76 protein-coding genes and 1 pseudogene (1 of these 77 only partly in view) are annotated in these 104413 nt (G+C 68.1%); 35 read left to right on the forward strand and 42 right to left on the reverse strand.

The features are described from left to right. Positions 1 to 6406, reverse strand: partial view of a proprotein convertase P-domain-containing protein gene (locus G6O54_RS08445; protein ID WP_165223171.1) — the 5' portion only. 3509 nt of this gene lie to the left of the window's left edge; 6406 of the gene's 9915 nt are visible here — the first part of the coding sequence; its start codon is at positions 6404 to 6406; its stop codon lies beyond the left edge, outside the window. A gap of 2000 nt (positions 6407 to 8406) precedes the next feature. Between G6O54_RS08445 and G6O54_RS08450 the strand changes: the two genes are divergently transcribed. Together G6O54_RS08450 and G6O54_RS08455 are read left to right on the forward strand one after the other, a co-directional pair. After that, entirely contained in the window at positions 8407 to 9270 is an 864-nt protein-coding gene (locus G6O54_RS08450) for a ParA family protein (protein ID WP_165223174.1), read from the forward strand. A gap of 174 nt (positions 9271 to 9444) precedes the next feature. Further along, a complete protein-coding gene (locus G6O54_RS08455) occupies positions 9445 to 9918 on the forward strand; it encodes a hypothetical protein (RefSeq protein ID WP_165223177.1) in 474 nt (157 codons plus the stop codon). Between the two features lie 31 nt (positions 9919 to 9949). On the opposite strand, the gene G6O54_RS08460 is transcribed toward G6O54_RS08455, so the two are convergent. Next, positions 9950 to 11479, reverse strand: a complete 1530-nt coding sequence (locus tag G6O54_RS08460; RefSeq protein ID WP_165223180.1) for a replication initiator protein A — start codon at positions 11477 to 11479, stop codon at positions 9950 to 9952. A 1053-nt stretch (positions 11480 to 12532) separates the two neighbouring features. Here G6O54_RS08460 and G6O54_RS08465 point away from each other — a divergent pair. Continuing rightward, positions 12533 to 16684, forward strand: a complete 4152-nt coding sequence (locus tag G6O54_RS08465) for a tetratricopeptide repeat protein (protein WP_165223182.1) — start codon at positions 12533 to 12535, stop codon at positions 16682 to 16684. Between the two features lie 50 nt (positions 16685 to 16734). Here the strand turns inward: G6O54_RS08465 and rfbA are convergent, their stop codons facing one another. Then, positions 16735 to 17637, reverse strand: coding sequence for a glucose-1-phosphate thymidylyltransferase RfbA (gene rfbA, locus G6O54_RS08470; RefSeq protein ID WP_165223184.1), 903 nt, complete (start codon positions 17635 to 17637; stop codon positions 16735 to 16737). A 388-nt stretch (positions 17638 to 18025) separates the two neighbouring features. Here rfbA and G6O54_RS08475 point away from each other — a divergent pair, with 388 nt between their 5' ends. Continuing rightward, positions 18026 to 19555: an FHA domain-containing protein gene (locus G6O54_RS08475; protein WP_165223186.1), complete on the forward strand. Its 1530-nt coding sequence runs from the start codon at positions 18026 to 18028 to the stop codon at positions 19553 to 19555. 66 nt (positions 19556 to 19621) lie between these two features. Here the strand turns inward: G6O54_RS08475 and G6O54_RS08480 are convergent, their stop codons facing one another. The 7 genes from G6O54_RS08480 to G6O54_RS08510 form a co-directional block, all read right to left on the reverse strand. Continuing rightward, a complete protein-coding gene (locus G6O54_RS08480; protein ID WP_165223200.1) occupies positions 19622 to 20362 on the reverse strand; it encodes an exopolysaccharide biosynthesis polyprenyl glycosylphosphotransferase in 741 nt (246 codons plus the stop codon). A gap of 318 nt (positions 20363 to 20680) precedes the next feature. Further along, positions 20681 to 22651 (reverse strand): tetratricopeptide repeat protein, encoded by a 1971-nt coding sequence (locus G6O54_RS08485; protein WP_165223203.1) that lies wholly within the window; start codon positions 22649 to 22651, stop codon positions 20681 to 20683. 193 nt (positions 22652 to 22844) lie between these two features. After that, entirely contained in the window at positions 22845 to 24143 is a 1299-nt protein-coding gene (locus tag G6O54_RS08490; protein WP_165223206.1) for an ABC transporter ATP-binding protein, read from the reverse strand. A gap of 51 nt (positions 24144 to 24194) precedes the next feature. After that, entirely contained in the window at positions 24195 to 25112 is a 918-nt protein-coding gene (locus G6O54_RS08495; RefSeq protein ID WP_165223209.1) for an ABC transporter permease, read from the reverse strand. 220 nt (positions 25113 to 25332) lie between these two features. Continuing rightward, a complete protein-coding gene (locus G6O54_RS08500) occupies positions 25333 to 26406 on the reverse strand; it encodes a glycosyltransferase family 2 protein (protein WP_165223212.1) in 1074 nt (357 codons plus the stop codon). Next, positions 26403 to 27041, reverse strand: coding sequence for a serine O-acetyltransferase (locus G6O54_RS08505; RefSeq protein ID WP_165223215.1), 639 nt, complete (start codon positions 27039 to 27041; stop codon positions 26403 to 26405). The genes G6O54_RS08500 and G6O54_RS08505 overlap by 4 nt, the downstream gene beginning before the upstream one ends. A 38-nt stretch (positions 27042 to 27079) precedes the next feature. Next, positions 27080 to 28093, reverse strand: coding sequence for a glycosyltransferase family 2 protein (locus G6O54_RS08510; RefSeq protein ID WP_165223218.1), 1014 nt, complete (start codon positions 28091 to 28093; stop codon positions 27080 to 27082). Positions 28094 to 28551: 458 nt separating this feature from the next. Between G6O54_RS08510 and rfbF the strand changes: the two genes are divergently transcribed. From rfbF to G6O54_RS08530, 4 genes are read left to right on the forward strand one after another with little or no spacing between them, the layout of a single operon-like run. After that, a complete protein-coding gene (rfbF, locus tag G6O54_RS08515; protein ID WP_165223383.1) occupies positions 28552 to 29352 on the forward strand; it encodes a glucose-1-phosphate cytidylyltransferase in 801 nt (266 codons plus the stop codon). Between the two features lie 46 nt (positions 29353 to 29398). Continuing rightward, positions 29399 to 30397 (forward strand): NAD-dependent epimerase/dehydratase family protein, encoded by a 999-nt coding sequence (locus G6O54_RS08520; protein WP_165223221.1) that lies wholly within the window; start codon positions 29399 to 29401, stop codon positions 30395 to 30397. Between the two features lie 12 nt (positions 30398 to 30409). Beyond that, entirely contained in the window at positions 30410 to 30958 is a 549-nt protein-coding gene (gene rfbC, locus G6O54_RS08525) for a dTDP-4-dehydrorhamnose 3,5-epimerase (RefSeq protein ID WP_165223224.1), read from the forward strand. Between the two features lie 21 nt (positions 30959 to 30979). Beyond that, positions 30980 to 31930, forward strand: coding sequence for an NAD-dependent epimerase/dehydratase family protein (locus G6O54_RS08530; RefSeq protein ID WP_165223227.1), 951 nt, complete (start codon positions 30980 to 30982; stop codon positions 31928 to 31930). Positions 31931 to 31985: 55 nt separating this feature from the next. On the opposite strand, the gene G6O54_RS08535 is transcribed toward G6O54_RS08530, so the two are convergent. The 6 genes from G6O54_RS08535 to G6O54_RS08560 all read right to left on the reverse strand — a co-directional run bounded on the left by G6O54_RS08535 (position 31986) and on the right by G6O54_RS08560 (position 39209). Continuing rightward, on the reverse strand, positions 31986 to 33197 hold the full coding sequence (locus G6O54_RS08535; RefSeq protein WP_165223386.1) for a glycosyltransferase: 1212 nt from the start codon (positions 33195 to 33197) through the stop codon (positions 31986 to 31988). 123 nt (positions 33198 to 33320) lie between these two features. Next, positions 33321 to 33917, reverse strand: coding sequence for an HAD-IIIA family hydrolase (locus G6O54_RS08540; RefSeq protein WP_165223230.1), 597 nt, complete (start codon positions 33915 to 33917; stop codon positions 33321 to 33323). Further along, positions 33914 to 34705, reverse strand: a complete 792-nt coding sequence (locus G6O54_RS08545; RefSeq protein ID WP_165223233.1) for a WecB/TagA/CpsF family glycosyltransferase — start codon at positions 34703 to 34705, stop codon at positions 33914 to 33916. Before G6O54_RS08545 ends, G6O54_RS08540 begins: the two co-directional genes overlap by 4 nt. After that, positions 34702 to 35730, reverse strand: a complete 1029-nt coding sequence (locus G6O54_RS08550) for an exosortase/archaeosortase family protein (protein ID WP_165223236.1) — start codon at positions 35728 to 35730, stop codon at positions 34702 to 34704. Before G6O54_RS08550 ends, G6O54_RS08545 begins: the two co-directional genes overlap by 4 nt. A 131-nt stretch (positions 35731 to 35861) precedes the next feature. Then, positions 35862 to 38231, reverse strand: coding sequence for an exopolysaccharide transport family protein (locus G6O54_RS08555; protein WP_165223239.1), 2370 nt, complete (start codon positions 38229 to 38231; stop codon positions 35862 to 35864). A gap of 273 nt (positions 38232 to 38504) precedes the next feature. Then, the gene (locus G6O54_RS08560) at positions 38505 to 39209 is read right to left on the reverse strand and encodes an exosortase-associated EpsI family protein (RefSeq protein ID WP_165223242.1); all 705 of its coding nucleotides are present in this window, start codon (positions 39207 to 39209) and stop codon (positions 38505 to 38507) included. Positions 39210 to 39568: 359 nt separating this feature from the next. Here G6O54_RS08560 and G6O54_RS08565 point away from each other — a divergent pair, with 359 nt between their 5' ends. From G6O54_RS08565 to G6O54_RS08575, 3 genes are all read left to right on the forward strand, one after another. Then, positions 39569 to 41425 (forward strand): carbamoyltransferase family protein, encoded by a 1857-nt coding sequence (locus G6O54_RS08565; protein WP_165223245.1) that lies wholly within the window; start codon positions 39569 to 39571, stop codon positions 41423 to 41425. A 108-nt stretch (positions 41426 to 41533) separates the two neighbouring features. Continuing rightward, positions 41534 to 41950 (forward strand): SxtJ family membrane protein, encoded by a 417-nt coding sequence (locus G6O54_RS08570; RefSeq protein ID WP_165223248.1) that lies wholly within the window; start codon positions 41534 to 41536, stop codon positions 41948 to 41950. A 29-nt stretch (positions 41951 to 41979) separates the two neighbouring features. Continuing rightward, the gene (locus tag G6O54_RS08575) at positions 41980 to 42213 is read left to right on the forward strand and encodes a DUF5989 family protein (protein ID WP_165223023.1); all 234 of its coding nucleotides are present in this window, start codon (positions 41980 to 41982) and stop codon (positions 42211 to 42213) included. A 113-nt stretch (positions 42214 to 42326) separates the two neighbouring features. Here G6O54_RS08575 and gpmA read toward each other — a convergent pair whose 3' ends face one another. Next, positions 42327 to 43073 carry a 2,3-diphosphoglycerate-dependent phosphoglycerate mutase gene (gene gpmA, locus G6O54_RS08580; RefSeq protein WP_165223251.1) on the reverse strand — a complete coding sequence of 249 codons (747 nt, stop codon included), beginning with the start codon at positions 43071 to 43073 and terminating at the stop codon, positions 42327 to 42329. Positions 43074 to 43252: 179 nt separating this feature from the next. Here gpmA and bglX point away from each other — a divergent pair, with 179 nt between their 5' ends. The 5 genes from bglX (at position 43253) to G6O54_RS08605 (ending at position 49017) form a co-directional block, all read left to right on the forward strand. Further along, positions 43253 to 45490: a beta-glucosidase BglX gene (gene bglX, locus G6O54_RS08585; protein ID WP_165223254.1), complete on the forward strand. Its 2238-nt coding sequence runs from the start codon at positions 43253 to 43255 to the stop codon at positions 45488 to 45490. A gap of 156 nt (positions 45491 to 45646) precedes the next feature. After that, a complete protein-coding gene (locus G6O54_RS08590; protein WP_165223257.1) occupies positions 45647 to 46771 on the forward strand; it encodes a Fic family protein in 1125 nt (374 codons plus the stop codon). A gap of 18 nt (positions 46772 to 46789) precedes the next feature. Continuing rightward, complete coding sequence (locus G6O54_RS08595) at positions 46790 to 47029, forward strand: type II toxin-antitoxin system prevent-host-death family antitoxin (protein WP_165223260.1); 240 nt, start codon at positions 46790 to 46792, stop codon at positions 47027 to 47029. After that, on the forward strand, positions 47026 to 47448 hold the full coding sequence (locus G6O54_RS08600) for a type II toxin-antitoxin system VapC family toxin (protein ID WP_165223263.1): 423 nt from the start codon (positions 47026 to 47028) through the stop codon (positions 47446 to 47448). Before G6O54_RS08595 ends, G6O54_RS08600 begins: the two co-directional genes overlap by 4 nt. Positions 47449 to 47463: 15 nt before the next feature. Continuing rightward, on the forward strand, positions 47464 to 49017 hold the full coding sequence (locus G6O54_RS08605) for a leucine-rich repeat domain-containing protein (RefSeq protein ID WP_165223267.1): 1554 nt from the start codon (positions 47464 to 47466) through the stop codon (positions 49015 to 49017). Here the strand turns inward: G6O54_RS08605 and G6O54_RS08610 are convergent, their stop codons facing one another. After that, positions 49018 to 50226 (reverse strand): PDDEXK nuclease domain-containing protein, encoded by a 1209-nt coding sequence (locus G6O54_RS08610; RefSeq protein ID WP_165223270.1) that lies wholly within the window; start codon positions 50224 to 50226, stop codon positions 49018 to 49020. It lies immediately after the preceding gene. Positions 50227 to 50385: 159 nt separating this feature from the next. Here G6O54_RS08610 and G6O54_RS08615 point away from each other — a divergent pair, with 159 nt between their 5' ends. Next, positions 50386 to 50910, forward strand: coding sequence for a hypothetical protein (locus G6O54_RS08615; RefSeq protein WP_165223273.1), 525 nt, complete (start codon positions 50386 to 50388; stop codon positions 50908 to 50910). Between the two features lie 34 nt (positions 50911 to 50944). On the opposite strand, the gene G6O54_RS08620 is transcribed toward G6O54_RS08615, so the two are convergent. Next, a complete protein-coding gene (locus tag G6O54_RS08620; protein ID WP_165223276.1) occupies positions 50945 to 51589 on the reverse strand; it encodes a 3-keto-disaccharide hydrolase in 645 nt (214 codons plus the stop codon). A gap of 186 nt (positions 51590 to 51775) precedes the next feature. Here G6O54_RS08620 and G6O54_RS08625 point away from each other — a divergent pair, with 186 nt between their 5' ends. Both G6O54_RS08625 and G6O54_RS38510 read left to right on the forward strand, forming a co-directional pair. Next, positions 51776 to 52381, forward strand: a complete 606-nt coding sequence (locus G6O54_RS08625; protein ID WP_250846781.1) for an RNA polymerase sigma factor — start codon at positions 51776 to 51778, stop codon at positions 52379 to 52381. A gap of 2 nt (positions 52382 to 52383) precedes the next feature. Then, positions 52384 to 55743, forward strand: coding sequence for a serine/threonine-protein kinase (locus G6O54_RS38510; protein WP_165223279.1), 3360 nt, complete (start codon positions 52384 to 52386; stop codon positions 55741 to 55743). A 47-nt stretch (positions 55744 to 55790) separates the two neighbouring features. On the opposite strand, the gene G6O54_RS08635 is transcribed toward G6O54_RS38510, so the two are convergent. The 3 genes from G6O54_RS08635 to G6O54_RS08645 form a co-directional block, all read right to left on the reverse strand. Then, positions 55791 to 57323, reverse strand: coding sequence for a hypothetical protein (locus G6O54_RS08635; RefSeq protein ID WP_165223282.1), 1533 nt, complete (start codon positions 57321 to 57323; stop codon positions 55791 to 55793). Positions 57324 to 57442: 119 nt separating this feature from the next. After that, a complete protein-coding gene (locus G6O54_RS08640) occupies positions 57443 to 60880 on the reverse strand; it encodes a WD40 repeat domain-containing serine/threonine protein kinase (RefSeq protein ID WP_165223285.1) in 3438 nt (1145 codons plus the stop codon). A gap of 116 nt (positions 60881 to 60996) precedes the next feature. Further along, entirely contained in the window at positions 60997 to 61587 is a 591-nt protein-coding gene (locus G6O54_RS08645; protein ID WP_165223288.1) for an RNA polymerase sigma factor, read from the reverse strand. Between the two features lie 355 nt (positions 61588 to 61942). Here G6O54_RS08645 and G6O54_RS08650 point away from each other — a divergent pair, with 355 nt between their 5' ends. The 6 genes from G6O54_RS08650 to G6O54_RS08675 all read left to right on the forward strand — a co-directional run bounded on the left by G6O54_RS08650 (position 61943) and on the right by G6O54_RS08675 (position 68627). Continuing rightward, complete coding sequence (locus tag G6O54_RS08650) at positions 61943 to 63457, forward strand: HlyD family secretion protein (RefSeq protein WP_205678705.1); 1515 nt, start codon at positions 61943 to 61945, stop codon at positions 63455 to 63457. A gap of 11 nt (positions 63458 to 63468) precedes the next feature. Further along, entirely contained in the window at positions 63469 to 65076 is a 1608-nt protein-coding gene (locus tag G6O54_RS08655; RefSeq protein ID WP_165223291.1) for a DHA2 family efflux MFS transporter permease subunit, read from the forward strand. 420 nt (positions 65077 to 65496) lie between these two features. Continuing rightward, complete coding sequence (locus G6O54_RS08660; RefSeq protein WP_165223294.1) at positions 65497 to 65829, forward strand: hypothetical protein; 333 nt, start codon at positions 65497 to 65499, stop codon at positions 65827 to 65829. Positions 65830 to 65956: 127 nt separating this feature from the next. After that, on the forward strand, positions 65957 to 67150 hold the full coding sequence (locus tag G6O54_RS08665) for a radical SAM protein (protein WP_165223297.1): 1194 nt from the start codon (positions 65957 to 65959) through the stop codon (positions 67148 to 67150). A 214-nt stretch (positions 67151 to 67364) separates the two neighbouring features. After that, positions 67365 to 67979 carry an ECF-type sigma factor gene (locus G6O54_RS08670; protein WP_165223300.1) on the forward strand — a complete coding sequence of 205 codons (615 nt, stop codon included), beginning with the start codon at positions 67365 to 67367 and terminating at the stop codon, positions 67977 to 67979. Between the two features lie 111 nt (positions 67980 to 68090). Next, on the forward strand, positions 68091 to 68627 hold the full coding sequence (locus G6O54_RS08675; RefSeq protein ID WP_165223303.1) for an HXXEE domain-containing protein: 537 nt from the start codon (positions 68091 to 68093) through the stop codon (positions 68625 to 68627). 126 nt (positions 68628 to 68753) lie between these two features. On the opposite strand, the gene G6O54_RS08680 is transcribed toward G6O54_RS08675, so the two are convergent. The 5 genes from G6O54_RS08680 to G6O54_RS08700 form a co-directional block, all read right to left on the reverse strand. After that, positions 68754 to 69344 carry a PEP-CTERM sorting domain-containing protein gene (locus G6O54_RS08680; protein WP_165223306.1) on the reverse strand — a complete coding sequence of 197 codons (591 nt, stop codon included), beginning with the start codon at positions 69342 to 69344 and terminating at the stop codon, positions 68754 to 68756. Positions 69345 to 69670: 326 nt separating this feature from the next. Then, positions 69671 to 70225, reverse strand: coding sequence for a PEP-CTERM sorting domain-containing protein (locus G6O54_RS08685; RefSeq protein WP_165223309.1), 555 nt, complete (start codon positions 70223 to 70225; stop codon positions 69671 to 69673). A 451-nt stretch (positions 70226 to 70676) separates the two neighbouring features. Next, positions 70677 to 73580, reverse strand: coding sequence for a choice-of-anchor Q domain-containing protein (locus G6O54_RS08690; protein WP_165223312.1), 2904 nt, complete (start codon positions 73578 to 73580; stop codon positions 70677 to 70679). Between the two features lie 585 nt (positions 73581 to 74165). Beyond that, positions 74166 to 74405: a hypothetical protein gene (locus G6O54_RS08695; RefSeq protein WP_165223315.1), complete on the reverse strand. Its 240-nt coding sequence runs from the start codon at positions 74403 to 74405 to the stop codon at positions 74166 to 74168. Positions 74406 to 74496: 91 nt separating this feature from the next. After that, complete coding sequence (locus G6O54_RS08700) at positions 74497 to 75465, reverse strand: acyl-ACP desaturase (protein WP_165223318.1); 969 nt, start codon at positions 75463 to 75465, stop codon at positions 74497 to 74499. 317 nt (positions 75466 to 75782) lie between these two features. On the opposite strand from G6O54_RS08700, the gene G6O54_RS08705 reads away from it, so the two are divergent. After that, a complete protein-coding gene (locus G6O54_RS08705) occupies positions 75783 to 77042 on the forward strand; it encodes a transaldolase family protein (RefSeq protein ID WP_165223321.1) in 1260 nt (419 codons plus the stop codon). 56 nt (positions 77043 to 77098) lie between these two features. After that, on the forward strand, positions 77099 to 79264 hold the full coding sequence (tkt, locus tag G6O54_RS08710) for a transketolase (RefSeq protein ID WP_165223324.1): 2166 nt from the start codon (positions 77099 to 77101) through the stop codon (positions 79262 to 79264). A gap of 550 nt (positions 79265 to 79814) precedes the next feature. Here the strand turns inward: tkt and G6O54_RS38740 are convergent. From G6O54_RS38740 to G6O54_RS08720, 3 genes are all read right to left on the reverse strand, one after another. Beyond that, positions 79815 to 80129 (reverse strand): DUF6166 domain-containing protein, encoded by a 315-nt coding sequence (locus tag G6O54_RS38740; protein ID WP_369432130.1) that lies wholly within the window; start codon positions 80127 to 80129, stop codon positions 79815 to 79817. A gap of 117 nt (positions 80130 to 80246) precedes the next feature. Then, a complete protein-coding gene (locus tag G6O54_RS08715) occupies positions 80247 to 81323 on the reverse strand; it encodes a CBASS cGAMP-activated phospholipase (protein ID WP_165223327.1) in 1077 nt (358 codons plus the stop codon). Between the two features lie 2 nt (positions 81324 to 81325). Next, positions 81326 to 82291 (reverse strand): SMODS domain-containing nucleotidyltransferase, encoded by a 966-nt coding sequence (locus G6O54_RS08720; RefSeq protein WP_165223330.1) that lies wholly within the window; start codon positions 82289 to 82291, stop codon positions 81326 to 81328. Between the two features lie 259 nt (positions 82292 to 82550). Between G6O54_RS08720 and G6O54_RS08725 the strand changes: the two genes are divergently transcribed. Then, the gene (locus G6O54_RS08725) at positions 82551 to 83045 is read left to right on the forward strand and encodes a hypothetical protein (RefSeq protein ID WP_165223333.1); all 495 of its coding nucleotides are present in this window, start codon (positions 82551 to 82553) and stop codon (positions 83043 to 83045) included. 86 nt (positions 83046 to 83131) lie between these two features. On the opposite strand, the gene G6O54_RS08730 is transcribed toward G6O54_RS08725, so the two are convergent. Beyond that, positions 83132 to 83560 carry a hypothetical protein gene (locus G6O54_RS08730; RefSeq protein WP_165223336.1) on the reverse strand — a complete coding sequence of 143 codons (429 nt, stop codon included), beginning with the start codon at positions 83558 to 83560 and terminating at the stop codon, positions 83132 to 83134. Between the two features lie 201 nt (positions 83561 to 83761). On the opposite strand from G6O54_RS08730, the gene G6O54_RS08735 reads away from it, so the two are divergent. Together G6O54_RS08735 and hchA are read left to right on the forward strand one after the other, a co-directional pair. Then, positions 83762 to 85084, forward strand: coding sequence for a hypothetical protein (locus G6O54_RS08735; RefSeq protein ID WP_165223339.1), 1323 nt, complete (start codon positions 83762 to 83764; stop codon positions 85082 to 85084). Between the two features lie 556 nt (positions 85085 to 85640). Continuing rightward, complete coding sequence (gene hchA, locus G6O54_RS08740) at positions 85641 to 86516, forward strand: glyoxalase III HchA (protein ID WP_165223343.1); 876 nt, start codon at positions 85641 to 85643, stop codon at positions 86514 to 86516. A gap of 300 nt (positions 86517 to 86816) precedes the next feature. On the opposite strand, the gene G6O54_RS08745 is transcribed toward hchA, so the two are convergent. The 7 genes and pseudogenes from G6O54_RS08745 to G6O54_RS08770 all read right to left on the reverse strand — a co-directional run bounded on the left by G6O54_RS08745 (position 86817) and on the right by G6O54_RS08770 (position 95169). Next, positions 86817 to 87371 (reverse strand): hypothetical protein, encoded by a 555-nt coding sequence (locus tag G6O54_RS08745; protein ID WP_165223025.1) that lies wholly within the window; start codon positions 87369 to 87371, stop codon positions 86817 to 86819. A 1-nt stretch (position 87372) separates the two neighbouring features. Continuing rightward, complete coding sequence (locus G6O54_RS37785) at positions 87373 to 87540, reverse strand: hypothetical protein (RefSeq protein ID WP_250846782.1); 168 nt, start codon at positions 87538 to 87540, stop codon at positions 87373 to 87375. A gap of 100 nt (positions 87541 to 87640) precedes the next feature. After that, positions 87641 to 87865 (reverse strand): annotated as a pseudogene (locus G6O54_RS38745) (hypothetical protein); the annotation flags it as partial. Positions 87866 to 87917: 52 nt separating this feature from the next. Continuing rightward, a complete protein-coding gene (locus G6O54_RS08755; protein WP_165223395.1) occupies positions 87918 to 89081 on the reverse strand; it encodes an alpha/beta hydrolase in 1164 nt (387 codons plus the stop codon). A gap of 124 nt (positions 89082 to 89205) precedes the next feature. After that, positions 89206 to 90657, reverse strand: coding sequence for a Gfo/Idh/MocA family protein (locus G6O54_RS08760; RefSeq protein WP_165223346.1), 1452 nt, complete (start codon positions 90655 to 90657; stop codon positions 89206 to 89208). 344 nt (positions 90658 to 91001) lie between these two features. Beyond that, the gene (locus tag G6O54_RS08765; protein ID WP_165223349.1) at positions 91002 to 94337 is read right to left on the reverse strand and encodes a serine/threonine-protein kinase; all 3336 of its coding nucleotides are present in this window, start codon (positions 94335 to 94337) and stop codon (positions 91002 to 91004) included. A gap of 91 nt (positions 94338 to 94428) precedes the next feature. Next, positions 94429 to 95169 carry an RNA polymerase sigma factor gene (locus tag G6O54_RS08770; RefSeq protein ID WP_165223351.1) on the reverse strand — a complete coding sequence of 247 codons (741 nt, stop codon included), beginning with the start codon at positions 95167 to 95169 and terminating at the stop codon, positions 94429 to 94431. 349 nt (positions 95170 to 95518) lie between these two features. On the opposite strand from G6O54_RS08770, the gene G6O54_RS08775 reads away from it, so the two are divergent. Both G6O54_RS08775 and G6O54_RS08780 read left to right on the forward strand, forming a co-directional pair. Beyond that, on the forward strand, positions 95519 to 95866 hold the full coding sequence (locus G6O54_RS08775) for a hypothetical protein (RefSeq protein WP_165223353.1): 348 nt from the start codon (positions 95519 to 95521) through the stop codon (positions 95864 to 95866). 105 nt (positions 95867 to 95971) lie between these two features. Then, entirely contained in the window at positions 95972 to 96919 is a 948-nt protein-coding gene (locus G6O54_RS08780) for a DUF1559 domain-containing protein (protein WP_165223355.1), read from the forward strand. Positions 96920 to 97051: 132 nt separating this feature from the next. Here the strand turns inward: G6O54_RS08780 and G6O54_RS08785 are convergent, their stop codons facing one another. From G6O54_RS08785 to trhA, 4 genes are all read right to left on the reverse strand, one after another. Next, positions 97052 to 97999 carry an efflux RND transporter periplasmic adaptor subunit gene (locus G6O54_RS08785; RefSeq protein WP_165223358.1) on the reverse strand — a complete coding sequence of 316 codons (948 nt, stop codon included), beginning with the start codon at positions 97997 to 97999 and terminating at the stop codon, positions 97052 to 97054. 49 nt (positions 98000 to 98048) lie between these two features. Then, positions 98049 to 98720 (reverse strand): ABC transporter ATP-binding protein, encoded by a 672-nt coding sequence (locus G6O54_RS08790; protein ID WP_165223360.1) that lies wholly within the window; start codon positions 98718 to 98720, stop codon positions 98049 to 98051. Between the two features lie 53 nt (positions 98721 to 98773). Next, positions 98774 to 99901, reverse strand: a complete 1128-nt coding sequence (locus G6O54_RS08795; RefSeq protein ID WP_165223362.1) for an ABC transporter permease — start codon at positions 99899 to 99901, stop codon at positions 98774 to 98776. A gap of 66 nt (positions 99902 to 99967) precedes the next feature. Beyond that, positions 99968 to 100795, reverse strand: a complete 828-nt coding sequence (gene trhA / locus G6O54_RS08800; RefSeq protein WP_165223364.1) for a PAQR family membrane homeostasis protein TrhA — start codon at positions 100793 to 100795, stop codon at positions 99968 to 99970. Between the two features lie 410 nt (positions 100796 to 101205). Here trhA and G6O54_RS08805 point away from each other — a divergent pair, with 410 nt between their 5' ends. Genes G6O54_RS08805 through G6O54_RS08815 form a run of 3 tightly spaced genes read left to right on the forward strand, consistent with a single transcriptional unit; the run spans position 101206 to position 104076 of the window. After that, positions 101206 to 102384, forward strand: coding sequence for a Re/Si-specific NAD(P)(+) transhydrogenase subunit alpha (locus G6O54_RS08805; protein ID WP_165223366.1), 1179 nt, complete (start codon positions 101206 to 101208; stop codon positions 102382 to 102384). Between the two features lie 4 nt (positions 102385 to 102388). Beyond that, positions 102389 to 102694, forward strand: coding sequence for an NAD(P) transhydrogenase subunit alpha part 2 (locus tag G6O54_RS08810; RefSeq protein ID WP_250846783.1), 306 nt, complete (start codon positions 102389 to 102391; stop codon positions 102692 to 102694). Next, the gene (locus G6O54_RS08815; RefSeq protein ID WP_165223369.1) at positions 102691 to 104076 is read left to right on the forward strand and encodes an NAD(P)(+) transhydrogenase (Re/Si-specific) subunit beta; all 1386 of its coding nucleotides are present in this window, start codon (positions 102691 to 102693) and stop codon (positions 104074 to 104076) included. The genes G6O54_RS08810 and G6O54_RS08815 overlap by 4 nt, the downstream gene beginning before the upstream one ends. The last annotated feature ends 337 nt before the right edge of the window (positions 104077 to 104413 follow it).

Below are 104413 nucleotides of genomic sequence, written 5' to 3' on the forward strand. Positions count from 1 at the left end.
CGGTCCCCACGTACATGAAGTTGCCGAGGTTGCCGATCCCCCCCGGGGCGTTCGGATCCGGGGCACCATAGGCCAGGGCGATGCTCGGGCTGTTGGCGCCGAAGACGTCGGGGGAGCCGATCTCGTACCAGGTCACGCCCTGGGTCTCGGTGGCGAAGACGCGACCGGTGCCGGAGCTGATCATGGCCTGGTTGCTGTTGAGCGGATTGACGACGAAGTTGATCGTCCCCAGGAAGGGCCACTGCGGGTCGGGCGTGTTGCCCCCGTTGGCCGTCTGGACCAGCCCGAAGGTGCGGCCGATGCCGTCGACCTGGAAGAAGTTGGTGTTCCCGCCGCCGCAGCAGGGCCACCAGTACTGGTAGACGGTCCCCTTGCCCTGCTGGTCGGTGGCCACCCCGCCGGCGTCGCCGCCCGGCCCGGACCAGGTGAGATTGCCGTTGTTGAGGATGTTTGCATCCGAGATCGGGCCGCCGTCGTCCTGGGCACTGCCGTAGAACAGGCCGTGGAGGTTGGAGTTGGCCGCCGCCACGAAGCTGGGCTGCACCGCGCCGAAATAGAACTGGGTGATCTGGAGGTTGCCGTTGCGATTGATGCCCGGCATGGACACGGTGCCGAGCTGGCTGAGGTAGGTCCCGTTGTCGTCGAGGCCCGACCAGACGCCCTGATCATTCCCGACGACCAGCCGCGGCAGGCCGGTGAGCGGATCCACCATCGTGAAGGAGCGGTGGGCGTCGGTGCCGGAGAGGTCGAATGGGATCCACGTCACGCCGAAGCCGTTGTTCGTGAACGAGGCGGCATTGCTGACGCGGAGCGTCGAGTTCGACAGGAACGGGGAGCTCGGATCCCGGATGAAGTTGAGGAAGGAGGCCTCGGAGCCGTTGAACCTCGGGAGGCCGTTACGCGGGCTCGTGAGCGAAACGGCCCCGGTCGAGTTCAGGTCAAGTGCCCCGTCCTTCGCCACCGAGGAGGTCGGCGTCAGGTTGTGGGCGTCCCAGATGTTGGTCGAGTCGATGCGGATCAATCCCGTATCGCCGTGCTGGGCACCGCCCAGATAGACGATGTTCGGGTTGGTCGGATCGATGGCCAGGGTGATGTTGTAGTTCCCCTGGGCCGCCAGGCCGCCCGGCGCGCCGCCGAGGATCGGGTAGTCGGCCAGGGACACGTCGTTGCTGGGCACGGCCTGGACGTGGGAGCCGCCGGCCCCGGGGACCACCGGCAGGGTCGGGATGCGGACCCGGGTCCAGTTGGCGCCGAAGTCCTTGGTCAGGTACAGCCCATTGAAGCTGCCGTCGGGGTTGGAGACCGCCGCGTAGAGCCAGCCCTCGTAGATTCGATCCTGGATCGCGTTCCCGGTGAGGGCCGGGTTGGCCAGGACGATCCGCCCCTGGGCCCCGTTGGGCGACGGCGTGGTCGCCGGGTTGACGTTCGTGTTGTTGGTCGTATTGACGATCAGGCCGTTGCCGTTGGTGCCGGACATCAGGTTCCAGACCTGGCCGCGGTTGTCGCTCTTGTAGACGCCGTCGCCCCGGAAGGCGGCATAGACCCTCTGGAGGTTGCCGTCGGCGACGCCCGTGGCGCTGGCGGGGTCGAGCGTCACGTCGGTGGCCTGGCCGCCCCGCATGAGCGTCCAGTGGGCGCCCGTGTCGATGCTCCGCCAGATGCCGCCGTTGCCGCCGCTGAGGGCGGCATACATGATCACGTTGCCGGTCGGCGTGAGCTGGGGATCGACGACCACCTTGAAGGAAGTGGTCCCCACGAAGGCCCGGTCGCGAGCCGTCGAGTTATAGGGGAGGAGGTTGCCCGAGGAGTCGACGTTGGTCGTGCTGTCGTAGAGGTCCCAGGTGGCGCCGCCATCCTTGGAGATCAGGAAGCCGACGCCCGCGCTGGCGGTGTCGCCCTCGCCGGTGGAGGCGAGGATGATCGACTGGTTGGGGTCGTTGTTCCGCCCGAAGACGGCGATCCCGCCGATGTTGACCGCGTTGTTGGGCCCGAAGCTGGTCAGGGGCACGTAGGTCGGGCCGGCCGGGTCGGTCGTCAGGAAGTTGGTGGTCTTCCAGATGCCTCCGCTCGCCCCGCCGACGTAGACCGTGTTCCCCGACGGATCCGACGGATCGACCGCCAGCCCGCCGATCCGCCCGGTCCGGCCGCTGATCGGGGCCGGGCCGACCGCCGTCCACGTCGTGTGCGACAGCGGATTGGACGGGTCCATCGTGAAGATGCGGAAACTCCCGTTGACCCGGTCCGCCACGGGCTCTCCCAGCCCGGAGGTCGGCAGCGGCTTCTCGAAGCTCAGCGACCAGTTGTTGAGCTTACCGGTGAGCGACGTGCTGGAGCTCGAGACGACCAGCGTCCAGGCCCCGCCCGAGGTCAGCCCCTTGAACGCGGTGAGCAGCGACTGCTGGGGATTGAACGTCCCGAAGAAGGGCGCCGGGGCCTGCTGGATCGGCGTGGTCGCGTTGTCGTCGAGGGTCGTGCTGGTGAAATTGGCGGTGTTCGGACCGTTGCCGACGCCGCTGAACAGCGTGATGGACTTCTCGTCGGGCAACCCCTTGTGGTAGTAGAGCGTGGCCGTCAGGGCGGGGTCGTTCGCGAACGAGATGTCGAACGAGACCCGGATCCCGGTACGGCCGGACGCCGTCTGCCCCTGGATCAGGAAGTTGTCGGGGATGTTGATCGTGGACGAGACCGTGCCGGGGGTGGTCGTGATCGCGGATGGGATGGTCAGGCTGACGTTGCCCGAGCCGTAGCCGACCGTCGTCGTCGGCACGTTCTGCGCCTCGCCCCGGAGCACGTCCAGGCCGGCGTTCCGATTGGTGTCGAGCCCCTGGCCGAACCCGTCCAGGATGTTCGAGCCCAGTTGGATCGTGTAGGTCCCCCCCAGCTCCTGCACGGGGAAGCCGACCGAGAACTGGGTCGCCAGCCCGCCGGACGGGTTCACGGGCGTCACGGTGATGACCGGCGTGGCGGTGATCGACCAGTTCAGGAGCGTGCCGACGCTCCCCCGCGCGTTGTCCTTGATGTCGAGCGTCCAGGTCCCGTCGAGGACCTTGCCGCCGAAGCCGGTCGTGGTGCTCATCAGCGAGCCGGCCGGCCGGAAGGTCCCCGTGTAGGGCGCGGTCCCCTGCGCCAGGGAGAACTGGCTGGCGTCGTTGAACGTCGTGGTGGTCAGGTTGGCGCCGGAGAGGCTGCCGACCAGGACGAGCGGGACCGTGGTGCCGTCGGGCCCGATCAGCGAGATGCTCAGGTCGGCCAGCCTCACGTGGCTGATGTTCAGACCGACCGACAGGTCGGCGATCCTGAACGTGCCGCCGGTGGTGGGGATGGTGATCGCCTGCTTGAGCTCGCCCGGGCCGCTGTTGGTCGCGTCGGGGATGGTCTGGTTGTTGAGGGCCGCGGCCGAGGGATAGACCTGCGGGCCGGTCACCTGGCCGGCGGGGCCCATGATCCGGAGCACGTCGGCGGGCGTGAACGTGCTCACCTGGACCGGGTGGTCGAACGTCACGGTGACCGTGCTGTTGGTGCCGTTGAGCACGAGGTCGCCGCCGTTGCCCGCCGCGGTGTCCACCACCCGAGTGCCGGAGACCATCAGGGGGAGGGTCTGGGTGTCGAACGGCGGCGTGAGGATCGACAGCGCGGAGCTGAAGACGACCACGTTCTTGGGCGCGGGATAGGGCGCGGCGTACACGTCACCGGGCGTCCTCCCCACGAAGGGCGCGTTGATGGGGTCCGAACCGGCCGTGCCGTCGGCGTTCTGGTCCATCAGGTTGCCGTTCCCCGATAGCGTCCGGATCCGGTCGGAGATCTCGGGTCGGATGAGGTAGCTATATGTCCCGGTCGGGTTGGTGAGGCTGCTGGAATCGAAGGTCACGCGGAAGACGGTCGAGCCGAAAGAGTTGCCGGAGATCGCCTGGACATTGGTCACCGGCAGCGGCACGTAGGCGTCGCCGTTGACCGTGTCGTGGAAGAAGACCAGGACGTCGCCCGTCGTGAACGTCGACGGGTCGACGGGACGGTCGAACGTGATCGTGAAGCCCGTCGCCGGCGCCGCGACCGGCCCCATGGTGCTGTCGACGACGCGGGGACCGGCGGCGATGTGGAGCACTCGGGCCACGGTGTGGAGCGGGTTGCCTTCCACCGCGCCCGTGCCCGTGTTGAACGTCGACAGGTTGAAATTGGCCGACCAGACCGGGATGATCGAGCCTCCATAGACGGCCAGGCTCGGCGCCGTGCCGAAGCCCAGGGTGTTCGAGGGCACCAGGCCGGCGAGGTTGTCCGTCCGAGGGGCCAGGGTCACGGTGGCCCCGGTGATCGCGTCGACCGCCGTCTGGGCGTTGTTGGCGTAGATCTGATCATTGAACGACTGGCCGCCGTCGATGCTGGCGGTCACGTAGACCGAGGAGCGGGCCCGCGAGGCGTCGTCGCGGCTGTCTCGGAAGGCGACGACCAACGTCCCGGTCGCCTGGTCAACGGCGACCGACGGCATGAACTGCGGCCGGCCCGACTGCTGGTCCCCTGCCGCATTGGCGTTGCTCGCCTCGGTGTAGCCGTCCCTCTGCCCGAAGTCGTCGTTGACGACGATGGGGGAGCTCCAGGTCGCCCCGCCGTCATCCGAGGTGACCAGGAAGATATCCGTGTTGTCCGTCGGGTTCGTGATGCCGGGGAAGGACCCGACCGTGATGTTCTGGTATCCGACGAAGACGACGTAGAGCCGCCCCTGGTGCGGGCTGAACGAGCCCAGCGTGTTGTCCGAGGCGATCTGGATGCCGGGGCCGATGCCCGCCGGCCCGGCGGCGGCGGAGGCGCGCGGGTAGGTCGGGAAGGGATTGGCCGAGGGCTCAGGGCTGACAACCAGGGTCGTGGCGACGGTGCGGTCGACCCCGTCCACCATCCCCGAGGTCAGCTTCAGGTTCCAGTTCACGACCTGGTTGGCCGGCACTCCGGTGCCCGGTGCCGTGTTGCGGAAGGTCTTGATCTCCAGATGCCAGGTCCCGCTGAGTTGGGACGCGGTAAGGCCGGAGAAGGCGGCGAGGAGGTTGTCGAAGGGTCGGTATGAGCCGACATACGACGCCGTGCCGGCCACGATGTTCTGGGCCGCATTGTCGATGAAGGTGGTCCCGAGGAACTGGGTACTCGCGGAGCGGCCGAGGTTTGCCCCCGTCAACCCGCCGTTGATGGTGGTCCCCGACGCATCGACATTGTTGTTGAACAGGATCGCACTGGCGACCCCGTTCGGGGCCACGAGCGTCGCGCTGATCTCGCCCAGGTTGGCCTGGAACATGTTCAGCGTGACAGACAGGTTGCTCAGGCTGAAATTCGGGTCCGTGATGTTGATCGCGATCGGGTACGAGGTGATCACCGGGTTGAATGGCTGGTTGTTGCCCGGATCGATGGCCGGGCTGGTCAACCCCCCCTGCCCCGTGCCCGTGACGATCACCGGGCCGCTCACCGTGCTCGACTGGATCACGTTGAAGGGCGGACTGGCCGTCGAGGTCACGTCCATGTCATCCCAGATGACCGTCGCCTGGCCGCCCGGGGCGCCGCCCGCCTTGCCCTGGCTGATCGCGATCCGCGGCGTGGCCTCGCGGTGAGTGCTGATGTTCCCGATGTCGCTGACCGCGACGGGCGCCGCGAAGTTCTGGCCGCCGTCGGCCGAGGCCGTCACCTGGATCCGGTTCGGGTTCCACTGGTTGGCCGGCGTGAAACCCTGGGGGATCGCCGAGTTCGTCGTCCAGCCGATCCACACCGCGTTCGAACTGGGGTCGGTCTGCTTGGCCTGGGTCGTCGGGTCGGTATACGAGGCCAGGTTGTCGTCGATCGTCATGGTCGGATAGACGATCGGATCCAAGGTGTACTGGTTGATGATGTTGAACGACCGCGTCCCGCCCGTCGCGGGATTGACGAAGCTCTGCTGCACCGGCGTGTTGCCCGTGAAGTTGAACTTCGTCAGGATGAGCACGCCGGACGTGTTCCCGCCGTTGGTCTGCTGCGCCAGCACGTAGACGTTGTGGCTGGCGTCGAACCCGACCAGGGGATTGATCGTCTGCGTGTAAAACGTCGGCGGACCCGAGGTCGGCGGCGCCACCGCCGCATCGATCAGCGGGGCGATCGTCGGCGAGAAATTCGTCCAGCTCTGGCCGCCGTTGTTGGAGAATGCCCCCTCCACGAGCGTGATGTTGCCCGGCGCCAGGGACGGATCCGTCCGCACCCAGACCGACACGAGGTGCTGGGGATTGTAGCGATCGATCGCCACCTGCGAGCTGCTGTCATTGCCCCCGCCGCCCGGGAGCGAGACCGCCGCGTTGCTCGCGTACTGGGCCGCCGGGATCGTCGCCAGCAAGGTCCGCGGCTCCAGGCATTCCAGCGCGTTGCGACGGAGCCGCGACTTCCGGGTTCTCTTCAGCCGCACGTCGTGGCGAACCAGACCACGGATCTCTCGGTAAGTGACGCCCGATGCCCCCGTGCGCATTGCAATGACTCCCCAACTCGACGTGTGTGTTCGCCTGTACGAGCGCAACGACCGTAGCGATCACGCGGACCGTGTGGTCTGCGAAGATATACCGGACGAGGAAACCTGGGTTAATTCGAGAAAGCATGCAGGGTCAAACCACAAGAGTCAAATCCTTCCTCTTCTGGTTTCTCCATCTCACCTCGCCACAGGCCCATCACCGAGCCAACGACGCGAAGCAATGAATGATGGTCGCATCCATAAACCCATGGAATCAATGGTGCAACTATGCAGCCATCGCTGTCAAGGGGTTGGTCGGTTTTTTTTCCGGGATTTCCGCGCGTGAGTGGGGTGGGAAGAAAGCCCGAGGATGACTCGTCGCAGGATCGTCGCCTCGATGACGCGACGCGGGACGGGCGTGGTCCAGCCCCCCCTGCCCTTCCCTGAGAGATCTACGGGCGACGCTCGCGAGCCTTAGCCCTCGACCCGGCGGCCCGGGCCGCGATGATCCCCGTCCATCCCGTGTCGTCTCGCCTGGATGCTTGGTCCTGGCAACGAATACCATCAGCGTATCGAGGGAGCGTGCCTCTTGCCACGCCCATGGACCCAATTTCGCTCGCTTTCCATTGGCCAATGGGTCATGAATTCAAATGGTCAAGTTCCCTTGGAAAAGTTGTTCCATGATACCTGGGCATGTCGCCCGATGTGTCCCTTTCTGGCATGGTCCTCGTGCCTCCTTGATTCCAGGGCGCCTCGGTGATGGATGAGACAAGGGGGCGTGGCCCCTGGCTTTCAAGGGACCTTGATGACTTGGCGGGCCATGGACCATGACCAACTTGGTTCCATGGTCCCGGATGGACCATGGAGCATGAAATGACGAGAAACCGAGGAAACTCGGCTTCTTTGCAGCCAGCGGCCAGGGTGCCATGGCCCCCTGGAACCATGGCCGTCGGGCATCCGTCCCGGCTCCAGTGACGGGCCCGGCCCGGTCCATCAATCCGGCTGGCCTACCGGCCGCGGGGCCATCCTGCAAAGGTCCCCGGGAACCCAGGGCCGGCATGCCCCATGGTCCCTGCGTCGCCAGGATGATCGACGCCTGCGAGACCAAGGCCGTCGTGCCGCCAAGCCGGCGGCGGCACCTGGGTCCCGGGGCGATCCCTCGGCCAAGCGACCCCGTCGAGCTTGGTGATACCCCCGCATTGATCTCAGGGGGCCGAGGCGACATGGTCCCTGCTTGCGATTGCTGCATCGGGGATCAACGCGTCATGGAACCTTGCTGCCCCGGTCCCAAGTCGCCTGGAAGACGAGGATGTCGAGCCGGCAAGGGGCCTTGGCGACTCGATTGCCATCGGGACCTTGGCAACTTGTGAACCATGAGGACTTGGGACCTTGGCGCCTGGCTACCCCGGCCCCTCGATCTCCATGGGACATGGGGAACGGGGGATCTGGTTGCCGCGACCGCCTGCGGTCCCTCGATGACTGCCGGGCCATGGCTCCTTGTTCCCAGGGAATGCAGGGAACATGGTCGATCGGGGGGCTTGCGACCGATGATCCCAGGGGACGATGGACCCAGGGGCCATGTTGACCAAGTTGGCCTGGAACCAGGGTCGCCGGGCAGCCATGACGGCGCAGCGACCTGGGTCCCATCCGACCAGGGGAAATGGAGCCCCGGGTTCCTTGCTGTATTGGGAGCTGGGAAGGTTGAGACGCATGTGTCATGGCCCCGGGGGACGTTGGGGCCGGTGGATCCAGTCACCGAGGTATCGATGAGTCGAGGTCGCTGCATGGCCTCGAGAAATTGGTCCCCAGCGGCCTCGGTATCCATGTGCCCGGGTATCGAGGGACATGGGGAGCGAGCTTTCGACTGATCGAGGGACCGAGGGACGGCCGATAACACCCGGGAATACGGGCGTTTAGAGATCGGTCCCGATGGCCGATGCCGGAGCGGGCAGGGGGGTGAGATGCGAAGCGTCGCGATAACCAATGCAAAAGGGGGGGTCGGCAAGAGCACGACGGCGATCAACATGGCCGCGGCCCTCGCGGAGCTGGACCGCCGGACGCTCCTCATCGACGCCGACCCGTCCGGCAACGCGGCCCTGGGATACTTCCCCCGCGGCACACCGGCCGTCGGCCTGGCCGACGCGCTGCTGGAGGGGGCGCGACTGGAGGAGGTGGCGGTCGCCACGGAATACCCCGGCCTGGAGGTGGTGCCGCCCGGAGACCGGCTCGGCGCGTGCTCCGATCAGATGGGATCCGTGCAGGGCCTGGGCCAGGGGCGAGAGTTCCGGATCCGCCGGCTGCTCAAGGGGCTCTCCGGCTACGACGTCGTCCTCGTCGACACCAGCCCGGTCCTCACGCCGCTGAACGTGGCGATCCTCTACGCCGTGGCCGACATCCTGATCCCGATCGACCCGTGCGTCGCGGCCCTCGCCGGGGTGCGCGCCCTGGAGGACCTGGTCCGCTCGGTGAGCGAGTTCCGGATCGAATTCACCGACGCCGGGCCGCTCGCCATCGCGGGCGTCCTGATCACGCGGGCGGATCGGACGCTGGTCTCGAAGCAGATCGAGGCCGAGGTCCGGAACTACTTCGGCGAGCTGGTCTATCCCCGGGTGGTGCCGGCCTCGGTGAAGTTCCGCGAGGCCTACGCCCGCGGGACGCCCCTGGTCCACTACGATCGATTCAGCGCCGGGGCCGTGGCCTACCGGGCCGCGGCCGATGCCTACCTGGGCGGGTCGGGGGGAGGGCGATCGGCCCCGTCGGGCCCGGAGGAGATCGAGGAGCCGGAATCGGACGAGGATTCGTTCGACTATCGGGAGGCTTCCTGAGCATGCCCGGCCGACCGGCTGGGCCGGCGGTTGCGGGCGGATGAGGCGCGAGGTGTCGTGGGCGGGATCCGGCGGCGAGACGGGGCCGCCGGGGAGCGGATGGCGAGGACAGGGACGCGGCCGGATGCCGGATCCCCGAGGAGACGGCGAGCCCGAGGGCAGGGGAGGTAGATCATGAGCAGCCCGACGCGACGCGGGGGGATCCCGGGGCCGGAGAGCCGGACCGGGTTGACGCGGCCGAGCATGACCGAGGCCGAGTTCGAGCGGCGACTCAACGCCCAGCCCGTGAACGACGAGCCGATGGCCTCGGTCATGCCGGGGCCGGATCTCGGCGACGGGGGAGCCGCGGGCGAGCTGGACGGGGGATCGCGCTCCTCGGTGGCCACGGCCCGATCCCGCGCCCCCCGATCGAAGCCGGCCAAGCCGCGCCGGGTCCAGCGGATGTTCGCCATCGAGGAGGAGGTCGACAAGAAGCTCTGGCTGTATGCGATCCACATGGGCAAGGATCGCTCGGAGGTCGTCAACGACCTGCTCCGGCCGGTGGTCGCGTCGATGGTGCTCTACGACTCTCGGGACCGCCGAGGCCGCAACGCCGAGGCCGTCGTGGACCGGGGGGCGGGGGAGGCGGGGGGCGATCTCCAGAATTAGGCGGAGGCTGACGGCGGCGAGGCGACCCGGATCAGGACGAGGAGCCCGACTCGGGGAAGAGGAGGGCCTGGTTCGCACCCCGCCTGGACTGCCGGATCCGGGCCTCGAGGGCGGCCAGGCAGAGGGGCTCGAGCATGCTCTTCATCCGGCCCAGCCCGGGGTTCTGGGCCTTGACCTCGGCGAGGATGGCCTCGCGGTCCGCCGCGGGCAGCTTCTCCCAGAGCGAGCGCAGCTTGGACTCGTCGGCCTTGCTCCGCCGGTCCTGGTCCTGGGCCTCGATCTTCGCCTTCTCCTCGCGGCTGGCGGCCTTCGCCTGCTCGAGGCCGCGGCGGGTGCGGGCGGGCTGGGGTCGATAATCGCCGGGCGCCTGATAATCGGACCGGATCGAGGCGACGAGATAGCCGGCGGGATTCTTGCCGATCCGCCTGTCCTCGTTCTGGATCAACCAGTCGAACACCTCGATCTTGGTGCGGAGGCGCCCCGGAGGATGGGCGTCGACGAGCTCCTGCGCGGTCTTGATGGCCACCCCGCGGGCCTTGAGCATCTCGAGGATTTGCGCGGCCTCGGAGCCGTCGCGGCCGGCCTCGGCGCCGGCGTGGGCATCGCCGGCCCCCCGGATCAGGATGATTCGCCAGGTGCCGCGCTTGACGAAGGAATAGCGCTCCTCGGCGCTGAGGGGCTCGAGGAAGCCCAGCCGCTCGAGCTCCTCGAGGGCCGGCTTGATCCGCCTCTTGAGCTCGGTCGGCGCGTAGGAACGGCTCAGGCCGATGTGCTCGCAGGCCAGGGTCCGCAGGTCGAAGTCGAGCCGGTGGCGGCGATAGAACCGCTTGTCCAGGAACCGGTACATCCGCTTGGTCGTCGGCAGCCTCAACTTGAGATAGAACTCGAGGTCGAGCTGCTTGAGGTTGCCGGCCTGGAAGCTCTGGAAGATGACCTCATTCCAGCGGAAGCTCGACAGGGGCAGGGGGGGGCGTTCCGCCTTGCCGCCGCGGTCGGACTTGCCCGACTTGCCGGACCGAGACGAGGTCCGCCATCGCTCGCGATCGTAGAGGGTGACGTTATCGAGCACGTGGAACTGCTCGTCGACCCAGCTCTTGGCGGCGTTGTCCCACCAGGCCTTCTCGTACATCAGGACCACGCCCACCCACCGGTGCAACGCCTCCTCGATCCGCCGGTAGCTCTGGCCGCTCTGGGGCCACCCCAGCAGCTCGATGAGCTCGTAGCGCGAGAAGTGGACGCGGGCGTCGGTGAAATTGCTCCGCCGCTTGGTGAGCTGGATCAGGCCGACGAGGACCTCGTCATCGAGCGAGGTCGGCAGCCCATGCTTGTGGGTCCCCATGATCGTCAGGCGGCGGACGATGGGCTGGCTGTCGCGACGCTCCAGGCGATCCTCGAAGACCAGCGTCGTCTGACCGTCCGGCACCCGATCCGTCAGCGCGGCGATCGGGAACTCGGCCAGGTTCAGCTCGTCCTTCCACCCGGCGTCGACGAGCGCCGGATTCTCATCCCCGGCCGTCCCGAAGTCCTCGACCTCCTCGACGGGCAATTCCCATTCTTCCATCCCGACGCTCCTGGCAATGTCGCTTCAACGGTGCAGGGCGGGGATCCGTCCGGTCTTCCGACTTCCTGGAGAGATCTCGAGAGAGCAACAACAAAACGGCGTCGGCCGTGTTGTTGTCTTTTAGTCTAAGCAAAAGTCTAAGACAAATTCTCGGCAACGCAAGGGGTTAGAGAAACAGAACTTAGAGATCGTAAGTATGTCCCGTTAATCGGTAGTGGTATGCTCGGTCTATCGTGAGTGCAGGCCCAAACTATGTCCGGTCTATCGTGGAAAGTATGTCCCATTAATCGTGGAAATGGGCCGAAACTATGCTCCGGTTATCGCTGTGTTCGGATGTATCCTATGGTTCGAACATCGGTAGCGCACTGAAGATCAGGTGGCGACTACGGCCAGGTATGCTCGGTTGATCGGTGTGTTCCCTTGACCACTACAAGGGGGAAGGATCCGGGATCGACGCCTAGGGATCATGGGGAAGGGAGTTAGGTGGGGAGTGGCGACGAGTCCGGATCGGCCGGCGGACTATGCTCGGTTTATCGGCATGGTCGGGCGCACAGCGAGGGGCTCGGCGGGCGTCGGAGTATGTCCGGTTTATCGTGATGGCCATTTGTGAGTCCCGACGTGGGGGGGATCCGCGAGGCGATCGGGCCAACCATGTCCGGTCTATCGCTATGAACGCCTGTCATCCGGGAGGACATCGGTCGGCTCGCGGGCGAAGTATGTCCGGTTGATCGGTATCGGGTCGAGAGTCGGGCCGAGGGGCGAGGCCGGGGGACGAGCACCCGGCGGCCGAGATCCTCCCAGGTATGTCCGGATAATCGGTAGTCGGGGGCGGGCCGGCGGGTCGATGGCGGGTGCCGCCTGTTGCCCGGTCGCATCGTCGGGCGTTCGTTCGGGGCAACGGCCTCGGATGATCGCCATAGCGCATGGTTGATGTTTCCACGGGTGGGTCGTAAGCTTGGTGAAGGAAGGCATCCCGACGACGATGGCGGTCGCGCCGTCCAGCTCACGTTCCTAATCGCTTCTTCAGCGACGCATCTCGAGAGGCACGGGTCCATGGGGGCGAAGACACTCCGCCGGCTGATCATCCTGGTCGTCGTCGCCGCGACGGCGTTCGTGTCGATCTTCTTCCTCCAGCGGTATCAGGTCGCGAGGATGGACCGGTCCCTGCTGTCCCGGGCCGAGCGAGCGGCCAGCGGCGGCGACGAGGACGAGGCGCTTCGCCTCTACCGGGAGCACCTGGCCATCGAGCCGGACGATGTCGAGGCGAAGTTCTCGTTCGTGAAGCTCCTCGAGAAGAAGAAGGGGGAGCAGGTCCAGGCGCTGGCGCTGGGGACGTATGAGGACCTCGCCAAGGCGGCGCCATCGCGCGATGATATCCGCACCCGTTACGTCGACCTGGCGGTCAAGCTGGGCGACGTGGGGCGGGCGGTGCCGAACCTGGAAGCGCTGCTGCGGACCAGGAAGGACGGGCACCTCTACTTCCTGCTGGGGCAGTGCCTCCAGCGGCTCAAGCAGCCCGAGGAGGCCGTGAAGGCGTATCGATCCGCGATCGAGAACCTGGACCGCGGCTCCGCCGAGTGGATCGAGGCCTACGGGCACATGGCCGGGGTCCTCAAGTCGGACCTCCAGCGGTCGGACGAATCGAGGGCCGCCATCGAGGAGATGGCGAAGGCGGCTCCCGACAATTACCGGGTCTATCTGGAGCAGGGGCGTTACTACCATCAGGCCGGCGAGCTCAAGGAGGCGACCGGGTATCTCGAACAGGCCCTGGCCAAGCAGCCCAACGAGCCGGAGATCTACAAGGAGATCGCCCAGGTCGCCACCGAGTCGAGGGATTACGCCCGCGCCCGCGAGATCCTCGACAAGGGCCTGCAGGTCTTCCCGGAGGACCTCAGCCTCCACCAGGCCTACGTCCAGGTCGAGATGGCCTCCGGGTCGCGGGACAGGGCCATCGACCGCGCCCGCAAGAGCGTCCAGCAGGTGCCCGATTCGATCCCCCTGCATTCGACCCTGGCGATCCACCTCGCGGACCGGGGCGACACGACCGAATTGAGGATGGAGATCGAGAAGCTGAGGATCCTGGGCTACCCCGAGAACGGCCTGCAGTTCCTGGAGGGCTGCCTGCTGGTGAACCAGAAGGACTGGAAGGAGGCGAGGCAGAAGCTGCTCAAGATGCTGGCCTCCGTCGAGTTCAACGACGTCGCGAAGAGCCGGATGCAGATCCTCCTCGCCCGCTGCGAGGGCCAGTTGGGCGATTTCGAGCAGCAGAAGGCCGCCTACAAGCGCGCCCTGGACGCCGACCCGAAGAACGGAGCGGCGCGGCAGGAGCTCGCGTCCAACCTCCTGTCTCGGGGCGACATCAATGGGGCGATCCAGGAATATCGCCGGCTCGTCGATCTGGCGCCGGACCTGCGACGCGTCCTGGTCCAGCTCCTGATCGCGAACACCCTCAAGCAGCCCCTGGGGCAGAGGGACTGGAGCGAGGCGGAGGGCCAGGTCAAGTTGCTGAAGAGCCGCGCCCCGGACTCCGTGGAATGGCGGATCGCGACGGCCCAGCTCCTGATGGCCAAGGGGGGGGCCGACGTCCCGAAGCAGCTCGTCGACCTGGCCAAGGACGCCCCCAGGTCCGACCCGGCCGCTCGCCGGCGGCTCCTCGAGACGCTCGCCCAGTTCCTGGTCCGGCTCAACGACTACGCCGCGGCTCGGTCCACGCTCGCGGAGGTCGAGAAGATGGCCCCCGACGACCTCAACGTCCAGCTCATGCTGACCGACCTCGCCTTCCTGACCAAGGATCGCGACGAGATCGCCAGGCGGATCAAGAGGATCGAGGCCGTCGAGGGGAGCGACAAGTCCACCAGCCAGTTCATCAAGGTCAGGGCCAAGCTGCTCGAGGCCCAGACGGCCGCGCCGGACGCGCAGAAGGCCATCCGCGACGAGGCCCGCGCCGAGCTGGCGCGGATCAATCGGCCGGCCTGGGCCCAGATCCCCCTGACGCTGGCGGCGCTCGATGATCAGGAGCTGGCCCGGCCGGGGCTCGGCGCCGACGAGAAGCGGAAGCTCCAGGATCGGGCCGCCACCCTCTACGTCAAGGCCATCAACCTCGGCGTCAAGGACATGACGACCATCAGCCGGGCCACGGATCTGCTCTATACCCTGGGCCGTTCCGACGAGGTGTCCCAGTTCTGGGACAAGCTGCCCTCGGCGACCATGACCGAAGCCAACCCGCAGGATCGCGTGATCATCGACGTGATCAACAAGGGGGACTACCAGGCGGCGATCAAGCTGGCGATCAAGGCCCGCGACGCCAACCCCGACGACCTGCTGAAGTGGATCCGCCTGGCCCAGATCTACGTGGCCAACAAGCAGCCCGAGGAGGCCGAGGCGGAGCTCCGCAAGGCGATCGAGGCGCGCCCCGCGGCCCCCGAGCGGTGGAACTACCTGATCCAGTTCCTGACCCAGACCGCCCAGCTCGACAAGGCCGAGGAGGCCGTCGCCAAGGCCGAGAAGGTGCTCAAGGGGCCGTCGCCCGCGGGGATGGCCCGCTGCTGCGAGACGCTCGCGGTCGCCTGCAAGGGGGGGCCGCAGTCGATCGTCGACCTCGAGAAGTCCGCGCGCTGGTATGACGAGGCGATCCGCTGGCTCAACGTGGCCCACGACGGCCGGCCCGACGACCCCATGATCAGCAGGCAGCTCGTCGACCTCCTGATCCGCGCCGGCCGCATGGAGGACGCCAGGAAGCTCCTGATCGCGCTGCAGGCGAACCTCAAGGATCCCGGCGACGCGACGTGGGCGCGGCGGATCCTGGCGCGGACGTATCTGGTGGCCCGCAACGCGGACGGCCAGCAGAAGGCCCTCAAGTCCGTCGAGGCGATCGAGAAGGAGCTGGACTCCCCGTCCATCTCCCCGGATAACCTCCGGATCCTCGCGGAGGTGTACGAGTCCCAGGGGACCCCGGAGTATCACCTCAAGGCCCGCGCCCTCATCGAACGCCTGGTCGGGTCGAATGCCGAGGCCCCGGAGGATCGGTTCCTACTCGCCCGGATGTACAGCAAGGATGGCGATTGGCCCAAGGCCCACGACCAGTACCGCACGCTCATGGCGCACACGGAGAACGCCAGCGATCCCATGAGCGTCGTCCGCCGCCCCGACTACCTGGTCAGTTACATCGACGAGCTGATCAAGCATGCGCAGGCGAGCCAGTCCTCGCAGGACCTCAACGAGGCCCAGGAGCTGCTCGGCAAGCTCAAGATGCTCAGGCCCAAGGAACTCGAGTCCGCCCTCCTCGAGGTGCAGATCCTCAAGGCCCAGAATCAGCCCGAGAAGGCCGAACAGTTGATGCCGACCGTCGTCCAGCTCATCCAGCAGCGGGCCGACCTGGTGGCCCGGCAGCGGCCGACCGCCGGCGCCCGGGCCGATCAGATCCTGGCCTCCCTGGCCAACATCGCCGAGGGCCTGGGCCAGGTCAAGCTGGCGGAGGATCTCCTGCGGAACCAGGTCGGCCAGTCCGACACGCCGGCCAACCGACTGGTCCTCGCCGCCCTCCTGACCCGACAGGGGCGCGTGAAGGAAGCGTTCGCGGACTGCGAGAAGCTCTGGGAGAAGGGGGGCAATCCCGAGCTGCTGGCCCCGGCGATGCTCGCGATTTTCACCGTCCCGTCCATGAAGCTCGACGCGGCGGACTCGGATCGGTTCGCCGGCCTGATCCAGAAGGCGATCGACCGGAAGGCCGGCTCGACCGCCCTGAAGATCGCGCTGGCCAACCTCCGCGAACGCCAATCGAGATACCCCGAGGCCGAGGCCATCTACCGCACCGTGATCAACCAGGACGGCGGCAACGTGATCGCGCTGAACAACCTGTCCTGGCTCCTGGCCCTCCGGAACGAGGACCTCACCCAGGCCATCGACATGATCAATCGCGCCATCAAGGTGCAGGGCCCGATCCCCGACCTGCTCGACACCCGGGGCGTGATCTACAGCAAGATGGGCGAGAAGGACGACGCGATCAAGGACCTGGTCCAGGCCACGACGATGGCCCCGGATTCGAGCCCCAAGCTCCTGCACCTGGCCGAGGCCCATCTCCGGGCCGGCGACAAGGACGCGGCCCGGCATGTCATGAGCCGGGTCAAGAAACTCACCGAGGAAGATCTCCACCCGCTCGAGTTGGACGACTACAAGCGGTTCAACGAGGCCCTCGGGCCGAGGTGAGATCGCCCGCCCTCGGCGGCGGCCGCGCCGCCGTCGCGGCCGGGCCCCGGTCAGCCCGGGCTCTCCCGGACGGCCATCGACGAGGGCTCCCGGGTCAGGTCCAGCAGATACCGCCCGTAGTCGTTGGGGTATTGCCGCGCCAGCCGCTCGACCTGGCCGGCGTCGATGAAGCCCATCCGATATGCGACCTCCTCGATGCAGGCGATCTTGAGCCCCTGGCGAGCCTCGATCGTCTCGACGTAGTTGGCGGCCTGGATGAGCGAATCGATCGTCCCGGTGTCGAGCCAGGCGAAGCCGCGGCTGAAGACCTCGACCCGGAGCTGGCCTCGCTCCAGGTAGGCCCGATTCACGTCGGTGATCTCCAGCTCGCCGCGCGGCGACGGCCGCAGCGAGGCCGCGATGTCCACCACCTGGTTGTCGTAGAAATACAGCCCCGTCACGGCGTAGTGCGACTTCGGCCGCGTCGGCTTCTCCTCGATGGAGAGCACCCGTCCGCCGGCGTCGAACTCGACGACGCCGTACCGCTCCGGATCCTTGACCGGATAGGCGAACACCGTGGCCCCCCCGGCATGGCGGCTCGCCCGCTGGAGCATCCCGTGGAAGGCCTGGCCGTAGAAGATGTTGTCCCCCAGGATGAGCGCCACGTCGTCGCCGCCCACGAAGTCGCGGCCGATCAGGAACGCCTGGGCCAGGCCGCCCGGGTTCGGCTGGATCGCGTAGGTGATCTCCATCCCGACCTGGCTGCCGTCCCCGAGGACCCGTTCGAAATTCTTGATGTCAGCCGGCGTGGATATGAGGAGGACCTCGCGGATGCCCGCGAGCATGAGCGTCGACAGGGGATAGTAGATCATCGGCTTGTCGTAGACCGGCAGGAGCTGCTTGCTCACCGCCCGGGTGATCGGATAGAGCCGAGAGCCCGATCCGCCGGCCAGGATGATGCCTTTGCGAAACATGATACGAGGCCCTCGTCGCTTCGATGGTCACCGCAGGGGGTAAAATGCAAGGAGCGTCGCCCTTGGAGCTCCCGGGGGTATCATTGTATCAGGTCTCCGCGCGGCTTCCTCGCCGCCACCGATCCCCGACGGAGACCAGACTCACCCGGGGGACGCAGGCGGGGGAAGCGTCGATTCGTCAATCCCTGATGGACAGTCATTCCCGCGTGTCGGATAATGGATAAGGAGCATCCTTGCATGATCCCGCGGCGGACGCGCTGCTGCTGGGTCCCTTCGCGACGGGCCTCGGGTCGGACGCGCCGGGGCGCGTGAGGCCCCGTCCCCGTGGGGCGTGGGCCGATCGCCGCGCCCCGATTCAATCACCCGAATCCAGTACTTAAGTGTTTGCATGAGTTCATTTCTAGAGGCCTGCGACGTCCGGGATGCGCTGGACCTGGCCGTGAGGGGGCTGACCCCGGCGGACGACGGGCTCCGGCGCCTGCAGCAGCCGTTCGCGCTGATCGGCCGCGACCCGCGCGCGGACATCAGCCTCGACCATCGGCTGGTGAGTCGTCGGCACGTCTACCTGCAGGTCGTCGAGGGCGTCGGCTTCTGGATCGACCTGGACAGCCGATCGGGGACGGCCAGCGAGGGCCAGCTCCGGAAGTCCGGATGGCTCGATGCCGAGACGTCGATCCGGATCGGCCCGTTCGAGATCCGGCGGCTGCAAGGGGCGTCGGGCGGCGGCGACGGGGGGGGCGTCCCCGGGCCGAGGGTGTCGCCGCTGCTCTCCCGCACGCACGCGGAGCGGCCCCTGTCGGAGGTCTCCCTGGAATTCCTCAACGGGCCGTCCCGCGCGGCCGTCTGGCCGATGAATCGGGTGATGTCGCTCGTCGGCTCGGCCAGCGGCTGCAAATTCCGCCTCGCCGATCCCAGCGTCTCCTCGTTCCATTGCAGCCTGGTGAGGACGCCGCTCGGGCTGTGGGCCGTCGACCTGCTCGCGCCCGATGGCATCGCCGTCAATGATGCCCGGGTCCGCTTCGCCGCCATCGCGGACGGGGATGTGCTCCGCATCGGCCGGTATCGGATCCGGCTCCGAGTCCGCTCGGCCGGTCGTCGCCCCGTGGGCGATGGCGATGGCCGCGGCCCCGCCCGCCTCGGCCTCGGCCTCGGGTCCGAGGTCCGCCCGCGGGCCGGCCTGCGGCTCGAGGCGCAGGTCCCCGCCCGCAGCGAGCCGCCGCGCGACAGGCTCCCCGCCCCGATCCCGGATGTCCAGCCGTCGAGCATCGCATGGGTCTCGGCGGCGCCCCTCGATCTCGGCCGCGGCGACATCGATCAGTCGGTCCTGATGCCGCTCGTGAATCAGTTCGGGGCCATGCAGCAGCAGATGCTCGATCAGTTTCAGCAGGCCGTGTCCATGCTCGTGCAGATGTTCGGGAATCTGCATCGCGATCAGATGAAGACGATCCGGGAGGAGCTCGATCAGCTCAAGGACCTGACCGCGGAGGTGCAGGCGATCAAGATCGAGCTGGCCGCGCGAGCTTCGGCCGTGCCTCCCGCGGGCCAGCCTCCGGCGGAGTCGCGGCGGGCCTCGGCGCCGGATCCGGCGAGCCTGGATGAGGCGGCAGGGGACAAGCTCGATGACCTGAATCCGATCGCCGCCCGGATCGGCCCGGCGGCCGCGGCTGCCCTCCCCGACCCGCCGCCGCCGGGGCCCGCGACGCCGCCGGAGCCCATCCCGGCGCCTTCGGTCGCCGCATCGGTCGCCGGCACGCCTCGGGCTCCGGCCCCCCCGCGCCCGCGACCGGCGGCCGCGGCGGCCGACGAAGGGGTGAACCAGGACGTCATCCTCTGGCTGCATCAGAGGATGTCGACGCTCCAGCAGGAGCGGGAGACGCGATGGCAGAAGATCCTCAAGCTCCTGCCCGGGGCGTCCTGAGCGCGGCTCCGGCCGCCGGACGGTGGCCGATGGGCGAGGGATGCCCGCTCGACCGGCCGAGATTTCCTAGTAGGCGCCCCGGCCCGCGATGACGACCCGGATCGTCTGGAAGATGATCCGGATGTCCCTCCACAGGGACCAGTTCTCGATATAGTCGAGGTCGAGCCGCACCATGTGTTCGTGATTGACATCGCTCCGGCCGCCGATCTGCCATGGCCCGGTGAGGCCGGGCACCACGGCGAGCCGCCGGATGTATCCCTCGGCGTTCAGCGACTCGAGGATGTCGCTGTCGCGGACCTGCAGGGGACGAGGTCCGACGAGGCTCATCTCGCCTCGCAGGACGTTGAAGAACTGGGGCAGCTCGTCGAGGCTGTATTTCCTCAGGAGTCGTCCCAGGCGGGTCACCCTGGGATCGTCCCGCATCTTGAAGAGGACGCCCCCGGCGGATTCGTTCCGCTTCTCCAGCTCCTTGAGCCGCTGCTCGGCGTCCACGACCATCGTCCGGAACTTGAGCACCCAGAAGAGGCGCCCGCGATGTCCGCGGCGCAACTGTCGGAAGAGCACGGGGCCCGGCGATTCCAGGCGGATCAGGAGCGCGACGGCGAGCATCACCGGCGCGACCACCAGGAGGCCCGCGGCGGCCCCGACGTAGTCGATCAGTCGTTTGATCCTCAGCGGGAGCTCTCGCCGAAGGGGCCCGGCGATTTGCGGGCGGGGCGGGGTCGGGAGCGGGACCTCATCCCGGATGATCGCCACCGGCTTGACGGGCTCTGTCCCGGGATTCGGTGAGCTCGTGGGCGGGTTCATCGTCGCGAATCTCCGAGGAACCGACGGCCCTGATTCGACGGGCCGGGCCGAGCATCTTGCGTCCGGCCTCTCGATTCCCTCCGAGGTTGGGATCGAGGATGCATCCTCATGGGTCGTCCGAAACGGCGTCAGCTTAGCACCGACCTCCAGGATGGTCAATCATAGCTAAGCAAGGCGTTGCTTTTGGGAATCATTGCGGCGTGAGATGGACAAAAGCACGTGGGATATCGCGGATTCGTGGGGGCGCGAACGGTCCCACGGCCGGCCCGCCCGGGCGAAGGGCCGGCCCGCCCGCCCGACGCGATATCCTGGGGAATGCTAGTGTGAATGTGCTTCGATTTGACTGTCGATCGTCGCGATGAGGTCGCCCCCGGGATCGCGACCGGGGGCCCCGGCCGCGATCCGCCCCCGGTAGTCGCGGGCGGCATCGACGTCCCCGAGCCGGGCGTGGGCGAGGGCGAGGAAGATGTGGTCGTTCGACGTGCCCTCGCCGCCACGGATCGCGACGGATCGCCCCAGGGCCTCGATCGCCGCGCCCGGATCCCCCGCGCGGTAGAGTGCGGCCCCCAGGGTGGTCCAGTAGTCGGCGCGGTCCGGATCGTCGTGGGTCGCCCGCCGGGCCAGCTCGACGGCCCGGGCGGGATCTCCTCCCAGCTCGGAGCCCTGGGAGACCAGGAGCCAGGCGAGTTCATTGCCGCAATCACGGCGTTGCCTCAGGGCCTCGGCGTTGCCGGGGCGGGCCGAGGCGATCTCCGACAGGATGTCGTAGGCGTGGGCCAGGGCCTGTTCCGCCGCGGCCCGATCGGCCTCGCGGGTGCTCAGGGACCGCGCCAGCGATCGGTAGCGGTCGGCCAGCGTCTGCCGAGCATCCGGGGGGGGCGATCCGAGGGCCGCCGCCCCGGCCCCCAGGGCGGCCGGACCGTTCGGGCGCGGGCCCGGGATGGATGTGCGGAGCCCTCCCTTCGGTCGGCCCCGATTCGTCGAGGGGGCCGTCGGGCTCACCAACCAGGCCGCGTTCGATAGCGCCCCCATGGCCAGGATGTAGGCGGGATTGAGGAAGCCGTTGGCCAGGCAATCGATCATGTACAGCCCCGTCAGCCAGGCGACGATGGCCATGGGGGCCGTCGCCGTGTCGGACCATCGGGCGGCCGGGAACCTGATGACGAAGCTCCACGCCGGCAGGAGCATCATCGTGGACCAGCAGATCAGGCCGACGATCCCCGTCGTCCCCAGGAAGATCACCCACATCCCGTCGGTGTCGACGATGTCCCGGCCGCTGCTGTCCGTGACTCGACTCCGCCCCCATCCGCCCCATCCGAAGGCGGGTTGCTGCAGGGCCTTCTTCACCAGGATGTCTTCCATCCTGAATCGGTAGTTGAGCGAGTCGGCCCGCTCCGCGCTCAGGTAGGTCTCGATGAATCGCACGAGCCCCTCGCCCGTCCAGATGTTGGTCGAGCGGGCCACGTGATAGGCGGGGGGGACGAGCAGCACGGCGCAGAGCAGGAGCCCGGTGCGGAAATGGGCGGAGAGCCAGAGCATGATCAGGCCGAAGATCAGCAGGGTCGTGGCACCCGAGGTGCGGCAGAGGAGCGTCGTGATCAGGAGCGACAGGAGCGGGAGTTCCAGCGGGATCGGGCCCAATTTACGGAGCGAGCCGGACTTCCAGAGCCAGGCACAGCTCAGCGACGCGGCCGACATCCACATGCCGAGCTCCAGGCCGGTCGAGAAGAAGACCCGGGGGCGCCACCCTCCGAGCCTCGCCCCCTCGAAAATGCCGAAGCCGTAGACCCGGGGCAGCAGGACGGCGCTCATCTTCATCTCGAACAGGCAGAAGGGGATCAGCGCGATGCCGCTGAAGGCCATCCCGATCGCGAGGTCTCGGAGCCCCTCCCGGTCGCCGAGATAGGCCCTGCCGATGAAATACGGGAAGGCCCACACGATCGCGTTCGAAAAGAGCGAGGAAAGCGCGTCATAGGCTCCCAGGCCATTGACGAGGGACGAGATCGACGGGCAAAGCCACCACGCGATCGTGGGCAGGTCGAACCACCGGAACCGGAACGCGAGGATGCGGTTCGGCTGGAAGATCAGCGTGCCGATGAGGATGCCGAAGACCGTGGCCGTCAGCTTGGTGAAGTCGGGGATCCCCGGGAGCGAGAAGCCCGTGGGGGGGAGGAGGATCCAGCCGCCGATGGTCGCCGCGACCACGGCCTGTCGGGCCGGGACGAGGGCGAACAGGAGCAGGCAGAAGGGGATCCAGCCCAGGAGGGCGATGTAGATCAGGATGAACACGGTGAGTGATGCTCGGCCGAAAAGCCCATTCGGTGCGGCCCGCGGGGTCCGCCGATGGCCTGGGCCATCGGGTCGGCCGCCGGCTCCTCACCCTCTAGGATAACGCGCCGCCCCCAATCCGGTGATCGGAAAACAGCCGGTGCCTGCGGACGGGAGGCCAGGCCGCCCGACCCGGGCGGGGGCGGCCCCGGCCTCAGCCGGCCGTCGGCGCCGGCGGATCGCTCTGCTTCCAGGGCAGGAGCACGCCGAGCACGCCGGGCCGCGTCTGATTCTGACTGTCCAGGTCCTGGAGGGTGAATTCGCAACAGTCGTGGTGGTGGTCGATGACGCCGGAATACTTGCTGGCGCTGCCGATGGTCAGGAGGTAGGTCGTGGGGGCCAGCAGCCGCGGCGGGATGACCACGGTGAAGGAATGGACCCCGGGGTGCAGCCGCTCCCCGGTATCCGGGCTGGTGTCCCGGATATCCGAGTGGAGCACCCTCGTCCCTTCCATGTTCTGGAGATAGAGCGTCAGGTAAGTGCCCGCCACGGGCCGGCGGACCTCGTAGGTCAGCCGGATCGTGATCGGCTCGTCGCACGCGAAGTCGGAGCCGGCCTCCTCGCCGTCGGGCCGGAGGACCTCGGCGGAGAGGAACTGACCGGGCTTCTGGGGATCGGGCTGGAAGGTCGCCCGTGCCGCGTTGTGGTCCAGGCCCGCCTTCATGTAGGACATGATCACGTCCTTGACCGGTCCCACCTCCTCGACGCAGCCGTCCTTGAGGTAGACCCCCAGCTCGCAGAGCTGGCTCAGAGCGCCCATGTTATGGCTGACGAAGAGGACGGTCCGGCCGCCCCCGGCGGCGACGTCGCGCATCTTCCCGAGGCATTTCTTCTGGAAGGCGTAGTCCCCCACGGCGAGCACCTCGTCGACGATGAGGATCTCCGGCTCCAGGTGGGCGGCGATGGCGAAGGCCAGGCGGACATACATCCCCGACGAATAGCGCTTGACGGGCGTGTCGAGGAACTTCTCGATCTCGGAGAAGGCGACGATCTCGTCGAACTTCCGGTCGATCTCCGCCTTCCTCATGCCCAGGAGGGTGCCGTTGAGGTAGGTGTTCTCCCGCCCGGTGAGCTCGGGATGCATGCCCGTGCCCACCTCGAGGAGGGAGGCCACCCGCCCCCGCAGGCGGGCCAATCCCGAGGTCGGCTCGGTGATCCGGCTGAGGATTTTCAGGAGCGTGGACTTCCCCGCCCCGTTGCGGCCGATGAGGCCGACGACCTGGCCCCTCTGCACCTCGAACGAGACGTCGCGGAGGGCCCAGAAGTCTGCGGTCAGGGTCCGGGACTCCGACTTCCGCCCGGTCAGCAGCCGCCGGGCGCGGATGCCGGTGGAAGCCAGGGCGTGCCGGAGCGTGAATTCGGCATAGCCGGCGCGCCGGTTCGATGACTCCGACCCGGAGACGACGACGTAACGCTTGCTCAGGTTCTCGATCGAGATGATGGGGCGGCTCATGGGCGTGATCACTCCTCGGAAGGGAGACGGCACCTCGGACGCGGTGCGGCCTCAGGCGAAGTCGGCGAAACGGCGCTCGGTCCGGCGGAAGTAGAAGAGCCCGAACACCAACAGCGCCAGCCCCGAGATCGACGAGATCAGCAGGTACGTCGCGTTCAGCGGGGCCCCGAGGATGACGGCCCTGTACGCGTCGATGATGCCGTACATGGGATTGAGCGACAGGAGATATCCAAACCAGCGGTGCTTCGACATGTCCGGGGCCGCGTAGAAGACCGGCGTCGCGTACATCATGAACTGGACGAGGAAGGGGATGATGTGGCGGAAATCGCGGTAGAAGAGCGTGAGCGACGCCAGGATGGTGCCGATGCCCAGCGTCCCGATCAGGGTCACCAGGATCAGCAGCGGGAGGAAGACGATCGTCCAGGCCGGCGGGATCCGGTAGATCGTCAGGATGACCGCGTAGATCCCCGTCGCGTACGCCATGTCGACCAGGTAGACCGTGGCCGCGGTCAGGGGCAGGAAGAGCCGCGGGAAATAGACCTTCGTCAGCAGGTGCTGATTGGTGAGGAGGCTCAGGGCCGCCGCGGGCATCCCCTGCGAGAAGAGCATCCAGGGGATCAGGCCGGCGAAGACGAACACGGGATAGGGGAGCTGCTTACCGTTAACCTCCGGCGTGGGGATCTTCAGGATGAACGCCAGGAAGCAGAAGACCAGCATCATGATCAGCGGCTGGAGCACGGCCCAGGCGCTGCCCAGGACGGTCTGCTTGTATCGCGCCGAGATGTCCCGCCAGATCAGGAAGAAGAAGAGTTCGCGGAAGGCATACATCTCCTCCCAGTCGATGGCGATCCAGCCGGTTCGGGCACGGAGGACGATCTCGGGAGATTCGTGAGCCTCGCCGACGGCCTGGGGAGTTTCCGGACCCTCGTCGAGGTTCGCGTCGTCGTCGCTCCGTTGCTGCGATGGCATGGTCTTGGCTTCAATCATGGCTTTCCAGGGTAAGGTTGAGGCGCCGGGGTGACGGTCGTACGCAAGGGTGGGTTCAAAGGGCCCGCGTCGGGCGTCCGAATCGTCGTCGCCCTTCGTCCTCCGGCGCCACACGGCGAATCCGGCGGCTCGAGTGGGGGCAGGAGGTGCGATCGTTGGATGGGCCGGCTGGTCTCATGGCGGTCGTTTCGCGACTCCCAGTTCAGCAAATCTCTTGTTTCCGTGCAATCGCGACAGGCCCCGAAGCGGGGCGGTCCCCTGGCGCGGCGAGGGGGTCCGCGGGCGCGGGGGAGCGATGCTCGATCACCGCGCTGCGCCGGCCGGAGAGGCGGCCCAGCCAGTACCGGCAGACGCCCAGGGCCTGGGGGAACTTGGCCAGGACGATCCAGGCCGCATTCCGGCCGGCGTCCGCCGCCGGCCAGCCCCGGCGGCTCGCATAGTAGCGCCGCGTCCTGAGATAGAGGAGCGGATAGCCGGCCAGCAGCGCCAGGCTCAGGCCCCACGTCGGCCAGGCCAGGCCGAGAGCCGCCGCCGGGACCAGGAGGCCCCAGAAGGCCGCGCTGCGGGTCTCGCGGACGAAATGCCGCTCCGGCCCGCCGCCGTGCATGGCCGAGCCCTCCGCGTAGGCGTGGCCGGCCCGCACCGAACGCTTCCACCATTGCCCGAATCGCGTCATGTCCATGTCATGGATCGTCATGTCGGCGTCGAGGCGGAGGACCTTCCATCCCTTCCTCCTCAGCCGCAGGCAGAGCTCCGGCTCCTCTCCCGCGATGATCGACGGGTCGTAGCCGTCGACCTCGCGGAACGCATCCACCCTCATCATGGCGTCGCCGCCGCACGCCCCGGCCTCGCCGATCGGCGTGTCCCATTCCATGTCGGCCAGGTGGTTGTAGACCGTGGCCCGGGGGAAGCGTTCGCGGCGACGCCCGCAGGCGACCGCGACGCCCGGGGACTGCTCGAGGGCCTCCATGGCGCGGTCCAGCCACCCCTCGCACACCTCGCAGTCGCCGTCGATGAACTGGACGAATCGCGCCTCGGGGTCCGTCCGGACGAGCCGCTCGAGGCCCTCGTCGCGGGCCCGGGCCGCGGTGAACGGCCGGGACATGTCCAGCTCCACCACCTCCGCGCCGGCGGAGCGGGCCCGCTCGACGCTGCCGTCGGAGGAGCCGGAGTCGACGTAGACGACGGTCAGTCCCCGGCCCGCGACGGAGCTCAGGCAGCGGGCGAGCCGCTCCCCCTCGTTGCGGCCTATGGCCACGACGCCGATGACGCTCATGCCTCTCCTCCCCCCGGCGAAGTCCGGGCGATGATCCGGGCCGGGATCCCCACGGCCGTGGCGTGGGGCGGGACGTCGGCGAGGACCACGGCGTTGGCCCCGATCCGGCTGTCGTGGCCCACCCTCACATTGCCCAGCACGCACGCGCCGCAGCCGATGTCGACCCGATCCTCGATCGTCGGGATGGCCCGGAGCCTGTCGGTGGTCGCCACGCCGAACGTCGTGCAGTGGCGGATCTGGACGTCGTCGCCGATGGACCGGGCGTGCAGGACGATGCCGCCGTGGTGCCAGATCCGGACCCTCCGGCCCAGCCGGACCGTGTACGGCAGGTGGATCCCGCCGACGAGCTCGGCCAGGTAGGCGAGGAGCCGGAAGCACAGGGTCAGCGGCGCGCGGACCAGGCGGGACCGGAAGCCCATCCGCCAGTTGCCGAAGCGATGGACGGCGACGGCCCAGAACCCCGGATCCATGAAGTGGCCTTCATAGGTGCGGAGGTCCTCTCGCAGCAGCGCCATCAGGCCGATGCCGGGCGGGTTGAGGTCCCGGTCCCCGCGGGGCAGGGGGGGGAGGCCCTCGTCGGCCTCGGCCTCGGCCGGGGCGGGGTCGCGGGTTGCGGGATCGACGATCGGCGACATCGGGTGGTGGTCTCGCGAGGGATCGACGGCGGACGGCCTCACCTCGAGGCGGCCGCGGTAGCTTCGGACTTCAGCGCCGGATTCTCCACGTCCTTCAACTCGAAGCCCGTGCGGAAGACGCTGTGGCGCCACGAGTCCGACAGCAGATGCCGCGGGTCGGTGTCCGGCTTCCGCTGGATCGAGTTGCGGATCCGCCAGGCCACCAGCCCGAGCAGCAGGGCGGCGTCGGCCATCGCCGTGTAGAGCCCGCCGTGGTTCTTGAGGAAGAACCGCCGCCGCGCCTCGAACCAGTACGCAGGCCGGCGCTTCGTGACGACCGCGACGTCGTGGGAGATGCCCGTCGAGGCCCCCTCCAGGTGGACGACCACGCTCCCCGGCACCTGCCAGGTCTCCCAGCCGGCCCGCTTCGCCCGCAAACACAGGTCGATGTCATCGAAGTATGTGTAAAGGCCGTCGTCGAGCACGCCGACCTGCCTGAGCATTTCGGTGCGGAGGATCATGCTGGCGCCGGCGACCCAGTCGACGCGGGTCGGCTCCGGCGACTTCGGCAACGGCCCGGTCCCCATGAGCCGGGTCGCCAGCCCCAGCTTCATCCCCCGATCCAGCTCCGAGCGGATCCCCTGGAACCGGAACGGGGAGCCCTGGTCGCTGCCGTCGGGGGAGATCAGCCGGCTCCCCGCGATCCCGGCCCGGGGATGCCCATCCATGAAATCGATCAGCGCCGCCAGCGCCCCCTCGCGGACGAGCGTGTCGGCGTTGAGGAGGAGTACATACTCCGGCGGGTCGTCCGAATCCAGCTCGGGGCGGATCAGCAGGTTGTTCCCCGCGCAGAAGCCGAGGTTCGGATGGGTGACCGTGAGGTCGCACCACGAGCCCCATCCGTTCTCCTCGATGGCCGCCGCGAGCCGATCGGCCGCGTCGGCCCCCGTGCCGTTCTCGCAGACGCCGACGCGGATCCCGGGCGTCCTTCGGATCTCCGGCTCGAGCGACCTCAGGCAATCGATCGTCAGGTCGGGGACCTTGTAGCAGAGCACCACCACGAATAGCTTCATGAATCGGGCAACCTGGGGGACATCTCGCTCGGGGCTCCGGCGAGCCACCGCGGATCCGGTGGGGATTGGACGACGCGCCCGCCGATCCGGGCGAGGGCTACCGTTGATCGTGGACGAGGCTTGATCGCCGAAGAGCCGGGGAGATGCCCGGCACCGCGAACCCCGCCGGGGTCGCGAAGGCCATCAGATTGGGAGGGTACAGGAACTTCTCTCGGGCTGAGCTTTCCCAATCCAATGGTCCCTCCCGGCCGCTCGCCTGTCAATGTAATGTTAGGCCCGTTGCGTCTTTTCAACTCGCCGCGGCGGGATCGAAATACGCCCCGGCGCATTTGTCAAATCGATCCGAGCTATTCTATACTACGGCGGGCCGGGCGAGTTGTGCCGGCGATGAAGATCCGATGAGTCATCGGGAATACTCCGAGGTCCCGACGCGGCCTCGAGCCAGCGGCAGGGGGGTGATGGTGCCAGCGAATCCAACGGATGTCCCCGTCTTCGTCCTCTGCGGCGGCCTCGGCACGCGATTGCGCGAGGAGACCGAGGTCCGCCCCAAGCCCATGGTCCCCGTGGGCCACCGGCCGATCCTCTGGCACATCATGCGGACCTACTCCCACCACGGATTCCACCGCTTCATCCTCTGCCTCGGCTACAAATCTGAAGTCATTAAATCGTATTTCCTTAACTACGCCTCGATGAACAGCGACTTCACCGTCGGGTTGAAGGAAAACAACCTGACGGTGCATTCGATCGACCATGAGGAGCACTGGGAGGTCACCCTCGCCTACACCGGCGAGCTGACGATGACCGGGGCGAGGGTCCAGCGGGCGGCCGCGAAGTACCTGGGCGACGCCCGCCGGTTCGCGGTCACCTACGGCGACGGCGTGACCGACGCCGACCTCGCCGCCGAGTTCAGGTTCCACCTCGATCAGGGCCGCATGGGGACCGTCCTGGGGGTGAACCCCCCGTCCCGGTTCGGCGAGCTGAAGGTGGACGGCGCCCAGGTCCAGGAGTTCAGCGAGAAGCCCGACTTCGTCGACAACTGGATCAACGGCGGCTACTTCTTCTTCGAGCGCGAATTCCTCCCCTATCTCTCGCCCGACGAGGGCTGCGTCCTGGAGCGCGACCCCCTGATCAAGCTCGCCCGGGACGGCCAGCTCAGCATGTTCAAGCACCGGGGCTTCTGGGCGTGCATGGACACCCAGCGCGACCTCGAGCAGTTGAACAAGCTCTGGGCCTCGGGGGATGCACCCTGGGCCGTCTGATCGGCGTGCGAACTTCCCGCTTCTCAACCCCCCGCGACCCCACCCCATGAAAGTCTTCGTCACCGGCCATCAGGGCTACATCGGATCTCACCTGGTCGACGTCCTCAAGCAGGCCGGCCACTCCGTCGTCGGCGCCGACATCGGCCTCTTCGAGGGCTGCGGCTGGGAGCCCCTGGTCAAGCCCGACCGCCACCTCAACAAGGACGTCCGCCAGCTCGAGCCGGCCGACCTCGACGGTTGCGACGCCGTCATGCACCTCGCGGCGATCTCGAACGACCCGATGGGCGACCTGAACGCCCAGATCACCTTCGACATCAACCGCGACGCGTCGATCCGGCTGGCGAAGATCGCCAAGCAGGCCGGCGTCCCTCGCTACCTGTTCGCCGGCAGCTGCTCGGTCTACGGGCAGGGGGAGAAGCTCGACCTGGACGAGGGGGATCCCCTCAACCCGCTCACGGCCTACGCCAAGTCCAAGATCGACACCGAGGTGGCCGTCTCCGAGCTGGCCGACGACGCCTTCACCCCGGTCTTCCTCCGCAACTCGACGGCCTACGGCCACTCGCCGATGCTCCGGATCGACCTCGTGGTCAACAACCTCCTGGGCTCGGCCCTGTCCTACGGCGAGATCCGGATCCAGTCCGACGGCTCCCCCTGGCGCCCCCTGATCCACTGCCGCGACATCGCCCGCGCCTTCGTCGCCATGGCCGAGGCCCCCAAGGACGCGGTCCACAACAAGGCCATCAACGTCGGCGCCAACTCCGAGAACTACCAGGTCCGCGACGTCGGCAACCAGGTCCAGCGGCTGATCCCCTCCGCCAAGATCACCTACACCGGCGAGGTCGGCGCCGACCCCCGCAACTATCGCGTCAACTTCGACCTCCTCTACTCGCTCCTCCCCGACTTCAAGCTCCAGTACAACCTGGCCTCGGGCATGGAGGAGCTGCACCGCAAGATGGTCGAGCACGGCTTCGGCAAGAAGGACTTCGAAGGCGACCAGTTCGTCCGCCTGCGGACGCTCAAGCATCGGTTCAACCTGCTCGGATAAGGCGAAAGCACCATGATCTTCACCGAGACCCCCCTCGCGGGCGCGTTCGTCATCGACCTGGAGAAGCGGGGCGACGATCGCGGCTTCTTCGCGCGGGCCTTCTGCGAGAAGGAGTTCGGCGCCCACGGGCTGGCCACTCACTTCGTCCAGGTCAACAACTCGCTGAGCGCCCAGAAGGGGACGCTGCGAGGGATGCACTACCAGCTCGCCCCCAAGGCCGAGACCAAGGTGGTCCGCTGCATCCGCGGCGCGCTCTACGACCTGATCCTCGACCTCCGCAAGGACTCGCCGACCTTCGGCAAGAGCTTCGGGGCCGAGCTGACCGCCGAGAATCGCCGGGTCATGTACGTCCCCAAGGGCTTCGCCCACGGCTTCATCACCCTGGCCGACGACACCGAGGCGTTCTACTTCGTCGACGAGTTCTACGGCCCCGAGGTCGAGCGGGGCGTCCGCTGGAACGACCCGAAGTTCGCCCTCGAATGGCCGATCGCGCCGGCCGTCCTCTCCGACAAGGACGCCAACCAGCGCGACTTCGATCCGGCCTGGCACCTCTCCGCCTGACCGGCGACCGGAGCACACGTCATGAAGATCCTGTTCACCGGCGGCAGCTCGTTCACGGGGTACTGGTTCCTCCGCGAGCTGGCCGCCGCCGGCCATGAGGTCGCGGCCCTCTTCCGCAAGTCGGCGGCCGGATACGACGACTCGCCGCGGCGTCAGCGCGTGGCGATCGCGTCCGGGCTCTGCCGCCCCGTCCACGGCTGCTCGTTCGGCGACGACGCGTTCCTGTCCCTGGTCGCCGAGGGGGGCTGGGACCTGCTCTGCCATCACGCGGCCGACGTCACGAACTACAAGAGCCCCGACTTCGACGCGATCGGGGCGGTCAAGAACAACACCCACAACCTCCCGAAGGTCCTCCGGGCGCTCGCCGACGTCGGCTGCAGGCGGATCCTCCTCACGGGCAGCGTGTTCGAAGGGGGCGAGGGGGCCGGCTCCCAGGGCCTGCCCAACTTCTCGCCCTACGGGCTGTCCAAGGCCCTGACCGCGCAGGCGTTCCAGTTCTACGCCCAGCGCGACGGATTCGGCCTCGGCAAGTTCGTGATCCCCAACCCGTTCGGGCCGTACGAGGAACCGCGGTTCACCGGCTACCTGATGAAGAACTGGCTGGCCGGGAAGGAGGCATCCTGCTCCCAGCCGTCCTACGTCCGCGACAACATCCACGTCTCGCTGCTCGCCAAGGCGTACGCCGATTTCGCCGGCCGGCTCCCCGCGGCCCCCGGATTCACCCGCCTCGGCCCGATCGGCTACGCCGAGAGCCAGGGGGCCTTCACGGTCCGGATGGCCCAGGAGATGCGACCGCGGCTGAAGCTCCCCTGCGCGGTGACCCTGGCGAAGCAGGCCGAGTTCCCGGAGCCCCGGGTCCGCGTCAACACCGACATCGTCGACGTCGACGCCCTGGGCTGGGATGACGCCGGGGCCTGGGACGAGATGGCCGACTACTATCTGAAAGCCCACGCCGAGGCGGGGGCTCGCTAGGGCTTCCTGAGGCCGGTAGGGCGCGGCTCCGGCCGGAGCAGCGCCCAGCCGAAGATCAGGCCGTGACGGGGGACAGGGGCTCCCCGACCGCCTCCTCGCCCCGGAAGAGCGCCACGAGCTTGCCGGCCTCGGTCGAGGCCCTGTGCCGCTGTGCGACGCGGGCCGCGCCGGCGGCTCCCATCCGCTCGAGCTCCTCGACGGGGGCGTCGAGCGCCTCGCGGAGGGCCTCGGCGAGGGCCTCCGCGGAACTCGCCGGGACGAGCCATCCGGTCACGCCGGGCTCGACCAGCTCCGGGATGCCGGCGACGTAGGTGCTGATGACGGGCCGCCGCAGCGCCAGGGATTCCATGATGACCACGGGCAGCCCCTCCGCGAAGCTCGAGAGGACCGTGGCGCGACAGTCGCGGATCAGGTCGCGAATCGTGGCGGTGCTCTGCCAGCCCGTCAGCCGGACCCGCCCCTCCATCCGGTTCGCGGCGATCAGCCGTTCGATCTCGCCGCGGAGCGGGCCGTCCCCCACCAGGATCAATTCGAACTCGACCCCTTCGGCGTGGAGCCGGGCGGCGGCCTCGATCAGGGTCAGGTGTCCCTTCTGCTCGACGAGCCGCCCGACGCAGACGATTCGACGCGCGTCGGGGATCGGGCCGGGATCGGTCTCCAGGAACATGGGATCCAGGCCGCAGCGGACGATTCGGATCTTCGGCCACTGGTCATAGGAGACCCAGCGGCGCACCTGGCTCCGGCCGTACTCGCTGATCGCGGCCACGAACTTCGCCCGCCGGACCTTCTCGTCCAGCCCCAGGCCCAGGGGGGCGTCGAATTCCTCGGGGCCGTGCACGGTGAAGCTGTAGGGGGGGCCGCCGAGCCCCCGGCAGAGGGCGGCGACGGTGGTCGAGTTGGTCCCGAAGTGGGCGTGGACGTGATCGATGCCCGCCTCTCGAAAGGAGTCGACCAGGGAGCAGGCCTCGGCGAAGTAGATCAGGTGCCGGATGATCCCGCGGCCGGCGCTGCCCGCCCGGCGGCCGAGCCGGACCGCCAGGGCCAGGGTACTCCAGAAGGCCCGCGGCCGAGAGATCGCGGAGGCCAGCATGGCCCGCAGCATGCCGAGGGCCCCGGCGTCGAGGACGACCCTGGTCTTGCGACTCTCGGCCTGGTCGAGGGGGTCGACGATCGTGTCGTCCCACCGCCTGAGGGTGTGGCGGAGCACGTCGATCCCCCGGGCTTCCACCTCCGCCAGCTCGCGGCGGATGAAGCTCTGGCTGTTCATCGGGTAGATGGGGACCAGGTAGGCGACCCGGGGCGATCGCTCGTCCACGGCGGAGGTTTGCGGCTCTTTCACTTGGTCTTGATTCCCCGGGGCCGGTATCGGTCGCCTTCGGCCGGTCGACCATCAGCGTATGTCGGCGTGGAGTTCGAGGATCAGGTCGGCGGCGGCGGCGAGGTCCGGGGCCGTCAGGTAGGGGGCACGGTCCGGCCGCTCGCCCGTCGCGTCGGGGGCGAGGAGGATGGTGCGGCAGCCGGCGTTCAGGCCCGCCAGGACGTCGGAGATCAGGTCGCCGACCATCCACGAGCCGCCGAGGTCCAGGTTCAACGCCGCGGCGGCCTCCAGCAGCATACCCGCCCCGGGCTTGCGCCGCGACGTCGTCGTCATGGCCTGGTCCTCGCCGGGGGGCGCGTCGGGGCAATAGTAGATCGCGTCCAGGGCCGTCCCCTCGCGATCGAGCTGCCGCTCCAGCTCGGCGTGGATCTCGTGCAGCCGTCCCTCGGTGATCATCCCGCGGCCGACGGCGGATTGGTTGGTCGCGAGCACGGCGACGAAGCCGGCGCGGCGAAGCCTCGCCAGGGCGGCCGCCGCGCCCGGGAGGAGCCGGACGAGGCTCGGGTCGGACAGGTAGGAGACATGCTCGATCAGCGTGCCGTCCCGGTCGAGGAAGACCGCCGGGCGCGAGCGGCTCTCGCCTGCGGCGGGGCCCTGAGGGGTCGTCACGGCGTCCTCTCCGGCGGGGGGGCCGGGCGATCCGGCCGTCGCAGGAGCGTGCCGGCGATGAAGCGGCCGTTGCGGACGTAGCGGGTGAGGAGCTTCCGGGGCTCGCTCACGAGCCGGTAGAACCACTCCAGGCCCACCTTCTGCATCCAGAGGGGTGCCCTGCCGAGCCGGCCGGCGGCGATGTCCACGGTCGATCCGACGGGCACGCCGATGACGGGTATCCCCAGGTCCTCCACGTTCTTGAAGAGCCAGCGCTCGCCCTGGGGCTGGGTGGCGGCGAGGAAGAGCAGGTGGGGCCTGGCGGCGACGATCCTGGCCTTCAGGTCCTGGTATTCCTCATCCGACTGGTCCTGGAACCGGGGCGGGCAGGCGGTGTCGACGATCAGCCCCGGGTAGCGCTGCCGGAGGTTGCCGGCGGCCACCTCGGCGACCCCCGGGGCGGCCCCGGCGAGGAAGACGCGGAAGCCCTCGCGGGCCGCGATCTCGCAGAGCGTGAAGACCAGGTCGGCCCCGGCGACCCGCTCCGGCAAGGGGGACGGGCCTCGCCGCGAGGCCCAGACCACCGGCGCCCCGTCCGCCAGGATGAAGGCGGCGCGAGCATTGATCTCGCGCAGGTCCGGGTTGTCCCGCGTCAGCATCGCGTAATGGGTGTTGGCCGTGATGAAGTAGGAAGGCTTCCCCTCCTCGATCAGGCCGCGGATGGTCTCCAGCGTCTCCGCGTAGGTCAGGGGCGTATATGGGATCCCCCACACCCAGACCGGCTCCTTGATGCCCCCGACTTGCGTCATATCTCCGGTTCCCGCCCTTTTTTCTTGACGCCCGCGAAGTCCTGGGCCGGCGGGATGATCGCGAAGACCGGGCGCGGTTGCTCGGCCTCCGCCTCCTCGCCCCCGGACAGCCAGGTGAGGATCAGGAGCTCCAGGCCGACCAGGATCAAGGCGGTCGGCATCATCAGGTAGCCGGCCCAGTCGTGCGCGATCCTGTGGGCCGATTCCCCGGTCGTCAGGTAGTAGCACCACCCCGTCGCCACGATCCGGATGATGTTGCTGATGAGGGCGATGGGCAAGGCGCTGGCGAGGATCACGATCCGCTTCCAGTTGGGCATCGGGAAGAGGATGACCGTCGCCGTGACGGTGGCCGCCAGGGTCATCAGCATGGACAGGCCGTTGCAAGCCTGGGCGACCTCGAGGGTCCGGGACTGGGGCGGCGCATCGGGGACGTGGATGATGTTCCCGTCCGCCTTCACGAGCAGGCCGGTGAGGAGCATGATGAAGACGCTCCCCATGGTGGCGAGCCGCTGGAGCGGCATCGTGATGAACTGATTGACCGTCCTGGGCAGCGGGAGCATGAACAAGAGGAAGGCCACGGCCGGCCAGAGTCGCCTCAGCAGGGGCCAGCCGCCGATGATGAGCAGCAGGGAGGCGACCGCGGGGATCAAGGTCACCGTCTCGACCCACTGGGAGTTCTTCTCGTAGGCGGCGGCTCGCACCGCGAGCGTCGATGCCAGCAGCGCCCAGCTCCACCAGGGGCCGTACCCGACCGTCTCGCCGGCCCGCTCCTCCTTCGTCTCGCCCATCCGCTGCCAGCCGATGAGCAGGGCGATGGGGATCACGAGTATGCCGTGGGAGTAATTCGGCTCGGTGGTCCAGACGTCGTACAGGCCCTGGAGATTCGGCCAGTAGGCCCAGGTGAGGCTCGCGAGCCCGACGGCCGCGGCGATGAGCCGGGGCTCGGCGGCCCGGAGGCGCTGGAGCGGGGCGAGCCTCGAGGTCGGGGTCATGGCATCGGCGTTGAGAGAGGGGAGGTGGGGCAAGGCTGGGCTCCTGGACGTCATCCGGCGGAGGGCGATGAGCTTGCGGCCATGGACCGGGCCCACATCGGACGCGTCGGCTCGACCCGTTCGTCGGCCTCGACGCACACTCTCCGATCGTCCTCAAGGCAAGTCTAGATCGTCTCGGCCGGGTCGGCCTGCGGGGTCCTCTGGCGGTTGTACGTGTAGCGTCCGTAGTAGGAATCCGACGTGCGAAGGCCGTTGATGACGGTGCCCAGCACGGGGATGCCCGCGTTGTCGAGCTGGCGGCGAGCCCTCTCCACCTGGGGGGACCGGCTGACCTCGAACCGGGTGGCCAGGAGGGCGCCGTCGGTCCAGCGACCCAGGGCCAGGGCGTCGGGGACCGGCAGGATCGGGGGAGAGTCGATGATGATCATCTCGTAGGTCTGGCGGAGCTGGGCGATGATCATGGGGAAATTCCGGCCCTGGACGATCCGGCTCGCGTCCGGCGTTGGCGTCCCCGCGGACAGGAGATGGAAGGTCCCTCCCTGCACCGGGATGACCAGCTCTTCGACCTTGGCGTCCCCCTGGAGCGCGTCGCTCAGGCCCGGGCCTTCCGGGACATCCAGGAGCGGGCAGAGGGCCGCGCGGCGGAGGTCGGCGTCGATCAGGAGCGTCGAGATCCCGGCGTTGCCGCACCGGGCCGCCAGTTGGGCGGCGAGGGTCGTCTTGCCCTCACCGCCGACGGCGCTGGTGACCAGCACGCAACGCCCCATCTCCGCCTCGTGGTGGTCGCCGCAGACGGCGAACCGCAGGTGATCCAGCCGCTGGATGAAGCGGTCGATCTGGTCGTCGCTCCCCGACCGCCCGATCGCCCGCTGCTTGGGGATCGGCGGCAGGGCGTAGACCTCGGACTGGACCCGGCTCGACAGCGCGTCGGGGTTCGCCACCCGCTCAGCGCGGATCTCGAGCAGCAGGAAGAGGCCCAGGACCGCCCCGAGGACGACCACCGGGAGGATCGCCATGAACTTCAGCCGCTTGTTATTGAAGGTCTCCTTCGGCGCCCTGGCGGGGTCGATTCGGGGGATCGTCACGGCCGCCTTGTCCTGGGTGAACTGCAACTGGAGGATCCGCCGCTCGATCTGCTGGGCGGCCGAGGTGAAGTTCGCCAGCTCGGTCTGGTAGAACGTGGCCTGGACCGCGTCGCTGTTCGAGACGGTCTGCTTGATCTCGTATTTCGCGCTCAGCTTCGTGAGCATCTCCGCCTTGGTCTTCAGCTCGGCGATCTTCTGGACCAGCTCCTGCATCGATTCGCCCCGCTGCGGCGGCGCCGTGCCGCTCGTCGTGACGAGCTGCAGCCGCTGCCGGATCTGCTCGCTCTTCGAGGGCCACATGTCCTCGTATTGCTTCTTGAGGGCATCGAGGCGAGCCAGGGTCGCCTTCAAGGCCGGATCGCTCGCCCTCTTGGCGACCTTCCGGACGTGCTCGTACTCGTCCTCCACCTCCTTGATCTGGTTGCGCACGGCGATGACTTCGGGATCCCTCAGGAACTCGTCGTCGATCTGGGCCTTCGTCACCTTGGCCGTCTCCTCGCCGGCCGGGGGCACCACGTCCGGCGTCGCGGACGCCTGGGCCTGCATGGCGGCGAGCCTCGCCTCCGCCTCGATGAGGTCGAAATTCGTGTCCAGGAGTTTCTCGTGGGCGCTCTGGAACTCCGTCATTGCCGCCTTGTCGAAACTCGGCTGGGCCTCGCCGGGCGTATCCCCCTTGGCGCTGGACTCCTTCTTGACCGTGATGCCCCCTTTTTGGGCCAGCTTGAGCAGGTCATCCTGCCGGCGCTTGATCTGCGGGTCGATCGCGGTCTTCCGATACTCCTGCAGGGCCTCGACCTCGTCCTTGGCGGTTTTCCGTTGCAAGCTGGTGATCTTCGGCGGGATGACCTGGGACGGGTCCGGCTGGGTCGTGAGCTTGTAGGCGTTCGCCACCGCGTTGACGACCTTGGCCGCCTCGTCCGGGTTGGTGGACTCCAGCGAGATCCGGATGAACGTGGTGTTGGGGATGATCGCCACATCGAGCTTCCGGCGGAGATCGATGAGCTGATCCTTGGAGTCGGCGAACATCGAGAACTTGGCGATCGCGGGATCCACGATGAAGGCCGCGTCCAGGACGGGGTCGCTGGTGACCGAGATGAGCTGGGTCTTGAGCCATGCCGGCTCCGAGCCGCTCAGGGTCTGATTGCTCACCGGGACGAACGGGTCGTTCTGGTTGGATTGCACCTCCACCAGGCTCGTGGCCTGATAGGTCGGCTCGACGAGCGAGTAGATCAGGTAGACCAGCGGTGCCGAGACGATGATCCAGACCAGGAGGATGCGCCACCAGTTGCGGCCCAGGCCACGGAGGAGCTGCTGGCCGTCGATCGCGGACGACGAGGAGGCGACGGGGATTGCGTCGATCTCGCGGGGCGCGATGACCTGGGCCGGGGGCCTCGCGGGGGCGGGCTGCCGGGCGGGCAAATTCGCGTCGATCCTGTCGGGGGTGTTCATCGTGGGCTCTACTCGGTGGGGTTGAGTAATCGAGGCGATCCGCCCATCTCTTCTCGTCGGGGGGGCCGCCGGCCCGCTCGCCGTCGCCCTGACTCACTGGCGCCGTGCTCTCTCGCCGCGGAAGTCCCCTAGCTTCACAACCTGGTTCCGCGAAAGTCAATGCCTCTGGAGGCGGATCGGACTTCCAGATCCCGCCGGGATGCCTATCGACATCATCGCCCCACGGTCGGCGCATCCGGGGACCCGGACGGCGGAGGCCGTTGGATGCATGGGTTATTTCTTGGCAGCCCCGCGCCGCTCGATTTCGTCGACGATCAGGCCGAGGAGCCTTTCCGTCTCCTTGCTGGCGGCATCACCCCCGTACGGGTGCTGGACCTGGATCTTGAACATGGACGGGTGATAACGGAACGCCTTCCAGTTCTCCTCCATGTCCACGTCCCATTTCCCGGAGTTCTTGAACGAGTGGTAGACCTCCCGGGTCTCCGTGGAACGGCCGAACAACTGCCTTTGGAAGGTGGCGGTCTGACCCGGGGCGAGGGCGGCCGGGACGGTCACCCGATCGGCATGGGACCTGATCTCCATCCCGCCGGCGGGGTAGCAGACCTCCGGGACGTGTCCCCAGACCGAGACGGCCAGGCCATAGAGGACCATCACGTCGGCCGTCAGCCCCGTCTTGCTATCGGTGTAGGTCCGGATCACGTGGTCGCTGGCCCCGGCGACGCGGGCGATCTCCGGCTCGAGCACCTGCTCCGACCCGGGCTGCGCCTGCCAGGTATCGAACGAGAGCGGCAGCTCGATCAGGGGGAACGGGGAGGCCTCGCTCCCCTTGCTCAGGGCGGCGAACTGCCAGTCTCGCCAGTAGCGGATCCCGCCCGAGACCGCGATCAGCGCACAGACCAGGGCCAGCCGCTTCCACTCGAAGTGGACCGCGGCCTTCGGGACGTCCTGGACCTTCTGGGGGAGTTCCACTGTGGCCATCACAAAACCGTCCATTTCGGGGTGCTGCTACGTCTCACCCTGAGGGCGGGAAAGCTCCCGTGGGTGCATGCCCGCTTCATCGCACCATTATTATTCATTGTAGGACACCGGCGCTCAAGATCGTGTTGCCGCTTCGATACATGCTCGTCCCGTCGATCCATGAGCGTCCCGGGGCTCCGGCGGAGGTCCTCTCGTGGCACCATCGGGGCCGCCCCGGTATCATGGCCGTCGCCGAGACGAGGTGTCCGCGGGGCGGGCCCGGCCCGGCCGGCGTGGGCTCCCTCCTCGAGGAACACCCCCCGGCGAGTGCCCCGGGCGGTCACGGAGGATCGGCCCGTCGAACCCCCGAGGGATGCTCGATGACCGCGATTCTGGGGATCTCCGCCTTCTATCATGATAGTGCTGCCGCCCTGGTGGTCGATGGCGAGATCATCGCGGCGGCCCAGGAGGAGCGGTTCACGCGGGTCAAGCACGATCCCGCCTTCCCTTCCGGGGCCATCGCCTACTGCCTGCGAGAGGGGGGGCTGGCCCCCGGGGATCTCGACTATGTCGCCTTCTACGACAAGCCGCTGACGAAGTTCGAACGCCTCCTCGAGACCTACCTGGCGTTCGCGCCGGCCGGCTTCCGCAGCTTCCGCCTGGCCATGCCGCTCTGGCTGAAGGATAAGCTGCACATGCGGCGGACCATCCGCAAGGCCCTGGGCTTCCCGCCCCGCGCCCGGCTCATCTTCGCCGACCATCACGAGACCCACGCGGCCAGCGCCTTCTTCCCCAGCCCGTTCGACGAGGCGGCCATCATCACCCTGGACGGCGTCGGCGAGTGGAGCACGACAACCTTCGGCGTCGGCGAGGGGAACCGGATCCGGCTCACCGATCATATCGCATTCCCCCACTCGCTCGGGCTCCTCTATTCCGCCTTCACCTATTACTGCGGCTTCAAGGTCAACAGCGGCGAGTACAAGCTGATGGGGCTGGCCCCCTACGGCCGGCCCGTCTATAGGGATATAGTCCTGGAACGGATGATCGACCTCAAGGATGACGGAAGTTTCTGGCTGGACATGGATTATTTCCAGTATTGCCAGGGGCTGACGATGACGGGTCCGAGATTCCACGACCTCTTCGGCGGGCCGCCCCGCGCCCCGGAGTCGGACCTCGAGCCGCGGCACATGGACCTGGCGGCGAGCATCCAGGCCGTGACCGAGGAGATCGTCCTGCGGATCGCCCGCCACGTGGCGGCAAAGACCGGCAAGAAGCACCTGGTCCTGGCCGGCGGCGTGGCCCTCAACTGCGTGGCCAACGGCCGGCTGCTCCGCGAAGGACCGTTCGAGGACCTCTGGATCCAGCCGGCGGCCGGCGACGCCGGCGGTGCGCTGGGTGCCGCGCTCTTCGTCTGGCACCAGCTCCTGGAGAAGCCGCGGCGGGCGTCGGCCCGGGATTCCCAGAAGGGGAGCCTCCTGGGGCCGCACTTCGATGCCTCGGCCGTGGCCGAATTCCTGGCCGACAAGCCCTCGGGCGGCCGGCGGTTCGATCGCGAGGAGGAGCTGGTCGAGCACGTCGCCGAGCTGCTGGCCGAGGGCAAGATCGTCGGCTGGTTCCAGGGCCGGATGGAGTTCGGTCCCCGAGCCCTCGGGGCGCGGAGCATCCTCGGCGACCCCCGCTCCCCGGCCATGCAGGCGACGATGAACCTCAAGATCAAGTTCCGCGAGAGCTTCCGCCCGTTCGCCCCGATCGTCCTCCGCGACCGGGCCGCCGAGTGGTTCGAGATCGAGCCCGGCCAGGAAAGCCCTTACATGCTCATCGTCGCCCCGGTCCGGGAGGAGCGCCGGGTCCCGATCGACGCCGAGGCGCTCAGGGTCATGGAGGACGATCCCGACCTGCGCCGCCGGGTCAACGTGGTCCGCTCCGAGATTCCGGCCGTGACCCACGTCGACTACAGCGCCCGGCTCCAGACCGTGGACGAGGACCGCAACCCGCGGCTGACGCGGCTCCTGGAGGCCTTCGAGCGGCTGACCGGATGCCCTGTGCTGGTGAACACAAGCTTCAACGTCCGTGGGGAGCCGATCGTCGGCTCCCCGGAAGACGCCTATCGCTGCTTCCTGTCCACCGACATGGATGTGCTGGTCCTCGAGGACGTCGTCCTGATCAAGGACGAGGCGACCCGCCAGGCCGGCGCGGCGGCCCGCGAGGAGTACCTCGCTCAGTTCCAGCTCGACTGAACGAAGGGCCCTACCGCCGCGGCAGTGTGATCGCGGGGCGTTCTGGTACAACAGTGATGGCGGCTGGTCGATCAACCGAGCCCTTTCGATCCGGAGGACGCGGAAGTCATGCAGTGGTCTGATATCCAGTTCCGGCCGGACGCTCGCACGCTCCGCCAGTTCGCCGGGCTCTGGCTCGTCTGCTTCGGCGGACTCGCGGCCTGGGAAGGATTCGGCCGCGGGCATACCACCGCGGCGACGGCCCTGGGAATCCTGGCCCTGGCCGTCGGCGTACCCGGATTGCTCCGACCTCAGGTCTTGCGGCCGATCTACGTCGGCTGGATGGTCCTCGCCTTCCCGATCGGCTGGACCATCTCGCAGATCATCCTCGCCGTCATGTACTACGGGCTGTTCACGCCGATCGGACTGATATTCCGCCTCATCGGCCGGGATTCGCTCCATCGTGCCCGCCGCCCCGGGCAGGCGACCTACTGGGCGCCGAAGGCCACCCCGACTGATCCCCGCCGTTATCTCAAACAGTTCTGATCCATCATCTCCCGCGGGATGCGACGACCATGAGCCAGACGACCGACAAGCCCGTCAACGAGACCGAGAAGGCCGCCGCCAGCGAGTTCGAGAAGCTCGCCGCCGCCCAGCAAAGCGAGAGCCTCGTCAGCGAGTTCCTCGCCTTCCTGGCGGAGAACAAGAAGTGGTGGCTGCTTCCGATCGTCGTCGTGATGCTGCTGCTGGGCGTGCTGATCTTCCTCTCCAGCACCGCCGCCGCGCCGTTCATCTACACCCTCTTCTGAGCCCGGGCCTCACTCAAGGCCATGGCCCAAGCCGAGGGGTCCGGCCCCCTCCTCCCACCGCAGGTGAGGGATGGGGGAGGGGGCGATCGCCGTCGCGAGTCGCGGCGTGATCGTCACTTCGCCTTGCCCTGCGCCGCCACCGCCGCGGCCGCCTTGGCGATCTCTTCCGGGTCGCCCAGGTAGTAGTTCTTGATCGGCTTGAGGTCGGCGTCGAGCTCGTAGACCAGCGGCACGCCGGTCGGGATGTTCAGGGCGACGATCTTGTCGTCCGGGATGTTGTCCAGGTACTTCACCAGCGCCCGCAGGCTGTTGCCGTGGGCGGCGATGATGACCTTCTTCCCCGCCTTGATGGCCGGGACGATCTCATTTTCCCAGTACGGCACCACCCGCGCCACGGTATCCTTCAGGCACTCGGTCAGCGGCAGCTCGGACTTGCTCAGCCCCTGGTAGCGGGGGTCGGAGCCGGGATAGCGCGGGTCGGACTCCTCCAGCGGCGGGGGCGGGGTGTCGTAGCTCCGCCGCCAGATCAGGACCTGCTCATCCCCGTACTTGGCCGCCGTCTGGGCCTTGTTCAGCCCCTGGAGCGCCCCGTAGTGCCGCTCGTTGAGCTGCCAGGCGTGGACGATCGGGATCCACATCTCGTCGAGCTGGTCGAGGGCCGTCCAGAGCGTCCGGATCGCCCGCTTGAGGACCGACGTGAACGCGATGTCGAAGGTGAAGCCGTCCGCCTTGAGCAGCTCGCCGGCCTTCTTCGCCTCGATCCGGCCCTGGTCGGAGAGGTCCACGTCGGTCCAGCCGGTGAAGAGGTTCTCCTTGTTCCAGACGCTCTCGCCATGTCGCAGCAGCACGATCTTGGTCATGGGTTCTCCAGCCATCGAATAGCCCGGTTTCCGCCGGCAATTCCCGCCATTGTCCGGTGCCGGGGCGAGGCGGTCAACCGGGCGACCGATGCCGGCCGCTGCCCCGTGTCCCCACCCCGCGGGCCGAGATAGACTCGGGGCCGGGATCGGACCGCTCGCCTCCCCGAAGGATCCACGCCATGCCCTCGCCGTGCCTCCGCTCGCTGCCGTCCCGGCTCGTGCCGCTCGTCCTCCTCGGCCTCGCGGGCCTCGCCCGCTCGGCACCGCCGGCCCGGGACGTCGAGCCCCGGGTGAATGAGCTGCTGGCGAGGATGACCGTCGAGGAGAAGATCGGCCAGCTCCAGCAGCTCGACAGCGTCCCCAACACCTGGGCCATCCGCGACGAGCACCGAGACCTCGCCTCCCGGGGCCTGGTCGGCTCGTTCCTGAACATCCGCGGGGCGAAGGCCATCAACGAGGCCCAGCGGCTGGCCGTGGAGAAGTCCCGGCTCAGGATCCCGCTCCTCTTCGGCTTCGACGTCATCCACGGCTACCGCGTCATCTTCCCGACCCCCCTGGCCGAGGCCAGTAGCTGGGATCCCGCCGTGGCCGAGCGGGCCGCCGGCATCGCCGCGGCCGAGGCCGCCTCCACCGGCCTGAAATGGACCTTCGCCCCGATGGTGGACATCGCCCGGGATCCTCGCTGGGGGCGGATCATGGAGGGCTCCGGGGAGGATCCGTACCTGGGCTCGGTCCTGGCCGCCGCCCGCGTCCGCGGCTTCCAGGGGGACGACCCGGCCGCGCCCGACCGCGTCCTCGCCTGCGCCAAGCACTGGGTGGCCTACGGCGCCGCCGAGGGGGGCCGCGACTACAACACCGCCGAGCTCTCCGAGCACACCCTCCGCACGACCTACTTCCCGCCCTTCCGTGCGGCCCTCGATGCCGGGGCACAGACCTTCATGTGTTCGTTCAACACGATCGACGGCGTCCCCGCCTCGGCCAACCCGTTCACGCTGACGAAGGTCCTCCGCGACGAGTGGCACTTCGACGGCCTCCTCGTCAGCGATTACGAATCCATCAAGGAGATGATCGCCCATCGCACGGCCGCCGACGGGGCCGACGCCGCCCGCCAGGCGCTCAACGCCGGCGTCGACATGGAGATGGTCAGCCGCCTCTTCGCCGAGCACCTGCCGAAGCTCATGGAACAGGGCAAGGTCCCGCCGGCGAAGCTCGACGAGGCCGTCCGGCGGATCCTCCGCGTCAAGTTCCGCGCCGGGCTGTTCGAACACCCCTACGTCGATGAGTCCCGCGAGGCGAAGGTCGTGGGCGCCCGCGAGCACCGGGCCGCCGCCCGCGAGATCGCCGCCCGCTCCACGGTCCTGCTCAAGAATGACGGCGGCCTCCTCCCGATCAAGCCCGCCACCCGCGCCATCGCCGTGATCGGCCCGCTGGCCGACGACCCCGATGCGCCCCTCAGCCACTGGCGGGGCGACGGCCGCGTGGAGGACACGGTGACGCTCTTCGCCGGGCTCCGGTCGAAGGTGCAGGGCAGGGGGGACGTTCAGGTCACTTACGCGAAGGGCTGCGACATCGAGGGGGACTCGGTCGACGGCTTCCCCGAGGCCGTCCGCCTGGCCCGCCAGGCCGAGCTCGCGATCGTCGCCGTCGGCGAGTCCTCCGCGATGAGCGGCGAGGCCGGCTCGCGGAGCTCGCTCGACCTGCCCGGCCATCAGCTCAACCTCGTCAAGACGATCCAGGCGACGGGCGTCCCCACGGTCGTGGTCCTGTACAACGGCCGGCCTCTCACCATCGGCTGGATCGCCGACCACGTCCCGGCGATCGTCGAGGCCTGGCTCCCCGGCACCGAGGGGGGCAACGCCCTGGCTGACGTCCTCTTCGGCGACGTGAACCCCGGCGGGAAGCTGCCGGTGACCTTCCCCCGCACGGTCGGCCAGGTGCCGATCTATTACAACGCCCTCAGCACCGGCCGGCCCGCGAAGGCTGACAATCGCTACACGTCGAAGTACATCGACCTCCCGTCCGACCCCCAGTTCCCCTTCGGCTACGGCCTCAGCTACACCCGCTTCGAGCTCTCCAGCCTGACCCTGAGCGCAAAGTCGATCGCCCCCGACGGCAAGCTCACTGTGTCCGTGGACGTGAAGAACGTCGGCGACCGGCCGGGGGACGAGGTCGTCCAGCTCTATCTCCGCGACGAGGTCTCGAGCGTCGCCCGCCCCGTCAAGGAGCTCGCCGGCTTCCGCCGCGTCACGCTCCCGCCGGGCGGCACCCAGACCGTCCGGTTCGAGCTCGGCCCCGACCGCCTGGGCTTCCTCGACGCCAACCTCAGGTTCGTCGTCGAGCCCGGCCAGTTCCAGGTCACCGCCGGGACCAGCAGCGTCGGGGGGCTGACCGAGGGGTTCGAGGTCGCGGGCCCCTGACTGGAGTGATTGCAGTGACCTGCGGGAATCGATAGCGCTCGTCAACGCCTCCTCTTCCACGTGATCAAGACGGTGAGGTCAAATCCGGCGCTTGATTTATCGGCACGTTAACGGCAAGATAACGGCAGTAAACCCTCTCGCGAAGGTGCCGCAGCGATGCCGTTCCAGCCCAACTATCGGATCACCGACCGGGCCGCGACGTACTTGATGAGGATCGGGGCGGCCCGGCAGGCCGTGGAGGATTTGCCGATCACGGCCGCGGTGCTGGCCGGACTCCGCGAGACGGCGCGGCGGTTCTCCACCCACTATTCCACGAGGATCGAGGGGAATCGGCTCACGCAGGAAGAGGTCTCCGCGGTGATCGAGCGGCAGGGGTCCATCCCTGGCCGGGAGCGTGATGAGGCGGAGGTCCTCGGCTATTACGCGGCACTCGAACAGATGGAACGTTTCGCGGCTCAGAACGAGGGCGTCACGGATCTTCAGGTGCGGACCCTCCATGCCCTGGTGATGGCCGGGGGCAAGGCGGCGAAGAAGCCCAGCCCCTACCGCGGCGGGCAGAACGTCATCCGCGAGAGTGGGAGCCGCCGAATCGTCTACATGCCCCCGGAAGCCAGAGACGTCCCCCGGCTCATGAATGAGCTACTCGACTGGCTCAGGCGGAGCGAACGCGAGGACGTGCCGTGCCCAATCCGCGCGGGGATCGCGCACTATCAGTTCGCCACCATCCACCCCTATTACGATGGGAATGGCCGGACGGCGAGGCTGCTAACCACACTGATCATGCACCGTGGCGGCTACGACCTGAAGGGGCTTTATTCGCTCGAGGAGTACTACGCTCGCGACCTTGCCGCCTATTACCAGGCCCTCACGGTCGGGCCTTCGCATAACTATTATCTGGGGCGTGCGGAGGCCGATATCACGGGCTGGGTGGAGTACTTCTGTGCGGGCGTGGCCAACAGCTTCGAGGGCGTCCGTCGCCGGGCCCGGGAGGCCGCGGATCGCGACACGAAGGACGCCTCGGCCGCACTGCGTCGACTTGACCCCCGCCAACGCCGGGCCCTGGATCTCTTCCGCCGCTCTGTCGTCATCACCAGCCGCGACGTCGAGGGCCTCTTCGGCATCTCCCAGCGAATGGCGCGAAACGTCCTCTCGTCCTGGGTGCAAAGCGGCTTCGTGATTGTCGTCGACCCCGCCAGGAAATCGCGGAGGTATCGGCTGTCCCCCGAATACGAAAAAATTGCCCGGAGTAATCCGCCTTCATATTCTGTCCAGACAGACTAGAGTCCAAGGAGTGTCGTCATGGCCTGGAAGCTCGCCGAGGCAAAGAACCGCCTCACGGAAGTGGTGAACCTGGCCCTGACGGAGGGGCCGCAGACCATCACCCGGAGGAATGACAGGGTGGTCCTCATGTCCGCGGCGCGGTACGAGGAGCTGGTGGGAAAGCGGCCGGATTTCAAGGACTTCCTCTTCTCAGGACCTTCCTTTGAAGGACTCGACCTGGAACGCGACCAGAGCCCGGCGCGGGATGTGGACCTATGAGAGTGTTACTCGACACGTGCACGCTCGCCGAGATCCGCAAGCCCCGGGGTCAGGCATCCGTGAAGGCCGCCGTGCGCGCGGTGCCCTCGGAGGAGCTTTACCTCAGCGCGATCACTGTGGGCGAAGTCATCAAGGGATTTGCCCTGCTCGCACCAGGTAAGCAGAAGAAGGCCCTCTGGTCGTGGTTGGATTCGCTGGAGAGCCAGTTTGCGGAACGTATCCTCGGCATCGATCTCGAGACCGGAAGAGTCTGGGGCGAGTTGACGGCTCGGGCCCAGAAGAAGGGGTTGATCATCCCGGCGCCCCATGGCCTCCTGGCCGCGACGGCTCTCCGCCACGGGCTCCACATCATGACCCGGAACACGAAGCACTTCCAGGTCAGCGGGGCGCTCCTCATCGACCCCTGGTCGGGTGGTTAACGGCTGCGAGGCTTCATGAACGAGATCGACGAGGCCCTGAAATCGGTCCTCGATCGCCCCGGCGACGACGCGGCGAAACTCGCCTATGCGGACGCCCTGGCGACTGGCCGCGATCCCCTCGGCGAGTTCATCCGACGCGAATATGAGATCGCCGGGGCGGCGCGGGATGAGGACGAGACCCTCGGCCTGCAGGACCGGCAGGTCGCCCTCCTGGACGCCCATCGCGAAGCCTGGCTCGGGCCGCTGGCGGAAATCGCCGAATGGGTCCATCTCGAGGGGGGCATGGTCGGCCAGGTCCTCCTCGACATGGACGCCTACCTCGCCCACGGCGACGCGATCCTCGGCCGATTCCCGATCCGGTCGCTTGCCATCCGCGGAGCCCGCGGCCGGGTGGGCGATCTGCTCGCGAGTCGCTGGATCGATCGGATCGAGTACCTGTCGCTTCGTCCCGAAGGGGAGTATCGCGAGGGGCTCGGCGACGAGGACGTGATTGAGCTGGCCGCGAGCGACCGGTTGCGCAACCTTCGCGGGCTCGCCTTGAACTACAACGTGCCAATCGGGCCGCGGAGCGTCGAGGCAATCCTGGATGCTCCCTGGTGCGGTCGGTTGGAGCTGCTCGATCTGGGATGGTCGTCGGTGGGAGACGAAGGGGCCGCGCTCATCGCCTCGAGCGACCGCCTCGACCGCCTGCGTCGCCTGAAGCTGTGGAACACGAAGATGGGGACGGCCGGGGCGTGCGCTCTCGCCGACTCGCCGACGCTCGCCCTCCTCGGGCTCACGGAGCTCGACTTCAGGCTGAACGATGAGATCAGTCAGGAGGGGAATGCCCGTCTGCTCTGCTCGTCCGCCCTGGCCCGCGTTGAATCCGTGGGCCTGGACTGTCCCATCGACACCGAGTTGGTCGACGCCTTCGTAAGGTCGGATTCCCTGGGATCCCTGAAACGGCTCGAGTCGTCCAATAGCTGGTCCATCGACACCGACTCGCTCCGCCGGCTGGCCCGATGGCCCGGGCTGTCGCGCCTGGACAACCTGATGTTCGTCCTGAGCGGGCTGAACGACGAGCAGCTCGAGATCCTGTCGAGATCGCCCTGGCTGGGGGACCTGAAGTCGCTCTGCCTCTCCGAGACCCGCGTGACCGACGAGGGCGTCGAGCGGTTCTGCCGCTCCCCCGCCTGGCGCGGGCTGACGAGCCTGGGCATCGACCGGAACCGTCTGACGGAGCGATCGGTCCGGGCCATCCTCGGTGCCGGATGGTTCCCTCGGCTCCGGTCGCTCGACCTCCACGCGTCGTACACGATCGGCGACGCGGGGGCGTCTGTCCTGGCCTCGTATCGGGGACCGACGCGGCTCCGCACCCTGACCCTGAGCCTGGGGGGTATCGGTGACGCGGGCGCCCTGGCGCTTGCGGAGGCGCCGTTCGCCTCGCAGCTCTGGAGGCTCTGGCTCCGCGGCAACGACGCCATCTCGACGACTGCGGGCGATTGCCTGAAGGGGCGCCTGGGCGGTCGGGTCTATCTTGCTCGTCCCGATCGCCGACCGACGGTCACCACGGACTATTTCTGGAGCTGATCAGCCGCGACGAACCGATCCTCGCTTTCGGGAGCCCTTCGTCAGGGCGCCGGATCGGACGCTCGCCTTCGGCTTCGCCGGCTCGGTGGACGGAGAGGCCGGAGCGGGAAGGGCGCGGATGGTATCCGTGCCCTCGTCCTCGGATGCCGCGTTGCTCAGCTCGGCCTCCAGGTCGGCGATGGTCGGCAGGCTGCCGCGGAGCGTTTCGGGCAACGATTCGGAGAGCGTGAAGCCGCTGATGCCGATGGGCTTGTTGATGTCCCGAAGGGCGTACTCGGCCACGATCTTCCCCTTGCTCTTGCAGAGGATGATCCCGATCGTCGGTGCGTCCTGGGGGTGCCGGAGGAGGTCGTCCACCGCGGAGAGGTAGAAGTTCATCTTCCCGGCGTGCTCGGGCCGGAACTCCGTCGCCTTCAATTCGATCACCACATAAGCGCGCAGCTTCAGGTGGTAGAAGAGCAGGTCGATGAAGAACTCCTCGCCGCCCACTTCGAGTCGATGCTGACTGCCCACGAACGCGAAGCCGACCCCCAGCTCCAGGAGGAACTGGCGGATGTGCTCCATCAGTCCGCGCTCGATCTCACGCTCGCGGGCAGCGTCGCCGAGCGTGAGGAAGTCGAAGTTGTACGGGTCCTTCAGGATCTGCTCGGCGAGGTCGGATTGCGGCTTCGGCAGCGTTGCCGCGAAGTTGTTCAACGCCTTCCCCTGGTGGCGATAGAGGTCGGTCTCGATCTGGATCTCGAGGATGTTCCGGCTCCAGCCATTCTCGATTGTCTTCCGAATATACCAGACCCGTTCATCGGGGTCCTTGACATGGTCCAGCAATCGGACGTTATGGCCCCACGGAATTTGTGCAACAAGCTGTTGCACAATTGGCTCCTCCGGCCACGCCTCGGCGAAGGCACGCATGTATTTCAGGTTCCGCGGGGAGAACCCGGACATCTCGGGGAAGGCCCGCTTGAGGTCCTCGGCCAGGCGATCGATGACCTTTGCACCCCAGCCCTGGTCTTCCTGGCGGGTCAGGATGTCGCGTCCGATCCCCCAGTAGAGGAGCACCAGCTCCCGGTTGACGGCGACGGCCGCTCGCAGTTGGGCGGCGCGGATGCGGTCCTTCAGGCTCACGAGAAGCTGATCGTAGCCTTCCGGCAATCCGCTGGGGCCCGAGGGCGCGACAACCGGCTCGAGTTTCGACGGCTTCTTCCTGCCCATGGCCTGCTCCGAACCTATCGACCTTGCTGCAATCCTATCACATCGGTACGAGGCCGCTCCTGAAGCCGATCCGGAATAAGTTGATGGTGTTCAGTGGCAGTTGTAGGATAGCCGGCGTGGGCGGCGGTCAACGTTCTCTTCTCAATGAGGTCCGCGATCGTGCCCGAGGCGATCCTGCCGGCCTGGTTGGATGACGCTCGGCGGTACTATTGCGAGATCGGCGGCCCGAGGGACACCGTGCGCGTTCTCCTGGTCGATGGCGACGAGGAGAGCCCGGAAAGGCCGTGGCCCCTCCGGCTGCGGCTCGAACCGGCATCGCGGTTCTCGCGGCGGATACGCGTCCTCGACGCCGAGGATCGCGAACGGGGCGTCATCAGTCGGGCGGGCCTCGTCCCCGGCGCGAGGTATGCGATGCGGCGTGGCGATGAGGTCGTCTGGACGCTCGCGATCCGATCGATCCTGCTGAGACGTCACGCCCTGGACATAGCCGGGGGCGAGTCGTGGACGTTCGAAACGCCCTTCTTCAATCTCCGCATCCGCGGGATCACCCGCGGCACGCCGGGGCTGCTCGGTGGAGTCGGCCTTTCGAAGCGCCAATGGTGCCTGGCGATCGAGCCCGGCCGCGATACGCCGGACCTGCTGGCGGCCATCGCGTTCCTGCATCGGCGGTGGTGGCACTCTTGAAGGCAGACTCCCGGAGGTGGTCAGGGAGGCGTCGTCACGGCCTCAGCGGCGTCAGCACGATGTCGCGGTATTCGATGGGGGCGCCCTCGGACTGGAGGCAGATCGCGCCCTTCGTCACGTTGCAGTTGGTCGCCTCGTTGACGAGCTCGCCGTTGACCTTCACGCGGAGGGTGTCGCCCTTGCAGGTGATCTCCATCCGGTTCCACTCGCCGATCGGCTTCTCGGAGCCGTCGGTCAGGTTGATGTGGCGGCGGTCCTTCTTGCGGGTGGCCTCGTCGGGGACGTCGAGCTCGGTGCCGATGACCCAGAAGTCGCCCGCGTTGTCCTTGAGGAGCTGCACCTCGATCGACCGGGGCCAGATCCCCAGCGCCCGGGGCGTCGTCGCGTGCACGAGCACGCCGTTATTCCCCCCCGCGGTCCCCGCCGGCCAGCGCCACTCGAGCGTCAGCGTGTAGTCGCCGTATTCCCGCTCCGTCTTGAGGTATCCCACCGGCTTGCCCGTGCACTTCAGGACGCCGTCGGCCACGCTCCAGGTCCGGGCCGGGTCGGCCCCTGCGCCGTCGAGGACCGCCGTCCAGCCGGTGAGGTCCTTGCCGTTGAAGAGCCGGGTCGGCCCGTCCTGGGCCAGGGCGAAGGTCGTCAGGGTGGCACTCGCGGCGAGGAACAGGGCATACTTCACGGGAGACCTCCACGGGAGCTTCGGGGGATGCGGCAGGTGGGCCGGCGTCGCGGCCTGATCGCGGATTATAGCCGCGACGGAGCCCGCCGCCAGGACCGGCCGGGGATCGGAATTTCCGCCGATTTCTTGCAAGGCCCGGGGAGTTCCCGCGATAGGATGGTCGCGTGCAATTCACCGGAGGTGATCGTGGAGAATCCGACGCCGATGCGGACCAGCGCCAGCCTGCTGGGGAGGCTGCGCCTGGAGGCGCCGGGCCCCGGCGACTGGGACGACTTCATGCGCCGGTACGGGCCGATGATCCGCCAGTGGTGCCGGCGCTGGAAGCTCCAGGACGCCGATGCCGAGGACGTGACGCAGGATGTCCTGGCTCGGCTGGCGTCCCGCCTCCGGACGTTCGAATATGATCCGTCGAGGAGCTTCCGCGCCTATGTGAAGACGGTGGCCCACTTCGCCTGGTGCGACCTGATCGAGTCGCGGAAGCGGCCCGGGGCGGGGGGGACCGGCGACTCCGCCGTGCTCGACCAGCTCCACGGCCTGGAGGCGCGCGACGACCTCCAGGCCCGGCTCGTCGACGCCTTCGACCACGAGGTCCTGGAGGAGGCGACGGCCCGGATCCGGTTGAGGGTGGAGGCCCGGACCTGGGACGCCTTCCGGCTCACGGCCGTGGAGGGGCTCTCGGGCGCCGAGGCCGCCGAACGCGTGGGGATGTCGATCGCGGCCGTGTTCAAGGCCAAGAGCAAGGTCCAGAAGATGCTCCGCGAGGAGGTCCAGAGGCTCGAAGGGGGACCGTAAGCGTGCCGATCGCCTGCCCGACGCCCGAGATGTTCCGGAAGATCCTCGACGACACCCGCACCGATGGCCCCGAATGGTCGGAGGTTGAGACGCACGTGGCCGGGTGCCGGGCCTGCCAGGATCTGCTGGAAAGGCTCACGGCCCCCGCGACCGAGGCCGGCGGCGCGGAGCCCTCCTGGAGCGGTCCCCGATCGGCGGCGGTGGCCTCGCCGTCGGCCTTCCCGACCGAGGCCCGCGCCGGCGGCGAGGCCGCGCCGGTGTGGGCTTCCGTCGCCGACGCTCCGTTCTCGATCCCCGGATACGCGATCGAGCGCGAGCTCGGGCGGGGCGGAATGGGGGTCGTCTATCTCGCCCGCCAGACCGACGCCAACCGCCTGGTCGCCGTCAAGATGGTCCCCGCCGGCCGCGGCCGCGCCGAGGACCTGGTCCGGTTCCGCTTCGAGGGGGAGAGCCTGGCGCAGTTGCGGCACCCGAACATCGTCCAGGTCTACGAGGTCGGGGCCGTCGACGGCCGACCCTTCTTCTCGATGGAGTACGTCGCCGGCGGCAACCTCGCGACGTCCCTGGCGGAGGGGGCCCGCTCGCCGGCCGAGGCCGCGGCCCTGGTGGAGACCCTCGCCCGCGCCGTCCATGCTGCGCACCAGTGCGGCGTGGTCCACCGCGACCTGAAGCCGGCCAACATCCTGCTCGACCCCGGCGGGACCGACGGCTCGGCACCCGTCCCCAAGATCACCGACTTCGGCCTGGCCAAGCGGGTCGGGGACGACAGCGGGCTGACCCAGACCGGCCAGATCCTAGGGACGCCCGGCTACATGGCCCCGGAGCAGGCCTCCGGCGGCCGGACGGTCGGCGTCCCGGCGGACGTCTACGCCCTGGGCGCGATCCTCTTCGAGGCCCTCACGGGCGGCCCGCCATTCCGCGGCGAATCGCCCTGGGACATCATGATGAAGGTCGTCCACGAGCCGGCCCCATCCGTCTCCCGCGCCCGCGCCGGCCTGCCGCGAGACCTGGACGTCATCTGCGCCAAGTGCCTCTCGAAGAAGCCCGAGGACCGCTATCCGAGCGCCGACGCCCTGGCCGAGGACCTCCGGAGCTGGCGCGAGGGCCGGCCGATCGCCGCCCGCCGGGTCGGGATGGCCCGAAGGTCCTGGCTCTGGGCCCGCCGCCATCCGGCCTACGCGGCGCTCGGGATGCTCCTGGCGGCGTCGATCGTCGCGGGGGTCGCGGGCGTGTACGTCCAGTGGGGCCGCGCCGAACGCCACCTGGAGCAATCCCGCCGGCGGCTCGACCTGGCGATGCGGGCCATCGAGTCCTTCTACACCGGGGTCAGCCGGGACGTCCTCCTGAAGCAGCCGGAACAGAGGGACCTGCGGGCCTCGCTCCTGAGCACGCCGCTGGACTTCTATCGGTCGCTCCGCGGCGAGCTCGAGTCGGGCGGCGAGCCGGACCGCGCCACCCTGGTGCTGCTGGTCAACGTCCTCTCGCGGCTGGGCCGCCTCAACGAGGACGTGGGCCGCGAGTCCGATGCCCTGGAGGCCTACGGGCAGGCTGCGGATACGGCTCGCCGCCTCCTCCGGGATGATCCTCGCGACCGCGCGACCGGCGGGGAGCTGGCCGAAACCCTGATCAGGGCCGCCGAGATCCACGCCCGGACGTCGAGCCCTGAGCCTGCTCGTACCGAACTGGACGAAGCCCTCGGACTCTTCGACGGCCTGCTCCGCGAGGAGCCCGACGATCCCGTCCTGCTGAACGGCCGGGCCTCCTGCTTCCTGACCCTCGGCGACATCGAGTGCGACGCGCAGCACTTCGAACGCTCCGAGGATCAGTACCTGAAGGCGATCGCCATCCGCGAGGGGCTCGTCGCCCGGCATCCCGAGAACGTCAAGGTCCTCAACAGCCTGGGCGCGACCCAGAACAACCTGGCGATCCTCTACGCCCAGTGGAACCGCCTCGAGGATGCCGGCCGTCGATTCCGCGAGAGCCTGGAATCGCGCCGACGGCTCGCCGCCCGCGAGCAGGGCGAGCTCCAGGAGAACCTCCGCAAGCTGAGCTCCTGCCTCAACAACGTCGGCAGCTTCTGCCAGAACACCAACCGGCTGGCCGAGGCCCCCGCCTATTTCAAGGAGGCCCTATCCATCCAGGAAGCCCTGGTCCGCGACCATCCCACGGTCGCCCTCTACCAGGATGACCTGGCGGTGACCCACGAGAACATGGCCGGCTATGAGGCGGCATCGGGCCGGCGCGATCGCGCCCGCGCCGAGTACACTCGGGCGCTGGAGATCCGCGAACGCCTGGCCGCCGACCACCCGGCGTCGCTGGACTACCAGGCCCGCCTCATCCTGAACCGGGCCGAGCTCTCGGAGATCCTCCTCGACGATCGCGATTTCCCGGGGGCCGAGGCCGAGGCCCGCGCGGCGGTCGCGGCCGCCGACCGGGCCGCTCGGGTCCACGCCGCCGCGGCCGAGCTCCGACGGCTCCGCGCCGAGACGTCCCGGCACCTGGGCGACGTCTTCGCCGCGACCGGCCGGTCGGCCGCGGCCGATTCCGCGTACTCGTCCGCCCTGTCCCTGCTGGGCGAGCCGGGGCAGGGGACCTGGACGGCCGAGGCGCGCCAGGACCGGGCCCGCGACCTGTTCCGCCGCGGCGCCTCGCGGGCGGCCGTCGGCCGCCGAGAGCCGGCCGCGGCCGATCTCCGCGAGGCCCTGACCATGCTGGGATCGCTGCTGGCGGAGCAGCCCGGAGTCTCCCGATATCGCATCCTGGCCGCATCCGCCCGGTCGACGCTGGCCGAGTCGGTCTTGCGAGAGGCGCGACGGGGCGGGCGTGAGGCCCTCATTCCGGAAGCCCTGGGGGACTCCACGCAGGCCGCCGAGGACATGGAGGCCCTCCTTCGCGATGAGCCCGGCGACGAGGAGGCCCGAGACGAGCTGGCCCGCGCCCGGGCCGGCCGCGCCGTGGCCCTCGAATGGCGCCGCCAGCTCCCCGAGTCCCTGGCCGAATGGGACAAGGCCCTCGAGGCCGTCCCCGAGCGTTCCCGCCTCTCCATCGCCCGCGGCCGCGCCGCCACGCTCTGCCTGGCCGGCCGGGTCCCCGAGGCGATCGAGATCGCCCGGTCCTCCTCGGGCCCGCAGCCCGAGACGACGGCCGAGCGCGTCGCCCTCGCGCGGATCTACGCCCGTGCCGCGAGATCCGCGGAGGCCGTCGCCGTCCTCGCGTCCGCCGCGTCCGCCCCCGACCTCGGCGACGGCCTCGCCTTCCGCGCGCTGCTGGACGATCTCGACTTCGAGCCCCTCCGGCTCCGCCCCGACTTCCACGCCGTCGTCCAGGGGCTGCCGCTCCCGGGCGAGGTCTTCGCACCCTGACGCGTTCCGGCGGGGTGCGGATCTCTCTTCGCTGGTTCGATTGCCACCTACCGGGGCGCTTCGGCGGGCTCGAGGCGATAGATCAGGTCGCCCGAAGGTTGACTGTCCATCTTCGAGTCCTTCTCGCCGCCGTCGTCCCTGCCATCCTTCCCGATCGAGTACACGATCGGCCGGCCCGCCACGACGGTCATGCGCATCGGCTTGCCGTCGTAGGGATCAATCGGGACGTTCTTCAAGCCGGCCGCCCTGGTGGCCGCCGACAGTTCGCGGGGAGTCCGGCCCCGGGAGCTCAACTGCGAGTGCCGCAACGCGGACCAGCATTCCCAGCCGCGGAGGATCGCCGTCTCCCGGGCAATCGCCTGGCTCAACGTCGTCAGCGACGCGACGTTGGGCTCGAGGGCCTTGACCACGCGGCCCAAAGGATCGTCTCCGCCCCTGGGCTGCACCGCGGCGATTTGACGCAGGCGGGCGGCGAAAGGGACGCCGTCCAGGGACAGGGCCGCGCGGAACGCGGCGTTGAGATCGTTCACCGAGCGTGACAGTTCCTCGGCGGTCGTCCGCGCCAGGATCGCGTCGGCATCCGCGGGGAGCGAGCTCGCGGCGGCGGGCGTCTGAATCAGGGCGATGAATGTCCGGACGACCGGGCCGGCGGTCTTGACCCCCATCTCCCCGAGCCATCGGGCGACTCCCTTCTGGTCCCGGATCAGGGCGTGCAGGTTGACGCGGCTGATGAGGTATTCCGCGCGAAGCCCCTCGACGTAGGAATTCGCCGACTTCGACTCGTGATCGGCCAGGATCCTGATCAGGTGCTCGCAATGCGACGCGCGCACCTTGGGCGCGGCCAGTATGGGCGGGATCATCTGATCTCCGACGATGTGGACGATCGCGGCGGATGTGAGCTGGGAAATCAGGAAGCCGCGAGGTTTCAGGTCCCGGGCGAGCCGGAGCACCGCCTCGACGTCTCGCAGGGCCGCGTTGATGTCGTCCTTCTCGATGTCTCGCCGGACCCGCAGCGACGCGATCCGGGCCACCTGGCGTGCGTCCTGGACGTGGGGGAGCAGCGACGTCATCCCGAAGCCCGCGTCGAACACGCACGACTCCCGCCGCTGCGCGGCGGCGAGCTTGCGGAATCCGTCCGCGTACAGGCCGATGACCTCGTCGATCGACGCCGGAGACACCGATCCGGGGTCCTTCTCGATCGCGCTGTTGAGCTTCTGGTAGCGCCTCATCCGATCATCGGCCGCCTCGCGTCGGCGGCGCTGCTCGGCCCCCGCGGGGAAGCAGGCGGACGTGGCCGCGCCGAACTCGGAGAGCGCGTCCAGGTACAAGGGCGCGGCGTTCCGGCTCGAGGGGGGCATGGCGAGGAACCGGGCGACGTCGAACGGCGCGCCGGCCTCGATCCCGTCGGGGAGCTTCTTCCCGGCGCCCGGCAGGCTCGGGTACGACCGTCCCGACTCCTGAGCGAGGAGGCGGCCGGGCACGAGGCTAGATACCAGGCCGGCGGCGGCCAGGGTGAAGACCATCCGGCGACTGACGGCGTGCCGGATCGGGGTCCAGGAAGATGCGTGAACTCGTGGCATGTTGGCTCCTTGCTGGGCCGGCGTGAAGGCGGACGAAGTCTCGACGCTCGCGTCGTCGTCGGGTTGCTCCGGGATCGGATCTCATCGACGTGCTCAACCTTGCCCCCCCGAGAGGAGGGCTATCTCGTGGTCGCTCCCCCGGTTTGGGCTCCGGGCCCCCGGTCGAGGGAGTCCCAGACCCGGATGGTGTAGTCACCCGATCCGGTCGCGATTCGAGTCCCGTCCGGGCTGAAGGCGACCGCGTGGACGTAGTCGCCGTGGCCGTGCAGCGCCGCGACTTCCCCGAAGGTCGTGAGGTCCCAGAGTCGCGCCGTGCCGTCGTCGCAGGCCGTCGCCAGGCGCGTGCCGTCGGGCTTGAATGCCAGCCCGTAGACCACGGCCCCGTGCCGCAGCGTGGCAAGATGCCGCTGGGTGGCGACGTCCCAGAGTCGCACCGTTCGGTCCCGGGACGCCGTCGCGACCCTCCTCCCGTCGGGGCTGAAGGCGATCCTGTTGATGAGCTCGGCGTGGGCCTTGATCGTCGCCGTGGCCCGGCCCCGGATCGCGTCCCAGAAGCGGAGGGTGCCGCCCCAGTCGGCCGAGGCGATGAGCCCGCCGTCGGGGCTGAACGACGCGTCGCTGACCTCGGCCTCGTGGCCCGAGAGGCTGGTCGTCGGCTCTCCGGTCTCGGCGTCGAGGAGGAGCACGGTCCGGTCCTGGCCGCCGGTCGCGGCCACCAGGTTCCCGCGCGGGCTGAAGGCGACTCGATATTCCACGAGCTGCTCTTGCCGCGGCGCCAGGCGGCGGGACCAGGCCGGGGTGCCCGTCGCGAGGTCCCAGGCGTGAATCCAGCCATCCCGGCCGATCGACGCGATCCTGCGGCCGTCGGGGCCGTAGGCGAGCGCCGTGACGGCGGAACCCTCATGGCGGAAGACGGCCTTCTCCCTCCCCGCTATCGCATCCCAGAGGCGGACCGTACCGTCCCAGGCCCCGGAGGCGACCGTACGCCCGTCGGGACCGAACGCCACGTCGTAGACATAGCTGGTATGCCCGATCAGCAACCCGCCCTGCAGGGCGATGCCAACGTCCCAGTAGCTCACCCTCCCGAGCTCGTCGGCCATGGCCATGGCCGATCCATCCTGGCTGAAGGAGAGTTCCCCGATCCGGCGGCCGCCGCTACGAAAGACGCCGAGCGTGGTCCCTTCCGCCGTGTCCCAGACATGGACGGTGCGGTCGGAAGATGCGGCGACGAGCCGGCGACCGTCCGGGCTGAAGGCCAGATTCTGGACCGAATCGCGGTGGCCGCGAAAGATGGCGAAGGGTCGGGCGAGCGTCAGGTCCCAGAGCCGCACCGTCTTGTCGGCCGACGTCGACGCCAGGGTCTTCCCGTCGGGGCTGAAAACAAGGCCTTCGATGCTGTTCTTGTGGCCGACGAGGACGGTGGGAGGACCTTCGCCGTCGATGTCCCAGAGGCGGACCAGGTTCGCGGGATGGCGGCTCCCGACGGCGAGGCGCCGCCCGTCGGGGCTCACGGCGGCGCACATGGGGTACTCTCCGGGGACCTTCCAGCGGCGCACCGAGTCCCCCGTGGCCGTGTCGCGGAGGTCCACCACCCCCTCTTCCACGTCCACCCCCACCAGGCGCCGGCCGTCCGGGGAGAACAGGGCGTAGTGTGACCTGAACCTCGCGAGGGATCGGCCACGGCTCAGGTCCCAGAGGATGACACCCACGTCGCCGGAGCATGAGACCACCCGCGAGCCGTCGGGGGTCATCGCGAGCCGAAACACGCTACCCCTGTCGTGGGAGAAGTCGCCGACCTGACGCCCATCGGCGACGGCCCAGACGCGGACCATCCGGGCGGCGGATCCGGCGGCCACCAACGAGCTGTCGCGGCTGAATACGATCGAGGATACCGCCCCCTCGAGCCCCCGGAGGACGAGGCGATCGGCGCTCGCTCCGGGCGCCCGCAGCCGGACGTCCGAGCCGCCGGCCACGGAATACGCGATCAGGGCCCCCGACGGGGCCAGCTTGACGATCGATGCGGGACCATCGCCGGGGTGGAAGACCGACTGGTGATTGTCGAGCTGGGCGGCGAGGTGCCGCCACTCCCAGTCCCGATACTCGTCCGGGGCGTCCTCGAGGAAGTCGAGCGCGACGTCCAGGTTGTTCAGCTCGATCTGTGCGGCCGCGGCGACGACCGCGGCCCGGTAGCGGGCGCGACGCTCGGCGTCGCCCCGATTCGCCGCTTCGAGGGCGGCGGCCTCGGCACGGTCGCGAGAGCGGGCCGCATCGGCCCAGAGGACGGTGAGCCCCGCCAGGGCGACCACCGTGACCAGGGCCAGTGCGATGGAGAGCAAGGCCAGCGAGGGACGCCGGCGCGCCCATTTCACGAGCCGGGTCAGCGCGGTCGGGGGTCGCGCCAGGATGGGTTCGCCGACGAGGTATCGTCGGAGGTCCTCGGCCAGGGCGCCGGCGGTCGCATACCGACGGGCCGGTTCCTTCTCCATCGCCCTCAGGGTGATGGTCTCGAGGTCGCGCGGAAGGCTGGCCCGCAATCGGCGCGGGGCCACGGGCTCCGTGGAGCACAACGCCTGGAGCACCTCGATCGGCGTGTCGGCCACGAACGGCAGCCGGGCGGTGAGGAGCTGGTAGAGCATGGCACCCAGGGCATAGACATCGGCCGCCGGGCCGGCCAGGGCGCTGTGGCTGGCCTGCTCCGGCGCCATGTATTCGGGCGTCCCCATCGCCAGCCCCGTCGAGGTGAGGGAGGCCCCCCCCTCGATCGCCCGGGCGAGTCCGAAATCGGCGATCTTGGGGACGGCCCCGGACAGCGAGCCGCTCCGATCGCCGCCGGCATCGGTCTCGAGCAGGATGTTCGACGGCTTCAGGTCGCGATGGACGACCCCGTTGAGGTGGGCCGCGTCGATCGCGCGGGCGAGCGCCTCGACGAGTCGGGCCGCATCCTCCGGCGACCAGGGGTCGATGCCGATCCGATCGGCCAGCGTGATGCCCTCGACCCATTCCATGACCAGGAAGGGGTGGCCCTCGTGGACTCCCGCCTCGTAGACCCGGACGATGTTGGGGTGCTTCAGCCTCGCCGTCAGCTCGGCCTCGCGCTGGAATCGTTGGCGTTCGGCCTCCGAGGCGAAGCCTCCGGACAGGATCATCTTGAGCGCCACCAGGCGGCGCAGGCCCCGGTGTCGGGCCAGGTAGACCACCCCCATCCCGCCCCGACCGACCTCCCTGAGGATCTCATAATTGGCCACCTCACGGGGCGGGCTGGGAGCTTCGGGCACCGGCGCGCGGTCGGGCGAATCCGGAGAGAGCCTGCGACGAAGGGCCCATGCCTGCCGACGACGTTCATCCGGGTCGGTCGCGGGGCGGTCCGAGAGCGTCGCGGCTTGCTTGAGCCGGCCCAGCAGCCCGTCCCCGGAAACGATGGCGTCGACCAGGTCGCGGCAGGTCTCGCAGAGGTCCAGATGCTCAGCCACTCGATCCAGGTCGCGGCCATCGAGGGCACCGGCGGCGAAATCGCCGAGTAGATGGGGCTCCGGGTGGACGGATGTATCCGGCGTCAAGGGATCGTCCTCAACAGCAAACCGATCTTCTCTCCATGAATCGCGCCGGGGGCGAGCAACCTGACACGAATTGGCTCGACGCGGGCGCTTGGTCGGCGGATCGGCACTCGGCCGACCTAAGGAATCTCGTCGATCAGGCCCCCGGCCACTTCCCGGAGCCGGCGCAGCACCCGGGATCGCGCCGTATAGACGGCGCCCACCGACAGCCCCAGCTCCTTGGCCGCCTCGAGCCCCGTCGCCCCCTCGAGCGCCACCCGGCGGAACGCCTGCATCGTGGCCGGCTCGAACTCGATTTCCATCATCTCGAGCAGGCATTGGAGCAGGTGCCGGTCATGCTCCTTCTCCCAGAATTGCCAGAGCTCGCTCTCCGGATCCTCGAGCTGCCGCAGGGCCTCGTCGGCATCGGGGCCGCCCGGAGTCCCGACCCGACGGGCGGGCGACCTCCAGAAGTTGCAGCTATGGTTCATCGCGATCGTTCGGATCCAGGCCCGGAAGGCTCCTTCGCGTCCGCTGTGATTGAACGTCGGCAGCCCGTGGTACACCGCGACGAAGATCTCCTGGACCAGGTCATCCACGTCGCGAGCGGCGATCGACTGGCGATGGAGCCATCCGACGATCAGCGGCCGATAGAGCGTGTGGAGGTCGTCCCAGGCGCCCTGATCGCCCTCGCGTGCCCGGATCAGCAGACTCTTCCGCGTCACATCCACGGTCGAGCTCCTCTGCCCTTTGCTTGCCGACATGACCTGTGAACCATTATGGCGCTTTCATCGAGCTGCTGTAAGGTCCGAGAGGCCCGACTCGATTTCATGGTTGCCAGGCCGCCACGACCGGCCTTCCTGCGGCGAGCCCCGTCCGGGCCGCCAGACCTGGAGATTTCGCGTGTCGTCGGGGACGCGCACGCCGATGGATCGCCGCGCGTTCTTGCCGCGAGCCCGGCAACGAATGCGACCCCGCAGACCGTCCCGGTCGAGGGGAACTCCTCCGCGCCGGTCGTCGCATAAGGGGTCTCTCACGAGGTCGAATCCAGCCGGAGGGACCATCCTCCAAGAAAGGAGAGAGACGATGCCGCCCGCCGACCCCGCACATGACGAACCGACGATCGGGACGGCCGTCGTTCCGGATCGAGACCGGGCCGGGTCCGGCTCGATGCATGCGATCCCGGCGATCGTCGCGCACGGCATTCCGACGCGGAGATCGCCGCGGCGAGGGATCATCCTCGCGACGTCGACGCTCGCGTCGCTGGTCGCGGGGGGCATCTACCTCGCGCCCACGATCCGGCGGGCCGTCCAGACGGTCTCCACCGAGGACGCATACGTGAACAGCCATGCGACGTTGGTGGCCCCTCGAGTGCAAGGCCAGGTCGCTCGAGTGCTCGTCGACGACAACATGCGGGTGTCCAGGGGTGACCTGCTCGTCGAACTCGCACGCGAGCCGTACCAGGCGCAGGTTGACATCAAGGAGGCGGCCGTCGCGAATGCCGAGGCCGAACTCAAGGCGGCCGAGGCCCAGGCCAGGGGCACCCTGGGCCGGCTGCGCGGCCTGAGCTGGAAGCTCCAGATCGCGGAAGAGCAGGTCGACAACGCCGTCGCCCTGCTGGCATCCCGCGTCGAGGTCCTGAAGAGCCGAGAGGCGACCATGGAACGCGCCGGCTCCGACTATCGGCGGGCGCGGTCACTGCTGGAACGCGGGGCGATCCCCCGCGAGGAGTTCGAACAACGGCTCGAGGCCCTGCGCGTCGCCGAAGCCTCGGCGAATGAGGCTCGGGAAGAGGTCCTCGAGACGCGGGCCACCCTCGGAATCCCCCCTCGACCCGAGAAGGGGGACCTGTCCGACGTCCCTGCCGATATCAACCAGACCTCCTCCGGCGTCCGCGAGGCGCTCGCCGAAGTCGTCCAGTGCACCTCGCAGATCGGCCTCCCCTGGATACCCACGACGGCGACGCCGAGGCAGGTGCTCGCGGAGTTCGTCAGCCGCGACAGGCAGGGGAAGATCGATCGGATGATGGATCGCATCGTCTCCGAGGCCCCGGCCGTCCGGGCGGCGATGAGCCGGCGACTCCAGATGGTGCGCGACCTGGAACGGGCGAAACTAAACCTTTCGTACTGCGACATCCGCGCCGAGATCGATGGCATCGTCATGCGGCGCAACGTCAATCCCGGGAACGTCGTGGCGGAATGCCAATCCTTGATGGCCATCCGTTCGCTCACCGAAATCTGGATCGACGCCAATTTCAAGGAGACGCAGCTCGCCGACCTGCGGATCGGCCAGCGGGTCGAGATCGATGCCGACATGTACGGGAGTCAGAAGATGTTCCGGGGCCGTGTGAGCGGCTTCTCATCGGGGACCGGACTGACGCTCGGGCTCCTTCCCGCGCAGAACGCCACGGGCAACTTCGTGAAGATCGTCCAGCGGCTTCCGGTCCGCATCGAGCTGGAGAATTACGATCCCGAGCGGGACACGCTCTTCGCCGGGCTGTCGGTGACACCCTATGTGTTCGTCCATGAAGCACTTCGCGGACCCTGGGCCGGTCAGCGGCTCCAGGGACCCCGGTGCCCCGACTCCAACGGCTCGGAGTGAGGACCCTCGCCATGACCGGCTTCCAACCGCCCCGAGCGCCTTGGCGGCAAACGCCCGGCCCGTGGCTCATCGCCGTGGCCGTCACGGTGCCGACGTTCATGGAAGTGCTCGACTGCTCGATCACCAACGTCGCCCTCAGCTTCATCACCGGCGAGCTGGCCGCGGCCGCGAACGACAGCGAGCTGATCATCACCAGCTACTTCTCGGCGAACGCCATCATCCTGCCGCTCTCCGGCTGGCTCTCGACCTACCTCGGGAGACGACGCTACTTCCTGATCTCGCTGGCCGGCTTCACGGCCATGTCGCTGCTCTGCGGGTTGGCAACCAACCTCCCCACCCTGATCGTCTTCCGGACGCTCCAGGGAATCGCAGGGGGCGGCCTCCAGCCGTGTACGCAAGGGATCTTGCTCGACGCATTCCCGAAGGAGAAACGCGGATCGGCGATGACGGCTTATGCGGTAGCCATCCTGATCGCGCCGATCGCCGGGCCGTCCCTCGGGGGGTGGATCACCGACAGCTATTCCTGGCGGTGGCTCTTCTTCATCAACGTGCCGACCGGGCTTGCGGCGCTGGCGATGTGTGCCGCCGTACTTCGGGACCCTCCGTACCTGAACGAGCAACGTGCGGAATTCCACCGCGAACGACGCCGGCTGGACTTCGTCGGGTTGGGGCTGATCACGATCGGCCTGGGCAGCCTGGAGTTCGTCCTGAGCAAGGGCCAGGAATGGGACTGGTTCGGCGACCCATGGTTTCGGGTCCACGGGCTCGTCACGGCGGTGGTCGCGGCGCTTTCCCTGGCCGTCTGGTGGGAGTTGCGCGTTGATTCGCCGGTCGTCGATCTCCGTCCGCTGGCCGACCGCAACTTCGCGGCCAGCGCCGTCATCCTCTGCTGCGCCTGCGGGGTGCTCTGTGGCGTCTCCACCGTGCTGCCCCGCATGCTCCTGGGCCTCTACGGTTACGACGCGCTCAACACCGGGCTGGTGATGTCCCCCTCGGGGGTCTTCTCGCTCATGCTGCTGCCGGTCGTCGCCGGCCTGCTCGGCCGCGGTGTCGATGCCCGTTGGCTGGTCGTCGTCGGCACCCTGATCATGGCGGCGGGATGTTTCTGGACGGCGCAGATGAACCTGTCCATCAGCCCCGACCGGGTGCTCTGGCCCCGGGTGGTTCGAGGGGTCGGGCAGTCGATCCTCTTCAGCCCGCTCAACGTCGTCGCCTTTGCCTCCCTGCCGCCGCGCAGTCGCGGGGCGGCGGCCGGCCTGCTCGCCCTCCTGAGGAACGAGGGGGGGAGCATCGGCACATCCATGGCCAAGGTGATCTGCGAGCGTCGAGAACAGCTCCACTATGAAAGACTGGGGGAATGGCTCGACCCGCTCAGCCCGAACCTCGACGATTCCCTCGGCGTGCTCCGGGAGAGCTTCCGCCACTTCACCGGCGATCCTGCCGGGGCCGACTCGATGGCCTGGAAGGTCATCTCCGACGCCCGGAGTCAACAGTCACTCGCGATGGCAGACTTCGACTGCTTCTGGGGTTGCGGAGTGCTCGCCCTGGCGATTCTCCCGCTCGTGCTCCTGATGAAGCGTTCCGTGGCCGAGAGCGGTGCGCATGTGGCGGCAGAATGACGCTCCGGAGGTCCATCGCCGAGTGACGTGACGTCGGCAAGCCCGGGATTCACGTCCCCGAGCGGCGGCCGTCGCCGGCCCGTCGCATCGGCGAGGCTGCAGGCGACAACGAACCATACCTGCCGGTCGACGGCGAGTCCGCGGTTCGTCGTCGCGACGTCCTCTGGCGGCAGAATCCCACGAAGAGACCCGCCGGAATTCTTCCTGCCGATGTGGCCGGTCTTCGAGGCGGATGTCGGTAGAGAGGTGACCGCGGTGGCGACACGAAGTGATGAACGAGACTGGACTCGCTCAGGTCGCATCACCGCCGGTGGAAGCGGCCCGATATTCGGGCCCGACCGTGTCTCCGACCGAGTCCCGGGCGGGCCTCGGAAGTCGACCGACATCACGTTCCAACCACCATTTCGGAGAGGGAGAATCATGCTGACCCGAAACACCCTTGCACCCCAGGACGCGAAGGAGAGCGGCTACGTCTCGCGGGCCCTGGACTCGGCGACGAGCGGCCTGTTCACGGCCTTCCCCAGCCTCTCGGACGGTATCGTCGGGGCGGCCGGCGCCCGCGCGAAGGAGAGCGGCTACGTCTCGCGGGCCCTGGACTCGGCGACGAGCGGCCTGTTCACGGCCTTCCCCAGCCTCTCGGACGGCATCGTCGAGGCGGCCGGCGCCCGCGAGCGGCGGGGGGACGAGGACCGTAACTCGGGCGCGGATATCCCCGGCTACATCGGCCGTGGCGTCCGAGCCCTCGTTTGCTGACATCATTCGATGCCTGAGGCGCGGGCGTGGGGATGTTGCAAACCCAACCCCCGCCCGCCCGCCCACCACCCTCAGCTTGCCGACGGACAATCCAGCTACCGACCATCGACCACGACGAGGATCTCTCATGGAGCCCGCGTTGCTCACCTCGGATCATCCCCTGTCGGACGCCCAGGGCGGCGACGCGCCGGGGCGGATGATCGACACCCTGATCTTCAAGGTCGCGTCCCGGTGCAACATGAATTGTCGGTATTGCTACATGTACAACCTCGCGGACACCACCTGGAAGCTCCAGCCCAGGTTCATGTCCGACGAGGTCTTCTCCACGGCCATCGGCCGCTGGAGGGATCACGTGCGTGGCCGGGGAGCGAAGCATCTCCACCTGGTCCTCCACGGGGGCGAGCCGCTGCTGGCCGGGCCCGATCGGCTGGACCGCTGGATGACCCTGGCACGCCGCGAGCTGGACGACCTGGAAGTCCCCTTATCGATCGGCATCCAGACCAACGGGCTCCTCATCGGCGACGAGTCCTGCGAGGTGTTCGACCGCCACGGGGCCGCGATCGGGGTCAGCATCGATGGCGTTCCGGGGAAGGGGGATCTGCTCCGCATCGATCACGCCGGAAGGCCGACCGGGAGCCGCGTCGAAGCGAGGCTCCGTTGGCTCGTCTCGTCGCGCTGGCGCCACACCCTGGGAGGCATCCTCTCCGTGGTCAACGTCGAGTGCGACCCGATCGAGACGATGGAGTACGTGATGAGCTTCGGTTCCAGCACGTGCGACTTCCGCCTCCCTCTCTGCAACCACGACAGCCCGCCATCGCGCCCAGGATGGGACACCGACGGCACCTCGTACGGGCGCTGGCTGGCCCGGGTCTTCGACCACGCCATCGAGAATGACGTCCCCTGCCGGGTCCGGATCCTCGACGCGGTCATCAACGCCGGGGTCAACCGGCACGCCTATCAGAGCCTGATCGGCAATTCCGAACTCTCGCGGGCCTGCGTGATCGAGACCGACGGCAGCTACGAGTTCACGGACAACCTGAAGTCCGCACGCGAAGGGATAACGAAGACGGGTCTTTCGGTCGCCCGCCACACGCTGGACGACTATTGCAGGCATGCCGGGGCCTGGTCAGAGCAATACGGCCTGGGAGGCATGGATTCCCCGGCGCGGCGCTGTCGAGACTGCCCCGTCTGGAATCAGTGCGGCGGCTTCTACTACGCCAACCGGTTCCGCTCCGCGAACGCCTTCGCCAACGAGTCGGTGTTCTGCTCCGACCTGAGATACCTGTTCGATCATGTCAGAGCCCGCATTCAGGGGCGGTAGCGGCCGGCGAGCCCCTGACCCGGCGCAGGATCCCGAAGCCGGAATGATCGATACCCGACGGCTCGGCCCGCCAGCGGATCGGCGTCCAATCCGGTTCTCGAGCCTTCCGCACGGTTCGAATAAGGTTCCCGACGTCGCCGACGATTCGAAGGGCGATGGACATTCCTGGAAGGAGAACCCATGCCGGAGGGCCGGCGGCGACGCCGGCAGAGCGATGATCTCGGATCGGTCGGGTGGCTCCGTTACGCTCTGGATCAGGTCCCTCAAGGCCGGTGACGAACGGGCGGCAAGCTCGCTTTGGCGGCGGTACTTCGACACCCTGGTCCGATTGGCTCGGGGTCGACTCCGCAACGCGCCTCGGACGGTGAGCGATGAGGAGGACGTCGCGCTGAGTGCATTCCACTGCCTTTGCCGGGGTGCCACGGCCGGTCGATTTCCTCGCCTCGATGATCGAAACAACTTGTGGCGTCTCTTGACCACCATCGTGTCCCAGAAGGCCGTGGATCAGCGTCGTCAGCAGGGGAGGGCAAAGCGGGGTGGAGGGAGGGGCATCGTGGCGACCGATCTGAACCAGGACGGCGATCCCCTGGCGCTGGTTGCCGGCCGCCAGCCAGGTCCCGAAGTTGCCGCCGCTTCGGATGAGGATTATCAGAACCTGCTTCGCCGGCTCGGGGACGACGAGCTTCGTCGGATCGCGGCCTGGAAGCTGGAAGGCCGTGACAACGACGAGATCGCCCGTCGGCTCGGCTGCAGCCCCCGCACGCTCAGGCGGCGGCTCGGTGAGATCCGCGAGGCGTGCATCCTTGATCGCCACCTTCGGGGCGAATAGGATGCTCGCCGTCAGGTCGTTTCGATACCTGCTTCCGCCTCACGAGCCGCAGCGACTTGCCCGGCAGGCCGATGTCGCGACGGCGTGAGCCCTGTCGCGACCGGAGACGAGATGTCCCTCACCGACCTTGCCTGGCTCGCGGCGGCTGCATACGCCGTCCACATCCTCGAGGAGTTCTCTCTCGACTGGCGCAATTGGGCCCGGGCGGTCATCGGCCTGCCGGTCGAGTGGGCCGACTTCTACGTCACGAACGCGGTCGTCGTCGTCCTGGGGCTCGTGCAGGCGAACCTGGCGGCGACGCTTCCGATCGCTCCGCTCACCTACGCGGCCCTGATGCTGATCAACGCGACGTTCTTCCATGTCCTGCCGGTGCTGGTCAAGAAGGGGCGGTTCTCGCCGGGGCTATTCACCGCCGTGCTCCTGTTCTATCCGGTCGGGATCGGGGTCTACTGGCGGGCGTGGTCCGACGCTCGGCTCGACGCCGGGGGCGTCGTCCTTTCCGCCGCGATCGGCGCCGCCCTGATGGCGATGCCGATCGTGTTCCTGCGGATCAGGTCCCGGCCGTACTTCCGTCAGACTCGATCGGATCCTCTCGGGCCCGGATCGGTTGGGCCGGACGATCGAAAATCGCCCCAATCGGGGCCTTGACCGCCGGAGTCTCCCGCTTCACGCCCCGGGCTGGCGGCGCCGAAATGCCCGCGAAGGGCCAGGGGCGTGGTCGGGTGGCCGCATGTCGACGGATCGTCCTCCGTGGAGAAGCCTCGGGGCACGCGTTCAGTCGCGAGGCCCCGCCTGGGATCGTCGTCGCGCGAGGACCGACCCCGCGAGGATGGCGACCGAGAACAGGGCCAGACTGGACGGTTCGGGGACCGTGGCGATCACCCAGTTCGCGCCACGGAAGGCATCGGGAGTGGTATTCCATGCCGTCGGCGCGAAGTTGAACGAGCCGAGGTAGAACGGCGTGAGGGAATTGGACCAGTGGATCTCGTCGATGAGATGCGCACCCTGGGGGGCGCTCAACAACTCGAGGAGATTCTGAGTGGCGTAGCTGCTGGTCGGCGGCAGATAGAGCGCGGTCGGAGTCGCGACCAGTGAATCCTCGATGACGACGTTCGCGCCGCTGTCATTCGAAGTGAACGTCTCGCTGTAGCCCGCCTGCGAGACCGTCACCGACCACGACGTGATATTGCCCGCCGTCAGGTTGCCGATCGTGCCGTCGGTGGTGATGGTCCCGGTCACGGCGAAGCCATTCTGGTAGGCGGGAAAGTCCAGGATGTTGTAGGTGATCGACCCCGCCGAGGCGTGGTCGACGCTCCCGAGGAGGAGGAGCAAGCCCATGGCACACCGTTCGAAGAAACGTCTCATCTCAGCTCCTTGGTTCGAGTCCTGCACGCTTGGTAAACGGCCAATCCGAGAAATCCCACGCAGAAAGCCGGCAATCCGAGAACGCGGCCCACGCCGTCGAGGCCGGTCGTGGGAATCCCGAGCCATCCCGGCACGGGATGCGTTCTGTCACCCTGCCATCGAGCCCAGCCATCAACGATCCGGGCCGCTCCACGACCGATCGCACGCCTGATCTCGACGACCGGATGCGCGGCAGAGCAGGGGCTCCCGCGGCATCCGACCCATCGCCGCGCCCGACATCGGGCATCCCGAGCAAAAGCATGCCCGGAGCTGTCCATTCGGAGATCTCAATTCGTGGTGAGCGAACGGGCGGCGGCGCGACGGCCGTGTCGGGCAAGAGCTCGGGCGGCGAGGCACGCGACGACACCGATCCCGGCCATGGCGAGCGTCGACGGCTCGGGGACGGCGCCGGGGGCCTGAACCACGGCGATCCAATCTCCGTGGATTCCTTTTCCGGTGACGAGGTTGACCAGCAGGCTCTGTCCCGAATCCAAGTCCATGAGGGTATGGATCGCGACCCCATTTGCCAGACCGGTGATCTGGCCGCCAATCAGGATGCTGCCCGTTTCGGACCTGATCTCCTGGACGAGCTGAGGCGTGTACGTCCCGAGCTGGGCGAAGTCGGCGTCGAGGACGCTAAACTGGAGGATCGAGGCGACGTCCGAGGTTTTCCAACCCGCGTCGGGGAAGGCGGGAGGCTCCGCGAAGATCAGGGCCGCGGCGACCTCTCCCGGGTGGGGACCATCGCTCCCCTGGACGAACTCGTAGGTAATCTGACCGGCCTGTGCGGGGGTGACGCACCAGGCCAGTATCAAACCAAGGACGAATCGGCGGGCGGACATTGGACCGTACCTCTTCGCGAAAATGAAACACCTTGGGACAGAAGAAAACGCCTGTTGTGATTTCATCGGAGTTATGCGTCCGAGCGCAATCGAATTCCTCTCTGCTTCCTTGATCGGATTCGAACAGGATCCGGGCACCGATCAGGAGGCCCGTCCGTTTGTGTGGGCTTCGCGAAATCGCGACCAGGTCGCACGTACCGGCCTCGGTGCTCCGCCGTGGTCGAGGTTGGCCTTCGACAATGAAACACGGCAGGGGGATCGGACCTTACACGAACTGGAAAGAAGGTTCAGATTCGGCCCAGGACCCGCCCCGCGGGCCGTCGGTTCAATCGCGCCGGGGCGCCGGTGACGCCGGAAATCGAAGCCGCTGCAAGGGACGTCGATCGGCCCGTCCAGCGGCCCGATCGTTCCCTTGCAGCGTGGTGTCCGTCGCGAGCCCTCGATCGCGCGATCAATCGAGCAGGGGGGACGCGAACTTACTCGTCACGCCCTTGGAAGAGAGGAAGGACAATCGGGCCCTCCCGATCCGGGCCTCGAGCTTGGGATAGGCGGCGCCGGTGACGACCTTGAGACGGCTCGTGGACGCCGTTGAGGAGCTCGTCGGGCCGCTGGGTGACGCGGGCGCGTCCGGCTCCGATTCCGCACCGAGCGCCGCGATGACCGCGTCGAACGTGCCCGAGGAGACGGGTCGTCCCTGCGCCGCCGCCTGCAAGTTGTTGGTCAGCCGAAACGTGGCCATGCCCGCGTTGGTCGAGGCCCAGGTGTCGTAGCCTCCGATCATCCCGGTTGCAGTCGCGATGACGCTGGCATTGCCCTGAGCGTCGATCGGCGCCGGGTTCACGGTGAAGGTCGCCATCGTTCCGGGGCCAGGGGTGGAGAAGATGACGGCGCCTCCGGCAACCGGCTCACCGTAGGGGCTGGTGACATTGACACTCAGCGGGGTCGCGAATTGCGTGTTGATCTTGGTCGACTGATTGTTCCCTCCGGTGATGGCGACATTGAAGCCCCTGCTTTGGAAGGCACCGATGTCCGCGACAGAACCTCGAAAGAACCCGCGCTGGTCGTAGAGAGCACCCGAGCCGGCGCGGAGCGCGGGGCTGCCGGGCAGCAGGGCCATCGTCGGGGTCTGCCCGCCGTAGTAGCCCAGCGGGGCCAGCCGAGGGTTGCCGCCGATCAGGTTGAACGCTCCCGTGATCGAGTTCCCGGAAACGTCGCCACCATTGTTGCCGGCAACGATGGTGCTGGTGAGAGAAGTGTTCCCCAGGTAGTTCATCAAGCCGCCGCCGCCATTGCTGATGCCAGCCGAGTTCCCGCTGACGGTGACGCTCTTGAGCGACATCTTGCCCATGTAATCGTACAGGCCGCCGCCGAACGTCGAGGCCGTGTTGCCGCTGACGGTGGCGTTGGTGAGGTTGGCCGTCCCGAAGCTCATCATGCCGCCGCCGACCAGTGCGGAGTTGCCGCTGATCGTGACGTTGTTGAGCGTGGCCGTCCCCCGGTTGGCGATGCCGCCGCCGGCGGTGGCGTGATTACCGCTGACCAGGACGTTGGTCAGCGACAGGTTGGCGCCGCTGGCGTTGAAGATGCCGCCGCCGCTGGAGGTCCCTCCGCCGGGGGCCTGTCCGCCTGTCACCGCGAGGCCGGAGATCGAGGCCGAGCCGCTGACGTTGAACACTCGGCTGGCGTTGTTGCCGCTGATGGTCAGCAGGTTGGCCCCCGGCCCGGTGATCGTCGTGGTGGCGCTGTCCGCCAGCTCCAGCTCGCCCCCGGTCAGGGTGATGGACTTCGGCGTGCCGAAGACGCCGGGGTCGAAGGTGATCGTGTCGGGGCCCGCGTGCTGATTGGCCAGGTTGACCGCGGATCGGAGCGTATATCCGCCAGGCGCCGCGGCCGTCTCACCGGTCCCGGAGACGACCAGGTTCATGGTGCCCTGGGTCTGGAAGGCGCCGAGGTCGATCGAGGACCCGCGCGGGAATCCGCGCTGGTCGGTGGTCGGGGCACCGGAGGTGGTGCCAGCTCCGATCGCTGCGCTGCCGGCCAGCGGGGGCATGGTCTGCGTCGGCCCGCCGTACCAGCCCAGCGGGGAGAGCTTCGGATCGCCGCCGATCAGGTTGTTCGACCCCGTGTAGGGGTTACTGACGTAATACGCCAGGTTGCTGCTGCCGGTGTTCCCGGCCAGGATCGTGTTCGTCAGCACTGCAGAGCCCTGAGGGGCAAGCATCAGCCCACTTCCCAGCGGTGCCGTGTTCTGGCTGATGGTGAGGTTGGTCAGCGTGTTCGTTCCACCGGTGAGCTCGAGTCCACCGCCCCGGATCTGGGCGGAATTCCCGGCGAAAGTGACATTGCTCAGGGTGCGTGAGCCGAGACCGCCGATCAGACCGCCGCCAACAGGTGCGGAGTTGCCGGCGAAGGTGACGTTCTTGAGGGTTTCAGAGCCGTTACTCGCAGCAATCCCGCCGCCGGACGTTGTCGCCGCGTTATTGCCGAAGGTGACGTTGGTCAGCGTGCGTGCGCCGTTGGCGGTGAACAGTCCGCCGCCCGTCGGTGCGGTGTTGCCGTTGAAGGTGACGGATTCGAGGGAGTCCTGGCCATCAGCCGCGGACATCCCCCCTCCGTAGCCGGATGCCGAATTGTTGGTGAAGGTGACGTTGGTGAGCGTGCGGGAACCACTGACGGTATACATCCCGCCGCCATACAGGCCTGAATTGTTGGTGAAGGTGACATTCGTCAGGGTCGCGGAATTCCCGCCGATGAACAGCCCGCCGCCCTCGTGGCTCGCGGAATTCCCGATGAAGGCGACGTTGGTCAAGGTGGTCGTGCCGCTGGTACTGAAGATCGAGGCACCGCCTCCATAACCACCGGTGGAGTTGCCCCGGAAGACCACGTCGGTCAGCGAGAGACCGCTCCCACTGGCGTCGAGTCCGCCGCCATATCCGGAGGAATGGCCGCCGGTGATCGTCATCCCCGAGAGCGACGCTGGCTGGTCCCAGGTCGCGTTGCCGAAGACCGTGGAGGTGTTGTTGCCCTGGACGGTCAGCATGTTCGATCCCGGTCCGATCACGGTGACCGAGCCCGCGGCTGAGCCGAGCATCAGGGGGTAGTCTCGTGTCAGCGTGATCGTGCGCGGGACGTTGAAGACGGTCGGGTCGAAGACCACGGTGTTGTTGCCCGGAGTCTGTGCGGCCTGAGTGAGCGAGACGCGCAGGGTGCCGCCCACCCAGTCGTCGCCGAGGTTGTTGACCATGAATGTTGCCAGCAGCCGACGACCCTCCAGCAGCTCGCAACCCACGCGGCGGGTGCGAATGGTCCGGCGGACGCGGGGACTTAGGGTCCTGGAAAGCAGGGCGCGCAGCATCTTCGGGTCTCCACTCGGTGAAGGTCGAGAAATCAGGCGTCGAATTTCAGGCGGAACGGTCCCCCGCGCCCGGCCCTGCGGGCCGCGATGCGCCTGGTTGGCGGACTCGGGACGAGCCGGCAGCCGATCAGGGGGTGTGACTTCGTGGAAGCGAGACCGGTTCGCACGTCCCGGCCTCGTGGCCCCGCTTCGTTCGCGGCCGGCTCACGTCCAGGAATCGCGCCGGGAGGCGCGGACCTTACACGAACTGGAAGAAGAAAAGGCAGATGACGCCAGCGCGGCACGAAGCTGGCCGTGGGTCGAAGGTGCAGAGCGGACCGTCACGAGCTTTCCCGCCCGATATGTCTCGACCAGGAGCGACGCACCAGGCCGCCGCCAGAGATCGGGAAGATTCGCGGCGTGGACGGCCCGGGGAACTCGAGGTCCGGGGGCGTCAATCGCCGGGTCGACTTCGAGTTGGGCAACGTCGACGACGGCGGTCGCCCTGCACGAACTCGGTCCGCTCCGGCGGAGCTTCCCATCCGGGTGAGACGGTGGTTCGAGGGGCTGAGGATCCTCGCGGGCGGTCCGACGGGGCGCGACGGGTCAGTCCTCGTCGTCGGCCAGTTCGGCGCCGATATTGCCCGGGCCGTTGATGATTTGAGCGGCCTTCTCCAAGGGGACGCCGAGGCGGAGGGCGACCTTGCCGACGAGGAGCACCGAGCACTGGGCGCCCTGGGGTGCGTCCCCGGGCTTGTCGTCGGGCAGGCTCCGGGCCAGGAGCAGGATGTTGCCCGTCTCGACGTAGATGATCTCGTCTCCAACGCCGGGGAGTCGAATGAGCATGCTGTGCTTCCTTTCTGGGGTTTCATTCTTCGAATCGTCGTGGTGAGTGGGGCCGGGAAGTCAACGGCGGTCGATCGGACGGGTGGTCGCCTCATCGGTCGAGACCATCGACGAGCCATGAGAACCGGGCAGGCGCACGTTCGAGGGCACGGCACTCGATTTCTGCCGCCAGGAGCTCGTAGCGCTCCGGCTGGCGGCAGATGTAGTCCTGGGCCCTGGCCGCCTTGCCGGCGAGCGACCGTCGCTCCACGCCCCACGCTGTATTCAGGTGCCGGATGACCGCGGCGTAGTCGTGCGTCGTGTAGACTCCGGCCCGGAGGACGGCCGCCGAGTAGTCCTCGAACAGGCCCGGCGCCCGGCCGTCGGCCATGCGGGCGCCGGGCATCGCGATCAGCTTCCTGAGCGTGGCGTGGTAGGAGAGGATCATCCCTTCCGGGTCGCGCTCGAAGACCTCGCCGACGACCCTCGTGTAGAAGACCTCATGCCTCGCCTCGTCGGCCGAGATCTTGCGGCAGATCCTCGCGAGGTTACCCTCCCCGTTCGCCGCGGCGAGCCGGCCGAGCTTCGCGTGGGTCAGCCGTGTCGCGCGCTCCTGGAAGGCCGCGTAGGCCAGGCTCGCATAGTCGTCCCCTTCATTCCCCTGGGAGAACCCGTTGCGGATGAGATGCTGCACGGTCCGCTCGACCTCGCGCATCTCCACGCGGCCGGTGAGCCGCAGATAGGCGTTGAGCAGGTCGCCGTGGCGGTTCTCCTCGGCGGTCCAGCCGCGCAGCCACCGAGCCCAGGGCGTCTCGCTCGTGCCGGTGGCGTCGCGGGCGACCCGCTGGAGGGCGATCGCATAGTTCGGCAGGGCCTCCTCGGTGACCATGTTGCCTACGAGGACGACGAGCAATTCGGCGGGCAGCCGCGATGCCTCCTCCCGGAATGCCCCGAGTCGTTCGCGCCAGCCCTCACCGGCGAGGTCCGGCAGCAGGTCGGTCGGCTGCCAACTGGCCTCGACGGGCGTCAGCAGGGCCAAGGCGTCGCCGACGAAGTCCTGCAACCCTTCGATGATGCTCATGGGGCGATTACCGATGTGTCGGGATTGTAAGAGGGCAAGGGGCGGGCCAGGCGGAAGGCCGGATTGCGGAGGGCCTGGATCGAAGCCAAGGGCAAATCGGATTCCAATGGCGATGAATCGACATTCAAACCCGGATCGGCCTCGCGTCTCGGGGGAGAACCCCGACGGCGACGAGGGGAAATCCCTCCGTCGGTGACCGATAATCCCCATAAAGTCATAAAAACCAAAATTGGCGTGGACGTTGCTGGGTCTTTCGCCGGTCGCCACTGGAGGCGGAAGCCGACGATCAGCGTTCGGAATCGGAGCCGGGGAGATTCATGGCAGGCAATGTCGCGGAGCTGAGGGGTCGTGATCGCGCGGTGGCGGAGCTGGCCCGCAAGCCGGCCCGGCTCCCGGATCGCGAACGGGCCAGGACCGGCGATCCCGTCCTCCGGGAGCTGCGGCGGGCGGGGACGGAGCTGTGGCTCGACACGGGGAGCCTGGAGGAGGCGAGGCGGCTCTGGCGGCCCGAGATGTCCGCCCTGACCACCAACAACACCCTCGCCAACCAGGTCGTCCAGTCGGGGTCGATGGACTCGACGATCCGGGAGGCAGCCGGGACGATCCGGGACGCCGAGCCGGACGTCTCCCTCGACGCGCTGGTGCTCGACATCGTCTTCATCATCAATAGCCACATCGCCATCCGCCTCGCCGAGGCATTCGACGCCAGGGTGAGCGTGGAGCTGCATCCCGGCGTCGCCCGCGACATGGACCAGACCGTCCGCTACGCCCGGCGTTATCACGCCGTCAGCCCGGAGCGGTTCGTCGTCAAGATCCCCCTGACGCCGGAGGGATATTGCGCCGTCGCGCGGGTGCGGGAGGAGGGCATCCCCGTCAACTACACGCTCGGATTCTCGGCGCGGCAGAATTACCTGGCCGCCCTGCTGTCCAGGCCCGACTACGTGAACGTCTTCCTGGGGCGGCTGAACGCGGTCGTCGCCGACAACCGGCTCGGCGACGGCAAGTTCGTCGGCGAGAAGACGGCGCTGGCTTCGCAGGACGCCGTCCGCGAGATCCGCCGGGCGATGCCGGGTGTCGCCACGCGGCAGATCGCCGCGTCCATGCGGAACGCCGACCAGATGCTCGCCCTGGCCGGCATGGACGTCTTCACGATCCCCCCCAAGGTCCTCGCCGAGTTCTACGCGAAGGGGTACACGCCGGATGACGTCGGGTCGCGGCGCCGGGACGGGTACGAGGTGAAGCTCGGCGGCGGCACGGACAAGGGGAGCGTCGAGGTGCTCTGGACCATCGACGACGCGTTCAAGTCGTTCGCCGAGGAGTTGGCTTCTCGGGGCGGCGCGAACCTGACCGGCGACGACTTGCGGCGGGCCGACCGGGAGCGGGGCACCCGATTGTTCGCCGACTTCGACGAGGGCGAGAGGGCGGCGATCCGCGAGGGGGGCAAGATCCCCGACGTCGCACGGTGGCGCGGCCGGGCCTCCCTGGACGACCTGATGACCGAGGCGGCGCTCCAATCGTTCGGCGTCGATCAGGCCGCCTTCGACGCCTATGTTCGCAAGCTCATCGGGGCCGCATGAACGCCGATGGGGAGGGCGCCACGCCGGCGGGCGTCGCTGCCCGCACAGGAGGGGGCATGGAACGGACATCGGCTCGAGAGGGCGGGCTTGCGGCGGGCGACAAGTCGCTGGACGAACTCTGCATCGACACGCTGCGGATGCTCTCCGCCGACGCCGTGCAGGAGGCGAATTCGGGGCATCCCGGCCTGCCGATGGGTGCCGCGACGATGGCCTACGTGCTCTGGACGAGGTTCCTGAGGTACAACCCCAGGGATCCGCTCTGGCCGGACCGCGACCGATTCGTCCTCTCGGCCGGCCACGGCTCGATGCTGCTCTACAGCCTGCTCCACCTGACCGGATACGACCTCGGCCTGGACGAGATCAAGCGGTTCCGCCGGTGGGGCAGCCGGACGCCGGGCCACCCCGAGCGGGGCCACCATACTCCGGGCGTCGAGCTGTCCACCGGCCCCCTCGGCCAGGGATTCGCCAACGGCGTCGGCCTCGCGATTGCCGAGTCCTGGCTCGCGGCCCGGTTCAATCGCCCGGGGCACGCGATCGTCGACCATCACACCTATGCACTCGTCTCCGACGGCGACCTCATGGAGGGGATCAGCCACGAGGCCGCCTCGCTCGCCGGCCACCTCCGCCTGGGCAAGCTCATCTACCTCTACGACCAGAACCACGTCACCCTCGCCGGCGCGACCGAACTCTCCTTCACCGAGGACGTCGCCGGACGCTTCGACGCGTACGGCTGGCACACCCGCCACGTCCCGGACGGCGACGACGTCGAGGACGTCACCCGGGCCATCGAGGAGGCCCGTGGCGAGCGTGACCGGCCCTCGCTGCTGCTGGTCCGCACCCGGATCGGCCGCGGCAGCCCGAACAAGCAGGGGACCTTCGGCGCCCACGGTACGCCCCTCGGGGAGGACGAGTTGCGGGCGACGAAGCGGGCGATCGGCTGGCCGACGATGGATCGCTTCCACCTGCCCGAGGAGGCCGTGCGGCACTTCCGCGAGGCGCTCGGCCGGGGTGCCGGTGCCCAGGGGGAATGGAGTCGCTCGCTCGAGGCCTACATGGCCTCCTATCCCGAGGAAGGGGCCGAGTGGCGCCGCATCATGGGCGGCGAACTCCCGGAGGGTTGGGCGGACGGGATGCCCACCTGGAAGCCCGGGGACAAGCCGATCGCCACCCGCGTGGCGGCCGGCCAGGCGCTCAATGCGCTTGCCGCGAGGATCCCCAACATCATCGGCGGCTCCGCCGACCTGAACCCCTCGACCAGCACGGCGCTCAAGGGTCAGGGAGACTACCAGCCCCCGGACGTCGGCGGGCCGGCCACCGCGGGGTCGGTCGGGGCCGCCTGGGGTCGGTCGGGCCGCAACCTGCACTTTGGCGTCCGCGAGCACGCGATGGGCGCGGCCGTCAACGGCATGGCCGCCCACGGGGGCATCATCCCCTATGGGGCGACGTTCCTCGTCTTCTCCGACTACATGAAGCCCTCGATCCGGCTCGGTGCCCTGATGGGCCTGCATGCGATCTACGTCTTCACTCACGACAGCATCGCCGTCGGGGAGGACGGCCCCACCCACGAGCCCGTCGAGCAACTGATCGGCCTGCGGGCCATCCCCGGCCTGACCGTGATCCGGCCTGCCGACGCCAACGAGGCGGCCGAGGCGTGGGTCGTGGCCGTCGAGCGCGACTCCCCGACCGCACTCGCATTGAGCCGCCAGAACCTGCCGATCCTGGAGCGCGCGGATGCCCGCGAGCCCGGCGTGCACCGCGGGGCATACATCCTGGCCGAGGCCGCGGGCGGCCGGCCCGACGTGATCCTGATCGGGTCCGGATCCGAGACGTCCCTCTGCCTGAAAGCGCGCGAGCGCCTGGCCGCCCTGGGCGTGGTGGCACGCGCCGTCAGCATGCCGAGCTGGGAACTCTTCGACGCCCAGGAGGCCGCCTATCGCGATCGCGTGCTGCCGCCGGCCGTGCGGAGGCGGGTCACGATCGAGGCCGGTTCGCCCCTCGGCTGGGATCGATACGCCGGCTCGGAGGGGGTCGTCATCGGGATCGACCGGTTCGGTGCCTCCGCCCCCGGCGAGGAGGTCATGAAGCAGTTCGGCTTCACGGTCGAACGAGTCACCGCCGAAGCCCTCCGCCTCCTCGGCCGCCATGACGACGCCGCGAGGGAGGAAGCCGGCGGGGAGGAGACGGCGGTCGCCCCGACCGGGCCCCGGGAGGGGCATTCCTGAACGGCGACCGGGGCCACGCGGAACTCGCGGAACTCCCGCGGCCGTGAAGGGATCGAAGCGTGACGCGGTGAGAGCCATCGAATCGAACCGGTTGAGACGGGGATCCGGCTATTTTTGAATTGCAGCGCCGAACACCCCGCCACAGGTCGTTCGCACGCCGTAACGACGGCCGCGGCGCCCGTGTCGGGGGTGGCTCATGGCCACTCATCCTCGCCGTTGGCACGGGGCGGCATGCGTCGGACTGCCGGGGCGATAATCGCCGCTGGAGAGCGACACGGGATCAGAGATCGTGTTCCGATTCCAAAGCACCCAGTCGGGCTTCCGCCGGTAGCGTCCGACCAGTGGCATGTTTATCCTCCAGCTCACATACAGGCCCCTCAACGCGATTCGAGGAAGGAGAGGAACTGGACGCAGATGATCGCCGGCAAGGGTTGGTTCGCCCTGCTCCGCCTCTACGGCCCGCTGGAGCCGTGGTTCGCCAAGACATGACGTCCGGGGGAAATCGAGCCGGTGAAGTGAACGGTCGGCGGCGAGAGAACACGAAGGCCGCTCATCCGACGGAGGCCCGGCCGACTCGTCTGGAGCACCCGAGGAGCGGTGGCACGGTACGACCAGCGGAAGCCTCCCGACCACGGCGAATTCGAACCGCCGGAAGTTCCGCAGGGCCCGCGTGCCGCCGACGACGTCGGCGAGCATCGCGAGGGCGAGCCGGGCCCGAGCCGTCGTACCCCCACTCGAATCCGGCGGGCGACTTCCTCGCGAGGCCGAGCCGAAGCGGCAGCGGCCGGCTCGTCCCGACGTCGGCGTCCCGTGTCACGGTTACGCCTTGCTTGGTTCTCCGGCCTTCGTAGCGAACCCGGGCCATGGAGCTCCTTGCCAAATCATCGGATGAGAGTGGATGTATAGAACGGCTTCTCTAGGTCATAAAGGGCGTTATGACCTAGAAAGAGCCAGTGCATGCGTGCTTGATCTAGTTCGGCAATTAGGCGAATGGATGGTATGGGCGGTTGCTCGTCGAATTCAGTAGGTCACGCTTGAGAACGGCATAGTTCTCGACCGCTTTCTCTTCCCCAAGATGAACTAGAGTGGAGACCAAATTGACAGCATCCAAAGACCAAGACTTGTCAAGGATGTCAAAATCAACCCGGTAATACTGTTCGCCAAGGACATACCTCACTTGATTGTCCACGCCCTGGGCTTGCGAGGTGAACACCACGTCCAATAGACGAAGAGCCCACCAGCCCAGGCCGGGGCCGACCTCAGGGGGTGTCATGCTGTACTTGGGCTTGCCAGTTCCAATGGACAACAGCTGTACATCTTGCATGTCAAACACAGGGTCGATGCCTGGCCTGGTGCAGACTTCGCGAATCTTCAAGGCCTCGACGTAGGCGACCATGCTCGGGTTGTTGGCCCAGACCCCGCCGTCCGTATAAGCAGTCCCGGGCTTCATTACCGCGTGTGGAAAGTAAGTCGGTGCGGCCGTAGTCGCAAGGACGACATCGACGGCCGAAAGATGCTTGTCGCGGATAAAACCCGGCTGGTGAGGAGTTTTGAAGACGACCGTCTTCCCCGACACCAAGTCAACGGAAGGGATGACAAGCCTTGTCTTTGCGTCGTTTAAAGTCCGAGTCCCCAGTACTTGCTCAAGAGCCTGTTTGAGAACAACACCATCATATTTAGATTGACGAAACGCATCGACATCCAAACCGTAGGGGGCTAGATATTGGTTGGCAACAACGCTTAGCCGATTCAGTACCCATCCTGGAATGGGTAACGCATCCCTGCGGGAGAAGATTTGCGGACCATACTCCTGATAGAAATCGCGAATGCGATGGCAGGGCTCACCCAATGCGAGGGCCACGGCTATGATGCCGCCGGTGGACGTGCCGGCTATGAGGTCGAAGTATTCCGTTAAGGGATGCTCCAGCGTTTTTTCCAGCCTGGCGAGGAACGCTGCTGTAAAGGCTCCGCGAATGCCACCGCCGTCAAGGCTGAGAATACGGAAGGGTTTCGTTCCCGCCTCCGGTTGCACCGGCGGTTCTGATTCCGGTCCTTCCACGATTACCAAGCCTCCAAGGGGAATGTGTCGCCAAAGGCATTTCGATAACGCCCGACCGCTTCGGCGTCCGTCTGAGCCAAGATGCCCTGTCCGAGGTGTAGAGCGAAAAGCTCAAGTCGTAACGTGAACAACTCTAGGTAGTCTGTATCCCACCCGCGTGCTAAGTCGTCGCCAGGAATGGTTGGGTGCATGAATGCAAAGTGGGGCGGGTTCTTTATGCAGCTCACGGTGAGACGCACCATGTCATATAAGTATGCGGCGTCGTGTTGATATTGTGGATACAAGGGGTCTTGGAGGGGTGGCACATATCCGGCTTTCGGGATGTGCTTGCCGAGCATCGTCACGAGCAAAATCGATGATGGTGCACTTGCATATCCGAAACAATTATCACGCCATCGCTTCAGCATGCGGACTCCACGCACGAAGCGTCCGTCCCCTGAGGCGTCACGCCAACCTGATTGTGCGTCGAGAGTGTTGACCCAATAAACAAAGCCGTGCGGGTCGTTCGTAATCCAATCAAGCAGATCGCGGGCGGGGACCGCGTACGGCCGATGGCTACTCACCTCGGTCGTCGATGGGATGATATCGAGGTGGAAATCGCCCGCGTAGTCGATACGGGCACAGCGACTCTTCGGCTTCAATCGCTCAGCGTAATAGGCTCGATTCTTCAGCCGCGATATAAACCAATCTAGAATGGCTTTTGGTGTTGGGGTGGGGTTCCCGAAGCGGGCAAGCGAGAACGGATAAATCACATCCACGTCGAATTCGTCGTTCGCGATTGGGCGGATGGCGGTTCCAGTCGCGACAGAGCCTTGCAAGAAAGGCGGCCCTGTCATGGCGGCAGAGAGCTGTTCGTCATCTCTGCAAAACTTTTCAAAGGCCGCGACGGCACTGTCGATGCGGCCCCTTCGAGTTTGGTCAAGCTTCAACTGATTATTGAATTTGTTAAAATGAGCGTCGCACCACATCAGGTCCACTCCTCGAGGTCATCGTGCCGCTGAGCTTGCATCAATGCTAACGGGTAAGTGTCAGGCGTTCAATGTGGACGCATGTCCCATTTTCGAGAATCGCACATCCAGAACGAGGCTGTATGCAGTGATGCATCTAAAGTGGGATGGGCCTTCGGCGTTTTGGTCGTCGCACTGTCGCAGAGGGCTGTGGGCTCGGTTAAGCTTTGGAGAACGAGCGGTGGAAGACCTAAGAGAAGTTCTATCAAGAGATTAAACAATGAAGGATGGAGCCAGTTTTGCTGAACGCTTCGAGGGATGGTTCGCACGACCCATTGCAAAACTCGCAGAGTTGCCCGAGGGAGATGGTGCGTTCCTCGCCCTATCAGCGTCGCTCTTTCTATGTGAGCGGTACTATCGCACCGTTACGAACACGCATGAGGGAATTGGCGGCGACGAGGCATTTAAGGTCGCAGCAGCGAACGACTTCGGTATGCATGGTGATGAGTTCAAGCGATTCTGGAAGGTCTACCGGCATGGGATTCAACATCAAGGTATGCCGAAGCTAATAATTGACAATGGAGTGACTTATAAATGGAAAATCGATGATTCGTACGACGCTGTGACAAGTATTGATGTGATTGATGCGAACAATCGAGTGATTAAGCTCAATCCTTGGAAGTTTGCAGACCTAATGCTCAATAAATTCCGCTCAGACCCTGCAATCCTGAGCAATGCAACGTTGCATGCGTTTGCCGAAATCCTTAGCAGCTAGGCTCATGGCTCTACGGGGGATTGCTGGGAAAATCGGGTACGGAGCCACATCCGGCGTGCATATCTCGCGATGACTCAGAAGCGGCCTCACCTCTTCGCCATTCGGTTGCCTGTTGTCTTCGACGGTTGAAGCCCCTTCACGACCAGGCGGAGGGGTTCAAGCTTCTCCTCGGGCGAGATGCTGAACTGCTTCTCAAACTTCTCGATGGCGAAGGCTAAAGACTTCGCCAGGGCCTCCGGCGTCGCGGCTCTCCGCTCTGCCTCTGCCTCCTCCTCGGTTCCCTTCTCCGCCTCCGGATGGACTGCGAGGGCCCCGGGATAGCAACCCTCGGACCTCTCCGGCCGGTGCATGATAAAGGGAGTTATCATGCACAAAGCCCGTCCGCTCTTCGGGACGGGTGACTTCCCGAATAGGGAAAAATGCTCGTCGGCTTCAAACCTGACGCCGTAGCAAATTTTTGAAAGAATTTTCTGGAATGCCTGTGTGCGGCGTTGATAGGCTGTAGGAGTGTTCAATTCCACAACGCAGGTAGCGGGCACGCCCCGAAACCGGGATGGGTAGCGGAGATAAAGGGAATTATCTCCGGCAAAATCGGGCGGATAATTCAGAAAACGTTCAAGCAGGATTCATTCGCTTGATTTTGAACCTGGGGGCATCGAGCCTGAGAAGCCCGGTGTTCAACCTGCTCATCACGCCATCAGGTCAAGGGAATTCTAATGATGGACCTTCCAGGGCTTTTCATCGCTCCGGTATTTCACTTCAGCGATTTGAATGGGTCGACGACTCGACGGGTCCAATTCGGCGATGGAGCGGGTATCCCAATCGTCGGCGATTGGACCGGCACTGGCATCGACATGCCGGGCCTCAAAATCGGTGCCATCTTCCACTTCGGAAACATGGACGGGTCGACGATTCGACGCGTCCAATTTGGCGACGGGCCCGGGACCCCGGTCGTCGGCGACTGGGACGGCACCGGCACCGATAAGCCGGGCCTCAAAATCGGTGCCATCTTCCACCTCGGCGACATGAACGGCAGGACCATCAGGCGGGTCCAATTCGGCGACGGGCCCGGGACCCCAATTGTGGGCGACTGGGACGGCACCGGCACCGACAAGCCGGGGCTCCTCATCGGCTCAACCTTCCACCTCGGCGACATGAACGGCAGGACCATCAGGCGGGTCCAATTCGGCGACGGGGTGGGGACCCCGGTCGTCGGCGACTGGGACGGCACCGGCACCGATAAGCCGGGGCTCCTCATCGGCTCAACCTTCCACCTCGGCGACATGAACGGCAGGACTATCAGAAGAATTCGCTTCGGCGACGGGATAGGGACCCCGGTCGTCGGCGACTGGATGACATCAAACTTTACATTCGATGCCGACATCTCCGCTGCTAACCGGGCCCGCTTGATTGACAGGCACCGCTTCGCCATAGGACGCATTGGCGGATGCAACAATTTGTCCGCCGCGGAAAGAGAATCCTTGTTCAAGGCATACCAAAAGCCCATCCGCCACAGCACTCTCAATGAACCCGGCATAAATGCTAGAGCAACCATTGGAGGCTCTCATTTGCAGGTCAACTTCGGTGTACTCTTCCCTCAAGGGAATACAGAAATTTCACAAACGTTGATTCATGAAATGATGCACAGTGCGGGATTCACACACCCTGACCGCCGCGACCCGCCCACTGGAATGAGTTGTGCCAGTCCGAACCCGTCTCTGTTCGACTGTCCATTTGACAACGGCCAGTACTACGGTACTCCACCGCTTAGGGCGGAATTGTGCATCGCTGGGAGCCAGAGCCTCGCCTTAGGACTCATCACGCAGAAAGCAGGCCAAGAACGGTGCTCCATCAACGCAGATGGTGTTGCTACTCTGTACACAGAATTCTCTGACACGCTGGAAGTCGTCGGGGCTTCTGACGAGTCGTTTGACACGCTGGAGATTATCCGGGCATCCGACGAGTCGTTTGATACGCTGGAGGTCGTCCGGGCGACCGATGGCACATTTGAGACACGCGAAATCGACAAATATTGTTAGGTTCGGGGGCGGCATCGGACCCGCCGTTACCTTGTAATGTCCTCCAGGCCCTTTCACGACTTCGTGAAGGGCCTGGCTGGGTCTTCTTCTCAGGCGTGATAGCGAACTTTTCCACGCAAGCACACGGTCCGAGGTCTCGAGTGGTCGTCGCTCTCCGAAACATAAAGGCGGCTTATCCGATGGTCTCCGGGACTCAGCGTCCGGGGCTCGAAGGACACGGAACATTCGTCACATTCGACACATTTTCACGTCTGCGAACATAAGTTCTATTATCAGACGCAGCTCCGAGAGCACTCCGAGGCCCCTTTTCAGAGCCACCGACCCGACCATCGGCAGCGACCGATCTTGGGGGTTGTGTTGCGTGCTCTTCGCTCACGTGTCCGAGCAGATCGACGCCTCGCCGTCAAAACGCAGGCCACTGTGCCGTGGTGGGAATTTCTTGATTGACTCTGCGGTTCCACCTGCTCACCGTGGGACCCCGCGAAGACTCCGCACGGGACACATCGTGCGGAGGACCGCATGGAGCCAATCAGAGGCCCAATATTAGGAGATTTTCATGCCTGATCCACATCAGGAAGACCGGACCCCGGCCCCCGATGCCGCCGAGGAGAACGCCTTCTTCCCGTCGCCCTACTCGCTCACCAAGTATACCTCGTCGAAGACCGACTTCGACGGCACCACCTACCCCGACCCCTACACGGGCGGCAAGTGGAAGGTCCTTCTGGTCGCGACGCAGGAACGCTACCTGATGATGCAGAACGGCAAGTTCTTCTCGACCGGCAACCATCCCGTCGAGATGCTGCTGCCGATGTACCACATGGACCTCGCCGGGTTCGAGGTCGACGTCGCCACGCCGTCGGGCGACCCGGTGAAGCTCGAAATGTGGGCCTTCCCGAACGAGGACGACACGGTCAAGGGCATCTACGCCAAGTACCGCGACCGGCTCAAGGCCCCGAAGAAGCTGACGGATGTCGCGAAGGACCCAGATGCGGGCAATTACATCGGCGTCTTCATCCCCGGTGGTCACGGTGCCCTGAACGACATCCCCTTCAGCGAGGACCTGAAGAAGGTCTTGTTCTGGGTCCAAGCCAGCGACCGCTACGTGATCTCGCTCTGCCACGGGCCGGCCGGATTGCTCGCCGCAGGGCTCGGCGAACCCAAGGGAGCTTTCCCGTTTCGCGGCTACGAGATTTGCGTCTTTCCCGACAGCCTCGACGCCGGGTTCAACGTCGAAATCGGCTACATCCCCGGCCCGATGCCGTGGCTCCTGGGCGAGCGGCTGCGTGAGCTTGGGGTGAAGATTCTCAACTCCGACATGACGGGCAAGGTCCACAAGGACCGCCGCTTGCTCACCGGCGACAGCCCGCTGGCGTCGAACAACCTCGGCAAGCTGGCCGCCCAGACGCTGCTCGCCGACGTCGCTTCGCGATGAGCCGCGCACCGGCCCGTGCCGCCTTCGACGTCGCTCTCGCCATGGAGAGCGGCGACGAGATGCCCGCGATTCAGGATAGGATGCGAGACTCCGCTGCCCCGCCTGGCTACGACCGCTTTCTGCATCGACGCCGGCGAGGGAGGCGGCGGTCGATGCCGTCACCCAATCCGAAATCAAGCGCCATCGTCGGACGTTGCAGCGGGAGCCACGGCACAGTGCCTCGGGTTGTTCCAAGGCTTGCGTATGCCGAACGTGCGTCGGATGAGGCCGCCGTGACGAGGAGGGACGACCATCCGCGGGCTAACGCGGCGACGGGCCCGACGCCGATGCGGCCGCCGGCACGGCGCGGACCTCGTCGCACACCAGGTAGCCGCCCGGCGGTGCGCCCGAGAACCGGACAGAGGCGATCGCCGGGGCCTTGACCGTCAGGTCGAAGCTGGGGATCGGCTGCTCCGGCCCGGTCCGTTCCGGCACCCGGTCGCGGGACGCGCGGTCCGCGACCTTGCCGTCGGCGTCGTACGCCTCGACGACCGCCGCGCTGCCGATCGACCCCCAGAGGGTGAGCGTGACCCTCGCCACCGGCTTCGGGAAGCGGATCTCGACGGGGATCGACTCGTTGGCCATCGCGTTGAGGATGCCCTTCCGCGGCGTCTTCAGGTGCGGGAAGAACATCACACGGCCGGCCGCGCGGCTCCCGGTCAGCGGGTGCGACGGCGCGAACTCGACGCCCCGATCCTTGTAGCTCGACATCGGCTTGCCGGTCTCGGCCGCATCGAAAGCGATGACCATCGGGCCGTCGGCGGGCGAGCCGAGGCCGACGAGGAGCGCCAGGAAGATCGATCGGGCGAAAGCCATGTCAGGTCATCTCCAGGCCGGTCTTCGTGCCCGTGGAGGGGCCGAAGCCGATCTCCTCGATCCCCATCCGCCGGAGCATCGACACGAACAGGTTTGGCAGGGGATAGTTGCGGCCGCGGTCGGAGGCCAGGTGCTGGCCGTGGCGGAAGTCGCCGCCGGCGATGAGCATCGGCAGGTTCGTCGTCGAGTGCGCGTTCGCGTCGCCGAGGTTCGGGCGGCATCTCGCCCGCCTTCACGCGGTCGTGCACCTTGATCCAGACGGCCCGGTTGGCGGGATCGCCCGCGTCGAACTCGAGGACGGTCAGGTCGAGCTGGCCTTTCTTGCTCGCGCCGTCGTGGCAACTCACGCAGCAGTCGCTGACGAAACCATCGTCGGGCACGGCGGGTTCGACCGCGCCGGCCGACCGGCCCCCGAGCAGGACCAGCACCGCGAGCCCGAGGAATCGAGGGCGAGACCTACCTCGGCCATCCCCGAGAGGTCGGTGGCGCATCATGCTCGTTCCTGGTCGAGAGGCGTTCGCGCACCCGTGCGGGAAGGGAGTCCGGCTAACCCTGGAACACCAGCGGCGCGAACTGGTGGAGACTCCGCCGCCAGGTCTGCCATTCGTGCGCCGTGTTCGGGGATTCGTAGTAGGTATTCTTGATGCCCAGCTTTTCCAGCGCCTCATGGTTCGCCTTCGCGGCGGCGGTGTTCTCCCTGCTGCCGTAGCTGACGAACAGCACCTTGACCTTCTGCTTGAAGGCCGACGGGTCGGCCAGCGCGGGATCAGTCGCGGCGATGCTGCCGCCGCTGAAGAGGCCGATGTGCGAGAACTTGTCGAGGTTGGCCAGGGTGATCTGCCTGGTCTGGGCGCCGCCCATCGACAGGCCCGCCATGGCCCGATGCGGCTGGTCGGCGAGCGTCCGGAAATTGGCGTCGATGTAGGGGATCAGCTCCTCGGTCATGATCTTCGCGAAGGCGGAGAAGTCGAACCTCGGACGGCCACCCCCACCGGCGGCGCCGCCGGGGGCGGGGGGGGCACCCCGACGCGGCCCGACGCCGAAGTTGTTGCCGCCGTTGTCCATCACGATGAGGAACGGCCTGGACTTGCCCCCCGCGATGAGGTTGTCCAGGATCAGGTTCGCGCGCCCCTGGTCTCCCCACCCGGTCTCGTCCTCGAACGCGCCGTGCTGGAGGTACAGCACCGGATAGCGCCTGGTCGCGTCCTTGTCGTAATCGGGCGGCGTGTAGACGAAGCAGCGTCGCGTGGCGTTGGTGCTCTTGGAGAAGTAGAGGGTCCGGCGGACCTGGCCGTGCGGGACGTCCTTGACGGCGTAGAACTCCTCGTCCTGGGCCGGGATCTCGATGGCGCTGCCCCAGCGGCCGGCGCCGAAGTAGGGCTTGCTGCCGGGGTCCGGGACCTCGGCCCCGTCGATGTTGATCCGGTAGTAATGGAACCCTTCGTCCAGGGGGCGCGTGGTGCCGATCCAGGCTCCGTCCTCGCCCTTGGTCAGGGCGACCCCGCCCCACTCGGGCACCTTCACGCTCTGGGCCTGGGGCGCGACGATCCGGAAGCGGGCCCGACGCTCCGAGTTGACCTGGGGATATTCCTTGCCACCCTGGTTGGAGGATGCCGGCTTGAAGTCCTCCACGGCCGGCGCGCTCTGAGCCGGCACGGCCTGCGCCAACGCCATCCGGCCGGCCAGAAGGGGCAGCAACACGAGACCCATCGACGCTGCTCTCACGACGGTGCTCCTCGGTCCTGGATCAAGGGAGGGGACGGCGGACGCAAGGGGATGGAATTGCCGCCCCGCCGCCCTCGACGGGCGGCGGGACGTGACTCGAGCGGATCGATCAGACCGGGAGCTGCCAGGGGTCGCGGCGCGGCCGGGAGAGCATCGCGTTGGCCTCCGCGTCGTCGAACCGGTGCGCGACGGGGTCCCACTTCAGCTTCTTGCCGGTCCGCAAGGCGATCACGCCGATGTGGCAGACGATCACCGAGCTGCCGCCGACGGTGGCGTTGCAGATCGGCGGCTTGCGGCTCTTGACGCAATCGACGAAGTTCTGCATCTGGTTGGTCGGCCGGCCGCCGTCGTACACCTTCGGGTCGTCCTTGAGCGGCTCCGCGAGGATCTTCGCGTCGCTGGCCAGGATCGTGAAGCGGCTGACGAACAGGCTGCCGTGCTCGCCCAGGAAGAGGACGCCGTTCTCGTCCGGTCCCACGCGCAAGGGCTTGCCGCGATTCGGCCCGAACCGCTGCTCGGGGACCTTGCCGTCCTTGTCCACCAGCTTCGTCCCCATGTCGGTGCCGCCGCCGCTCATGGCGATGACCTTGGTGCCGTCGTCGTAAGTGTACTGAACCTGGAAGCTCGGGTGGCAGTTGTAGCCGTCGCCCCCCTTGTAGGGCTCGGCCGCCTTGAGCACCTCCACGGCGATGGGGCCGCTGCCGTCCTTGTTCAGGGCCCACTGCGCGGTGTCCAGGTGGTGAGCACCCCAGTCGGTCATCTTGCCGCCGGAGTACTCGTACCACCAGCGGAACTCATAATGGCAGTTCGACTGGTTCCCCTTCTTGCGATAGGGCACCTTCGCGGTCGGTCCGAGCCAGCGGTCCCAGTCCAGCCCCTCGGGGACGGGCGTCTCCGGGAGCGGACCGCTCGTCGGGCTGCCGTTGAGGCGGCACTCGATGGTCCGGATCTTGCCGAGGCGGCCGGCGCGGACAAGCTCGACCGCCAGGCGGAACAGGCCGCGGAAGTCGGTTCGCTGCTGGCTGCCGGTCTGCAGGATCCGGCCCGTGTCCTTGACCGCCGCCTGGACCGCCAGGGCCTCGGCGACGGTCAGCGTGAGCGGCTTCTCGCAGTAGACGTCCTTGCCGGCCTTGAGCGCCTCGATGGCCACCTGCGCATGCCAATGGTCGGGCGTGGCGACGAGCACGCAATCGAGCGACTTGTTGTGGATGAGCTCGCGGAAGTCCCCGGTGTTGGCCTCGAACTCGTTGAACCCTCGCTTGCGCATCACCTCCGTGGCGTGCTTGCGATGGGAGGCGTCCACGTCGCAGCCAAGGGTGAATGTCAACTGCCCCGATTTCACGCTGGGGCTCGACTCGCCGACGACCTGCAAGCTGCGGCTTACCGGGCTGCCGATGCCCACGACGCCCATGACGAGGCGATCGTTGGCCGATGACTTCTTGACCGCATCTTCCTGGGCCGCCAAGAGCTGCCGGGCATACCAGGTCGGCAGCCCCGCGGCGGCGAACGTCCCCAGCGAGCGCTCGAGGAAACCCCGCCGCGATAGATTCCCGTATCCCACGTTCCACCCCCTTTACCACCGGTCCTTGACCGGGGCGAGTCGTCGAGACGATGGCGAATCAAAGCTCCCGGCGAGATCCGCCGGGCACAATCGTCGAAGTTATTCCTCCACCGGGTCGCGTCGATGGCCACGGCCCTCGACGCGCCCCTTTTGCGAGGTATCCGTCTCCTCCAAATTGGGAACATCCCCTGACCGATGCGGGTAGATTGCCCTCGCTGCCGATGGTGACCCGGAGGAGTTGGAACGGCTTCCTGGTGGCGTCCGCGTCGGGGATCGATTCCGAGGTGCGCATCGAGACCGGGGCCGGCGCCTCATGCATCCTCTTGGGGGAAACTCCCCGGATGTTACAGCCGTCCACGCAGATTTCCGGACACGGCCCCGCCTCGCGCGTCCGGCGACACGGCCCTCGCGCGGAGGGTATCGACCCGGCCCCAGAATTCGCGGAGGGATTGTCGTTCAGATTCGGACGTCGCGCCCGGGATCGGCTCGTCGCGGATCGCCGCGAACGCCGGGTCGACCAGCCAACGCCCGAGTCTCCGCGCGACCGCAACTCGCTGCGGGACGCCGCCCGGATCCAGGACGGACGAGGAGGCGGCGAGGTCGGCTTCGAGCCAGGCGAGGGCCTGCTCACGCCATCGCACCGGGGACCGCCCGTCGGCGGGCTCAGGACGATCCGGCGTCCCCTCGGTGCCGGCCAGCGCCGCGGCTCGGGCGGCCTGGAACCGGTTCGACGAGGCGATGTCGGCCGCGACCGCCGGCGATGCGGCGAACGCCTCGGCCCACAGGCGGGCCGACGCCGCAGGCTGGCGACGCGCGAAGGCGAGCCGGGCGAACGCCGCGAGGTCCTCGGGGTCGGCCGGACGGTCGCTCCCCGCGACGACGGCGGGGAGTCGCGTTTCCAGCGCGATCATCCGCTCGGCCCGGGCGGCCAGCGAGGACGCGGTCAGGATCGGATCCGGCGGGGGACTGATGTCGACGCGGGCCAGGGAATCGAGCGCCGCCTGGAGGTCGCCCGCCTCGATGAGGGCCCTCCCCAGGAAAAGGTACGCCGCCGAGAAGTGCGGGTCGAGGCGGACGGCCTGGCGGAACTCCGCGACGGCCTCGTCGAGACGGCCGGACGATTGCAGCGCGTGGGCGAGCGCCTTGTGGACGACCGCCAGATTCGGGAACCGCCGGGCGGACTCCCTCTGCTCCCCGACCGCGACGGCCCAGTCGCCCCGGTCGGAGTACGCCAGGGCGATCTGATCGCGGACCATCCAGTCGTCGGGCTTCAGCCGCCTCGCCTCGCCGAATTCGACGTCAGCCTCCTGCGGCTCCCCGAGCGCGAGGAGTGCCGTCCCCAGCGCGACATGGCCCGGGGCATCGTCGGGCCGGAGCCGCGTCACCTCGCGGAAGGTGTCGACGGCTTCCGCAGGCTGGCCGATCAGGAGCAATGCCTTGCCGAGCCCGCTCAGGGCCAGGCCGCTTCGGGGCCGGACGCCCGCGGCGACGGAGAAGAACCGGGCCGCGTCCTCGGCGTGTCCCGTGGCCATCAGCTCGCGCGCCAGGTCGGCGTTGACCCAGAAGTCGTCGCGGTGCGAGGCCTGGGCGCGCCGGAGCAGCGCGATGGCCATCCCCCTTCGTCCGAGGAACGCGAGCGACGCGGCCAGTCGGGTCACGCTCGTCACCGGCAGGTGCTCGACGTCGGCGGTGGCGGCGAGCCGCCCCAGCGCCTCGATCCGACGGGCCGGCCCGCCCTCCCTCCGGCCGAGCGTGTCCCGCAGGCGATTCCTCCACGGGTCCGGGTCGGCGGCCCGGGCCATCGCGACCAGCCTCTCCGCGCCAGCCGGGTCGTGCAGCGTCCGCCCCCGGCGGAGGAACGCCCATTGATCGAGGGCGCTGGCCAGTTCCGCGGCCGCCGGGCCGGGGGCGAGGGCCCTGCCGGCCAACGCCGGGTCCGGCACATCGAGGTCGACCCCGTAGGCGCGGAACGCCGCCGCGTACTCCGCGTCGGCCTTCCGATCATCGCCGTGGACCCCGAAGTCGTTGAGGATCGCGGCGAGCCGCTCGACGATCCGGCGGTCCTTCTCGGCGGCCTCGGCCGCGTCGCGCTCGCGGATCACGTCGGCCAGGAATGCGCGCACGCGGGCGCCCGCCACGGCGCCCGAATCGCCGCTCTCCAGGAGCGATTCGGCGCGGCGGGCCGCCTCGATCGCCTCGACCCAGGGGACCGGGTCGCCGCCGGCCGCGAGCGCCCGCTTGCGCTTCATGGTGGCGTCGATCAGCGCCGCATCGACCGCCCCCTGCGTGCGCTCCTCGCGTGACCGACGCTCGTGCTCGGTCCAGCCCCATCCGACGGAGCCGATCAGGAAGGTCGCGAGTATCGAGACGGCCAGCGCGAGGGTCAACCGCCGGCGCCTGCACTCGTCGGCGGCGAGGGTCTCCGCCCTCGCGTGGGCCAGCTCGGCTTCGCGCAGCCGCCCCTCGACGCCGCGGAGGTAGGCGGTCAACCCGGTCACGACGATCCCCGCCTCCCTCGGCCGGTGCTTGGGCGCGGCGGCCAGGCATGTGCGAGCCAGCCCCACAAGCTCCGCATCGGCGTCGCAGGCGTCGAGCCGGGCGAACGCCTCGGAGAGGTCGGCACGCCGTGCCTTGCGGTACACCTCGGCCCCGGACTCGCCCACGAAGGCCGGCCCGCCGGTGAGGATCTCGCAGAGGATCGAGCCGAGTGCGAAGACGTCCGCTCGCTCATCGAGCGTGTCCAACGCGCCTCGGGCCTGCTCGGGCGCCATGTAGGACGGCGTGCCCAGCACCGAGCCCGGTCGCGATTCCATCGCCTCCGACCGGCTCCGCAGCGTCCAGACGGCGGAGTCGTCGCTCGGTCGGATCGCCCGCCCCTCGTCGGCGATACCACCCTGGTCCAGGACCTTCGCCAGCCCCCAGTCCATGATCTGGGCCTCGCCGAAGGCACCGACCATGATGTTCGACGGCTTCAGGTCGCGGTGGACCACGCCCCGCGCGTGGGCGTAGGCCATCGCCTGGCAGACGCGCTCGAAGATCGACAGGAACCGCATCCGGTCGTCGCCGGGCCCCCGTCGCGCCGCCAGCAGCGCCGCCAGGGTCCGGCCGCGGACGAGCTTCATCGCGATGAAGACCCGGCCGTCGGGGAGGCGGCCCAGCTCGTGGACGGGGACGATCCCGGGGTGCTGGAGCTGGCCGCCGATCTGCGCCTCCTCCACGAACCTGCGCTCCATCTCGGGGTCGTCGCGATGCTCCTCCCGGATCACCTTGACGGCGAGGTCCCGGCCCAGCTCGAGGTCGCGCCCCTGAAAGATCGCGCCCATGCCGCCCCGGGCGATCTCGCCGACGAGCTGGTAGCGCGACGGCCGTCCCGAGACGTCGGGCATCTCGGGCCATGTGGGCCGGATCAGCGGCGCGTCTTCCACGGTCTCCCTGAGATGGATGCGCGGGCCGCCGTCGATCGCACCGCCTCGATCGGGGATCGCCGGAAGCAACAGACGCGGTCCCGACCTATCGCCCGGATGTTCGTCGGATCCGGTCGCGCCCCGAGAGCCGAGACGCCCGGCCTGGTCGGCCGAGAGGGTGGCCCCCAGCCGCAGCAGGCACCGGGGGCAGAGCCCCGCCGGCGAGTCCGCCGGCAGGCGGGCGGCGCAATCGGGGCAGGTCTCGACGGTGATCATCCCTACGGCCCCCTTCCGGTCCCATCCGGCGCCCAGGCTCATCTTCCAGGTTGGGATTCTCGCGGCGAATGTTACAAGGCCACGCCGTCCTTCAGCCCTCGAGGGCGGCGAAGAGTGTGCGGATCTCGTCGTCGACCTGCGCGGCGTCGCCGACGGTCGCCGCGATTTCTTCGCGCAGGAGGAGGCCGTAACGGCCCCGGAGGCGGTGGACGGCGACGCGAACGTTGCCCTCGGTGGTCCCCAGCCGATCGGCGATGTCCGCGTAGGAGCCGGACCTCGGGTCGCGGGTCAGCACGGCGATGAGCTCCGCGAACCTGGCCGCCCGTCCCGCATCGTCGTACTCGCGGCGGAGCCGTTCGACGACCCGGCCCAGGAGGGTCAGGGCCCAGGTCCTGTCGAAGATCCGCTCGGGGGTCAGCTCATGGGCGGGCTCCCGGGCGTACCGGCGTTCGGCGTCGCGGTGGTCGATGGAGAGCGGGTGCCGCCCCCCTCCCCGCTTGGCCGCATTCTCCCGGTCTCGTCGGTCCGCCAAGCTGCGGGCACAGACGGTGCGGAGGAACGCGCGGAATCTCCCCCGGGCGGGATCGGCCCTGGCGATGAGGTCGCGCTCCAGGAGGTAGGCGAAGAAGTCCTGGGTCAGGTCCCTCGCCTGTTCGGGGGCGTAGCCGCGGTGCCGGACGTACGCATAGATGGGATACCAGTACGCCTCGCAGAGGCCCGACAGCGCCTCCCGAGCCTCCGAGGCGTCGCGGCTGGCGGCCGTGACGACCCGGCTCCATTGCGTCGTGGGGAACCGGCCCGGAGCACGGCCTTCGGGTTGAAGCTGCGGCATGACCTCCCTCGCCAGGGGCCGAAACGGGGCGACGGGACCTGCGAGACGATCTCGCTCCATTATGGCCCGGCGATGCGCCCCTGACGAGACCTCGATCCGCCCGGGGGGTCCGTCGGTAGAGCCCGGCGTGGCCGACGGATGACCTTGGCCGTTATGTTCGCACACGATGAATTTCGCCGGATGTGTCGTCCATGATGGCGACTGACCTGCGCCGGCCCGGCATCTCGCACGAGTCGCGGTCGGGGAATGGTTCCTCATCGGGAGCGGGCCGACGATGGAGGGGTCGGCCGGCTCGAGCTTGACCGGGATGGTCGGGGCCTCGAAGATGATCGCACAGGGGAGGTCTCGGATGCGACGCTGGGCGTTCCTGCTCTCGATGCTCGCCGCCCTCGCGGGCACGCCGCTCCGGCAGGCGGAGGCCGCGTCCGACCTCGCCCGGTCCCTCGCCGAGCTCATCCAGCCCGCCGACATCGAGGCCCCCGATGGTGGCGTCGGCGACGATGCCGGCCTCGGGACGCTCACCGCATCCCACATGCAGGCCGCCGATACCCTGACTGTCACCGACCTCGTCTTCCTCCCACCCCCCGCTTCGCCGGCCCCCTCGCCGGCCGCCGCGGAAGGCTTGCGGGAGCGGGTCTGGTGGCCCCAGGACCCGCCCGCACTGCGGCACGCCTGGCTCAACGTCTTTCGGTTCTGAGGGTCGCCCCGTCCCCGCGGTCCGCGACACGTCGCCGCCTCGCGGCGAGTGCCGCCCGGCTGTTTCCGCGTCCCTCGAGCGACCCTCAAGAACGGGAGCCATCCCATGCGACCTTCCGCGAGCTTTCGCCGCCCGCGAGCGTTCACGCTGATCGAGCTTCTGGTGGTCATCGCCATCATCGCCGTCCTGATTGCCCTGCTGCTCCCCGCGGTGCAGTCGGCGAGGGAGGCGGCCCGCCGGGCCCAGTGCTCGAACAACCTGAAGCAAATCGGCCTGGGCATGCACAATTACCACTCGACGCACGACACGTTCCCGCCCGGCTACATCACGCTCACCCAGGCCAATCAGCCCAACAGCCCCGAGATCGGCCCCGGCTGGGCGTGGGGCACGATGCTCCTGAACAGCCTGGAGCAGGCAGCAGCCTACAACGCCGCGAACTTCAGCCTGCCCATCACCGTGCCGGCCTCCCAGACGATCCGCACGGTGGGCCTGTCAACCTTCCTCTGCCCCAGCTCCGCGGGCGGCGAGGGCCCGATCATCCTCAAGGACGCCTCGGGAACGACGCTCGTCACCGACCTCTCCCCCGGCCAGTACGTGGCGTCGGCCGGTCAGCTCGAAATCGAGGAGTTCCCGGCCCAGAACAACGGGGTGTTCTACCGGAACAGCCGCAACGGGGTCCGCAACATCACCGACGGGACGAGCACGACGCTCATGGCGGGCGAGCGGTCGCGGAACGTCGCCGACGCGACCTGGGTGGGCGTCATCCCGTACTCGCGGGTCTGCACCAACCCCAGATGGAAGGTGCGGGACTGCGAGACGGCCAACGTCATGGTGCTCGGGCACACCGGGCCCTCGCCCGACCAGGGATGGGTGGACGTGCCGAACTACAAGGGTGCCGGGGCCGACGACTTCTGGAGCCTGCACCCGGGCGGCTGCAACTTCCTGTTCTGCGACGGGTCGGTCCGGTTCATCAAGGAGACGGTGGACCCGCGAGTCTTCAGCTTCCTCTCGACGCGGTCCGGAGGGGAGGTCGTCTCGGCCGACCAGTTCTAACCGGACGCTCGCGTGAGCGCAGCCCGGGAGCTGTATCTCTCGTCGGGCTCGCGGGGATCGACGCCAGGCCGGTCGACGTGACGGAGGGCCCGGCCGAGGCGGATTCCCAGGGTCTCCGATGGCCGGCCGGCCTCAGCGCCCGCGGGACGCGAGCCTCGGGGCCTCGATGAATTCCACCTCGACCTTCTGGCCGAGTTTCAGCGGGGCGGCCCGGTCGAGGGCGAGCTTCACGGCGAGCACGCGGGCGTCGATCGGACGGCCCGGATCCTGGGGCCGCAGGCGGCGGCCGCCGACGAGATCGGGGATCTCCTCGACCGACGCGCCCCAGGTCGCCTCGGCGTGCCCCTCCGCCCTGATGACGGCGGTGGCGCCCGGGGATACCCGCGAGGCGTCGAACTCGTCGACCTCGGCCTCGATGCGCAGCCGGTGCAGGTCGACGATCGTCACGATCCTGTCCCCCACGCGGACCATCTCCCCGGCGTTGGCATGGCGGCCGACGACCACGCCGTCGATCGGGGCGGTGATCCGGGCCTTCGCGATCAGGGCCAGGCAGCGTGACCGCTGCGCCTTCGCGGCCGCGAGCCGGGCGCGGGCCGTCTCCAGGCCTCGTCGATTCGCGTCGAGGTCGTGCACCGCGGCGGCGCGACGGGCGACCAGCGTCTCGTCGCGCCGCGTCTCGCGGTCGAAGTAGCGGGCGTCGGCCTCCGCCTCCGCCGCCCGCGCCTCGGCCTCGGCCCGCTCGGCCTCGAGGTCGTCGGCATTCAGGGTCGCGAGCAGGTCCCCCTTGCGGACGGCCGAGCCTTCGCGGGCCGTCAGGGTCACGATCCGGCCGGAGGCCTCGCTGCCGACGACGACCTCGGCCCCGGGATAGGCGACCACGCTCCCCTCCGCGATGACCCGCGAGAGGGACTCACGGGGATGGCCGAGGTCGGCCGTCTCCGCGGTCGCGGCGTGGCCGCCGGCGGGTAACAGGGACGCGAGCTGGTCCGTGGTCAGGCCGGGCCGCGCGACGATCCCGGCGGCCAGGATGAGGGCCGCGGAGGTGGACAGCCAGAAGCGGGAGATCAGGAATCCGTACATGGTGGCCTCGCAGTCGGATGGCTGGGGGATGGGGCTGGCGCCGGTCGGTTCAGTTGCAGACGGACCCGTCGCGGATCCGGACGACGCGATCGGCGATGGAGCGCACTCGCGGGTCGTGGGTGACGATCAGCAGCGCCCGACGCTCGCGTCGGGCGAGGTCCCGGAAGAGGTCGAGGACCTGGGCGCCGGTCTCGGAGTCGAGGTTGGCCGTCGGCTCGTCGGCGAGCAGGACGGGCGCCCGGCCGGCCAGCGCCCGGGCGATGGCGACCCGCTGCTTCTGGCCGCCGGAGAGGTCGCGGGGGAGGAACGCCGCGCGGTCGGGCAGGCCGACCTCGCCGAGCAGGCGGGCCGCCTCGCGCCGGGCCGCGGGCCCCCTGATCCCCTTGAGGTTCAGCGCGTATTCGACGTTCTCCGCGGCGGTCAGCGCGGGGAAGAGGTGGAATTGCTGGAAGACGAAGCCGATCGACGTCCGCCGGAGCGCGGGGAGCAGGTCGGGACGCTTCGGGTCGACCTCCCGGCCTTCGAGGCTGAGCCGCCCGGAGCAGGGCGTCAGCATGCAGCCCAGGATCGTCAGGAAGGTCGTCTTGCCCGACCCCGAGGGCCCTTCCAGCGCCACGATCTCGCCGCGATCGAGCGAGAGCGAGGCCCCCCGGAGGACGCTCACGCGCCCCGAGCCCTCGCGGAATTCCTTGATCACGTCGCGTGCCTCCAGGACCGTCATGGGAAGCCCTCCTCTCGGTGCGTGTGGAGTCGACCCCGCGAGCCGCGGGGCCGTCAGATCCGGAAGACCATGGCGGGGTCCAGCCTGGCGACCCGCCGGAACGAGACCGAGGACGCGACCAGGCAGAGGCCGATCGTCCCGAGGAAGACCTCGGCCGCGAAGCTCGGCGTCAGGTCCAGCCTCAGGCCGAGCGCCGCCACGACGGGGCGGGCCGCGGCGGCGAGGATCGCCCCCATCGCGAAGCCGACCAGGGCGGCGATCACCGCCTGCTTGGCGATCACCGCGAGCACGTCCGCGTTGCGGCCGCCGATCGCCTTGACCGTCGCGAACTCCCCCAGGTGCTCCCCCGTCGACGTGTAGAGCGTCTGGGCGACCACGATCACGCCCACGAATCCGCCCAGCGCCACGGTCATCAGCATGTTCAGGCCCAGCCCGGTCGTGTCGGTCCAGTAGGCCCGCGACCGGGCCGCCCACTCGTCCCTCGTCCAGACGTCGTTGTTCGGCAGGCGGCGGCGGATCTCCTCGCGGGCCCGCACCACGTCGGCCCCGGGCGATAGCTTCACGAGGATGTAGGTCGTCCGCCCCCGCAGCTCCTGAGGCATCATCGATTGCGCGAGCCGGTAGTCGACGAAGGCGAGCGGGACCGTCGTGAAGGAGACCGCCCCGGACGTCCGGCCGATGACCTTCAGCCGCTGGCCGTAGAACTCGCGATGGTCGCCCGCCGCGAACCCCCGGAATCGCTTGGTCGCCGAATCGTCCAGCAGGACGAACTTGCCACGCCTGAGGTCGTCGGCGTCCCCCTCCCGGATCGACCAGGGGAGGTTCCAGCGAGAGAAGTCCTCCAGGGCGTACAGGAGGGCCTCCTCGGTGGCGCCGTCGGGCTGGCTGACCCGCGAGAACCAGACGATCAGGTTGTCCGCGCGGGCGACGCCGGGGACCGACCGGACCCGCTCGACGTGGGTCTCCGGGAACGTGCTCGTCAGGTCCACGTTCGGGGCGTTCCTCGCCGTGACCCAGAGGTCCGCCGAGGCCCGCTCGATGGTCACCGAGGCATTGCCCAGCAGCCCGCGGAAGAGGCCGACCTGGATGAACACCAGGGCCACCGCGAAGCCGACTCCCGACACGGTGATCAGGAATCGGATCTTGTCATGCCAGACGATCTTCCAGGCGAGATCCACCATCGTCCGCTCCTTTCCCTTGCCCCGACGATCCGCGCCCCCGTGACATGGCCGCCGCCGCGGGGTCGATCATCCCACCAGGTCGGCCAGGCAGCCGACGACCGCCCGATAGTGGCAGATGCTCCCCGCGAGGACGAAGACGTGCCAGACGGCGTGGAAATAGCGCCGCTCGGCCCGGGTGTAGAAGGCGAAGCCGCCGATGTAGAAGGCGACGCCGGCCAGGATCCAGAGGAATTCGACCGGCGGGATCGCCGCGATCGTCCGGCGGAAGACGACGAGCCAGACTCCGCTCATCGCCAGGTAGGGGAGCGGAGAGTCCTCCTCGAATCGATGGAAGCGGCCGACCTTGGCGGCCGTCCCGACCGCGGCGATCCCCCAGACGGCGGCCAGCAGCGACCAGCCCACCGGGCCGCCCATGGTGATGATGACGATCGGCGTGTACGTCCCGGCGATCAGCAGGTAGATGCCGATGTAGTCGAAGAGGAGCAGCACCCGCTTGCCGGGCCCTTCCTTCCGCGCGTGGTAGAGGGTCGAGGCCGCGTACAGGAAGACCATCGACGCCCCGTACGCCGCGCATCCGGCGGCGGCCCCGATCGGTGCTCCGTTCCTGGTGAGCGTCACCAGGACGTAAAGCCCGGCGAGGCTCAGGGCCAGCCCCAGGCCGTGGGTGGCCGCGTTGACCAGCTCCTCGGCCGCGTCCTGGATGACGGGCCGAGCGCGGCCGAGATCGGAGCCGAGGCCGCCGGATGCCATCCAGCCTATCCCCGCGCCATTGGCCTCGGGATGGAACAGCCATGCGCCGCCGTCGATCGGGCTCGCGACCGACCCGGCCGCCCGGGGGCGGGGCGTCGCGGACTCGGCGTCGGTCAGGGTGACCAGGTCGGCTTCGGCGTTCATGGATGCGGCCTCCGCGGCTGTACGTGGGACATCGATCATTTCGGGGTGGATGTGTCGCTCGTCGACTGAGGATCGCGCGACGGGGACGAAACCTCACAGGATCTAGGGAAATTCGTCGGTCCGGCCGCTCGCCGGCGTCGGTCATGACGGCACGATCCGGCTCCGAGACCTCGCCACGGCCGAGGAGGTCGCGGGGGCGCGGGGCCATGATGACGGCGTCGACGTCCGCGCCATCGTCGGCGCGCGCAATCGATGCGGAAATCGACCGCCCCATTCCATCGAGTTGCCAGGCGGCGTAAACTCGGCAGATCGGTCGAGCGTCGCGAGCCGCGGGAGTCACCGCCGAATGTCGGCTCCCTGGGATTGGTCGCGCCGCTTCGGTTCAACCGCGGATCCACTGGGGGGCAGGGATGATCGTCGGAGTGCCTCGGGAGATCTACCCGGGCGAGCGCCGGGTGGCGCTCGTGCCGGCGGTGTTGCCGGGTCTGGCGAAGGCGGGGATCGGGGTCGTCGTCGAGGCCGGGGCCGGTGAGTCCGCGGGCTATCCGGACGACGCCTACCGCGCCAAGGGGGCGCAGGTCCTCGCCGGCCGGAAGGAGGTCTTCGACGCGGCGGACCTCATCGTCCAGGTCCTCTGCCACGGGGCCAACGACCGGACGGGCGAGGCCGACCTGCCGCTCCTGCGGGACGGGCAGGGGCTGATCGGCTTCCTCAGGCCGCTCGGGTCCAGGGAGACGGTCGAGGCGATCGCCGCCCGCGGCGTCACGTCGTTCTCGGTGGAGCTGATGCCGCGGATCACCCGGGCGCAGAGCATGGACGCGCTCTCCTCGATGGCGACGGTCAGCGGCTACAAGGCGGTCCTCCTGGCGGCCGACTCGCTCCCCAAATTCTTCCCGATGCTCACCACCGCGGCCGGCACGATCACCCCGGCGCGGACGCTGATCATCGGCGTCGGCGTGGCCGGGCTCCAGGCGATCGCCACGTCGCGGCGGCTGGGCTCGGTGACCTCGGCATACGACCTCCGCCCGGCCGTGAAGGAGCAGGTCCAGAGCCTGGGGGCGCGGTTCGTCGAGCTCGCGGTCGAGGCCAAGGACGCGCAGGACGCCGGCGGCTACGCCAAGGCCCAGGACGAGGACTTCTACCGCCGCCAGCGCGAGCTCCTGGGCAAGGTCGTGGCCGAGAGCGACGTCGTGATCACGACGGCCGTCGTCCCGGGGAAGAAGGCCCCGGTCCTGGTCACCGCCGACATGGTCGCCGCGATGGCCCCCGGGTCGGTGATCGTCGACCTCGCCGCCGAGCGCGGGGGGAACTGCGAGTCGACCCGGCCCGACGAGGTCGCCGCGGTGGGCGGGGTCACGATCATCGGCAAGTTCAACCTCGCGAGCACGGTCCCCTATCACGCCAGCCAGATGTACGCCAAGAACCTGAGCACCTTCCTCCTCCACCTGGTCAGGGACGGGGCGCTCCGGATCGACCCGGGCGACGAGATCGCCCGCGACACGCTCCTGACCCGCGGCGGCGAGATCGTCCAGCCCCGGGTCCGCGAGTTCTTCTCTCTCCCGGCCGCGGAGGCCGCGCCCAAGGGGTAGGATCGTGGACCAAGAAATCCTCACAAACCTGTACGTCTTCATGCTTGCGGCATTCATCGGCTTCGAGGTGATCCGCAGGGTATCCCCCCTGCTCCACACGCCGCTGATGTCGCTGACCAACGCGCTGGACGCGATCGCGATCGTCGGCGCGATCATCCTTGCCGGCGAGGGCAAGAGCACACTGGCGATCGTCCTGGGCACGATCGCCATCGTGGCCGCCATGACGAACGTGGTCGGCGGCTTCGTGATCACCGACCGCATGCTCCGCATGTTCAAGTCGAGCGGCCCGCAGAAGCAGGGACACCCATGATCGGCAGCGAGCACCTCATCGAGCTGACCTACCTCGTCGCCTCGGCGCTGTTCATCCTCTCGCTCAAGTGGCTGAGCTCGCCGGTGACGGCCCGCCGCGGCGTCCGCGCCGGCGAGATCGGCATGGCGCTGGCGATCCTCGGCACGCTCCTCCACCACGGCATCGTCGATTACACGGCGGTCGCGATCGCCCTGGTGCTGGGCACGGCCATCGGCATCCCGCTGGGCTTCGTCCACATGACGGCGGTGCCGCAGCGGACGGCCCTCAGCCACGCCTTCGGCGCGCTCTGCGTCACCCTGGTGGGCACGGCGGAATACTACCTCCACGCGCCGGCGGTCCCCAAGTTCACGATGGGCGTCCTCGCGCTCGAGGTGATCCTCGGCTCGCTCACGTTCACCGGCAGCCTGATGGCGGCGGGCAAGCTCCAGGAGATCCTGCCCCAGCGGCCGATCACCTACAAGGGCCAGAACCTCGTCAACTTCGCCCTGCTCGGCCTGGCGATCGCCATCGCCGCGATCCTGGTGGGCAACCCCGGCCTGAGCTGGCTCTTCCCGCTGATCGTGATCCTGGGGCTGATCTTCGGCGTCATGCTCATCATCCCGATCGGCGGGGCGGACATGCCGACGGTGATCTCGCTGTTGAACTCGTACGCCGGGCTCTCGGCCGCGGCCATGGGCTTCGTGCTCAACAGCAAGCTGCTGATCATCGCCGGGGCGCTCGACGGGGCCTCGGGCCTGATCCTGTCGATCAACATGTCCAAGGCCATGAATCGGTCCTTCACCAACGTCCTCTTCGGCGCCTTCGGCCAGGAGCAGGTGAAGGCCGCGGGGTCCGCCGAGGCCCGCACGGCCAAGAGCGCCTCCGCCGAGGAGGCCGCGGCGCTCCTCTCGGCCGCCAGCAAGGTGGTGATCGTCCCCGGCTACGGCATGGCCGTGGCCCAGGCCCAGCACAAGGTCCGCGAGCTCTACGACGCCCTCACCCGCCGCGGGGTCGAGGTCGTCTTCGCCATCCACCCCGTCGCCGGCCGGATGCCCGGTCATATGAACGTCCTCCTGGCCGAGGCCGATATCCCCTACGACCGCCTGATCGAGATGGACGAGATCAACGGCGACTTCCCCCAGACCGACGTCGCCCTGGTGATCGGCGCCAACGACGTCACCAACCCCGCCGCCCGCAACGACCCATCGAGCCCGATCTACGGCATGCCCGTCCTGGACGTGGACAAGGCCCGCACCGTGATGGTCGTCAAGCGGAGCATGAACCCCGGCTTCGCGGGCATCGACAACCCGCTCTACTACCTCGACCAGACCCTCATGCTCTTCGGCGATGCCAAGGCCTTCACCGGCGCCATCATCCGCGAGCTGGCCGGGGGCGAGGGGTAGACCGGGCGATCGCGAGTCATCCTTCCACCGTGGAAAGTGATCTCACTCGGTGAGGCCAAGGCTCATCTCAGTGACCGCCCCATGAAGCCGGGGGACGGAGGGAAACGGGGACTGGCTCCGAGTCTTCGAGGTTCCCGTCCCGCTTTCCCGGCCTCGGCGCCTCCATCGGCCGGTGGGTTCGGGACAGGCTTTCAGCCAATACGGCCGGCCCTGCCACGACGAGCCGGTCATTGTTAGGTTCATCCGGCGGAAGCGCGCGCCGGGAGATTCGCGACGCCACTCCTTGACATGGGGAATTGTTGAGCTGGAGGCCCCCGATCTTGTAGGGTGTGTCAAG

Origin of the sequence: Aquisphaera insulae, assembly GCF_011064615.1 — a bacterium.
In the GTDB taxonomy this organism is placed as follows: Bacteria; Planctomycetota; Planctomycetia; order Isosphaerales; family Isosphaeraceae; genus Aquisphaera; species Aquisphaera insulae.

What these genes read in the sequence shown, in the direction of transcription:
- G6O54_RS08450 (WP_165223174.1), top strand. Translation starts at nt 8,407, where the DNA reads ATGCGAAGCGTCGCGATAACCAATGCAAAAGGGGGGGTCGGCAAGAGC.
- G6O54_RS08455 (WP_165223177.1), top strand. Translation starts at nt 9,445, where the DNA reads ATGAGCAGCCCGACGCGACGCGGGGGGATCCCGGGGCCGGAGAGCCGG.
- G6O54_RS08460 (WP_165223180.1), bottom strand. Translation starts at nt 11,479, where the DNA reads ATGGAAGAATGGGAATTGCCCGTCGAGGAGGTCGAGGACTTCGGGACG.
- G6O54_RS08465 (WP_165223182.1), top strand. Translation starts at nt 12,533, where the DNA reads ATGGGGGCGAAGACACTCCGCCGGCTGATCATCCTGGTCGTCGTCGCC.
- rfbA (WP_165223184.1), bottom strand. Translation starts at nt 17,637, where the DNA reads ATGTTTCGCAAAGGCATCATCCTGGCCGGCGGATCGGGCTCTCGGCTC.
- G6O54_RS08475 (WP_165223186.1), top strand. Translation starts at nt 18,026, where the DNA reads ATGAGTTCATTTCTAGAGGCCTGCGACGTCCGGGATGCGCTGGACCTG.
- G6O54_RS08480 (WP_165223200.1), bottom strand. Translation starts at nt 20,362, where the DNA reads ATGAACCCGCCCACGAGCTCACCGAATCCCGGGACAGAGCCCGTCAAG.
- G6O54_RS08490 (WP_165223206.1), bottom strand. Translation starts at nt 24,143, where the DNA reads ATGAGCCGCCCCATCATCTCGATCGAGAACCTGAGCAAGCGTTACGTC.
- G6O54_RS08495 (WP_165223209.1), bottom strand. Translation starts at nt 25,112, where the DNA reads ATGCCATCGCAGCAACGGAGCGACGACGACGCGAACCTCGACGAGGGT.
- G6O54_RS08500 (WP_165223212.1), bottom strand. Translation starts at nt 26,406, where the DNA reads ATGAGCGTCATCGGCGTCGTGGCCATAGGCCGCAACGAGGGGGAGCGG.
- G6O54_RS08505 (WP_165223215.1), bottom strand. Translation starts at nt 27,041, where the DNA reads ATGTCGCCGATCGTCGATCCCGCAACCCGCGACCCCGCCCCGGCCGAG.
- G6O54_RS08510 (WP_165223218.1), bottom strand. Translation starts at nt 28,093, where the DNA reads ATGAAGCTATTCGTGGTGGTGCTCTGCTACAAGGTCCCCGACCTGACG.
- rfbF (WP_165223383.1), top strand. Translation starts at nt 28,552, where the DNA reads ATGGTGCCAGCGAATCCAACGGATGTCCCCGTCTTCGTCCTCTGCGGC.
- G6O54_RS08520 (WP_165223221.1), top strand. Translation starts at nt 29,399, where the DNA reads ATGAAAGTCTTCGTCACCGGCCATCAGGGCTACATCGGATCTCACCTG.
- rfbC (WP_165223224.1), top strand. Translation starts at nt 30,410, where the DNA reads ATGATCTTCACCGAGACCCCCCTCGCGGGCGCGTTCGTCATCGACCTG.
- G6O54_RS08530 (WP_165223227.1), top strand. Translation starts at nt 30,980, where the DNA reads ATGAAGATCCTGTTCACCGGCGGCAGCTCGTTCACGGGGTACTGGTTC.
- G6O54_RS08535 (WP_165223386.1), bottom strand. Translation starts at nt 33,197, where the DNA reads ATGAACAGCCAGAGCTTCATCCGCCGCGAGCTGGCGGAGGTGGAAGCC.
- G6O54_RS08545 (WP_165223233.1), bottom strand. Translation starts at nt 34,705, where the DNA reads ATGACGCAAGTCGGGGGCATCAAGGAGCCGGTCTGGGTGTGGGGGATC.
- G6O54_RS08555 (WP_165223239.1), bottom strand. Translation starts at nt 38,231, where the DNA reads ATGAACACCCCCGACAGGATCGACGCGAATTTGCCCGCCCGGCAGCCC.
- G6O54_RS08560 (WP_165223242.1), bottom strand. Translation starts at nt 39,209, where the DNA reads ATGGCCACAGTGGAACTCCCCCAGAAGGTCCAGGACGTCCCGAAGGCC.
- G6O54_RS08565 (WP_165223245.1), top strand. Translation starts at nt 39,569, where the DNA reads ATGACCGCGATTCTGGGGATCTCCGCCTTCTATCATGATAGTGCTGCC.
- G6O54_RS08570 (WP_165223248.1), top strand. Translation starts at nt 41,534, where the DNA reads ATGCAGTGGTCTGATATCCAGTTCCGGCCGGACGCTCGCACGCTCCGC.
- G6O54_RS08575 (WP_165223023.1), top strand. Translation starts at nt 41,980, where the DNA reads ATGAGCCAGACGACCGACAAGCCCGTCAACGAGACCGAGAAGGCCGCC.
- gpmA (WP_165223251.1), bottom strand. Translation starts at nt 43,073, where the DNA reads ATGACCAAGATCGTGCTGCTGCGACATGGCGAGAGCGTCTGGAACAAG.
- bglX (WP_165223254.1), top strand. Translation starts at nt 43,253, where the DNA reads ATGCCCTCGCCGTGCCTCCGCTCGCTGCCGTCCCGGCTCGTGCCGCTC.
- G6O54_RS08590 (WP_165223257.1), top strand. Translation starts at nt 45,647, where the DNA reads ATGCCGTTCCAGCCCAACTATCGGATCACCGACCGGGCCGCGACGTAC.
- G6O54_RS08595 (WP_165223260.1), top strand. Translation starts at nt 46,790, where the DNA reads ATGGCCTGGAAGCTCGCCGAGGCAAAGAACCGCCTCACGGAAGTGGTG.
- G6O54_RS08600 (WP_165223263.1), top strand. Translation starts at nt 47,026, where the DNA reads ATGAGAGTGTTACTCGACACGTGCACGCTCGCCGAGATCCGCAAGCCC.
- G6O54_RS08605 (WP_165223267.1), top strand. Translation starts at nt 47,464, where the DNA reads ATGAACGAGATCGACGAGGCCCTGAAATCGGTCCTCGATCGCCCCGGC.
- G6O54_RS08610 (WP_165223270.1), bottom strand. Translation starts at nt 50,226, where the DNA reads ATGGGCAGGAAGAAGCCGTCGAAACTCGAGCCGGTTGTCGCGCCCTCG.
- G6O54_RS08635 (WP_165223282.1), bottom strand. Translation starts at nt 57,323, where the DNA reads ATGCCACGAGTTCACGCATCTTCCTGGACCCCGATCCGGCACGCCGTC.
- G6O54_RS08650 (WP_205678705.1), top strand. Translation starts at nt 61,943, where the DNA reads ATGCCGCCCGCCGACCCCGCACATGACGAACCGACGATCGGGACGGCC.
- G6O54_RS08655 (WP_165223291.1), top strand. Translation starts at nt 63,469, where the DNA reads ATGACCGGCTTCCAACCGCCCCGAGCGCCTTGGCGGCAAACGCCCGGC.
- G6O54_RS08660 (WP_165223294.1), top strand. Translation starts at nt 65,497, where the DNA reads ATGCTGACCCGAAACACCCTTGCACCCCAGGACGCGAAGGAGAGCGGC.
- G6O54_RS08665 (WP_165223297.1), top strand. Translation starts at nt 65,957, where the DNA reads ATGGAGCCCGCGTTGCTCACCTCGGATCATCCCCTGTCGGACGCCCAG.
- G6O54_RS08670 (WP_165223300.1), top strand. Translation starts at nt 67,365, where the DNA reads ATGATCTCGGATCGGTCGGGTGGCTCCGTTACGCTCTGGATCAGGTCC.
- G6O54_RS08675 (WP_165223303.1), top strand. Translation starts at nt 68,091, where the DNA reads ATGTCCCTCACCGACCTTGCCTGGCTCGCGGCGGCTGCATACGCCGTC.
- G6O54_RS08680 (WP_165223306.1), bottom strand. Translation starts at nt 69,344, where the DNA reads ATGAGACGTTTCTTCGAACGGTGTGCCATGGGCTTGCTCCTCCTCCTC.
- G6O54_RS08685 (WP_165223309.1), bottom strand. Translation starts at nt 70,225, where the DNA reads ATGTCCGCCCGCCGATTCGTCCTTGGTTTGATACTGGCCTGGTGCGTC.
- G6O54_RS08690 (WP_165223312.1), bottom strand. Translation starts at nt 73,580, where the DNA reads ATGCTGCGCGCCCTGCTTTCCAGGACCCTAAGTCCCCGCGTCCGCCGG.
- G6O54_RS08695 (WP_165223315.1), bottom strand. Translation starts at nt 74,405, where the DNA reads ATGCTCATTCGACTCCCCGGCGTTGGAGACGAGATCATCTACGTCGAG.
- G6O54_RS08700 (WP_165223318.1), bottom strand. Translation starts at nt 75,465, where the DNA reads ATGAGCATCATCGAAGGGTTGCAGGACTTCGTCGGCGACGCCTTGGCC.
- G6O54_RS08705 (WP_165223321.1), top strand. Translation starts at nt 75,783, where the DNA reads ATGGCAGGCAATGTCGCGGAGCTGAGGGGTCGTGATCGCGCGGTGGCG.
- tkt (WP_165223324.1), top strand. Translation starts at nt 77,099, where the DNA reads ATGGAACGGACATCGGCTCGAGAGGGCGGGCTTGCGGCGGGCGACAAG.
- G6O54_RS38740 (WP_369432130.1), bottom strand. Translation starts at nt 80,129, where the DNA reads ATGGCCCGGGTTCGCTACGAAGGCCGGAGAACCAAGCAAGGCGTAACC.
- G6O54_RS08720 (WP_165223330.1), bottom strand. Translation starts at nt 82,291, where the DNA reads ATGTGGTGCGACGCTCATTTTAACAAATTCAATAATCAGTTGAAGCTT.
- G6O54_RS08725 (WP_165223333.1), top strand. Translation starts at nt 82,551, where the DNA reads ATGAAGGATGGAGCCAGTTTTGCTGAACGCTTCGAGGGATGGTTCGCA.
- G6O54_RS08735 (WP_165223339.1), top strand. Translation starts at nt 83,762, where the DNA reads ATGATGGACCTTCCAGGGCTTTTCATCGCTCCGGTATTTCACTTCAGC.
- hchA (WP_165223343.1), top strand. Translation starts at nt 85,641, where the DNA reads ATGCCTGATCCACATCAGGAAGACCGGACCCCGGCCCCCGATGCCGCC.
- G6O54_RS08745 (WP_165223025.1), bottom strand. Translation starts at nt 87,371, where the DNA reads ATGGCTTTCGCCCGATCGATCTTCCTGGCGCTCCTCGTCGGCCTCGGC.
- G6O54_RS37785 (WP_250846782.1), bottom strand. Translation starts at nt 87,540, where the DNA reads ATGCTCATCGCCGGCGGCGACTTCCGCCACGGCCAGCACCTGGCCTCC.
- G6O54_RS08755 (WP_165223395.1), bottom strand. Translation starts at nt 89,081, where the DNA reads ATGGGTCTCGTGTTGCTGCCCCTTCTGGCCGGCCGGATGGCGTTGGCG.
- G6O54_RS08765 (WP_165223349.1), bottom strand. Translation starts at nt 94,337, where the DNA reads ATGATCACCGTCGAGACCTGCCCCGATTGCGCCGCCCGCCTGCCGGCG.
- G6O54_RS08770 (WP_165223351.1), bottom strand. Translation starts at nt 95,169, where the DNA reads ATGCCGCAGCTTCAACCCGAAGGCCGTGCTCCGGGCCGGTTCCCCACG.
- G6O54_RS08775 (WP_165223353.1), top strand. Translation starts at nt 95,519, where the DNA reads ATGCGACGCTGGGCGTTCCTGCTCTCGATGCTCGCCGCCCTCGCGGGC.
- G6O54_RS08780 (WP_165223355.1), top strand. Translation starts at nt 95,972, where the DNA reads ATGCGACCTTCCGCGAGCTTTCGCCGCCCGCGAGCGTTCACGCTGATC.
- G6O54_RS08785 (WP_165223358.1), bottom strand. Translation starts at nt 97,999, where the DNA reads ATGTACGGATTCCTGATCTCCCGCTTCTGGCTGTCCACCTCCGCGGCC.
- G6O54_RS08790 (WP_165223360.1), bottom strand. Translation starts at nt 98,720, where the DNA reads ATGACGGTCCTGGAGGCACGCGACGTGATCAAGGAATTCCGCGAGGGC.
- G6O54_RS08795 (WP_165223362.1), bottom strand. Translation starts at nt 99,901, where the DNA reads ATGGTGGATCTCGCCTGGAAGATCGTCTGGCATGACAAGATCCGATTC.
- trhA (WP_165223364.1), bottom strand. Translation starts at nt 100,795, where the DNA reads ATGAACGCCGAAGCCGACCTGGTCACCCTGACCGACGCCGAGTCCGCG.
- G6O54_RS08805 (WP_165223366.1), top strand. Translation starts at nt 101,206, where the DNA reads ATGATCGTCGGAGTGCCTCGGGAGATCTACCCGGGCGAGCGCCGGGTG.
- G6O54_RS08815 (WP_165223369.1), top strand. Translation starts at nt 102,691, where the DNA reads ATGATCGGCAGCGAGCACCTCATCGAGCTGACCTACCTCGTCGCCTCG.